Here is a 115,343-nt window from a genome sequence, read left to right on the forward strand (position 1 = left end):
AACAAACATAGTGGATTGCTTGCCATCTCCGGCATCAGCAGTGACATGCGTGAGATTACAGAAGGAATGGAGAAAGGTGAAGCTAACTCTACACTTGCTTTCAATATGTACGAGTATCGTCTTCGTAAATACATTGGTTCCTATGCTGCAGCGATGAATGGTGTTGATGTGATCGTCTTTACAGCAGGGGTTGGAGAGAATTCCGTTGTACTTCGTCAGCGTGTTCTGGAGCAACTGACTTATCTTGGTGTTGAAGTAGACGAAGAACTGAATAAAATCCGTTCTGGTGAACCACGCCGTATCTCTACAGCAAATTCCAAAGTAGAGGTTCTCGTGATTCCAACGAATGAAGAACTTGTGATTGCACGCGATACACATCGTATTGTAGGAGCAACTCAATAATTAATATTATAAGCAGGGAGAGATCGGAATGAGCACGAAAAGTGACATTCGCAATGTCAGCAGGCATGTTGGAGAGACAGTAACGATCGGTGCTTGGATCAATAACAAGCGCTCCAGCGGTAAAATTCAATTTTTACAGCTTCGCGACGGTACAGGCTATATCCAGGGAGTTGTAGTGAAGAGTGAAGTTTCTGAAGAAATTTGGAACGACGCCAAAAGTCTTACTCAAGAAAGTTCACTTTATGTAACAGGAGTGGTTCGTGAAGAGCCGCGCAGCCAGTCTGGATATGAACTTACGGTAACAGGAATTGAAATTATTCATTTAACTGAAAATTATCCAATTACGCCGAAAGAACACGGTGTTGATTTCTTGATGGATCATCGCCACTTGTGGCTTCGTTCGAACAAACAGCGTGCAATTATGGTGATCCGTGCGGAAATTATTCGTGCAGTTCAGGAGTATTTTGATACGAATGGATTTACGATTGTAGATCCTCCAATCCTGACACCTTCTTCTGCGGAAGGAACAACCAACCTGTTCCACATCAAATACTTTGATGAGGATGCATACCTGACACAAAGCGGCCAGCTTTATATGGAAGCAGCTGCAATGGCTCTTGGTAAAGTGTATTCCTTTGGTCCTACTTTCCGTGCAGAGAAATCCAAAACTCGCCGTCACTTGATTGAGTTCTGGATGATTGAACCGGAAATGGCATTTGTGGATCATGAAGAAAGCTTGCGTATTCAGGAACAATTCATTTCACACGTAGTACAATCGGTAGTGAAAAACTGCCGTAAAGAGCTGGAAAGCATCGGCCGTGATATCTCCAAACTTGAGAATATCAAAGCTCCATTCCCGCGTATTACGTATGATGAGGCAATTACATTCCTGCAAGGAGAAGGTTTTGATATTCCATGGGGTGAAGATTTTGGTGCTCCTCATGAAACAGCGATTGCCGAAAAATACGACAAACCTGTATTCATTACTCACTATCCAGCAGGAATTAAAGCTTTCTATATGAAACCAGATCCGAACCGTCCAGAAGTGGTATTGTGTGCAGACATGATCGCTCCGGAAGGATACGGCGAAATTATCGGCGGGTCCCAGCGTATTGACGATCCGAAACTGATGGAAGAGCGTTTTGAAGAACATAATCTTTCCCGTGAAGCTTATCAGTGGTACTTGGATCTTCGCACTTATGGATCTGTTCCTCATTCCGGATTTGGTCTTGGACTTGAACGTACAGTAGCTTGGATTTGCGGACTTGATCATGTACGTGAAACGATCCCATTCCCACGCACACTGTATCGTCTTTATCCGTAAGGACCATAGGAGGTATGTAAATGAGCGAACCAGGTGAGGGTACATGGGTGAAAGGTATTGCTTACGGGATGTCTATGGGGAGCGTTCAGCTCCCTTATGCACTGCTCCGTTATTACACCCGGCTTGGTTTGTCAGATGGAGAAATGCTTCTAATTCAACATCTGATATCATTTCAACAGCTGGAAGGAAATGATTTTCCAACGCTGGAGGAATTGGCAGTTCGCATGAACATACCGCCGGAACAGGTTGCTCGTGGCTTGCAAAGGCTGATGAGAGATGGTTTTGTTAGTATAGACGAGGATTTGGATGAAGCGAGTGGCATACAATATGAGCGCTATAATGTGCTTGGATTATATGTAAAACTTGCGGAATGTCTTCAGGAAGAATCATCTTCTCCAGCTGTTGCTCGAAAATCAGCAGCATTACCTTATCAGCAGTATTCAAGACAAACGATGGAGGAAGTCGAAGAACGTAACATGTTTCGGGTTTTTGAGAATGAGTTCGGCAGACCTCTTTCTCCCATGGAATATGAAACAATCTCCGGCTGGATCGATCAGGATCGATACCCTGAAGAGTTGATATTGCTTGCTCTGAAGGAAGCTGTGTTTGCTGGGAAAGTTCATTTCAGATATATTGATCGTATATTACTGGAATGGAGCCGCAATAGGGTTAAGACAACCGAGGATGTAAAAGCATACGCCGCCCGTTTCCGTAGTGGTGGACGTTAATCATATAAGTAATGTAAGGCACTCCTTTAAGGGGTGCCTTTTTTTGCTCTTTTCGCGATAATAAGAATAAAAGATTGATCGAATTCAGGAAATTTTATTATTTTATATAAAACTTGCAGGGATGCACTTCGTTTATACGTCTATTAATATGGGGAAGGAGGAGAGAGACCATTGATGAAGCAAGATTGATTGAAGATATTGTTCAAGGAGACCATGCGAAATACCCGGAACTTATTAATCAATACAGTAAACATATTTTTCAAGTTACGTATTCTGTTCTTCATCATGTTCAAGATGCTGAGGATGCTGCACAGGAAGCTTTCGTTCAAATCTTTAAATCTCTCCCCCAGTACCGATCGGAAGGGTTTAAGACTTGGATTACACGAATTGCACTGAATAAAGCGATTGATATGAAGAGAAAAGTGAGCCGAAGAGTGGTAACCGAAGCGGGACATGAGAACGATGTAATACATATACCTGACCGGCATGCGGATACGGTGTATCAATTGCTTAAGAAAGAAAAGAAACAAGAACTGCTGAAAAAAATCAGAATGCTTCCTCTCAAGTATCGTGATATTATCATTCTTTATTACCTAAAAGAAAACAATTATGAGCAGATAGCGGAGGAATGCAGTATTGCTGTGAAAACCGTAGAATCCAGGTTATACCGAGCGAGAATATGGATAAGGCAACATTGGAAGGAGGAAGATTGGCGTGAATAACCAAAATAAGGACCGCTTTACGGCTTATATCAAAGGGACACTTACCCAAGCGGAGAGAGAAGAGATAGAACAACAGCTCCTTACTGATGAAGAAGCGCTCGCCTCCTATCTGATGTCTCTTCAGTTATTGAATCAATATGAAGGTTTGGCTCATCAAAACAACAACGAGATGTTTACTTTCCCGGACATCCAAAGTCAAACGGCATTTACCAAGCGGATCATGAAACAAGTTGATTCTGCTGTGAGGAGAGAAGAAAGGAAGAAGAAATCAGGCAGCCTTTCGTGGCAGCATCTTCTCAGTCATAAAATGATTCACTATACGGTAGCTGCTTCGATCACTGTGATCTTTATATCTACAGGTGTATTTGACCGGTTAGCCCCTGGAAATATATACAAGACCGAGACCCAAGCCACACCCCCATATAGTGAGATTATGGTAAAAAAGGCCACAGGCTGGCTAGATACGCTAAAGCCTAAACCGTAATGAATAGATTTACATTCGTTTTAAGAAAGGAAGACAATGCGATGAATATGCAGCAAGACAGAAGTAAACTGCTTGCCTTTTTACTTAACTTTGTGCCGGGACTCGGACATTATTACTATAAGAGCCGGGTAAAAGGATTTATTTATGGATTTTTGTTTTTTGCGATAATTGGATTGGCTTTCTTATTCCTAGTAGGAAATGAAGAAGAGTTTGCTATGTTATTAGTACTAGTAGCAGTATTTTTTTGGTTTATCAGTATGTTTGATATCGTAATTAAACTGCTTCGTGAACCTGAGATTCCGGCATATCCCTCAGGTTATCCTGGATATATTCCTAATACTGATCCGTACGGACAATCTGGTCCAGCACTAGATCCAAACTTAGCCCCTAACCAATCTTTCTATGATAGTTCTCATGATCAAGGACCTGGGGTGGAACCTCCTTTTGCTTTTCCGCCGCATAAAGGATATGTGTATCCAAATCAAGGAAAAGGGAAAGAAAGTGAACGATTCTTTACCATTCTCTTGTCGTTTGTACCTGGGCTCGGACATTTGCACATGGGACTGTTGCAACGCGGGCTTTCTTTTCTAATCGGATTCTTCGGGCTCTCGATTATGCTGTTATTCGTGGCGGTTATTTCGGGGGAAGAAGTCATCCTTTTATTTTTACTTCTACTGCCGGTGATGTGGCTGTACTGTATGTTTGATGCGGTTCAGCATGTGCATCGTAAGCAAGCGGGTGAAATTCTTGAGGATAAGACATTGTTTGAACAGTTGGAACACGGCCGTAGTCATGGTAAACGGAGTAAGGTAATCGCGACGTTACTTGCTGCTTTCCCTGGGGCAGGTCAGATGTATTTAGGGCTTCAAAAAAGAGGACTTCAGCTTATGGTGATATTTTTAGGGAGTATCTACATTTTGGACTTGCTGAATTTATCGCTCTTCCTCTTTCTGATACCGGTCATTTGGTTCTATAGTTTCTTTGATGGGCTTCAGCAGGCGAGCAAATATGGCAGGGAACCCTTATACGATAAACCGGTGGTCGAAGCGTGGACTCGCTATCAGCGATGGATCGGTGCAGCTTTGTTATTCCTTGGTGTGTACTATATTTTGCTGAGACTCGTAATCCCAGAGCTTGAGAGCCGCTTTGAGTCTTTACAAGTCTTTTACAGTCTTCAATCTTACATGAATACCCTTGTTGTATCACTTCTCTTGATCGGGGGCGGGCTGAAATTGTTATTTTCTCCAAAACAGAAAGAAGATGAAGGAGATAGACTGCTTAGAGAACTTGAACGTGATATGGATCTATCCTCTTATCAAGATAAAGGGTTGTAGACTTGGGTCGATGATAAAAAACCGTAGGAACGCCGACTAGGTGTTCTACGGTTTTATTGTTTATTTTTTAAGTAAAAGTCCGCGGTACATTACTTCAAATAAGAATTCAAATGCTTCCAGATGCTTTCTAGCTTCAAACGCATTCTTTCCCCACACATAAATGCCGTGATTCCGAAGCAAAATTCCAGGAACGTTCTTCTGAAGTACGCCAGGTACTAGCTCGGCAATAGAAGGGATATGTGCATAGTTAGGAAGAACAGGCACCTCAATAGTGGCATTTTCCTCCCAGATGTTAAAAGCTTTAATGAGTTCAATGCCTTGAATCGGTACATGACCTTGGTCACCGTAATATTCACTGATCAGGTTATTGAACACGGTATGTACATGAAAAACAGCTCCGCAACCAGTCAAGCGATAAATTTCGCAGTGGATTAATGTCTCCGCACTAGGTTTTAAGTTGGTCGCTTCGCAAGCTTTTCCATCCTTATCTACAAAGAGGAAGTCTTCCGGCGTGCGGGCTGCTTTATCTTTACCGCTTGCGGTAACTGCAAAATGAAACTGCTCAGCATCAAAACCTCCAACACGCATGGAAAGATTTCCACTTGTACCGGGAAACCAACCTCTTTTTGCAAAATCATCTTTTACATCGGCTAGTTCGGAGAGAACACGGTTTTTTTCTTCTGTGGTGATATCTGAAAAAGTCATTTCATTGCCTCCTGAGCACGTTTCAATTGTAAGTCCTCTAATATATCGAAGAAAGTAGTAAATGGAACATGAGGAACCTGCAGTTCTTCACATTTCTTCGTCAAGATCGAACGGGAATAGACTAGATCAGCAATTTTAGCACCTTGGAAGTCTGTGAGACTGTCACCGATGAGTATACGTTCATAGGAATTTGGATCGAATGTACGCATAATGGTTGCTTTACACATTCCACAATCATTCGTGCAGGGGGCTTTACAAGGATGAGGCCACAGGATCTGAATATGATCTCCCGTAAAATCAGCACGGTTACAATAAACATGATCCTTTGGAATCCCAAACGGAGCAAGCAGAGGATCAATAAAGAAATCCATTCCGCCGCTCGTTACATAAAACTCGATACCTTCGTTACGTACATAGCTCAGGAACTCGGCAAAGCCATCCCTAATTCCTGCTTGTCCAAGAACGAACTCGATCACTTCATTTTTTTGCTCAGAAGGAATAAGAGCGAACATTGCGCTTACCCCTTGCTGTAATGAAATTTTCTGATCGACTATATCTTTCATAATCGGCTCATAACCGGCAGGCTGAAAATGCTTCATGATGGCTACGATATTATCGGATAGCGTAATCGTTCCGTCAAAATCGCAGAATAAGACTGTTTTTTTACTCACTATTTTTCTCCTCCCCAAAGCTGCAGGGCACTTGCAAGCTCAGGATGGGCTAAAGCATAATCCGAAAGAGAAACCCCTTGCTGTGCTGCTTCAATAGCTTGTACAAATGCACGTCCTCCGGCTTCTGTCCCCATCGGATGACCGTGAATTCCGCCACCAGCATTTACAATAACGTCTGTACCGAAATCTTGTAAGATCAGTGGAACAAGCCCAGGATGAATTCCCGCTGACGGTACAGGCATACTTTGTTTTACTGACAGTGCTGAAGTTAACAGCTGCTCTTTAATTCCCATATTTTCTTCTCGCGGCATTGTTACTGAACCGTAAGGCGAAGGGAAGAGAACGAGGTCAGCACCCGCAAGACGCATGAGCTGCCCAAGCAGGACGGAAGCAGAGATACCGTGATAAGGAGAAGGATAATAAGCACCGGCAAGCGCTGGGTGAGCCATAATCGGTACCGAAATTTCTGGATCTTTACTCAGTTCGTGCAGGACGTCATAACCGTAAGATAATACATTAAAGAGAAGAGCGTTAGCACCTGCGTCAATCGCTTTTCGAGCTTGCTCATGCAGACGGGAAGTCGGACCAGTGAGATTCGTTGCATACAATAACTTTTTGCCTGTTTCTTTACTCGCTTCTTCCGCAGCCCGAATACATACTTCTACTCTTTTTTCAATTGGAGTCAGTTCATTCTCGAATAGAATTTCATCATCTTTAATTAAATCCACACCGCCAAGTGCCTGGCGCAAGAACTGTTCGCGCAGTTCTGAAGCATTGAGACCGATAACTGATTTAAAAATACTCATTAGCAAGGGGCGATTCGGTACACCTAGAAGATCCCGTACGCCTTGTATACCAAACTTTGGACCAGGGAAATGTGAGGCAAAAGCATCGGAGACACCGAGCTGCATGAGCTTAATTTTGCCGTCCATTGATATTTTTCCAAACACCGTAACGAGCAGTGCCGGGATATCTTTGCTGAAATTAATATCAGGATATGCAATCGTTACATCTCCGTAGCGTTCTCCGGCTTGTGCGTTTTCAGGTTCATGTACTTGTACGTCAAGCACTTGTCCTAAGTGTTGTTTCATTTTCTCTCTCTTTGCTTCCGGTAATTCCGTCCAGCTTCCCACAGTCATACCGATGGCAATGGACTCTGCTTTTTTGTGGAAATTCGCTTTATCATCGTAAATCCGGTACGTTGCTGTACAATAGCTCAATTGATTTCCTCCTTCAAGGCATTGCCCATTTCGCGGGAACGCTCTGCACAGCGATCCACAGCAGCAATGACAGTCTCTTTAAAATTCCCTTTAGCTAACACACCAATAGCCGCCTCGGTTGATCCATTAGGGGAAGTTACTTTTTTGCGTAAGTCTTGTGGACTTTCACCGGTTTGCTGCACCATTTGGGCCGCACCAAGAACTGTCTGTACGGTTAGTTCGCGAGCTTGCTCCGAAGTAAGTCCGCCCTTCACACCTGCTTCGATCAAGGCTTCCATCATGTAATATATGTAGGCGGGCCCGCTTCCTGAGACTCCGGTTAAGGTTTCAATAGTAGATTCATCGACTATGGTGACAATGCCAACCGCCTCAAATAAGGTACGGACTACCTTTTTCTCTTCGCTACTCACTTCTTCTGAAAAAGCAATACCAGTTGCACCGAGACCAATCGTACTGGACGTATTAGGCATCGTGCGGACAACCGGATGTTTTTTGCCAAGAAGCGTCTGGATTGTTTCAATGGTCATCCCGGCTATAACTGACACCACGAGTTGCCCTGGGGATAGAAGCGGTCCTAGATAACGGAGGGCTTCCGCTGCATCTTTGGGTTTCATCGAGAGGACGATGACATCGGTCGTTTGGAGCACATCTTCTTTGGCAGCCGTTTCACGTACCGTAATAACTCCATATTTATTTTCTAGTTCCTGAAGGCGTTCTTTATTGCTGCGGTTCATCATGGTGATGGACGTAGGAGAAAGCACACCTTTTGAAATGAGCCCTCTTGCTATCGCTTCGGCCATGGACCCGGCTCCGTAAAAAGCAACTTTTTTTTGAATGAGTGTACGAATTTCGCTCATAGATGTCATTCCTCCTGATTCATTATTTTACTGTCTGATTTGTCCCGTTCCATAAATACGATATTTGGTTGAGGTAAGTGCAGGGAGTCCCATAGGTCCACGTGCATGCAGTTTTTGCGTGCTAATTCCGATTTCTGCACCATAACCAAATTCAAAACCGTCCGTAAAACGTGTTGATGCATTGTGATAGACGGCTGCAGCATCTACCTGTTGCATGAATTTTGCAGCAATAGTTTGGTCCTCAGTGACAATACACTCAGAATGCATCGTACTATACTGTGCAATATGACCCAGTGCTTCCTCTAGATCATTAACGATCCGGACATTAAGTACATAATCGTTATATTCCGTACTGTAATCAGTCGAGGTAGCGGATATAGCCCATGGAACGAGTTTAACAAAAGCGGAACAACCGCGAAGTTCAACAGAAGAGTTTTTAAATGCTTCCGCAAGCTTTATTATTTTCTCATTTCCATAGTCCTTATGGATTAAAAGTGTCTCCATCGAGTTGCATACCGATGGACGTTGTACTTTTGCATTAAGAGCAATATCGGTAGCCATTTGCTCATCAGCGTCCGCAGCAATATAGGTATGGCAGATTCCAGCACCCGTTTCAATAACAGGAACCGTCGCATTTTCAACCACATTTTGAATGAGAGAGGCGCCGCCTCGAGGAATAATGACATCGAGCAGACCTTTGCATTTTAACATTTCATTTACTGAAGCACGATTTGAATCTTCAATCAGCTGGATAGCTTCAGATGGAACCGGAGTAGAGTTCAGCGCCTGTTTTAATACCTCTACGATCTTTTGGTTTGATGACAAGGCAGAGGAACCACCGCGGAGCACAACAGCATTTCCCGTCTTGAGACTTAGTCCAATTGCATCTACCGTAACATTGGGTCTAGCTTCGTAGATGATTCCGATCAGTCCAAGCGGTACGCGTTCCTTTTCAATGCGTAGACCATTAGGGCGATGAATGACTTCAAGAATGTCTCCAATAGGATCATTCAGCTCAGCGATCTGCCGAAGTCCTTCAGCAATCGTGTGAATTCGTTCTTCATTCAGGCTGAGCCGATCAAGCATAGCAGCAGGAGTTCCATTCTCCTGACCGCGTGCAAGATCGAGCTTGTTCGCTTCAATAATAGAGGACTGCTCCTGAATCAGTGCATCTGCCATAACAAGAAGGGCTGCGTTTTTAACCTCAGAGGATAGACTTGCTAGTAATGCAGTCGTTTCTTTAGCCAGTAATGCTTTCGTTTGTACTTCACTCATTGAAATTCACTCCTTTAGTTAATTTAAGTTAGTCTTACTTAATTTTAAGTAGAATAGAGTCTATGGGAACATTCATCCGTTATTTCAGTGTAATCCATTCATCACGATGAACTACTTCCAAACGACTCATGTTTCCTTCGAGTTTTTTGAGAACTTCCTGACTTGAAAGACCTCTAATCATGCGCAGTTGTTCTTCATCGTAATTTACAATACCACGACCGATGACATCACCTGTCACATTAATAACCTCGATGACATCACCGGCTTGGAAATGACCTTGGACTTCTTGCACCCCTACAGGGAGCAGGCTGTGACCGTCGTGAAGAAGTGCTTTTTCTGCTCCTAGATCGACCTGTACAGAGCCGAGTGGGGATGACATGAATCCAAGCCATTGTTTTTTACGAGGCAGAGAATGAAGGCGTGTATCAAAATAGGTACCTTTTCCTCTATCATAAAAAGCTGCTTTCAAATCTCCTTGCGTAAGGACACGTCCTACAAAGACAGGTACTCCGCCTCTAGTAGCAACCTTGGCTGCATCAACTTTGGAACGCATACCACCTGTACCGACGGCAGAACCGCTTCCGCCAGCAATTGCATAGATCTCCTCTGTAATTTCATCGATTCGGTCATACTTGACTGCATCGGCCTGTTTCCGGGGATCTGCAGTATATAGACCATCGGTATCCGTTAAAATGAGGAGCTTACTCGCTTTAATAAATCCAGCCACAAGCGCTGACAGCATATCGTTATCGCCGAATTTCAGCTCGTCAACAGATACCGTATCATTCTCGTTAATGATAGGGATCACTCGCTGTTTTAATAGCTCATCAATCGTCATGATGGCATTTCCCATCCGTTTGCGGTTTAGGAAATCTGTTCGTGTCAGTAAGATTTGTGCCGTCTTGATTTCATGTCCCGCAAAAGCTTGTTGATATGCTTGCATAAGAAGAGCCTGCCCTACAGCCGCAGCCGCTTGCTTTTCATGAAGCAGCTTGGGCCGCGATGTGTATCCAATGTGACCAAATCCAGCAGCAACTGCTCCAGAAGTGACAAGTAGAACTTCATGACCTTCAGCGTGAAGTGCAGCTATCTCAGCTGCGAAGAATGCAACGGCTTCTTTATGTAATGAGCCTGTGTCCGTGGTTAAAGAACTGCTTCCAATTTTAATAACAATGCGAGAAGACACGCCTGTATTCACTTCCTTTTTAATTGAATGAATTTCATAATTTATTTAATGAATTTGAAAATAAATATACTCTTCATTGATGCAACGTCAGATAGCATGAAAGTGGTTCCTTTAGACAAAATAAAAAAACTTTCGTCCTTGTAATGCAAAGGACGAAAGTTAAATCTTCCGCGGTACCACCTTTGTTGATGATCTAGATCATCCAACTCGTAGACCTTATAACGTTAAGGGAAACGTCCTGTTTTCTTATTAGGCCGCTCAGGGGTAGGTTTCGGAAATGTTCGTGGTAAATTCTTTCAGCCGGGCGGAATTCACTCTCTTTGACACGAAGGGATTTCTTACTGGTCCCGTCAACACGTTTATAATTTTAAATTACTGATAGGATACCATGGAAGATAGACCGTTGCAAAGAGAAATAAGCGCAGATCTTGTAGTATTACTGAAACAACCCAAGCTTTCCGATTCGTCTCGCTGCTTCCCGCAGTCTATCTTCATCACTAAGCAGTCCTACACGGACATATCCCTCACCATGCTGTCCAAAACCGATACCCGGTGCTACTGCTACTTTTGCCTCTCGAAGCAGAAGATCAGCGAACGAAGCAGATGTATACCCTTTAGGCACAGGAAGCCAGCTAAAGAAGGAACCGCCTGGTTTTTTAGCATTGTACCCGATATTTTCGAGTTCACTAAATAGAGCATTTCGCCGAGATTCATAGCGGCCGACAAGCTCAGTAACACACTGCTGAGAAGAAGTCAGTGCCGTCTGCGCAGCTACCTGAATGCCTCCGAATAAGCTTACATACATATGGTCTTGTAGCTGATTAATAAGTTTAATAATCTCTGCATTTCCGAGAGCAAAACCAACTCTCCATCCTGCCATATTATAGGTTTTGGACAAAGTGTAGAATTCAACGCCTACTTCTTTGGCGCCTGGTGTCTCTAAAAAACTGATAGGACGATGGCCGTCAAAACCAATAGCGCCATAAGCAAAGTCACTTGCAACAACAATACCATTCTTAGTCGCAAATTCTACCGTATCTTCATAGAAGGAGCTTGGAGCAATGGCAGCTGTCGGGTTATTCGGATAATTGAGAAACATCAGTTTTGCTTTATTGGCATCTCGCTCTGAAATCGCACTGTAATCAGGTAAGAAATCATTGGACGCAAGTAGCGGCATAAATGACATTTCTGCCTTGGCAAGAGCGACTCCGGACCAGTAATCAGGATAACCTGGGTCGGGCACGAGACACACATCCCCTGGATTCAATAGAACTTGAGGAAGTTCTACAAGTCCTGTTTTTCCGCCAAACAAAATGGCTACTTCTGTTTCAGGATCGAGCTCAACACCATAATCCTCTTTATAGCGGTGAGCAATCGCTTCTTTTAGAAAAGGAAAGCCGCTAAATGGAGAATATTTATGATAAAGCGGATTGTCCGCTGCTTCTTGCAAGGAAGATACGATATGCTTCGGAGTAGGTGTATCTGGATTTCCTTGTCCTAGATTAATGACATCATGTCCTGCCATGATCTCACGGTTTACATTTTGAACAAGCGTAGCAAAAAACTGAGTAGGCAGATGGTTCATAATCTCAGCAGGTTCGATCGTAAATCTGGACTTCGCAGGCTGAACATGAGAAGAGTTCATTTCATCACTCCGGTTTCATCATAGTAAAAAGTAATATAAATCTATCATGATTTATCCTAGCTGTATAGATGGAATTCGCTTATAAAGACTTGTGTGATTTGGAAGAAAACGTCTATGATAGGATGAACTTATTTTATATGAATCTGGTTGAAGTGTAAAAGGAGAATAAGATGATGACGAATCTAAATAGTGAGATTAGTAACGTGTCAGAAGAAGCGAATAATTCATCCGTTCAGATTGTATTACTTCAGAGTGATATTCAGATTGGAAAGCCAGATGTTAACCGTAAGCATATGCAGGAGCTTATTCAGCAGGCGATGGAGAAGGGTCCGAATACGGATATCATTGTACTGCCTGAGATGTGGAACACGGGATATGCACTTACAGAGATTCATGAACTGGCAGATCAACATGGGAAAATGGAACGAGAGTGGCTGCAAGAATATGCTGCTCGTTATAAAGTGAATATTGTAGCAGGTTCTATTTCTGAAATCGTGGATGAAAAGATTTATAACAGTATGTACGTATTTAATAGAGAAGGAAAAGAAGTGGCACGTTATGCAAAAATGCACTTATTTAGGCTCATGGATGAAGAGAAATACCTTGCATCCGGAGAAGAACCGATTACTTTCAGTTTTGACGGTAACTGGACTGCCGGAGCTTCGATTTGCTATGACATCCGTTTCCCTGAACTTGGAAGAACGCTTGCCTTAGCTGGGGCGAAGGTGTTATTTGTGCCGGCGGAATGGCCGCATCCACGTTTACATCACTGGCGTACTTTACTTATGGCCAGAGCAATTGAGAATCAGATGTATGTGGTATCCTGCAATCGTGTTGGTGTAAGTAAAGATACCACCTTTTTTGGTCATTCCATGATCATTGACCCGTGGGGGGAAATCGTGATGGAGGGTGGAGACCAAGAAGAGATTCTTACGGGTATGATTGATCCGGCGCTGGTAGACGAAGTACGGGGAAGAATTCCGGTCTTTGAAGATCGTAGACCAAACCTTTATTTTCAGCGGAAATAAAAAATATAATTAAATTGTTTCGTTTCCTGGGTAGAAGGTTAATAGATAATATCCCGTCACCAAAAGGAGATGATCACCATGGAAAACCGTAAGGCTAACCATTTGGAAGAGAAACTCAGGCGACAAGTTCACAAGTATGTGAGGGATGATAGAGAAAGACCTTTCCTAGAAAGCAGGGATGGAGATTTATCTCCCCCCAGAGTCTGACCGAGACTGGAGACAGGTAAGTCAAACAGGCTGGATTCCAATGCATGAACCTAACAAATATGTAAAACATTAAAGCGTAAGCGTACAAATTAGATTTCGTCCTTTTTGAAGTAGTGAGTAATTACTGTAAAAAGACAGCAGAACAGCCCGGATCATCCGGGCTGTTTTTGTGTTTATTTTTGCCATTCGGTAGACATTTCTTCAATTGTTGTTCGAAAGGTCTCTATAAAAGCTTCCGCAGCTCCGGATAGATAGCGTCCTTTACGGTAAGCAATAACGAGTGTGCGACTCGGCGCAGCTTCAATCGGCAGATAAACGGGGACAAATTCACTTCGCGGCGTCCTTGCGATAAACCTTGGAACAAGGGTGATTCCCATACCTGTAGCCACAAGTGATTGTACAGTTTCCATGTTATTACTCTCGAACACCACTTTAGGTTCAAAGCCTGCTGCTTGGCACAAGTCAAAGGTCAGTTTACGAAATCCCTGGCCTTTTTTTAGTACGACAAAAGACTCTCCCGCAAGTTCTTCTAACTTCACTGGAGACGAAGATGCTGGATTACGGAGTGCAAGGGGATGATCTTTGGGAACGGCTAAATCAATCCGTTCTTCGCCAATCTCGATGTAAGATAGAGAAGGCTCTTGAAGAGGAAGTGATAACAAGCTGAGATCACTTTTGCCGCTCGCTGTTAATTTTTCTAGGTTCATAGAAGAGTCCTCTAGCAAGGTGATTTCGATATCGGGATAATTTTCACGAAAAGTAGGAAGTACATGCGGCAAAAGATGGGAGCCTGTGATCGGCATACTTCCAACAATGACCTTTCCTTTACGAAGCTGAGAGATATCCGACATTTCTTGCTTAAGAAGTTCAACGGCATCAAGAATGTCACTTGCTTTCGATACAAAAGAAGCACCCGCATGAGTTAGTTCAACAGAACTTGTGTTGCGCTGGAAAAGTAAAACCCCCAGTTCTTTCTCAAGCTTAGATAACTGCTGACTTAGCGAGGGCTGAGCAATATGAAGTTTTTCAGCAGCCCTTGAAAAGTTTTTCTCTGCTGCAATTTGAAGGGCATATTGTAATTGTCTGAGTTCCATAATGGTTCACCTCATGTTTATAAGAAAATACTATACTAGGAATATTCTACTTTTAGTATATAGGTTTTTCCTTTAATGAGATATCTAATTTATTGAAAAGAACAATAAGTGCATAGCGTACTAGCCATTGTTGAATAATGAGGAGGACCCTAGATCTCTATATATAGAGAATAAAAGAAGGAGATGCTTAATCGTTGAAAAATTCACTTACTAGTAAAATAAAGCGAAGCCTTGCTGCAGGCTCACTTCTGCTCATTCTACTTCCTTCCAGTATATGGGTTCAATATACGATGCCTACTGCTCATGCTGAGCCTGCTTATGCGAAGTGGGGTGTGATTGCTGTAAAGAAAGCTGAGACCAAGTATGGTGCTCCTGTGAAGGATTATGCTCACATCGGAAGAACGGTTATTTCGGAATCTATAGCAGAAGAGAAATTTCGTCTACTAATAAAAAAAGAAAATCAGGAATTCACTGTTGAGGTCACAGTCCGATTTAACCCGCAAACCGATGAATTATCAAACGTTGATTTTACAGCTATAAATTAGTGGAGTGGAGCAAATTTATGAATACCAAGGTTAAGTGATGGTGCAAAGTTCTATAAGATGCACTTTTCACTTAACCTATGGAATTTGTGCATGGCACCACGAAATAGTCTATAGGATAATCCTATCAGTTCTATAGTTTTTATATCTTGGAACAATATGTGTTTCTCATGCTATATTGAGTTCATTAATAGAAGCGACATGTGATGTCTTTCTAAATAGAGAACGAAAATTTAGCTGAGGTGAAAAAAATGAGCAAAAAGACGATGTTCGAAAAAATTTGGGATAACCATGTGATTACACAAGAAGAAGGAAAGCCAAGCATTCTCTATATTGATCTGCACCTTGTTCATGAAGTTACCTCTCCGCAAGCATTTGAGGGACTGCGTCTCAGCGGACGAAAGGTTCGCCGTCCTGAGCTTACTTTTGCTACGATGGATCATAATGTACCGACGAAAGATCGTTATAATATTACAGATCCGATCTCAAAACAGCAGATCGACACCCTCTCTGCAAACTGTCGTGAATTTGGCGTTAAGCTGTATGACCTTGATACTCTTGATCAAGGGGTCGTTCACGTAATGGGCCCAGAACTTGGATTAACTCATCCTGGAAAAACAATTGTATGCGGTGACAGTCACACTTCCACACATGGTGCATTTGGTGCACTTGCCTTTGGTATTGGAACAAGTGAAGTAGAACACGTACTAGCAACCCAATGTTTACAGCAAGCAAAAGCAAAAACAATGGAAGTTCGCTTTGTCGGCCAGCGTAAAGCAGGCGTAACTGCTAAAGATATGATTCTGGGTGTTATCGCTAAATACGGTACTGATTTTGCTACAGGCTACGTTATCGAGTATACAGGGGAATCGATTCGTTCCCTCAGCATGGAAGAACGCATGACTGTATGTAACATGTCGATCGAAGGCGGAGCAAGAGCAGGGATGATCGCTCCAGATGAAACGACTTATAATTATCTTAAAGGTCGTCAGTATGTACCGAAAGACACGGATTTTGAAGCTGCTAAACTTAGATGGGATGAACTTACAACGGACGAAGGAGCAGAATTTGATACGGTTCTGGAGTTTGATGTAGAGTCACTTATTCCACAAGTAACCTGGGGAACAAGCCCAGGTATGGGAACAGATATTTCCTCTCGTGTTCCAGTTCCAGCTGAACTTCCGACGGAAAATGAACGTAAAGCTGCTGAAAAAGCAATTGAATATATGGGACTTATCCCAGGAACACCGATGGCTGATATTGAGATTGATTACGTATTTATTGGATCCTGTACAAATGGACGGATCGAAGACCTTCGGGCAGCAGCCGATATCGCGAAAGGATATAAAGTATCTGATCGTGTTACCGCAATTGTTGTACCAGGTTCAGGACGAGTGAAAATCCAGGCAGAAGAAGAAGGACTGGATAAAGTATTTATAGAAGCTGGTTTTGAGTGGCGTGAAGCGGGATGCAGTATGTGTCTTGCTATGAATCCAGATGTGCTTCAACCAGGACAACGGTGTGCTTCCACATCTAACCGTAACTTTGAAGGTCGCCAAGGTCGAGGCGGACGGACTCATTTGGTATCGCCAGCAATGGCAGCAGCAGCAGCTATTAAAGGGCGTTTTGTAGATGTTAGGGATTGGAAACTGAAATCAGAAGTTGCGAACTAACGCGGAGAGGAGCTATTTAACATGGAGGCTTTTACAAAATTATCAGGTATTGTAGCACCCGTTGACCGGGTAAACGTGGATACAGATGCGATTATCCCAAAACAGTTTTTGAAACGAATTGAACGTACAGGATTTGGACAATTTCTATTTTACGAATGGAGATTTGATCAAGAAGGGAATGAGATCACTTCATTTACTTTGAATCAACCGGAATTCAAGGGAGCTTCAGTTCTCCTATCTAGAGCTAACTTTGGATGTGGTTCTTCTCGTGAACATGCGCCGTGGGCTATCATGGACTTTGGATTTCGCTCAGTCATTGCTCCTTCTTATGCAGATATCTTCTATAACAACTGTTTCAAAAATGGAATTCTTCCGATCAAATTGTCTGAAGAACAAGTTGAAGATCTGTTTCAGCGTACAAGTCAGCATGATGGCTATCAGTTAAACATTGATTTAGAGAATAAAACGATTACGGATGCCTACGGATTAGAGATTCACTTTGACCTTGATGAGCACCGCAGACAGTTCCTTTTGCAAGGGCTTGATGATATCGGTTTGACTTTACAGCATGCTGATGCAATTTCGGAGTATGAAAATAAGCACTCTTCCATTTTATTCGGCTAAATTTCAAAATAGAGAAAAGATCTGATGGTCCATGTGATCCTCAGATCTTTTTTTATTTTTCGTGAACTGGAATCAATTTCAATTATTCTCTATTAAAAGTGCAACTAACAAAAGACAATTTTAATATTTTTATCGGAAAATGTTAAAAAATATGCTAAAATGTTACAGTAAGACTGGATGTTTTCCCTAATTATTTCAAATAAAGAGGTAATAATTCGCAACTTTCACACGTTTCTCTCGTCTATTATTAAGTTATTAGTAAATTTAGCTAATTTATTAGCAAATGTTTACTAGAGCGAAATAATACAGAATTGGAAGGGTGAAGGATGAAAAAGTTAAAAATTTTGGTCGCGTTGCTCTGTTTTGTATGGATATTTCCTGGATATGGACAAGCAGCCGCCAACATCAAGATTTATCTCGATGGTAGTCAGGTAAGTTTATCTTCTGGTGCAAGTGCTGAGCTCATCAGTAACAAAGTCATGATACCTATTCGTGTCGTCTCAGAGAAACTAGGATACAGCGTCGGTTGGGAACAGAAGACGAAGACGGTTACTATAATTCAAGATGAAAAAGTAATAAAAATGGTAGTAGGAAAAAAAACTGCCACCGTTGACGGTTCCAAAATAAGTCTCGATATGGCTCCGATTATTAAAAAAGGGACGACGCTTGTTCCGATTCGTTTCATTGCAGAGGCAATGGGAATGAAGGTGAGTTGGAACAACCAAACCAAATCCGTATATCTTGTATCTCAACATAGCGGATCTGGCGGTGAAACGATTCAGCCACCTGCTGCAGGTAACGAATCCGATTTAACCCAGGTGAATGGGATCAGCTTTTCAGACAGTAAACTTATGATCGCAACAAGCGGAGGAGCTGTACCTTCTGCCTTCGCAATGACTTCGCCGAATCGAATTGTCGTTGATATTCCTCATTCGGAATTCAGCAGCCTTTTTGAAGGGACGCAAGCGCTTGACCTGACGAAAAGTACAGCAGGGCAGATCATTGTTGATGGCTATCCAGGTGTGGATAAAGTAAGATACTCCCTCTTTAGTGAGAGTCCATCGACTGTTCGTGTTGTTGTGGATCTGAGTAAAGCCATGACATACAAGCTGTCAACAACCTCAGCAGGTCTCATTACCGTAACGTTTAACACAAGCGGAGGGGCAACAACGCCGACTCCAACTGTGAAGAAAACGGTGGTCATTGATGCAGGTCATGGGGATCAAGATCCAGGTGCTATTGGTGTAACAGGCAAGAGAGAAAAGGATTTTAATCTATCCCTTGCACTGAAAATTGAACAACTATTGAAAAAAGAGTCAGCTATTAAAGTCGTTATGACTCGGGATGATGACACATTCCTTAAACTATCTGAACGTGTTAGTCTAGCGAATAAAGCGAAAGCAGATCTTTTCCTTTCTATTCATGCGAACAGTGGACCGGCTTCTGCTACAGGTTCTGAAACCTTTTACTACCGTGCGAACAGTAAATCACTTGCGAGCACAGTCCATAAATATATGGTACAGGCCGCTGGACTAAAAGACCGCGGAGTAAAAACAGGGAACTTTGCAGTTATCCGTGATACAACAATGCCCGCTATTTTGCTAGAGGTTGGATTCCTATCCAACAAAAATGACGAAGCTGCTCTCTTTAATGAAACATTCCAGAACCGAGTTGCTGAAGGTGTTGTTAAAGGCATGAAGGAATACTTAAACGTGAAATAAGAGAAGTGAAGGGGGATTTGACTAATGAACAATAAAAAGTGGTGGATGATCACTCTTCTTGCAGCAATGCTCTTGGTAGTAACGGCTTGTGGAGCCGACAAACCTACGGCAGCTCCATCCGAGCAGCAAGGCAGCGGTGCAGGAGAATCGGATATTCCAGCAGATAATTTACAACCGACTGAAGATCCCATTAATACAGAACCAAGTGATGATGTGACAAACGGGGATCCAGAGGGTACTCCTGTTACTGGAGGTACAACGGAGGGACAAGCGAACGGGGGGGCAACAGCTCCTTCTGAAGAGACTAAGCAAGAAACGATCACACTATATTACACAGACCCCGAACAGTTGGAATTAAAAGAAACAAAAGGTGAAATCACCTTTAAAACGGACTGGAGTAAATATGAGGGAGCTTTCAAAGCATTACAGAAAAGTGATAGTGAGGAATTGATTCCGCTTTGGTCCGAAGAGATTACAATTAATAAACTCGAAGTGGATGGTGGAAAGATTACCCTTGATCTTAAAATTCCAGCTACTGCTAATCTCGGTTCCGGTGGAGAACAATTTGCACTTGATGCTCTTAAACAAACTTTCTTCCAGTTTGATGAAGTTACATCCCTTGAACTACTCGTCGATGGTGAACAGAAAGAAAGCTTGATGGGACATGTTGAACTTGAACACCCCATGACAAAAGAATAGGGAGCAGGACAATCGTTTGTCCGGCTGCCGACATGGCAAAAGATTTGATGTGCATATAAGAGAGGAGAAATTATTTTGACTTTCAAACCTAGCAATATCAATTCCATTCCTTCTAAAAAAATGGTATCTGCCATGCTCGCCAGCCTGATGGCGCTTAGTGCCTACGCAGGAGTAGCGGGAGCTGAAACAGCTCCCGTTTCTGTTACGGCTAAAGCGGCAACAGGTATGTTCAGTGATGTGAAGAGCGGGTATTGGGCAGAGAAGCATATTTACAAATTAGCATCTCAAAATATTCTTCTAGGTAACAACGGATTGTTTAGACCAGGTGATGCAGTAACCCAGCAAGAAGCGATTACGATGGCCATTCGATTTGTGAATAGAGAATCAGAACTTCCTGCCGCTGATAAAGCAAAACTTCCAGCAGGGATTTCAACAAGCAATTATTTTAAATCCTATGTTTCATTGGCATTTGATCTCGATCTAGTTGATGAGAAGGAAGAAGCAAAAGTAAAGATTGATAAAGGGACATGGGGAGAGAAAAAAGCTTCTCGTGAATGGATTACAAAGTTGTTAATTAGAGCCATCGATAAAGAAGCAGAAGCGAAGGCAGCCGGAAATGCGCCTACCGATTTTGCGGATAATGACAAAATATCGGATGGTGTGAAAGGCTACGTAAGTGTAGCAGTTGATTTGAATATTGCCCAGGGAATATCAGGGAATAAATTCAATCCACAGGGAAATGTAACTCGTGCTCAGTTAGCGACGTTCTTTAGTCGTGGCGGGGGCTACAAAGATTATTCTTATGCAGGACAACACAAGGGATACATAACCGAACTGACAGACAGCAAAATAACCTTGTACACCGGCAGTACATATGTAACATTCACAAGAAATGCAAATACGCCTTTCTTTACGAGTGCTTCTGAGCTGAAGATTACTGCGGCTGACATTGCATTATACAGCGAAGTCATGGTAGCCGGTAAAAACCAAACGGCTACTTATGTAGAGAGCTTAGATAATACACCGAAGACGGAATCCGTAGAAGGCAGCTTTGAACGTCTGTCTGGAAACAAACTATGGTTATTTGCCGGAGATACGTATCAAGAATACACATTCACAGATAAAACCGTATTTTACGATCAAAATGGTAATGCCATTAAAGCTGCAGACTTAACTGCAGGAAGTGTTATAGAGATTCAGAGAGAAACATTTACTACACAAAAAAATCCAGTTGCTGTTCGTGTGAAATCAGGCGTAGTAAATAAGACAGCTACGGGTAAAGTTCAATCTGTTGATCCAACATCTAAAACAGTTACCGTAGTGAACGACTCAGGGACTATCGATGTACTCAAAATTCAAGATGGAATTAGTGTGATTAGATATCAAAATGAGATTGTAGCTTTATCTGAGTTGAAAATAGGAACAGCAGTGAAGTATACAATCAAAGACAGTATTGCTCAATCGATTGAAATTACAGCAGGTGTAGAACGTACGGTTCGAGGTACACTGTATGAGCTTGGTGCTAATCATTCGACTATTACCTATATGAGAGATGGCGGCTCGCTAGAAGTGAAGCTCTTGGCCTCAAATCCTCAGATTGTAATTAGTGGAATAGAGCAGCCGATCATCAGTGATCTGCTGGCAGATGGCAAAGCAGGTGACGTGGTAGAAATCACGCTGAATAGTAATGAAGAGGTTACTAAAATTGAAGTACTGAATCGTCAGATGGAACGGGTGAATTTGGCTACGGTTGTTTCTTATAACAATAAAACGAAACTACTTACCGTACTCGACGCCAACAAGAAACCTCAGGTGTTTACACTTGATGAAAAAACAAAACTCGAGTATAACGCCACATCTCCGACGCTGGCGGGTATTGAATCTTATCTGACAGAAGGCCGTAAAGTGAACCTTAATACGATTGGGACACGCGCTTTATCTTTGTCGATCGTTTACAAGTATGAAGGAACAGTTACGGAACTGAGTACAAGTTCCAAGAACGTGAAACTGCTTCAGACGAATGGAGAAAGCATCACTTTGCCTTACCAAACGACTCCTTCTGTTGAGTTATATGGAAAGAGCAGTGCTTCCTTGTCTGATGTAAAAGCAGGCGATAAGATTACAGCTATGCTAGGTGCAAATCAGGACGTTATTAGTAAAATATATGTGAAATCTGCAGTGCAATTTGAACTGCAATCACTGAATTTGTCTACCTACCGTGCTGAGGTGAAAAAAGATGGAGCTACAAGCCAAATTTATGTAGACAAACTATCTATTACAGGCGATAATGGAGCAGCTATGAAACCAGCTGATCTAAAATTAGGTTCGCTTATCAATGTATCTTTTGATGGCAATACGCCGCAGTCCATCCAAGTTGTAAAACAAACATGGGGCGAAATTAGCAGCATTAGTGGAAATATAGTAACTTATAAGACCGCTTCGGGTTCAAGTGAATCTGTGAATACGAGTAAGGTTAAAGTAGTCAAGAATGGCAGCACGTCTACCACGCTTGGTTCGCTTACTACGGCTGATCATGTCATCTTTACCCAAGATGCAGATGGAACTCCAGTATTTCATGTGCTTTCACCTGTATCAAAAGCGTTTTGGACATATAGTGCGTCTACCAATGAACTACAAGTAAAACGCACTTCTACGACAGACACTAACTATCGCTATCAATTGTCACCGAATGTTTACATTCATCAAGGTGATAGTACTTTGAGCGTGCAATCTCTCAAAGATAATGATAATATTGTATTGTATCTGCTCAATAACGTAGTAGTTGAGATTTCCAAACCGTAGTCATTTCTTTAAGCAGTAAGAAGAAGAATGACCGTCTTGATACGGACTAGCCGTATCAAGACGTTTTTTTTGTAGGGGGTAAGCTCATCATTGAATGCAACGATAGTACGTCACATTCTTGATACCATCGCAAACATGTTTCCCGATGCACATTGTGAACTAAAGCACAGCAACGCGTTTGAACTTACCATCGCGGTTTTGTTGTCGGCACAATGTACGGATGAAACGGTAAATAAAGTGACAGTGGACCTGTTCCAAAAATATAAAACTCCTGAAGATTATATTGCTGTTCCTCTAGAAGAATTGGAACAAGATATCAGAAGAATCGGTTTGTATCGCAACAAGGCGAAGCATATACAGAATATGTGCCGTATTTTGATAGAGCAGTATGAAGGAGAAGTGCCAAGTGAACACGATCGCCTGGTTCAACTACCAGGAGTAGGGCGAAAAACTGCAAATGTGGTAGTCTCCAACGCTTTTGGAGTTCCGGCAATTGCAGTGGATACCCACGTAGAGCGTGTGTCGAAACGATTGGGTCTTGCGGGATGGAAAGATTCCGTTCTTGAAGTGGAGAAAAAGCTGATGAAAAGAGTACCCATGGATGAATGGACGATTACCCATCACAGACTCATCTTTTTTGGCCGATATCATTGTAAGGCACAGTCACCTAAATGTCAGGTCTGTCCGCTTCTGGACGTCTGTCGTGAAGGGAAAAAGCGTATGAAAACGTCCCAAATCAGGAAAGATAAGGAACGAGGATCATCTGCTTTAACCAAGAGAAAATAGTAAACGAATAGTAGAGGATGAGAAAAATGAAATGCATTTCCGTGTACACAGACAAATTTGACGCTTTTTCTGATATTTTTGAAGAAGTAGTCGCAACTGAAATGAGCGAAAATGAAGAAAAAGAAATCGAAGGAATTACAGTAAGCCATTCCGGCGATGTTCCTGAACATTATCTTGAGCGTATGTCTCAAAAAACTGAAGTGGTTGTAATGAAAGATAAGTTAAGAAACATTACGATCCTGCAGCATGGACAAGTATTTGAAATCTTGCTTCCTACGCTTGAGAATGCAGTTCAATAAAGAATTTGTAAAACTATAAATAGGCTGAATATTTCAGAAATAGATTATTCAGCGATCAACCGAGTCCCGCGTTTCGATAAGAAAGTGATCTTTCTTATCGAGCGAGGGAGTCGGTTTTATTTTATTCTGAAAGATTTTGCGAAATTAGGTTCAAATCTCCAGTTCTGAGTGATAAAATGTACATATTTGGTTGAAAAGAAAAGTTGAGAAGGAGCCTGACTAGGACATGCTGACACACAGGAGCAGACAGAATGAAGAAATGCGAGAGCGTTTACAAGAACTGCAACAGTTTTTTATTCAGCACGAGGACAAGACAGCATCATCTGCCATGGAAGATTTACTTCAGAAAGCGGCCGTAGATGAAGTGACGATTGCCTTTTGTGGTCATTTTTCAGCCGGAAAATCAAGTCTGATTAATAGTCTATGCGGTAAAAAAGTACTCCCAGCAAGTCCTGTACCTACGAGTGCCAATGTAGTGGCTATTCGAAATGGACAAAAGTTAGCTAAAATATACCAAACGCAGCAAGAAGGTGAACGAGAGTTCTCTTCCGACGAAATAAGTCCCATCGTAGCAATGCCTGAAGAATTAGATGAGTATTGTAAGAATGGTGAACAGTACTCTTATATCGAGGTGTGGGATGAGGTTCCCCTTCTGCAAGAGCATGCTGTTTTACTGGATACACCTGGTGTAGACTCGACTGACGATGCTCACAAGAAAGCAACGGATTCAGCTTTACATCTGGCTGATGCTGTTTTCTATGTGATGGATTATAACCATGTACAATCGGAGAATAATTTATCTTTTGCAAAAAGCTTGTCCGATTGGGGGAAACCTCTTTATCTAGTCGTAACCCAGATTGATAAACACCGTGAACAAGAGCTTAGCTTTTCAGCGTACCGAAGTGCTGTAGAGGAAGTATTTGCTGCGTGGGAAGTTACCTATGCGGGTCTCTTATTCACGACGTTGAAACAAAAGACACATCCATACAACCAGTGGAATGAACTAGTTCAACTGGTTAAAACCATTCCTGATCTCCGATCAGACCTTATCCAGCACAGTATTGCCTCGTCTACACGTCATGTAGGAGAAGAATTTGTCAAGAACTGGGAAGCAAAACATGAGGATAGGAAAGTACAAATGCTGAATGAGCTTGGAGGAGAAGAAGGTGCGGTAAGACTGGCTTCCGAGACCTCGCGTTTTAATCAAGAAATCGCGCAGATAAAGGAAATGACTGCTGAAGAAAGAAAACATTTTCGAACTGAGGCAGATCAGTTGCTGTCTTCAGCCAATATCACGCCTGCAGACGTAAGATCAGCTGCCGAGAGTTATCTAGAAAGCAGACGCCCGGGATTCAAAGTTGGCTTTTTATTTAGCTCAGGGAAGACGGAGCAAGAAAAAGAGACACGCCTGCAGCAATTTTGGGATCTCCTCACGAGACAAGCGGACGGGCAAATTGCCTTCCATCTTCGGAGTCTGTTAAGAGGGTTAGGGCAGTCCCATGGATTATGGAATGAAGAGTGGAACGAGAAATTAGAAGCAAATTTGTACACTCCTGAGGTAGAACTGATTACTAAACGTAAAGCACCTGATACGCAGATCACGGGGGAATATGTACTCAATTATTGTAAAGATCTGCGGGCAGACCTAATTGCATCCTACCGGAGATCCGCTCTTGAATTGGCAGATGCTCTGCTTCATGAGCTATCTGAGAAAAATGCATCTGTCCTTGTGGCTTTGGAGGAACAAAGAAAACAGCTGGATGTGAAAAATAAGGTTGCTGATCAGTTATCCCAGTTGGAGCAGCATATTCAGGATACGGCAGCGGCGGTGCGTGTGATGCTCCCGGCAATGACAACATTGACCTCGGATCTATTACCAGAGGTCAGTCACAAGACTGCTCCGGTGGAAACATCAGCAGTCCTACCCGGCACCGGTGTAGATCGTAATGTTGCTGCACCCGAGCATACGAGCTCCCTTACTGTGCGCAAGGAGCGTCCGGCTCTTACCGCTCGCCGGTATGAGCGACTGTCTGCAGCTGCAACAAGACTACGCGAGGCCGCAGCCCATCTAGCCCCCTATTCCGCTATGAACTCGGCGGTACGGGGACTGAATACACGCGCGGCATCCTTTGCCGGCGGAACATTCACTTTGGCGCTGTTTGGTGCATTCAGCGCCGGAAAATCATCATTCGCCAGTGCTTTGCTTGGCGAAGCAGTCTTGCCGGTATCGCCGCATCCAACCACAGCGGCAATAAACCGGATTATGGCGCCGCCAGAAGGCATGACGCACCGGACAGCACAAGTGACGATGAAATCCAAAGACAGCATCTGGGCAGATCTGTCGTTTTCATTTAATCTTCTTGGTCTTGGTGTTCCAGAAGAGAAGACATGGAGGGCGGCCGTGGGTGGGCTGACTCCGCAGCAAGTACATCCGGCGGGCCGTCCACATTACAGCTTTTTGAAAGCTGCAGCCCGTGGATATGATAATGCTTTGTCTAAGCTGGGACAATCTTTTGTAGTGAATATGGATGAATACCGGGCTTATGTTGCTGAAGAATCGAGATCTTGCTTTGTAGAGTCGATTGATTTGTATTACAGCTGTGATCTAACAAATCAAGGGATCATCATCGTTGATACACCAGGAGCTGACTCAATTAACGCAAGACATACCGGAGTTACATTTAACTATATGAAGAATGCGGATGCTCTAGTGTTTATAACGTATTACAACCATGCTTTTTCTCAGGGAGACAGGCAGTTCCTGAATCAACTGGGCCGGGTTAAGGACACGAAGTCCCTTGATAATATGTTTTTTGTGATCAATGCAGCGGATCTCGCAGCTTCTTCCGAAGAATTAGAACTGGTTAAAGATCATGTCAGCGAGAAACTACAACAAAACGGGGTGAGGTCCCCCCATCTTTATGCAGTTTCTAGTCTGCAAGCCCTTGATGCCAAGCAAACGGGGAACGAAGACAAACTTGCTGAGTCAGGTTTCACGGAGTTTGAACAAGCGTTCAGCACATTTGCAGGAGAAGAATTACTAGATATTGCTCTGCTTGAAGCAAATAATGATATTCTAATTGCCCGCAAAAGAGTAGAACAGTGGGTTCAAGATGCGCGTCAGGGAGCTGAAGCGAGAGAACATCGTAAAGTAGAACTAGAAAAGGCACTTACACAGGGGGAGCAGCTTCTTCAACTACTGGCAAATCAATCAAAAGATTACGAGATCGCTCAGGAGACTCAGGAATTAATTTTCCATACGGGTCAGCGTATTGGTTACCGCATTTCAGAGTTTATGTCTGAAGCATTCCACCCCTCTGTACTTAGAGAAGATGCAGGTGACTTAAAAGCCATATTTATCTCTTCAGGCCGGGAACTGCTTCGAATGCTGAATCTTGAAATGCAGCAAGAGCTGCTTGCAACTTCCATCAGGCTGGAGAACAAAGGGAAACAGCTGGTTACTGTAGCCGCAGAGGAGACGGTAAACGAACTCAGTGGGCTGACATCAGGCACCTCTCTGTCGGTCAGTTTATCGAAGGGGTGGGAAACTCCGTCTCTGCGGACGGGGGAAGAACAGGAGAGTATTGAATTTAAACTGTTTTGGAAATACTTCAAGAACCCAAAATCCTTTTTTGAAAGCAACGGCAGAAAAGAGTTACAGCAAGTCCTTGAGCCAGAGCTTAAACAATTCATCAGTAAACAGTTACAGCAGAACGAGTCTCTGCTTATGGATTACTATCAATCACTTATTCGGACATCGTTTCATGAGGTTTCCCTGGATCTCAGTGAGCAGTGGAAAGAGAATATATCTGGACTAGTCGCAGCCCTTGATTTGGCAGATGATTCAGAAAAGTTAGTCCTGCTTGCCCAAAAATTATCTTCACTCGAACAGGAATCACATATTTAAGAGTACAAAAAACACCCTTCCTATGCTTTTTTCGTAGCGGGGGTGTTTTTTTGCGCAGATGACCCTGAATAGGAGAGGATAGCTGACCATTTAATTGAGAGATGGGGATTATTTCCTGTTATTGCCCAATCATACGAAAAGAAGGCCAAATATGAGTTGATTCTCGCTTTGCCGAGGTGGTAATGCGGTGATAAACTTCATTAATGTTCGTAAAAAAGTAAATATTTTGAAGGAGGAGAAACATGGATGTTCTCAGGCAGCTGCAGAGCTTCTTCTGGTCCAAACGTAATTTGTTGTTTTTATCAATACTTTGCTTGGCCTTAGCGACTGCACTCGGGCTTATATACCCGAATCTACTGAGGGTACTCATTGATGATATGATAACGCCTCGTAATTTTGAAGGCGTTCCCATGCTTGCCCTAACCGTACTCGGAGTGGTCATTTTAAAATCATCATTGCAGTTCTTGCATGGCTTTTTTGGCGCTAGGCTTGGTAACTATCTTGCTTATCGTTTACGTAATGCATGTTACGAAAAATTACAGTTTTTGTCTTTCCGCTATTATGATACGGCTAAGACAGGGGACCTGATGTCACGGCTAACCGGTGACCTGGAAGCGATACGTAACTTTATCGGGTTCGGTTTTGCTCAGATTTTAAATATGGTTCTCATGGTTCTGTTTGGGTCGATTATGATGTTCTCAATTAATTGGCAGCTGACCTTATTTACAATGATCTTCATGCCGATCCTTGTGATGGTTGCTCTAAAATTTGAAACACAAATCCACCCTGCTTTCCAAGAAATGCGGCTGGCGATGAGCTCACTTACGACAGCGGTTCAAGAAAATGTAACCGGAGTGCGTACCGTTAAATCGTTTGCTCGTGAACCCCATGAGGTAGATAAGTTCTCAATTCGGAATGAACGCTATAAGTCGAATCAGATTTTTGCATCATCATTATGGGCTAAGTTTTTCCCGATCATGGAACTTCTGGCTTCGATGAGTGTTATATTACTTCTTGTTGTTGGCGGCAGATTAGTCATACAAAAAGAATTATCATTAGGCGAACTTGTTGCTTTCTTTAGTTTAATTTGGTACATAATCGGACCGATGTGGAATATTGGCTTCCATATCAATAACTATACACAGTCCAAAGCCTCCGGTGAACGCGTACTGGAGTTACTTAATCAGCCTATTGATGTTCAGGATACAGAGGATTCTATTATTCTTGCGCCCGAGCAGGTTAAGGGGCATGTTTCTTTTGAACATGTGACCTTTGCTTACGGAAACAAAATAGCAGCCGTTACAGATATTAATCTGGATGCACCACCGGGAACGGTTATTGGTTTTCTGGGAGGCACAGGATCGGGTAAATCAACGATTATTCAGCTGTTAATGCGCGCCTATAACATTAATTCAGGTTCGATCAAAATTGACGGCATGGAGATTAATGATATCAATATTCGAGCCTTACGCAGCCAGATTGCGGCCGTGTTCCAAGAGACATTCCTGTTCTCATCCAGTATTCGTAATAATATTTCATATGGTTTAAAAGACGTATCTATGGAGGAGATCATCCGCGCTTCTAAACTTGCAAAAGCCCATGATTTCATCATGGAAATGCCACTTGGGTACGACACGATTGTCGGTGAGCGGGGAATGGGCTTATCTGGTGGTCAGAAGCAGAGAATTGCGATCGCGAGAGCACTGCTCAAGAATCCTAAAATCCTCATTCTTGATGATGCGACGAGCGCAGTTGATATGGAGACAGAACATGAGATTCAGTCGGGGTTCCAGGAAGTTATGCGAGGAAGAACAACATTTATTATCGCCCATCGGATTTCCTCTTTAAGACATGCGGATGAAATATTGGTGCTTAACGAAGGTCACGTAGTTCAGCGGGGGACGCATGACGAACTGATTAAAGTTCCTGGTCAATACCAAGATGTCTATCATATTCAGTATGCGGATCATATCGCTCGTGAGCAGCGGGCACCCGGAAAGCAGGTGAACTCATGAGTGCAGATACAGCAGCAAGCAAGAAGATTCCAGGTACGAAGGAAAATAAAAACCAGGAACGATTTGTCTATCAAGATGACGAGGTGATAGAAAAGCCGTTTAACTGGGGAGAGTTCACTCGGTTGTTCGCTTATATGAAACCTTATGCAAAACAGTTACTGCCGATCATTATTGTTATGATGATACTTGGAACAATAACAAAATTGACCGTACCTTATCTGACCAGTCTTGCCATCGATAAAGCGATCGCACCGGCTGAAGGATCGCCGAGTCTCAGACTGCTATACTGGATTGCAGGGGGGATTTTGCTCCTATATATTATTCAGTGGGCAGCGGCTACTTACCGAATTAAATATACGAATATTATAGGACAGCGGGTTATTTACGACCTTAGAACTGATTTGTTTAAACATATACAGAAATTATCATTTTCCTTTTTTGATAAAAGACCTGCCGGTTCTGTTATGGTTCGAATAACCAACGACATCAACTCATTACAGGATTTGTTCACCAACGGGGTGGTTAACCTGATGATTGACTGCGTACAGCTCGTTGGGATTATGATCATTTTGCTCTTTATTAACTGGAAGCTGGGGCTCGCAGTGATACTAACGGTACCGGTAATGTTCCTTATATCGACGAAACTGAGAGTTCGAATCAGGCGGGCCTGGCAAGATGTACGTATGAAAAATTCACGGATTAATTCACATCTTAATGAATCCATTCAAGGGATTCGTGTTACTCAAGCTTACACACAAGAAGATGAGAACATGAAGTTCTTTGACCAAATGAATGCGACGAGCCGTAAATCCTGGAATAGAGCTTCGACAATGAACCAAGCATTCGGACCGCTGATCGAAATTACAGGCGGGGTAGGTTCCTTAATCTTATTCTGGTACGGGGCGTTTCTTATCCAATCAGGTGAACTCACCATTGGTCTTCTTGTCGCTTTTGCTAACTATGTCGGAAACTTTTGGGATCCGATTAACCGATTAGGTCAGATGTATAATCAGCTTCTTGTTGCCATGGCATCTTCAGAACGTATTTTTGAATTTATGGATGAAGAACCTGGCATTGCCGATAAGCCAAATGCGGTTCCGATTCCGTCAATCAAGGGCGATATTAAATTCGAGCATATTGTTTTTGAATATGAAAAAGGACGTCAGGCGCTAAAAGGGATTGATCTTGACGTCAAAGCAGGGCAGTCTATTGCGCTGGTTGGCCATACCGGTTCCGGTAAAAGTACCATTATTAACCTGCTTAGCAGATTTTACGATGTGACCGATGGCAAGCTGACGATTGATGGCTATGATATCAGGGATGTGACGATTCGCAGTCTGCGAAGTCAAATCGGTATTGTGCTTCAGGACACCTTTATTTTCTCCGGTACAATACGGGATAATATTAGATTTGGGCGCCTGGATGCGACCGATGAAGAGGTAGAAGCAGCCGCGAAAGCAGTTAATGCTCATGAATTTATAGTGAAACTTCCCGGCGGATACGAGACAGAAGTGGAAGAGCGGGGAAATGTATTGTCCATGGGCCAACGTCAGCTGCTGTCATTTGCGAGAGCCTTGCTGGCAGATCCGAGGATCTTAATCCTTGATGAAGCAACCGCGAGCATTGATACGGAGACAGAACTGAAAATACAAGAAGCACTGAAAGTGCTTCTAAAAGGTAGAACTTCATTTATGGTCGCTCACCGTCTTTCGACGATCCGGAATGCAGATAATATTATCGTGCTGGATCATGGTGAAATTAAAGAACAAGGAAATCATCAACAACTCATCCAGCAAAAAGGAATTTATAACGGATTGATTGAAGCTCAATTCAGATTTTTGTAAATTTTGTTCGTTAGAAAACGAAAATCCTTGTAATATTCACAAGAAAAAAGTCGAGCACTCTTGCATTCTGCCGCAATAACCCCGAAAATAGAGAAATGTAGTAGATTTCTCACATAGGGGGATGGGAGAGAATGTGGGGTGCTCCTTTTTCGGCTGAAGCCAAAAAGTTGCTGCTGCTTGGCAGCGGAGAGTTAGGAAAAGAAGTCATTATCGAAGCCCAAAGACTTGGTGTTGAGACCATTGCGGTCGATCGCTACGATAATGCTCCTGCGATGCAAATCGCCCATAGGTCATACTGTATTAATATGCTGGATGGAGAATTGTTACAAGAGATCATCCGGAAAGAGCAACCCGATGTAATCGTTCCTGAGATTGAAGCAATTGCAACCGATGCACTAGTTCAGCTTGAAGAAGAAGGATTTTGTGTAGTTCCAACCGCTAAAGCAACCAAGCTGACGATGGACCGGGAAGGAATCCGGCGCCTTGCAGCAGAGGAACTTGGTATTGCTACAGCTGCTTATCGATTTGCAGATAGTCTGGAAACTCTGCAAGCTGCAGTTCGTGAACTAGGAACTCCTTGTGTAGTAAAACCGCTGATGAGTTCCTCCGGTAAAGGTCAAAGTGTATGCCGTACCTATGAGGATGCTGAATCTAGTTGGAATGCTGCCTTGGATGGTGCTAGAGCGAAAACGACTCGTGTCATTGTTGAAGCATTTGTTGAATTTGAAAGTGAAATTACCCTGCTGACTGTCCGTTCTGTATCTGGAACGGTATTCTGCCCACCTATTGGACATATCCAAAAGGATGGGGATTATATAGAATCTTGGCAACCGCATCCGATGAGCGAAGAGCAGCTGAATGAAGCAAAAGAAATCGCAAAGAGGATTACAGATAAACTTGGAGGTTACGGTTTATTTGGGGTTGAACTTTTTCTGACGAAGGATGGAGTTGTATTTAGTGAGGTTTCTCCACGTCCCCATGATACCGGAATGGTAACCATGGTTACGCAGGACCTATCTGAATTCGCACTCCATGTAAGGGCAATTCTTGGTTTTCCAGTTACCGGAGTGGAGTTGTTAACACCAGGAGCTTCTGCTACACTAAAAGCAGATTTAGAGACAGCATCCTACAAAATTCTTGGGGTGTCAGAAGCACTATCTTTACCAAGGACTCAGGTTCGTTTATTCGGAAAACCTGAGACTAAAGTAGGAAGAAGAATGGCAGTAGCATTAAGTGCATCACCCAATGTTGAGAGTGCACGAGATACGGCAAAACAAGCCGCAAATATGTTGAAAGTGGAGGTTAACCATGTTAAGTAATGTAGAGGCCCCAGTACTGACGATTCGAGCGTGTGAACTGCACGATGTGGATGCGGTGACGAGTCTGATGCATGAGGTCAGATATCCAGCCACCCCTGGAGTCATGAGGGAACGCATCCAGATGAGTCAAACGAGCGAGAGAGCTTGTATGTTGGTAGCGGAAGTAGAAAATGAAGTAGTTGGTTTACTAGGTTTGCAATGTATTCAGTCTCATGCAAGCCGTAATCAAGCGACACAAATTACTTCCCTTATTGTCCGTCATTCACACCGAGGTGAAGGAATTGGGCGTAGACTACTGGAGCTGGCTGAAAGTTGGGCACGTGAACATGGAAGCGAAAAATTGCTTATTATCGAAGGCAATCGGGAACAACATAAGTCCTCATATCCATTTTACGAGCATATCGGTTTTATCAAACATGGGTATCGGTTCAGCAAGTCGCTGTAATCTATATATACGAGACAGACTCCATTTTTAATATATTCATAATAAAAATAATGAACAACCTAATGGCTTTTTTGCCATTAGGTTGTTTTGTTATGTCTTTCTTTTTTATTACATCATCGTTTAATTTGGAATATATTTCTGTATTTTTTATTACAAAACGATTCTGATTCTATACTCTCAAAAAGTTACGACTTTTTAACTATTTCCATAATTTACGGGTTAACAAACTAAGAAAGTACTGATATAATCCTAAACATACCAGTTACAAAATTGTAATAATTAATTTGGGAGTTGAAGTATTTTGAAAAAGAACGTTCTTAAGAAAACAATTATTGCAGGAGGTCTTTCCGCTGTACTCGCAGCTGGAATGTTGATTCCTGGAGCAGGGCTTGCTTCCGCTAATTCCTTGTCTTCCCAGAAAGGTCAAAGCTATAGTGGATATATTAAGCTGTGGCTGCAGCAAAATGGTTCCACAGGCGGAACCGTACAAAAACCGCAATCTGGCTCAAACTCAAACAATAATAATTCAAACAGCAGTACGGGCAACAATAGCACAAGCCAAAATCAAAGCAGTTCTTCTGTCGTATCCGCGTATGCAAAAGAAGTGGTGTCACTAGTAAATAAAGAACGTGCGAAGGCTGGCCTCAAACCGCTTGTTATTCACACGAATCTTACAAAAATGGCAGTAGCCAAAGCGCAAGATATGAATGATAACAACTATTTCAGTCATACGTCTCCAACTTATGGATCTCCATTTGATATGATGAAGAAGTTTGGAATTACTTATAAATATGCAGGTGAGAACATTGCCAAAGGGCAAAAAACGCCTGCAGAAGTGGTAAAAGCTTGGATGAACAGCCCAGGTCACAAAGCAAATATCATGAATGAGAATTTCACGCTGATCGGTGTAGGCTATGTTAACGGCTACTGGGTACAAGCTTTTGTCGGGAAATAATACATTTTTAACCTTTGATTAATATCATAACCTTATGATTTACCTTTACATGCAAGATGCCATATTTTTTTAGGTGCCATACTATTTTGTAGTTATTTTGAGATCTCCACTATTGTTGGAGGTCTTTTTTTTCGTTTTTGGCAGATAGTAAAGAAGAGAAGGCTGCATTGATTTGCAAATAAGGACGGGAAGTTTTATGTTTACTGTAAGTAAATACAGTGCGAAGGGAATGTTTTTGTGAAGTCATCGAGCAAAATTTGGATCACTGTAAGTACCTTATCCATCATTATGACGATCATACTTATTTATGGCTTTATTATGGCAGTTCAGGATATAGTGAACCCGTCAGGTGACACTGCTTTTATATCTGAACAGAAAGAGACGGCAATCACTTCCCCTATAGAACAATCCAAAGAAATTAAAATTGCTGCTATTGGTGACTCGCTTGCTAAAGGCACAGGAGATGATGAAGGAAAGGGGTTTGTTCGCAGGGTTGTCAGTATGCTTAAAGAAGATGGAAAAGAAGTTAGAGTTACAGCGAATTTAGCGATTAATGGACTTACTGCCGAGAAACTTCTTCCTCAACTAGATGAAGCAGGTGTGAAATATACACTAGAACAATCTAATCTTATTCTACTCTCCATCGGTGCGAATGATCTGTTTCAAGGCGCTCAAGTCAATCAAGGAGCGGATATCAATATTCCGGACACTGCTGCACTATATAAGCTTTTGCCGAAAGCCTCAGGATCGCTCGAAGAAGTGTTGAAAAAGATAGCTGAGATTAATCCTAACGCCGAGATTGTTTATGTTGGTTTATATAATCCATTCAGTGATTTGCAAGATCTAAAACAAGTTGGGAATGCTGTAGTAACCGCATGGAATAGTAAAGTACTTGAGCTGATTAATACGTATGATCAGATGGCTCTTGCATCCACATTTGACCTGTTTGAGAACAATGTGCCACAGCTGCTTGCCAGTGACCATTTTCATCCGAATGCACAGGGTTATGAAGAGATGGCAGAGCGAATTGTAGAGGTACTTGGCATCACTGATCAACATGGAAAAAAGGTGGAGATGGGCGATGAGTGAATATCTGTCACAAGAAATCGTATTGTCTGTGAAGCATCTGAAAAAAAAGATACGGCGCAAGTGGATTATTAAAGATGTTACTTTTGAAGTGCACGCTGGCGAAATCTTCGGATTTTTAGGACCGAATGGAGCTGGGAAGACAACCACAATCCGGATGCTTGTTGATTTAATTAAACCGACAGAAGGGGTTGTGGAGGTGTGCGGATACCCTGTACATCAAAAACCCGAGCAAGCACTAAGGTATGTAGGATCTATTGTCGAAAACCCGGAGATGTATAATTATCTAACAGGGTTTGAGAATTTGGAACACTTTGCACGAATGCTTCCGGACGTTACGGAGGAACGGATCTATGAAGTTACGAAGATTGTGGGACTGGGTCAGCGAATACATGATAAAGTGAGCACATACTCTTTGGGGATGCGTCAACGTTTAGGTATCGCACAGGCGCTTCTTGGAAATCCAAAATTACTTATATTAGATGAACCAACCAATGGTCTTGATCCGAAAGGGATAAAGGAACTGAGAGCTTTTATTAAAAAACTGGCAGAGGAAGGTTTAGCTGTTCTTGTCAGCAGTCATTTGCTTAGTGAGATCCAGCTTCTGTGTGATCGAGTGGCTATCATTAATAATGGTGAAGTGCTCACTGTAGGTAAAGTCGATGAACTTATTGGAGACCATAGTAATATCACGGTTTGGCATGTAACACCATTTGATGAGGGATCACGCTGGTTAACGAATCATCCGCGGATTAAGAGACTGCGAGATACATCCATGTTAGATGATACATTGATCGCGAATCTTGGACCGAATGCGATCATTACAGAGATGCCGGAGGAACTCGTATCACAAATGGTGAAAACCATGGTCATTGCGGGGGTGAAAGTGGAGGGAGTACAAAGAGTACATCCTACACTTGAACAGTTATTTTTACGAATGACAGAAGGTGAATCTATTGAATAGTCTCTTGCCTTTGGTGAAGAACGAGACCATTAAAATGATCAAGAAAAAAAGATTTTATGTGATTATACTCGTTTTGCTTGTATTAACGCCGATGTTTACCTATGCTCAGATGAAAGAGTCTGAATCAAAGCGCGAAAAGTTTGGAAATGACTGGCGACTTGAAATGCAGCAAGCGATCACGGATAATCAGAATTCACTCGGAAGTGACCGAGTACCAGAGGAATGGAAGAAATATCGCAGGATTTATATTCAGCAGCTTCAGTATTATCTCGAACATGATCTCAATCCCAATGAGCCTAGCGGGGTTACGTTTACAAGAGAGTTTATGAACAATTCCATTAACTTGTTTATTCCTTTGCTTGTGGTTGCAATGGCTTCAGATCTTGTATCTGGTGAGAGGACATCGGGCACGATTAAAATGTTGCTAACGAGACCAGTCCGAAGGTGGAAGATTTTGTTGAGTAAACTCCTTACCTTATTTTTATTCGTTTCTCTTCTTGTTCTTGCTGTATTTGTTATATGCTATCTTATAGCAGGACTCTTTTTTGGATATAAAGGATTTACGATGCCCATCTTTACCGGTTTTCAAATCAATGGTTCGGATGTGGATATGTCAAAAGTGCATACGGTGCCGCAGTGGAAATATTTACTGATGCAGTCTGGGCTCTTATGGTTTGTCAGTATCATCGTAGCGATCCTGTCTTTTATGGTGTCTACTCTAGTAAGGAGTACTTCTGCAAGTATAGTCATCATGATGGCTGCACTGATTGCAGGGAGTATCTTAACGAATATGGCTTCATCGTGGAGCACAGCCAAATATTTATTCATGGTGAATCTTGGTCTCACCGGTTACCTGTCAGGTACTTTACCGCCGATTGAGGGGATGACTTTCGTATTTTCACTTGGAGTTCTTTCCGTCTGGGGACTAATTGCACTGGTTGTTTCATTCCTTGTCTTTACGAAACGGGATATCTTGAATTAAAATGGACAAGGATAAGAAAACATCTGTTTGCATTTTTCGAAGTTTTAAGGTAAAAACAGAATAGGTTTCCAAAATTTGTCTATAGATTTTCATTAAGTTAAGGATTTCTATAGAAAAGATCCGCTTGTAATGTGAAATATATTAATATTCTAAAAGTGTGATCATTCATAAATGAGTGAAGGCATAAGAGGGGGAGCATTTATGGCCCAGGAAATGGATCTATCTGCTGGAGTTTCCGGCAAAGATATAGAAGCCGGTTATGGCGCTGATGATATTCAGGTGCTGGAAGGACTTGTTGCAGTACGGAAAAGACCAGGGATGTATATTGGTAGCACAAGTACTTCAGGCTTGCACCATTTAGTATGGGAGATTGTCGACAATGCGGTCGATGAACATTTAGCTAAGTATTGTAACAAAATTGAAATATCGCTACATAAAGATGGTTCAGTTACCGTTTATGATAATGGACGCGGTATTCCGACAGGGATGCACAAGACAGGAGTACCTACTCCGCAGGTCGTATATACGATTCTCCATGCTGGCGGTAAATTCGGCGGTGGCGGATATAAAAAATCAGGTGGCTTGCACGGAGTAGGAGCATCGGTTACCAATGCTTTGTCTGAATGGCTTGAAGTAGAGATTTATCGTGAAGGTAAAATTCACCGGATGCGCTTTGAATATTGGGTAGACAAAAAGGGCAAAGAGCATGTTGGTGAACCGGTAACGGGGCTTGAAGTGCTTGGAAATACGAATCGTACCGGAACGAAAGTTACATTTAAACCCGATAGCAGGGTATTCAAAAACGGGATTGCTCTCAGCTATGATACGTTGTCGGAGCGTCTTCAGGAGATTGCTTTTCTGAATTCAGGTTTGCGGATCGTACTGAAAGATGATCGTTCCGGGAAAACGGATGAATTCTATTACGAAGGTGGAGCAAAGCAGTTCGTTGAATATTTGAATGAAGGCAAAGACGTCCTAAACGAAGTAATCCATTTCAACGCGGAAAAGGATGACATCGAAGTCGAGATTGCTATTCAATATAATGCCGGATATACCGAAACGATCGCCTCGTTTGTAAACTCCATTCCTACTAGAGGTGGAGGTACGCACGAAACGGGATTCAAAACAGCGTACACACGGGTGATGAATGATTATGCCCGTCGAACAAGTATGATTAAAGAAAAAGATAAAAATCTCGAAGGAAATGATCTAAGAGAAGGTATGATGGCGGTTATCAGCGTAAAAATGTCTGAAGTCGAATTTGTAGGACAGACCAAAGACCAGCTTGGTAGCGCATCAGCTCGTAGTACGGTAGATCAAGTCGTGACCGAGAACTTACAGCGTTTCTTGGAAGAAAATCCGCAAATTGCACAAACATTAATTAGAAAAGCGGTTCAGGCTTCAAGAGCTCGTGAGGCTGCTCGTAAGGCAAGAGATGATATGCGTACGGGTAAGAAACGCAGTGAAAGTACCAATCTTGGAGGCAAGCTGACACCAGCCCAATCCAAAGATTTTACGAAAAACGAACTGTTTATCGTTGAGGGAGACTCTGCCGGTGGTTCCGCCAAACAGGGTAGGGATTCGAAGATCCAGGCGATACTGCCACTTAAAGGGAAACCAATGAATCCGGAAAAAGCGAAGCTTGCCGATATCATGAAAAATGAAGAATATCGTGCCATTACGGCAGCGATTGGTGCAGGAATTGGAACTGAGTTTGCCGTAGAAGACAGTAATTATTCCAAAATTATTATTATGACGGATGCAGATACAGATGGAGCGCATATTCAGGTCCTTTTACTTACATTTTTCTATCGTTACATGAAACCGCTCATTGATGCAGGCAAAGTATATATTGCTCAGCCGCCGCTTTATAAAATTTCTCGTAAATCCGGTAAGCAGCAGACCTCAAGGTACGCATGGACCGATGAGCAACTTCAAGATTATTTAAAAGAATTTGGAAAAGGTTTCGAACTGCAAAGATATAAAGGGCTGGGTGAAATGAATCCGGATCAATTGTGGGAAACGACAATGAATCCAGAGTCCAGAACTTTATTACAAGTGCAGATCGAAGATGCAGCAAAAGCAGAAAAAAGAGTATCCACCCTGATGGGTGACAAAGTAGATCCGCGTAAACGCTGGATTGTAGAGAATGTTGATTTTACAGAGTACGAAGAATAGAAGGTGCTTTGAATGAGTTTACCAGAACAATTTTTGCCGGCATTTTTAGAAGAAGTCGTTGGTGATCGCTTTGGCCGGTATTCTAAATATATAATTCAAGATAGAGCCATCCCTGATGTACGTGATGGGCTAAAACCTGTACAAAGACGTATTTTGTATGCGATGTATGATTCTCATAATACGCCTGACAAACCGTATCGGAAATCTGCCAAAACGGTAGGGGATGTAATGGGGAATTATCATCCCCATGGTGATTCCTCCATCTATGATGGTATGGTACGTATGGCACAGCCATGGAAAATGGGCCATGTGCTCGTTGACGGTCACGGTAACTGGGGTTCACAAGATGATGACCCGGCTGCAGCGATGCGTTATACGGAAGCAAGGTTATCACCCATTGCCATGGAGATCTTGCGTGATATTGAGAAGCGCACCGTTCTTTTTAAAGACAATTTCGATAATACGGCGAAGGAACCCGTGGTGCTTCCTTCCCGCTATCCAAACTTGTTGGTTAATGGGGCGAGCGGGATCTCATCAGGTTTTGCGACCGAGATTCCTACTCACAATTTAAGAGAAGTCATTGATGCTTGTATTGCGGTGATGGAGAAACCTTCGATTGAGCTTGATGAGATCATGACTTTCATTAAAGGTCCGGATTTTCCGACAGGCGGCATTATTATGGGCGGCGAAGGAATCCTGGATGCGTATCGTACCGGAAAAGGTCGTATCTATATTCGTTCTAAGACAGACATCGAGAATCTTCGCGGCGGTAAACAGCAAATTGTGATTACGGAAATCCCGTATCAAGTCGTGAAATCACGTCTTGTTACCGCGATGGAGACAATCCGCTTAGAGAAAAAAGTCGAGGGAATTGCAGAAGTACGGGATGAGAGCGGCCGAGAAGGTTTGCGAATTGTCGTTGAACTTAAAAAAGATGCAGATGCACAAGGTATTTTAGCTTATCTGTTCAAAAAGACAGATCTACAGGTCACTTATAATTTCAACATGGTGGCGATTGTTAATAAAGCGCCGCATCAACTTGGTTTGAAACCAATATTGGAAGCTTACATTAAGCATCAACGCGAAGTGGTAACCTATCGTACCAAATACGATTTGGAAAAAGCAGAAGACAGAGCACATGTCCTTGAAGGATTGGTAAAGGCTCTGAATATCCTTGATGAAGTGATTGCGGCAATTAAAGCCTCCAAGAATCGTCAAGATGCACAAAACAATCTGGAATGGATGTTTGGATTCTCTGAAAGACAAGCGGATTCCATTCTAACCTTGCAATTATACCGATTAACAAATCTTGAAATTACAACACTTCAAAAAGAGCTGGATGAAATCCAGAAAAAAGTGAAAGAATTACGTAGTATTTTGGAGAGCGACCGTAAATTGATTGGTATTATACGTAAGGAACTGAAGGAAATACGCGATAAATACGGTATAGATCGTCGATCAGCAATTCAAGATCAGGTAGAAGAGCTGAAAGTGAATCTTGAAGTACTGGTGAACTCAGAAGATGTGCTGGTGACCTTGTCAAATGACGGATATATCAAACGAACGAGTATGTTGTCATTTACTAGATCAGGAGCAGAACGCACAAGTTCTGGTGTCAAAGATGGTGATCTGATTACCTCAATTCTTGATGTCAATACACTTGATAACTTGCTTGTTTTCACACAGCGGGGACAATACTTCTTGCTTCCTGTCCATCAAATTCCAGAATTTAAGTGGAAGGAACCTGGTACCGCCATCGTAAATGTGATTCCTTTATCGAAAGAAGATAAAGTAATTAGTGTGATTCCTGTTCGTAATTTTGAACAAGAAGGATCTAGTCTCGTGTTTGTAACCAGACGCGGTCAAGTAAAACGTACCGAACTTAAGGAATATGCGACAAAACGTTCTTCCGCTGTAGCTGCTTGTAAAGTAGCGGCTGGGGATGAAATCATTCAAGTACAATTAAGTACAGGTAATAGACATCTTCTGCTTGTGACGAAAAATGGAATGAGCATACGCTTCTTGGAAAGTGAAGTGAATTCTATGGGCCGTGTATCTGGCGGAGTCAAAGGCATTCAGTTAAAAGATGATGATGAAGTAATCGCTGCATTATGGGTTGACGAAGATGAGGGTGAAGTTTTCACCATCACGGAACTTGGGTATGCTAAGCGTTCATTGCTGCTTGATTATCCTCTGCAAACCCGTGGAGGTAAGGGAGTCATTACCTTTGAATTCAAAGAAGGTAAAAGAGTAAGATCCAATGGAACCCGAATCGTTGCCGCTTATCATGTGAAAGAGCCTAAATCATTACTAGCTTGGACGGAACAAGGAAAGACACTTCCATTCACAACAGAGTCTGCACCGATATCCGACAAGAAAAGCGTTGGTAAATCGATTGTAGCCGCAGAAAAAGCAGATTTGATTGTGAAAATTCTACATTTGTCAGAGTGATCTAAAATAGATGTCATAACAAGTCCTCCACATGCCAAAATACGGCATGGAGGACTTTTTTTGATGCTTTTTTGGGAAGATTAAGAACCTTCGTCGATAAGGGTCGAGTGCCAAAAATGGGGCAGGATTCTTACTAAAAACATCGAAATGTTCATCTAACAAGATAATTCAGCTGGTGAATAGTAGACCATGTAAATCAAAGTTCATTGTGTACATTTTGGCCTAATCCATTGAAAGGGGAGGAAATGAATGCATTCTTCCGAATTTGTTAAATTGTGGTCCAGACTAACGAAGGACTATAAATCACATATGGAACAGGAACTGGCTCCTGTGTTGACCGAAGCCCAGCTTACTGTACTGGAACTTTTGCTGGAACACCCAACAATGAAACCTTCTGAATTTACGCCTTACTTAGCTACTACACCTGCAGCAGTTACGATGCTGCTTGATCGAATGGAGAAACATGAGTTAATAGAACGAAGAAGAGATGATCGTGATCGCCGGGTTGTGTGGATAACGCTAAGTGAAAAAGGAAGGCTCGAAGCGATACGAGGGATGACAATTAGAGAAGAATTCATAGATCAGACATTAAGTAAGATATCATCTCATAATCAGCAATTGCTGGTGTACCTTTTATCAAAAATCACAACACAAATGGCAACAACCAAACAGTCTTCTTAAATAAAAAGGTCTTAAACCAGAAATATAATATATTTCTGGTTTTATTTATGTATATATTTAATTAAGAAAGTAATTACATATGAAAATAGTTGACTATTTTCAATATCGGGTTATAATATTACTTTGTAACCCTTATATTTCGTATACGAAATATTATATATAATAACTATTTAGGGTGAATATAATGATGGCTTATGATGAGATGTACCGTATTTTCAATTCTTTCCGCCAAGTATCACAGACGTTTCATCGTAACTTTTGGGTTGATGAGGGTAATGGTGAGATCGAAGTAACCAGGATTCAACTCCTCGTATTATCTATTCTGATTGATCATCCGAATATTGGTCTTTCAGAACTCGCTGAACTTTGTCATATGGGAAACAGTACGATGAGTGGAGTCATAGATCGTTTGGTTAAAGCTGAGTTGGTTGTGAGGGAAAGATGTTTACAGGATAGAAGGTCACTCGAGCTTCATGTAACTGAAAAAGGCAAAGAAATCCAAGAAAAAATGTATCAATTGTTTATGAAGCGGGTAGCTCCAATGATGGATTTACCAAAGGAAGATATAGAAAACCTTTTACGCATTCATTCATTAATGATTCAAAAGATGGAGAAAGAGAGATGATTCGTTTTTATGAGTAGTATTGCTGTGAACCAGCCTTCTCAAGCTGGAGATGTAAAGAAAGGTCCTATTCTACTTGCAATGCTGCTGGGTGCGTTTGTTGCATTCTTGAACCAAACATTGCTTAACGTTGCCCTGCCAAGTATTATGGGAAGTTTGGATATTACAGAAACAACTGTACAATGGTTGTCTACCGGGTTTATGCTCGTTAATGGTGTATTAATGCCGGTAACTGCTTACCTGATGGCTAAATTTACTACCAGACAAATTTTTATTTCGGGTATGAGTCTATTTACGATCGGTACACTGTTATGTGGAATAAGTCCTACGTTTGCTATTCTGATGACGGGGCGTGTCATTCAAGCAGCGGGTGCTGCTATAATCATGCCTTTACTTTCTGTTGTTGTTCTTAACATTTTTCCAATTGAACAACGTGGTAAAGCAATGGGGATGATTGGGGTTGCCATGATTTTGGCTCCTGCTATTGGTCCTACGCTTTCAGGTTATGTTGTAGAAAATTATGATTGGAGAACTTTGTTCTGGATCATTTTGCCGATTGCTGTGATTTCTATACTTGTCGGTATGCGTTTTGTTAAAAATGTAACGCCTATAAGCAATCCTAAGCTAGATATCCCATCCGTTATTTTATCAACGATTGGGTTTGGTGGTTTACTGTACGGATTCAGTGATGCGGGTTCAAGCGGTTGGGGAGATCCGATTGTGGTTTCCTGTCTTGTTGTTGGAACAATTGCACTGCTTATATTTATTTTGAGACAGTTCAAACTCGAAACTCCGTTGCTAGAGTTCCGTGTCTTTAAGAACAGAATGTATTCGCTGAATACCTTAATTCTAGTTGTAGTTAATATGGCGATGTTCTCTGGTATGATTTTGCTTCCTATTTATCTTCAAACCACACGCGGGATCAGTGCATTAGATTCTGGTCTTCTCATGTTGCCAGGTGCGATTGTAATGGGAATTATGTCCCCGATTACAGGTGGATTATTTGATAAATTCGGCGCGAAATGGCTGAGTATTATTGGCTTGGTGATTACTGTAGTAACCACATACGAATTCAGTAAATTAACAATGGATACTTCCTATAATCACCTGATTCTGATGTATACATTCCGTATGTTCGGTATGTCACTCCTGATGATGCCAATTCAGACGGCTGCGCTTAATGATATACCGCAAAAGTTAAATGCACATGGTACGGTAATGTTGAATACGATGCGTACCGTATTTGGTGCAATTGGTACAGCGGTTTTCGTAACCCTTTATAGCAGTTCGCTTAAACAATACGTTATTGATCATACGGATGTAAATACGAATGATGCAGCAGCTGCAGCTAAATTAATGAAGGATGCCAGCATTCATGGTATTAACTTTGCCTTTATTATTGCTACGATTCTTACGGTTGTGGCTTTAGTCTTTGCCTTCTTTATCAAAAAATCGGTTCCGAAGGACGCTGCCGGTGCTCCTTCTGTTAAATCGGAAGTTAGCGCAAGCCAATCCAATTGAGTTGTTAGCTAACAAAAAAACCGTTCTGCTTAGCAGAGCGGTTTTTTTGTTGCTACTTTTTGTATTGTTAGACAAAAGGCTGACGTGCAGCACTTTGATATATACTTTCTTGCCATTCATTCCAAGGGTATTCTCTTGGTGGAATAGAGATAAGCTGCACATATTCTTTCGATACTGGATGAGGAAAACCAACAGAACAAGACCATAAAGAGAGTTGCTGCCCGGGCTTATTTACAGTGGAGCCATACTTTTGATCTCCATATAAAGGACAGCCCATTTCTTTACATTGAACTCTAATTTGATGAGATCTCCCTGTATGAAGAACGACTTGAATTAAGCTGAAATGATCATTTTGACCTAATACATAATAGTCAAGCACAGCATCTTTACCGCCAGGTGTTCCTTTAGGAACAGCCGTAACGATATTTGTCTTCTCATCCTTGAGTAAGGTATGTTCAAGCCTGCCTTGACGGGCAGGAGGATGACCATGAACGACAGCTACGTAGGTCTTATCAAATTTTCTGGTACGAACTGCATCAGAAAGTCGGGAAGCCGCTTTAGAGGTTTTTGCAAAAATCATAGCACCTCCAACAGGTCTGTCCAATCGGTGAACAAGTCCAAGGTAAACATTACCTGGTTTGTTAAACCTGATTTTTATATCTTCTTTTAGCAGATTCAGCATGTCCATATCACCCGATACATCTGCCTGTGTAGGGACATTAACGATTTTCTCGACACCTAATAGGTGATTGTCCTCGTAAAGAATGGTGAGAGGAGGTAAATTACGCCCATGTACCATCATTTATGATTCCCAGCGTCCCAGTATACCGCACGGCAGTGTCATACCAGATTTCGTAATCGGAAGACCGATCTCACCTGCTGATATTTTACCGCCATACTTATCCGTCATTGTCATGTTCAGCATGTTGGATAGAACCGTAGGAGAGATTCCCGTTGTATAAGAGTTAATCAGCATAAACAATGGGTTATCCGACAAAATTTCTGTGCAAGATTCAAGGAATGGATAGAGATTCTGTTCCAGCTTCCAAGTTTCACCGTTTGGACCACGTCCATAGGATGGAGGATCCATAATAATCGCATCATAACGGTTTCCACGGCGCTGTTCACGTTGTACAAACTTAAATACGTCATCTGTTATGAATCGAACAGGGCGATCTGCAAGGCCGGAAAGCTGAACGTTTTCTTTAGCCCACTGTACCATGCCTTTTGCAGCATCTACGTGAACGACACTTGCTCCTGCATAGGCAGAAGCAACAGTAGCTCCACCTGTATAAGCAAACAGGTTCAGCACAGAAATAGGTCTTCCTGCATTTTGAATCTTGTCCATCATCCAGCGCCAGTTGGCTGCTTGTTCTGGAAACAAACCTGTATGTTTAAAACTCGTAGGTTTAATATAAAATTTAAGCTGATCGTAAGAAATCGTCCAACGGTCTGGAATCGGTTTTTTCATATCCCAGTTTCCTCCGCCGGAGGAGCTGCGATGATAATGGCCATGCACATCGCGCCATGCACCTGTCTCTTTTTTTAGAGGCCAAATAATTTGCGGATCGGGTCTTCTAAGGATGATATCTCCCCAGCGTTCCAATTTCTCTCCGCCGCCAGTATCAATAACTTCATAGTCTTTCCAATCTTGAGCTGCGTACATGTAATTAATCCATCCTTCGTTTTTAACATTTAGATACTATTGTACAACAATTCTATGTTTTCATGCCAGTATTCCCCGGAATACTGCGGAAAAAACAAGACAAATTCACTTTAAGGATTGGTCTGATTCGCTTTTTTTGGGTAAACTTATGATATAGGAAGAAGGAGGAGAGCCATGGGTAACAGCAAAGTATGGATTTTATGGACGCTCATAAGTCTAGGTTTGTTTTCGATTGTACTATATATCTATTCCTTTATCGTATACCATTCAGGTCTTGATTTCGGATTTCTGATCTTTGGCGTACTTCCCCTCAGTATGGGATTATATGAACAATCTCGTATGAAGAAAACCAAAAATAGGAGGATGGAAAAGCAACTCTTACGGCTTGCTATGGAGCATGACCAGATGCTTACGATCTCTGAAATTGTATTGTATACAGAGATGGATCAGAAAACAGCTGAGCAGGTTTTAGATGAATTGCGTATAAAAGGACTCGTAAAAATAAAAGTCGCTGATAACGGAGTATGGGTATATGAATTTGAACCGTTGCTAACGAAAGAACAAAAACTTTCCGCTGAAAGAGTATAGCTGTGGAACAAACAAAATAATAACCTTTCGACTTACATAGAAAAGTAAAGAAACCAAATATGAAAATACGTCTTCACTCTAGAAGGCGTATTTTTTTGCATCTACAAAGGCGATAAAGGAAACAGAATTAATATATTGACAATGATAATCATTATCAAATATGATGAGGCAATAACATGATAAAGCGAGGGATATAGCTATGGCTAACATCTTGATAGTATATGCAAGTTTAACGGGAAACACAGAGGAAATTGCAGAATTAATTGCGGAAGGAATAAAAAAACAAAGCCATACAGCAGTACTGAAGACAGCTGAAGAGTGCAGGGCAGATGAAGTGCTGAATTATGACGGGTCACTGATTGGATTATACACGTGGGGAGACGGGGATTTACCAGATGAATTCTTAGATTTCTATGAGGAACTTGATGAAGTGGACCTCACAGGGTACCCCGTTTCTCTCTTTGGGAGTGGGGATACTTCATATGATTTATTCTGCGGAGCAGTTGATACCGCAGAGGCGAAGGTTAAGGAACGAGGCGCAGTGATCATGGAGTCGTCTTTGAAGATCGAATATAGTCCTTTAGATGAAGAAAAAAACGATTGCCGCGCATTCGGAGCGCGTTTTGCGTATCGTTTAGCTAGTATGATGAAGGAGGAAGTACAGAATGGTACATGCTCCTGATGGTAGGGTGAACAGGATTTTGAATGACTATCAATTAGAAGAGATGTTATGGTCTGAGAAGTCATGGAACCGGATCAGAAAGGAAGATAAGATACCTGAGAAGTATGTTTGGAGACATCGTGTACAGTATGCGGTTAGTCACGCTGTGAATCAGTATTATACGCTTCTTCCCGAGGTTCGTAGAGAAGTGCCTATTCCGTATTTACTTGAAAGACGCTGGCCAAGGCAAATCTCTGATTTTGATTCTGCTGACCATTATTGGCATGTGAAATCCCAGGTTACGGATGAACTTACCCGAGTGTTATCCCAAAGAGCAGAGTTTCTATATCCGACTCTGCTCTTTGAAGAGCTGAGCATTTTTGTTCCGGAGCTACAAATGGACTTATCTGTTATATTTCAAGCCGCATGGCAACTTGATAGGAATGCTGCTACACAATTAACCATACATAAGTACATGGTCTCTTATCACCCTGAGGTTATTAAGGCTTATCAACATCTGGCTACGGTTTTCTGTGTTCATGCTTTTGGGGAACTTCCGTATTGTATTGAAGTAGATTGTCTGATGGAAGGGAAGAAAGAGACCTATGTGCCTAACGAGGAAGATTATTTTTTTGCATTGGATTATATAAAGCTTGCATCCCCGCTCTGTAGTTCTGAGGGGAGGACGATGGAATCTATTTCTTTGGTTCTATAAGTTCTATAACCATTCACTTCAAATCATTGGTCTTCTTCGTTATCTGTTTCCTTCTTTTCTATACCTAAGAAGTCATGAATCAACTGTTGGTAATCTTCATGGTTATCGTAACTGTTAAACATCCGGAAATTCACGGTTTGAGCATTACCGAAGAAGAAGCGCTCAAACTGACTTTGCCGTCCCCCGAATGAGCCAGCTCCAAGTTCCCATACCAGTCTGAATAGAGCGATACGATCTTTAGAAGTGGACTCCAGACCGTGTAAATACTGATTCACATAGCTTCCAACTTCTGAGGAGAGATCTTCTTCATAAGGAATCATAATAATACCACTGGAGCCTAGCCGCTGAATCATATCCACCATTTCTAAATAGAATGACGGAAATAGAATGCTGGATGCAAGAAGAGGACTTGATGCTGGAACATAATAACCATATTTATTTTGCTTTGCGCCTTCTTCTGCTGCAATTCTAAGAGCTTTAAAAGTTTCGAGCATCGTCATAATCTTAGCTGTCTGGCCGATGATATTAGCATCAAAGCTCACATTTTGTTCTTGTGCCAGCGATTCTACAAGTCCGAGGAAAAATTCAGTTTTTGCTATATACCGAGATACAATTTGATGCCCGATATGAGTATGGAAATTTCCATCACTGAATAAACGGTAACCGACATTTTCATCGCCGTAATAGAACATTCGGTCATGTGGAATGAGTACACGGTCGAAGATAACAAGTGTATCCATCTCTTCATATCTTGCGCTGAGCGGATGGTTATAGAGAGACTTGGAGGCATTACTTTCTCGGCAGATAAAGGTTATACCCTTCAAGTCATTGGGGATGGCAAAAGCAAAGGCATATGGATTTTCATCATCAAGAGGATACAATGTTGGTGTAGGAAATACGAGCATCTCATCACAAGTAACGCCTTGTGTTGCCATCATGAAGGCACCGCTGATCATAAAACCTTCTTCATTTATTTCAATGACTTTAGCTGTAATCGAATCCTCGAGCGAATCCACTTGTCCTGACACTTTACTAGCAAATGGCTGAATAAAGGCGTGAGACAAAGTGATATCATTTTCCCTACAGTAGGCATAGTAATTTCGAAGGTTCATCGCATAAGCAGGGTTATGCTCTTCTAAAATATCAGCTGCCGTATACAAAGACATCAGAGCTGTATTCATGTAGTCTGGAGAACGCCCCAAAAAACCATGATGTTTGGCAGACCAATGGTCCATCATGCGTTTTCTTCTTTTGATATCATCTGGATGAGCAGGGGGGAGGAAGGAAAGCCCGACAGGTTCTCCCGTTAATGGGGAGGGATAAGTCATTTCATCCTGATACTCAGGATCACACTGTAAATCGTATAAAGCAGCCTGTGTTTTCATGAGTCCGCTGAACAAAGGGTGCTGCGAGTAAGGTTCCGTGATTCTTTTTCCTTGATACCATAGGTTTAAATTCTGTTGATCTATTCGCTCGATATACTGATTACCATTTTTTATTGGCATTGCTTTCACCTCTTGCGCCTCGACTAGGAAGATAGACGGACATCTATCTGCTGTTAGGATACTGTACGATGAAGAGGTTTTAAAAGTACCTTGTCCTTGACGTAATAGGTAAGATTGGGCGATATGTTGATACTTTTATATGTAAGATAGATAGCCTTCGAAAAGAGAGCTGGAATAGATAAAAGAAAAACTGTCTCGTTAAGTCTACATGGACTCCTTGAGACAGTTCTTTTATGTGAGCAAGCGCAGAATCATAATTATTTCTTACTTTATGGATTATAGATCTGCTCTATCTGCAATCACGATCTGCGGAAGAGATACGGTAAACGTGGTACCTTGCTCAGGAATGCTGTCTACTGTAATTACTCCGCCATGATTATGAATAATATTTTGTGTAATCATAAATCCAAGACCAGTCCCTGTATCTTTCGTTGTATAAAAAGGCTCTCCCAAAGCTTTGATCTGATCTTCAGTCATGCCGTATCCTTGATCCTGAACGCTGATTTGGACTTCGTTATCTTTTATTTGGAGATAAACATGAATAGTTCCTCCATGATTCATCGCCTCTAGTGCGTTTTTAAGTAAATTAATGAATACTTGCTTCAGTTGATTCGCCACACCCATAATGATAACGAATTGTTTGTCGGGATATTGTGTAAGAATCTGGATGTTCCGAAGAGAAGCCTGTCCATTCATTAATATAATTACTTGATCTAATAAAGAGATTACATTTAGTGGTGTACTGGTATGATTCCTTTGAGGCTTGGATAAGACGAGCAGTTCATTCACGATAAATTCAATACGTTTCAACTCGGATTCTATAATTGTAATATATTGATCCGACTTGTCCTTAGAGGAGCGGAGCAGTTTCATAAATCCATTGATCGCCGTAAGTGGATTACGGATTTCATGGGCAATTCCTGCAGCGAGTTGGCCGGCAGTAGATAGTTTTTCGGACTGCATCGTGCGTTCTTTTTCTGCTTCTTGTTTTGTGATATCTTTGAAAATTCCGATGACGGCATCTTGACCTTTGAAGGTAATCTGTAATGAAAATCCTTCAACATATTTCTTATGTCCATTTAAGCATCGGATTAGATAGTGAACAGATCCTAATTCCTTGTTATTATGATACTTTTCCCTACGTTCCAATAGAGTATTGTGACTTGATGTATCTACAAATTGATCTGTACTTTTCCCGAGTACTTCATCCAAACTATCAGCATAAATCAATTGCAATCCAGCGGGATTCACATACTTAATAATGCCATGTTTCGTAATCAGCACAGTAAGAGAAAGTTCTTCTAACATTTGTTGAAGAAAGTTTTCATTCTCATGTAAAGCGGACTTTACTTCTTGTAGCTGCTTCTCGATATATTTTATCTTCGTGCTATTTTCAAATTGAGCCAAATAATGTAGAGGGACTTTATTGTTATCCAAAACCATAGAAACATGGATGTGAAGAGAAATCTTCTGTCCCAAAGGATGATTATATTCTTGTTCGAACGGTTGAGAATTGGTATTTCGATGGTCGGATTGAAGAGATCGTCCCACTTGAATGATTTTAATGATAATGTCGTCTTCAATGAAGTGAAGGGGAGATGAACTGATTTCAGGCGGTGTGTATCCTAAGAGATCATAAAGTGCTGGATTTGCATTTAGAATGGTTCCTTCTAATGAAATGAGAGCCATACCTATCGCAGCTTGTGTAAAAGCAAAGTCATAACTTTGTGGTAGCACTGAATGTCTCCTCTCTTATCTGTGACAGGGATGTATATGATTTTAATTATAATCTTAGAAAAGAAAACGGCAACATTTATCTCGTATTTAAAAGTGAAATACGCCAACAATGTCTATTAAAATCAATAGTATTACATTTAATTGACCTGATGTTTTATGTAATGTAAAATAAAGTAAATATATGATATTAAATAGTGGGGAGGGAAAATAATGCATGAACATTATCCTTATAGCGAATCTCTCGACTTAGACACATTGGTTAAGTTGATCCAGATCAACTATACATTAGAGAATTGGGAAGAAGTTCTTTCGTTCTCAGATGAACTGATGAGTTTAGCAAAAGAAATTCACCAAGAACTCGTTGAAACGGAGTCCACTTCTCATGAGTTTAAACAACATATTATTTATTATTTTGGTTATAGTTCATTGATGAAAAGTCTGTCCTATCAGAAATTGGGTGAACTCAACAAATCGAGAGAGTACATATCATTTTATGCGAATCTTGATTGGCTTAATGATTCTACTGAAACAGGAAAGTTTATAATAGAAGACTTCAAGTTTTTTGCTTCAGCAAATACATTACAAATTGATGTATTAGATGGTAAACAAGAAAGAATACCTGAGTATGTTGAGTTTTTAGTTAAAACTCCCGAACAAGCGCTACAAGGATTAATAAATATCCTTCGCTCTGCGAATCAATTCAATTACGATGTGGATTCTGAGATTAATCAGTTAAAGCAACACATAAAAGACTATACCCACTACAAAGAGAAGGTTAAGGCAGCGCATTACTTGGCTTATCAGTATCAGCTAGCTTTATATAGACACAAAAGACAAGAGCACTCTCTTGCGATCGATCTAACTCTGCATATTCTTTTTGCAGCGGATCAGTTGGGTAATGATAAATATTTTAAAAAGGCAATATCATTATTTGAAGTTATTAGAAAATTTGGTAGTGTCTCACAATTAAAGATGTGTTATGATATATTAAACGATATCATTATGAGAGGAGACTTATCAGATGAAAAAAGCCGTTCTTTCCGTAGCACTCCTGCTGGGACTAGTAGTAGTAACTTTTAGTTACACTCCAATCCAGTTGGATCTAGCTGATCATGGATCTGAGTACACTGGTAGATAATAAATAAACATACATAAATACATTTACTTACACAAGAACTTTAACTATTCCCACCAGCTTTCTCTCTAAGCTGGTGGGAATAGTTTTTTTATTCGTAAAATAAAAAGGCGGTCCAGCGTCATTGTCATGACACTAAGACCGCCTTTTCTTCTGTATACCTAGATTATACTAAATTGTAGAGATTAAGTACGGATCGTAGCCGTAATTTCTTCATCAAGTTCAAGGGTAACATCTTCACGATAAGCACGAATATTATATTCCTGGTGAACGTAACGCAGGATAGCTTCAATCATATTCGCTTCAACGATGAACTGGCTGCGACCTTGAGCCCATACCTCTGCACTGTATCCGGTATCTTCATCCCAGCTAAGTTCGACTTGAACATCTGTTGGGTTAATTTGTTTACGTTCTGCAGTGTGGATGCATATTGCATTCACGATCTCATCCATTGTAATAACCATATTTCTTAATACCGTCCGTTTCCGCCGTTGTTATTACCTGATCTTTCATTCTCCAGGCGACGTTTCTTGATAGATCTATAGATACCTACTCCAAGCATAACAATTACATAAATTGCTAGGAGGTTAATTGCAAGACCGAGCAGATCGCCGAGGAATCCCATGTTACCAAAAAGACCTCCGAACAGCATCCCAGCAAGACCACCAATCATCAGACCTTTCATTAAAGATCCACCGCCGAAAAATCCTGGCTTCTTGGCTGCCGTATTTGCAGAGTTATTTGTAGCATTGCTTTTTGTAGTTGAGTTCGTACTGTTATTAGAACGGCTAGGATTGCTTTGATAGGACTTGGTACCTGACTTAAATCCACCGCGGCGTGCATCGGCATGATCCGGAATTGCGAGAGTAGAGAAAATCAGTGTAAAAGCCATCATCACCATTAATATACGTTTCGTGCTGAACCATTTTTTCATATGAGTGAAAAACCCTCCTGGAATGTGATTTTTGTGACATAGATTATTTACGTTTGAGAAAATCATTGGTTTCATTTTTTTTGCGATCATTAATGTGTACGGGTTGCTTCGCGTTCTTGATAATGATTATTCATGAGGCCATTAACCCAATGGCACCATTGAATACCGGTTTTTGCAGTCATGGTTCCTTTCGTATTTACAATGTATTCCCCAAAATATGGGCTGCCTGGCTGTTCTGCTTCTTCAGGTAAATTGGCAAGCAATGCTTCATAATATGCAAGCCGAGATTCAAACCAATCTCTGCGTTCATCGACCCATCGCTTCATCACAATGGGATTCGTGACTTGGAAGCAGATCATACGCAGATTGAGTTCATCCCTTAAAGCAGGGGTGGACACGGGAGTGTACATCCAGTCCAGTAATTTCTGAATACCTTTGTCTGTGACACGGTACATTTTTTTATCCGGTTTGTCTGTTTGTTCAACCCAGCGAGCCGACAGCAGTCCTTCATTTTCCATTCGGGAAAGAATAGGATAAATTTGACTATGCTTTGCTTGCCAGTGAGGCTGAATTCTTAGCATAAGATCATAGCCGGAAGATTCGTCACGTGTGAGTAACCCGAGCAAACCATAGGACAGTATGTTCAAGTGGACATGTCTCCTTTACTAAGTTATAGCTACATCAAACATGAAATTAAGCGTTTTCTATAACTATAATATGAATAAAAGTGTACACTAATACTGTATGGTTTGACAACCGTTCTTCCGGTTTCCACCAGAAGATTGTATAAGTTATGTCACGAAAATGTAATAAAAAAACAAGACCCTAAATTACAAAGCATAATTTAGGGTCTTGTTTCTCTATATATTAAGATTTGACTGCAAGATTTTTAGTTCCGTCGACTAATAGATCCAGTGCGCCCGTTTTTGGATCAATAATCATACCGTGAACCGGTACATCGGAAGGAAGGAGAGGGTGGTTACGAATCATTTCTACCGTTTCCATCAATCCTTCTTGTACGTTATTAAATCCGCGGAGCCAGTTTTTTAGATTGATCCCGGAATGTTCAATCGTGTTAAGAACCGTATCGGGGATTCCTCTTTCCATCATGTGATGAATCATATCATCACTATTAAGTGCAGCCATTCCGCATTCATGATGCCCAACGACAATAACCTCTTTTGCGCCAAGCTCGTACAAGCCAACAAGAATACTGCGCATTGCACTACCGAATGGATGAGAAATAACAGCACCTGCTGTTTTAATGATTTTAACGTCTCCGTTACGGAAATTCATAGCTTTCGGAAGAAGTTCAACGAGTCGTGTATCCATGCATGTAACGATCATCATTTTCTTTTGAGGAAACTTATCTGATATGTAAGCCTCATAGTCCCGGTTTTCTACAAACTGCTTGTTATGTTCCAGAATATCCTTGATGTTGTCCATGTTACATCCTCCTTGGTATTTACTAGCTAGTAATAAGGTTTAACTAATTAGTCCTGAGTTTCTTGTAGACGAGTATCCTTTGGAAACAGATACATACCATAATGTTGTCCGTTACTGGATAGTCTCAAAGAACGATCACCAGGGTCTGTTGATAAAATAAGTTCTTCCTCAAAAAAAACAGCCTTTGAGCCGTCAAGAATAAAGGTGAGCTCCGGGACATTGCTCATAATTGTAATATCCAAAACTTCAGGGTTTGAAACAATATGGAATGCAGGAACGCCACTTACTACACAACCGCAGCCTTCCGTGTCGTAAAACAAACGAATGACACCAGGCTTGTCACCAAGCTTTTCCTTGAGTAGCTCTTCTGCAGCCTTGTTTACTTTGATTTTCATAGTCACTCGTTCCCTCCTATATAACAAGATGAGTAATCTACTCTGTAAAGTTGATTATACGACTTACAAAAAGTATGATCAATAGGAAGAGATTATATTGTAAATGAGGTGCATTGATATGGATCACAATATTCAATCCAAATTCGAAGTTTTTTTGAATATGAATCGCAAAATAAAAAGTTATTATGAGGCTATCGGATTGCTTGATTGGGATTTAGCTACGGGTGCTCCGCGTAAGGGCGTAGATACACGTTCTGAGACCATTGGTATGCTCGCAACGGAAGCATTCAAAATTTCGATCTCAGATGAAATGAAAGAACTCATCACTTATTTAACGAACGAAGATGTATTTGTGCAGCTTCAAGAGCAAGATCAGCGTTTGGTGGAGGACCTTAAGCTGGAGATGGATCGTATGCAGTCCGTCCCGCCGGATAAATTCCAAGCTTTTAGCGTGCTTGCGCCTAAATCACAAGTGCAGTGGGAGAGTGCAAAAGAAAGCGGGGATTTTTCTGCCTTTGAACCTTACTTATCCCAAATTGTAGAAATGAAGAGAGAATTCATAGATTATTATGGCGTGAAAGATACACGCTACGATACGCTGCTTGATATGTTTGAACCGGATCTCACGGTAGCAAAACTCGATGAAGTATTTAGCAGATTGAAAGCACGTCTTGTTCCCCTGCAAGAAAAAATCAAAAATTCCGTACATAAACCGGATACTTCCTTTTTGGATCAATCTTTTGATATCAAGAAACAAGAAGAATTTAGCCGCTATCTTCTGGGGGAAATGGGCTATGACTTTGAAGCCGGAAGACTCGATGAAAGCGTACATCCATTCGCTACAGGACTTAATCCAGGGGATGTGCGTATTACCACGCATTATTATGAAAAAGATGTGGCAAGCGCCGTATTCAGCTCACTTCATGAAGGCGGACATGCGCTATATGAACAAAATATCGATCCGAAACTTGCAGGGACCCTTCTTGCAGAAGGAACTTCTATGGGAATTCATGAATCTCAATCGAGACTGTGGGAAAATATGATTGGCCGTAGTCTTCCTTTTTGGGAGCGCTACTATCCGGTATTACAGTCGTACTTCCCAGAGCAGCTAAAAGATGTGTCTGCCGAATCTTTCTACCGTGCAATTAATAAAGTAGAGAGTTCACTGATACGTATTGAAGCAGACGAATTAACTTACAACTTGCATATCATTATCCGTTATGAAATAGAAAAGATGCTATTTAACGAGAATTTACCTGTTTCAGACCTTCCTGCCGTATGGAATGAAAAATATAAACAATACCTCGGTGTGACACCTCCTCACGATGGATTGGGTGTCTTACAGGATGTACACTGGTCGAGCGGAGATTTTGGTTATTTTGCGTCGTATTCACTGGGGAATATGTATGCTGCACAGATCGTTAACACGATGAGAAAAGAAATGCCTGAATTTGATCGTTATCTTCGAGAAGGAAATCTTTCTCCGATTAAAGAATGGCTTACTGAGAAAGTATACCAGTACGGTAAATCGCGGAAACCTTCTGAACTTATTCTCGCAATTACGGGAGAAGAACTGAATCCGGATTATCTTGCAGATTATTTAGAGAGTAAATATAAAGAGATCTATTCTTTATAGAGCTTAGATAGAGAGAAATATACTTGAATCAATTTCATGACTCAAGATTCACTTCGCTTTCAAAAAATAGAAGACAAAGTTGACGGTCATTATGATCTGTCAGCTTTTTTTACATTACTATGTAAAATATATGGAAACGGGCGCGATGATCTCTCCGAATTCATTAACCATTTGTAAGTTTATTGCATACCTATACTCATAAATTGCATTGCTTACTTAGGGGAGGGTTCTAAGATGAAAGGAAAAGGATGGTGGAAGCTGCTTGTGTTGCCGGTTCTCCTGTTAAGTGTCGTTCTAAGCGGGTGTACGGATGGAAAAAGCAGCGGAGATGTAAAGGTAAGGGTAGGGGAGGTTACTCGTTCCGTATTTTATGCACCGGAATATGTAGCTGTCGCTAAAGGTTTTTTTAAAGAAGAAGGACTTGATGTAGAGATTCAAACGACCGCTGGTGGAGATAAGACAATGGCTGCTCTTTTGGCAGGGTCCATTGATATAGCCTTGGTGGGAGCGGAAACGTCGATCTATGTATATCAGCAGGGAGCAGAAGACCCTGTCATCAATTTTGCTCAAGTAACTCAAACCGATGGAACCTTTTTATTCGCAAGAGATCAACAAGGTGACTTTGACTGGTCACAGCTTAAAGATAGTGAATTCCTCGGTCAAAGAAAAGGCGGGATGCCGCAGATGGCGGGAGAGTTTGCCCTAGGTAAAAAAGGGATCAATCCTCACCAGGATTTGACGCTGATTCAAAATATCGATTTTGCAAACATTGCAGCTGCCTTTGCTTCGGGAACCGGAGATTATGTGCAGCTCTTTGAACCGCAGGCATCCATCTTTGAAAAGGAAGGTAGAGGGAAAGTAGTGGCTTCCTTCGGGGTGGAGAGCGGACATTTGCCTTATACGGTATTTATGACAAAGCAAAGCTATATAAAAGCGAACCAAGAGACGGTAACCAAATTCACTAGAGGACTTCATAAAGCACAGACCTGGGTGAATGAGCACTCATCCGAAGAAATTGCGGAAGTGATCATGCCTTATTTTAAAGATGCGGATCCATCGATAGTTACGAGCAGTATAGAGCGCTATAAAGCACAAGGAACTTATGCCACTGACCCAATCATTGATGAGGAAGAATGGAATAACTTGCTTGCAGTTATGAAAAATGCAGGAGAGCTGAAAGAGGAAGTTCCCGCTTCTGCCATTGTGAATAACGATTTTGCAAATGATGTTATCTCCTCCAAATGAAGCTTTTTTATCAAAGGAAGTGAGTGAATGACTTTAATAGAGATGAAGGATATTACCCATGTCTATGTGACCGAAAGAGAAGCGAAACTCGCGATTGAATCACTTCATTTAGAAGTAGAGCAAGGCGAGTTCATTAGTCTAGTCGGTCCAAGCGGCTGCGGTAAAACAACGATACTCTCTATGATTGCCGGACTCCTTTTTCCTACGAAAGGAGAAGTCAGGTTATCTGGAGATGTGATCAAGTTCCCCTCCCCCAAGGTTGGATATATGCTGCAACAGGATTATTTGTACCTGTGGCGGACCATTATGGAGAATATACTCATTGGTCTTGAAATTACAGGACAGCTTACGAAAGATTCTGCGCAAAAAACAAGCGAGATGCTCGCAAATATGGGCCTCGCAGGGACAGAAAACCTCTACCCTTCTTCCTTATCAGGGGGGATGCGCCAGCGGGTAGCGCTTGTGCGAACGTTGGCAACGAACCCTGACCTGCTCCTGCTGGATGAACCCTTCTCAGCATTAGACTATCAAACGAAACTTCAACTTGAAGATCTGATCTCTGACATACTCCGAGAGCAGGGAAAGACGGCTATCCTGGTAACACATGATTTATCTGAAGCGATTGCTGTAAGTGATAAAGTGATTGTACTCGATAAAAATCCGGGGAGAATTCGCAGAACATTCCTAATTCCGGATGAAATTCGAAAGGCGCAGCCTTTTTATGCGCGGGAACAGGCAGGATTCAATGAACTATTTAATGAGATATGGAGAGAACTGGAAGACACAGATGGAAAGGAGGATAACAGATGAAGGAGCAAGAAGGTTTGGATCCATCTCAAGGGCAGGACTGGCTTGGGCAAATTCATGGTCAGTACAATCGCAAACGAAAATCCTTGCGCCGAAAAGTCAGTCTTACCCAGATTGGTATTCTCATTATCATGTTTCTATCGTGGGAAATCGCTGGAAGAATGAAATGGATTGATGTGCTACTTTTCAGTTATCCTTCTAAAATCTTTGGACAGCTTGGTAAGGATGTAGCCAGCGGTGAAATTTGGAGTCACTTATCCGTTACTGTATTTGAGACGGTGGTTGGGTTTCTGCTTGGAACCATTCTAGGAACGCTCATTGCCATCTTGATCTGGTGGTCCCCTTTCTTGTCTAAGGTTCTTGATCCATACCTCGTTGTATTTAATAGTATGCCCAAAGTAGCCCTCGGGCCCATCTTTATCGTCATGTTTGGTGCTGGCTTTACCGCGATCATCATGACCACCATTTCCATTACTGTCATTATTACAACGCTCGTTGTATATAACAGCTTTAATGAAGTAGATCCGAATTATGTGAAGGTTGTTCGTACTTTTGGAGCAAACCGCAAGCAAATCTTTCGAAAAGTTATTTTTCCTGCTTCGTTTCCGGCGATTGTCTCTACTTTAAAAGTGAATGTGGGGCTTGCTTGGATCGGGGTTATCGTCGGAGAATTTCTTGTTGCGAAGGAAGGACTTGGATATCTCATTATTTATGGTTTTCAGGTATTTAACTTTACGCTCGTCATGTCGAGTCTTATCGTCATCGCCGTTGTTGCTACGATGATGTATCAACTTGTAGCCTGGCTTGAACGCAAACTGATGGGAGGGCGTGAACTATAGCACAATAGATCAAAAAAATGTAAAAAAGACTCGGAAATATGTACATTTAGCGTCACCCGAATAAGTTACATTGTTCGGCTAACAAAAATCATGTACGATAAATACCTACGATCCGTTTGGGTAATAACAAGGTTGTCTGCATTCGAATAGAACCTTGATTACCGATAGAGATAGAGGAGAGATATCATACATGGGGTTTCGCGTTATTAAAACAGCTATTGCAGCTCTTATGGCTGTTCTGATTGCTGATGCGGCGGGCTTGCATAGTCCGACCTCGGCAGGTCTACTCGCTATACTTGGAGTGGACGTAACTCGCAAAAGAAGCCTGAAAACCATTTCGGCACGATTTTTCGCGTCGGTAGTCGGGCTTCTTTTTGCATCTGTTCTGTTTGCCGTATTTGGATTTCACTACTGGGTGCTGGCAGCATATATACTGACTGCTTTTCCTGCGATTGTACGAGCAGGGTTTAAAGAAGGAATCGTTACCGGCTCCGTTGTGGTATTTCGGGTATTTAACGGAGGGGAGATTAGTTTTGAGGTCATCGGAGTTCAGATTCTGATGCTTATTATCGGTCTGGGTTCGGCTATGGTTGTGAATATGGCTTACATGCCGAAACCGGATAATAAACTGTTAAACATAAGACACGACATTGACGCATTATTTTCTGTGATTTTCAAGGAATTTGCTAACACCTTAAAGGATCCTTCTTATGTTTGGGGTGGGAAAGAGATTATTGAAGCAGAAAAAGTGATATCAAGCGGAATTGCAGCTTCTAAAATGTATCTCGAAAATCAGGTTATTCATCCAAACGAAGAATGGACGGTTTATTTTTACATGCGAAAGACGCAGCTAGATTCTATTCAGCATATGATGCATCTAATATCACAAGTATACACAACGATGACACATGCCGAGATGGTAGCTGAGTTATTTGATCAGCTAAGCGCTGATGTTCATACCGAGTTCTATACGGGACGTACCGAAAAACTGCTGCAAGAAATGGAAGAACAGTTTCGCGTAATGGATCTCCCAACCACAAGGGAGGAATTTGAACTTCGTTCAGCGATTAGACAGCTCTGCAGAGAACTTGGATTATATTTAAAAATTGCGAAAAAAGATAAAGCTCCTTTTCCCGTGTCAGCTAAAGGAGAATAGCTTTTATTTCATAAATCTTTTATTAATAGAAAAAATAAGTGACTTAATCAATCAACAAATGCCCATGTCCTGCATACATATAAATGGAATGATTGTATGGAGGAGGTTCAAAGATGTCATTAGGTCATAAACAACAATGTAGAGAGATTATAACGAAAGCGATCTGCGGCAAAGGTCGTAAGTTCTCTACCGTAACACATACTGTGACTCCGCCACATAATCCTACCAGTATTTTAGGTGCATGGATTATAAATCACGAGTACGAGGCGGTTGCGGCTGGTGACGGAATTGAAGTGATTGGTACTTACGATATCAATATTTGGTATTCATATGACCAAAACTCTCAAACCGACGTTGCTAAAGAAACAGTATCTTATGTAGAGAATGTTCCACTGTCGTACCTTGATCCGAAACACCGTGCTTCTACAGTAGAGGTTTCTGCAGAGTCTACACAGGAGCCGAGCTGCGTAGAAGCAAGTGTATCTTCAAATGGGGAAAGTGTACTTATTCGGGTGGAACGCGAATTTGCTGTCGAACTGATTGCCGAAACCAAAGTCAATGTACTTGTTAGTCCTCATGGCTGTGGGGACGATGACAAAGATTATGATTTTGGTACAGTCGAAGCAGATTTCGATGAACTTGATCCAGATTCACTGGATGATGAACTGTAGTTTCTTTTTCGATCTGTATAGTGCATCATATGCGCCGAACTCTTCGGCGTAGAGGGCGGCAGCCCTCCTTTTTTTATTTTTTTTAGCCTAAAGGAGAAGGGTGGAAGCGGGATGGCAGTAATCCGGAATTTGCCTTTATATGAGCAGATGTCTGTAGCAGAACGATCTGCAAGACTAAAACGTTCGGGTCTCGGTTCCACCCTCTCTATACATAGAGAGCAAGAAAATCATTTTAAAGTATATTATGAAGTGCTAGTTAGTCAGCTGAAAGCATTGCGTGTTCGGAAGGTAGTATACACAGGAATAAAGCAAGTGAAAGAGACGTCCCTACTGAGAATAGAAGAAACGTCCCGTTATAAAAGAATTGAACGTGCCGCCGTAAAGGCAGCATATGCGCTGAATTTAGTGCACGCAGAGATTGTATTGGAATCATCGGAAAAAGGTGCTGTCATTACGCGTGTCAACGATTACCCTTGGCTCATAAGTGATGATATTCGTCAGATGTACGAACAAGCAATAGGGGAAACAGAATTCGCTTTGGAAGCAGAAGTAGAAGCGGGTATCGTGCCGGTACTTGGCATGGACCCCGAGTTTTTACTATTACGTGAAGACAGATCTATGGTTCCTGCCTCTCAGTTCTTGGATCGTCAGGGAGAAGCGGGATGTGACTCTATTACCCGGGGTGGAAGAAGGGTTTATCCTGTAGCCGAACTCCGTCCAAGTCCGAGTGCTGAACCAAGAGAACTCATGACCCACCTAATGCATGCGTTTCGTACGGCTTCTTCCCTTATTACCGATCGTTCTTTAATCTGGTGTGCAGGAGGGATGCCTGTAAAAGGGATTCCTCTTGGGGGACATGTACATTTTAGCCGGGTGGTGCTTAGCTTTGAACTCTTGCGGGCTCTCGACAATTATTTAGCGCTGCCTGTTGCTATCCTGGAGGATCCGAGAAGTGCCGGAAGACGGCCGCGTTATGGATACCTGGGAGATTTTCGAGTTCAGCCATACGGAGGATTTGAATATCGAACGCTGCCGAGCTTTCTAGTCTCTCCCATGATTGCAAAAGGGGTCGTGGCTATGGCAGGACTTATTGTTTCTCAGTACCGTAGACTAAACTTGCGGCCGCTGGATCAGCCAGAGATCCATGCAGCCTTTTATGAAGGGGACCGGGTTTTACTACGTTCTGTTATGGAGCCCCTTTTGCAAGAAATGATTCTCCTTCCTGAATACCGCAAATTTCATAAATATATCAACCCGCTAGTGTCTGCCTTATACGAAGGAAAGACGTGGGATGAAACCAGAGATATCCGGCCTATGTGGAATATTCCGCTAGAGCCATGACATGCTTAGTCTTTTTGTTATAATAGAGATCTGAACGATAGAAAGCCGTATCTTAGAAAAAAGATATGAAAGCTTTACAACGTGTAGCAGGAGTGGATAAATATCATGGCACAATATACGCCGATGATTCAGCAATATTTGAAAGTTAAAGAACAAGCGCAGGATGCGTTTCTTTTTTTTCGTTTAGGCGATTTTTATGAAATGTTTTTTGAAGATGCAACACTTGCCGCGAAAGAACTAGAAATTACACTTACCGGCCGAGAAGGTGGAGGCGGCGAAAAAATACCGATGTGCGGAGTGCCTTATCACTCGGCTGATAACTACATTCATCGTTTAATTGAAAAAGGATATAAAGTGGCCATCTGTGAACAGATGGAAGATGCAGCAACAACAAAAGGCATGGTCCGCAGGGAAATTGTGCGTGTCATTACTCCAGGAACGGTCATGGAAGGCAAAACGCTTGGCGATAAAAGCAATAACTATATGGTCTGTCTTACCCAAAAGAATGGGATGATTGCCATTTCCGCATGTGATCTGTCTACGGGCGAACTCTATTTAACATCAGCCCTTTATTCGGAGAAGTGGTTAAAAGATGAAATCGGGATTTACGAACCGTCAGAAATCCTTGGTGACACAGCTCTTATCCATACGGTGAAGAGTGAACTGATGACGGGGAATCGTCCGGTTACCTTTACGGATTATGAAAAGAATAAAGCCGACCTTGTGATTGAGCAGTTTGGAGAAACCGTATGGGCTAGACTCGGTGAAGAACGTCAGCACTGTCTGGCAACTTTATTCTCATATCTTCATGAGACGCAAAGACGTTCTCTTGGTCAGCTTACAGAAGTATCGACTTATGAACCTGATAACTATATGATCCTTGATCCTTTTACTAGGAGAAATCTAGAACTTGTAGAAACGGTGCGCGATCGGTCGAAGAAAGGTTCCCTTCTGTCTCTCATCGATAAGACGGAGACATCTATGGGCGCAAGAATGCTCCGCCGCTGGATTGATAAACCTCTTTTGCAAAAGAATAAAATTGAAGAGCGTCTGGACGCGGTAGACAAGCTGTATCATCAGTTTATCTTACGTCAGGATATTCGGGAGCAGTTGCAAGAAATCTATGATCTGGAACGCCTTGTCGGACGGATTGCATTTGGGAATGCGAACGGTCGGGACATGAATGCACTCAAAGTATCACTTGCAAGGGTTCCTGCTTTAATCGAGTTATGCCTGAACTCTCCATCTGAAACATTGCAGAAGATTGCAAGTTCCTTAGATCACTGCTCCGACCTTAAGGAACTGATCGAGGAAGCGATTGTGGACGAGCCGCCAGTTTCCGTACGGGACGGCGGAATGATTCGAGAAGGATATCATGAACATCTCGATGAACTGCGTTATGCAAGTGTGAACGGGAAACGATGGATTGCTGAGCTTGAAGCCAGAGAGCGTGAAGCTACAGGCATTCGTTCTCTTAAAATCGGATACAACAAAGTATTCGGTTATTATATTGAAGTGACAAAATCAAACGTAGCGTCCTTGCCAGAAGGACGGTATGAGCGAAAACAAACGCTGGCCAATGCAGAACGTTATATCACTCCCGAGCTGAAGGAGAAGGAGACTCTTATTCTTGAAGCCGAGGAAAAAATGATGGGACTCGAATATTCTTTATTCATTGAACTTCGGGATAAGCTCGCAGGTGAAATAAAAAGACTTCAGCGTCTTGCAGAGCAAGTCGCAGAGATTGATGTCTATCAATCCCTTGCTACGGTGAGTGCCGAACGAGGTTTTGTAAAGCCTGTTATTACGGATGCATTTGATATGAAGATTAAGCAAGGTAGACACCCGGTTGTAGAATCCGTCATGCGAGATGGTTCGTTTATGGCTAATGATACCTTGATGGAACAAGAAGATCCGCGTATCTTGCTAATCACTGGACCTAATATGGCAGGGAAAAGCACTTATATGCGGCAGGTTGCTCTGATTTCGATTTTGGCGCAAATGGGTTCTTTTGTACCTGCTGCGCAGGCAGAAGTTCCGATTATGGACCGGATTTTCACAAGAATTGGCGCAGGTGATGATCTCATTGGAGGTCAAAGTACATTCATGGTTGAAATGGCAGATATTCAGATCATGACAGAAAAAGCAACACCCCGGAGTTTGATTATTATTGATGAGCTTGGTCGGGGTACCTCTACAAGTGAAGGGATGGCCATAGCTCAGGCTGTGATTGAATATGTACATGATCATATCGGCTGTAAGGCGCTTGTATCGACTCACTTCCATGAGCTGTCTCATCTGGAGGAAAGTCTATCTTCTCTTCGCAACTACTCGATGGCAGTCCAGGAGAAAGAAGATGAAGTTCAGTTTCTGCGTAAATTAATCCCGGGGGCTGCGAGCAGCAGTTACGGTATTTATGTAGCTAGACTTGCAGGTCTGCCTGGTTCTATTATCGAGCGAGCAAATGGCCTCATTCATGAGACGATGGGTACGATGGACAAGCATGATCATGAGAAGAATGCACAGGTAGAGTCTGCTACTGGTAGAGAACAAAGCGCTGCAGCTTCTGAGGATAACACGTATTCTGGTCTAAGTTCCGATATGCAGGGACTCAAGGCAGATGAATATGTTATGGAGTCAAAGGTATTCGAGAAGGCTGAAGAGAGTGCGCAGGATACAGAAGTAGTTCAACTTTCGATTTTTGATGAAGAAGACATTCAGCCAAAGAAAAAAGCAGCTCACGCAGAGATAGATCCAGCTGTGAAGCAGATTATTAAAAAACTAAAAACAGCGGATTTAATGAATATGACCCCGCTGGAAGCGATGCAGTTTGTCAATGAACTAAAAAAGAAAGTAAACGATCTATAATTCAAAATATAGTTTGAAGTAAAGGGAGGGTTAAAAGGTGGCTAAAATTCATGTCCTGGATGAACATATTGCAAACCAGATTGCTGCAGGTGAGGTGGTAGAAAGACCCGCTTCTGTAGTAAAGGAGCTTGTAGAGAATTCGATCGATGCAGGCAGTACTCGAATTGATGTCTCTGTATATGAAGGGGGACTTCAAACGATTCGTGTCACGGATAACGGCGGCGGCATAGATCCCGATGATATGGAAACCGCCTTTTACCGTCACGCAACAAGTAAAATCGAAAATGGCAGAGATCTGTTTGAAATTACGAGTTTAGGATTTCGAGGAGAAGCACTTCCGAGTATTGCTGCCGTGTCTAAAGTTCGTCTTGTCAGCTCGAATAAGGACGACGGGCGGGGAAGAGAGATTGTAATTGAAGGCGGTAAATTAATCCGCCATGAAGATATCACCGCTTCTCAAGGTACTGATTTTACGGTGGAAGAGCTGTTCTATAATACACCAGCAAGACTGAAGTATATGAAGACGATTCAGACTGAGCTCGGTCATATCTCAGATGCGATATACCGAATGGCATTGTCGCATCCCCATATCGCATTTACCTTAAGACATAATGGGAATATGTTGCTCCAAACGATTGGGAACGGAGATTTGGTGCAGGTGATTGCTGCCATATATGGAACTTCTGCGGCCAAAACGATGCTGCCGGTAAACGGGGAAAACCTGGATTATAAGATTAGCGGATTTGTGAGTCGGCCCGATTTTACGAGAGCCAACCGTAACGGAATATCAACGATTATAAACGGAAGATATATTAGAAACTATGGACTAAATCAAGCGCTGCTTAAGGCGTATCATACACTATTGCCTATTAATCGGTTCCCGCTGGCCGTACTACAGCTTGAGATGCATCCCTCGCTGGTTGATGTGAACGTGCATCCCGCTAAGCTCGAAGTGCGATTTAGTAAAGAAGCTGAACTTTACGCTTTTGTAGAGGAGATTGTACATGCTGCCTTGCGGCAAGAAGTGTTAATACCGCAGGTGGTCAAGCAAACGATTGGTAAGCCAGGCAGTACATCAACTGTACAGGAACAATTCCATTTTCCAAGAGGTAAGATTGAAGATCGTGCGGAAACCAAGCAGTTCTCTGGCTCTTTTGCGAAGCAGTTACCTATTTCTGAAGAAAAAGAGTTACCTGCTTCTGAAGTGAGAGAGAGAGAGGTTCATTATGATGGGCAGGTTCGAGCTAAGGATCAGATACTTCCTTCTAAAGGTTTGAAAGATGATCTTGATGAAGACTACATTCAGCCGGATGGAAAGCAGGAGAGTCTTTCACCCTTTAATTATTCAGAAGCTTCTTCAGAAGTGAGAAATGAGCGTCAACCAATAAAACAATCTCAGCTCAATAAGTCTTTTAAAGATTATTATCGTGATATCGCTGCATCCAAAAGCAATAAACCAGCCGATCCCTATCATCATTCTTCAGAGAGACCAGAGCTTCCTGAGTTTCCAGAACTTTCTCTGATTGGTCAGCATCATGGAACGTATTTGATTGCGCAAAATGATAGCGGTCTTTATTTGATTGATCAGCATGCGGCTCATGAACGAATAAATTATGAGTTTTATTACAAGCAGTTTGGTAATCCAGTAGAAGCGTCTCAGGAGCTGTTGCTTCCAATCACCCTGGAGTTTACTCCTTCAGAAACAGAACAGCTGAAAACGAAGCTTCCATGGTTTGAGAAAGCGGGTGTATATCTGGAGCATTTTGGAGGACAGACTTTTCGTGTTACTTCCTACCCTTACTGGTTCCCAAAAGGAAGTGAAGAATCGATTATTCTAGAAATGGCAGAATGGGTGTTATCGGAAAGGTCCATTGACTTATCGAAATTGCGGGAAGCATCTTCTATTATGTGTTCATGTAAGGCATCTATTAAGGCAAATCAGAAATTGACTGAAAAAGAGGCCGAGGTCTTGCTTGAAAGACTCGCTGCGTGTAAGCAGCCATACACATGTCCACATGGAAGACCCATTGTCGTTTCCTTTTCAACGTATGATTTAGAAAAAATGTTTAAAAGAGTTATGTAAATTGGAATAAGGAACGGAGAAATTATGTTAATTACAACTGGGGAAACAAAAAATGGGGATCTAGTGAAACGAGCGATGGTTCTGGCTGAAGCCACTGGATCTTTATATGTCCCGCGAAATAAAACTTCTCTAGCCCGGCTTGCAGAAGAGTACAAGGATGATGAGATTGTTGTGGTCGTAAAGGAAGGAGCACGTCTTAGCCGTCAAAACGAACCAGAGCTTTCTTTTCACCCGAGTATGGGGTATGTCAGAGCGAAGCGTATTTTACGGGGGGAAAGTGATCCGATGCTCACGGCAGGCGACATCAAGGAAGGAGATACCGTGCTTGATTGCACAGCCGGATTAGGTACGGATGCCCTGGTTTTTGCAGTAGCTGTTGGAAAAAGCGGTCACGTTATTGCTTGTGAAAGCTCGCATTCCTTATACACATTATTACTCGAAGGAATGAAGTACTACCGTACAGGCAAGCCTGAGGTAAATGAGGCATTAAGATCGATTGAACTAAAACATAGTGATCACCTGAGTTTGCTCAAACAGATGGAAGACAATAGCGTTGACGTTATTTATTTCGATCCTATGTTTCGTCAGCCGATGCTGGATTCGAGCGGAATAAAGCCGCTTCGTCCATTCGCAAATGATGCTGCGCTGCAGATAGAGAGTATAATAGAGGCCCGCAGAGTCGCAAGAAAGCGGATCGTAATGAAAGAAAAAGCCGGAAGCGACGAATTTACAAGACTTGGGTTTCGTGAACCCGATCGTTCGAGGTCGAAAATAGTGTACGGAGTGATTGAACTTGACAATGAGCAATAAGCCCAAGCTGCTTGTCCTTGTAGGCCCTACAGCGGTGGGAAAGACAAAAATGAGTATAGAACTAGCCAAAACTTTTAACGCCGAGATCATTTCAGGTGATTCTATGCAGGTATATCGGCAGATGGATATCGGAACAGCGAAGATTAAACCAGAAGAAATGAATGGGATTCCTCATCATCTAATTGATATTCATGAACCCGACTATCCTTATTCGGTAGCAGAATTTCAAGAGAACTGCCGTCATTTGATCGAAGATATTCATGCGAGAGGAAAGTTGCCTTTTATCGTAGGAGGCACAGGACTTTATGTGGAATCCGTATGTTATAACTTTCAGTTCTCGGAAGTGGGATCTGATGAAGATTTCCGTAAGGAACAATTTGATTATGCGGATGTGCACGGGCCTGAGAAACTCCATGAGAAGTTAAGAGGAATTGATCCTCCGAGTGCCGATCGATTACACCCTAATGATGTAAGACGTGTGATTAGAGCGCTTGAAATTTATCATATGACAGGCATGAGACAATCCGATCAGCTTGCGGCACAAAAAAAGGAATCTCCGTATGATCTATTTATCGTCGGTTTGACAATGGATAGACAAATGCTATATAAACGTATTGAAGACCGTATTGATGAGATGATGGAAGAAGGTTTAGTACAGGAAGTAGCTTCGCTGTTAGATCGGGGTGTAGGACCAGGTTGCATTTCTATGCAAGGTCTCGGATACAAAGAGATTGCTTCTTATCTTCGAGGAGAAGTTCCGCTAGAAACAGCAGTAAGTGAACTGAAGAGGGATACGCGTCGATTCGCCAAACGACAGCTATCCTGGTTCAGACATATGAAAGATATTCATTGGGTGGATATGACGGATACTGCAAATTTTTCTACGAGTTTCGCAATGATACGTGATATAATAGCTGAAAAGCTGAATTTGAAGTAACATCATCTTCAAAACAATCTAATAGAATTATTGGGGGTACGGCTAAATGACCAAGTCCATCAACATCCAGGATACGTTCTTGAATCAAATGCGGAAAGAAAACATTCCAGCAACCATATTTCTAGTCAACGGTTTTCAAATTCGAGGTACTGTAAAGGCATTTGATAATTATACGATAGTTGTCGATAGTGACGGACGCCAGCAAATGATCTATAAGCATGCCATATCCACTTTTACACCTCAGCGCAACATTTCACTAATGCAAAATGGAAACAATGAAGAATAAAGAATGAAACTTTCTTAAAAAGTAATCGTTAATAGTGATAAGGAATTGGCGGAGCAACCTGTAAAGGTTGTTCTTTTACTTCCTGCGGTATTTTTCCATGTTTCTACAAATACTAAAGAAAAAGACATAAGGTAGCATTCATCATGCGTACCAAAAAGGAGTTAGGGAGGTATCATGTCAAACGATACACTGTCCAGATCCGGCAATCGCAACAATAAGAATAATAAAAAGAAACCAAGCGATAAGAAAGCCGGATCTAAGAAGAAAAAAATCACACGTAAACGCGTAGGTTGGACTTTATTTTTCACAGCAGCTTTTGCCATATTCATTGCACTGGCTGGATACTTGTTCATTATGGTTAGTGGAGAACGCATTCTATCTGCGAATCTGGATAAGATGACCGTGAACGAAACATCGAAAGTTTATGACTCACAAGGAAACGAGATTAGTGAGCTTTCGATAGAAAATTGGGAACCAGCTGAAGAAGATGAAATTCCGCAACTCGTAAAAGATGCATTTGTTGCTACAGAGGACCGCAGATTTTATGAACACAAGGGTGTAGACCTTTGGTCCATTGCCCGTGCTGCGGTAAAGGACGTTATGGCTCGTTCATTAGTTGAAGGGGGCAGTACAATTTCCCAACAGTTAGCTAAAAACGTATTCTTGACTCGGGATAAAACTTTCTTCCGTAAAGCTACAGAAGTGTCTATCGCACTAGCCATAGAGCGGAAATATACCAAAGACGAGATCCTTACCATGTATCTGAACCGTGTGTGGTTCGGATATCAGGAGTATGGAATTAAAGCAGCTTCGCAGTTTTATTTTGGTAAAGAGGATCTAAATGAACTGGAACTATGGGAAGTTGCGACACTCGCTGCGATTCCAAAAGGGCCGTCTGCTTATAACCCTTCAGGGAACCCAATTGATTCCAAAGCACGCCGCGGTGTAGTTCTTGATCTGATGTATGATCAAGGATATATCACGAAGGAAGAGATGGAAGAAGCGAAGGAAGTTGAATACACATACGAAAGACCAAAAGAAGAACGTAAATATGATTCGTATGTGGACTATGTTCTGAAAGAAGCCGAAGAGGTAACAGGCAAAACTACCGATGATTTGAATATTGGCGGATATCAAATTTATACGGCGATGAGTACGCAGGCTCAGGAAGCAGTCGAAGAAGCTTTCAAAAACGATAATCTGTTTGAAGATAGTCCTGATGATGAGAAAGTCCAAGGTTCTATGGTCATTATGGATCATGAGACAGGAAGTATCGTTGCTCTTCAAGGAGGACGCGATTATCAGCGTCAAGGCTTCAACCGAGCAACAAGCAGTTATCGTCAGCCGGGATCGGCATTTAAACCGATTGCATCTTATGCACCAGCCCTAGAAACAGGGAAGTTTACGAAAAACTCTAGTTTGAGTAATGCACAGCAATGTTTTGGTAATTACTGTCCGAAGAACTTACACGGATACTCCAGTACCATTGGAATGGCAGATGCGATTACAAAATCAGAGAATATCCCTGCAGTTTGGTTGCTTAACCAAATTGGTGTAGGTACTGGCTACGACTTTGCTAAAAAACTTGGTATTACGATGACGGAAGATGATCGTAACCTTTCGATGGCGCTCGGTGGTCTGAATAAAGGGACGAATACACTCGAAATGGCTGCAGCCTACAGTGCATTTGCCAATCGCGGTCAATACCAGGAAGCCTATGCAATTACGAAGATCGTAAATAGTGATGGCAAAACGATTTATGAGCATAAAGATGATAAAGAACAAGTGATGAGCGAAGAAACAGCTTATCAGATGACTGAAATGATGCAAGAAGTAGTAAACAGCGGTACAGGTACAAGTGCTAAACTGAGCCGTCCAGTGGCTGGTAAGACAGGTACGACACAAAGCGGTATTCCTGGAAACAGTGCAAACCGTGATGTATGGTTTGTTGGTTATACACCGGAATATACCGCAGCCGTATGGATGGGGTATGATAATCCAGATGCAGAGCACATGCTGAAAAACAGCAGTAAACTTGCTGCTACCTTCTTCAGTACAGTTATGGAAAAGGCACTGGAAGGGGTAGAGCGGAAAGAATTCTTTACACCAAAGAATGAAATTCCTGACACTCCTGAGGCTCCTCCGGTAGAAGAACCGAAAGTAGATGTATCCGTCAGCGGTCTGAGTGCTTCGTATGATGTAAACCAAAAAGCGGTATCTCTAAGCTGGAAAGGATCATCAACGGAAGGTGAGAAGTACCGCGTATACCGTAAAGAATCTTCAGAAGGTTCATTTACTCGTATCCAGGATGGAATCTCAGACACAAGTGCAACCGATACGGGAGCATTACCTGGACTCACCTATGAATACTATGTAACAGCCATTAACCCAGAGAATGGAGAAGACTCTGCTCCGTCGAATACAGTTACCCTCTTTATTGAAGCGGAAGAGGTAATACCAGAAGAGCCAGAGCAGCCAGAAACCATTCCTGATGAGGAAGATGAAAATTCTGGCGAAGACCAGAATGGAATCGATAATGGTGCAAATAACGGTAATGGCAATGAAAATGGTACCGGTAATGGATCTGATAATGGATCTAACGCAGGAAATGGTAATGGTAACGGCAATGGCAACGGAAATAATAATGGAAACAATGGAGGAAATGTAAGTGGCGGCGGTGAAACGGAAACCCCTGATCGGGGTGAAAACAGCGGATCTGGTGGAGAAAATGAAACAACCCCTCCAGAGGAAACGGTTCCTCCTGCTAGCGAGACCCCTCCTTCTACTAATGGAGCCACCACTCCTCAAGTAGATACAAACAAACAAGATGAAACTACACCCTAAATGAATGATTTTAACTCAAAAGAAGCCAGCAGGTGATGAAACCTGCTGGCTTCTTTCTGTTCTATCGGAAGCCACTTTGAGTGTATATCTTAAATATGGTAAGCTGTAAATACCTTGTAGATCGTTCTTGATTGAGATACGAAAAGTGCGAATTAAGAACTTGGATGTAGTGAATGGATTACTTCATCAAAATGAAAGACATCCTATTTGGATGTGAGTAATGAATGAAGAGGGATGAGGATGAAGAGAAAATTCGGAGATCGTGCCAATTGGCGAAGAATTACCAATCGGCAATTTGCTTGCCGATATGTGGAGAGCGAAGAATTCACAGGCTATTTATCCCTTTATACGATTCATGATTTGAAGGAACCGTTGTGGAAGACGTATGGTGGATATACATTTTGTACTGCAGATAAAGGTTACTCTTGGCTTCAGTATTTTCCAAAAGATGAACATTATGTTGTAACAGCTATGTTTGATGATGAGGACCAAATTGTTGAATGGTACATTGATACATGTCGTAATCAGGGGATTACGGATCAAGGAGTACCTTGGTTTGATGATTTATATCTCGATGTGATTGTCCTCAAAGATGGAGAAGTATTTTTACTGGACGAAGATGAACTGGATGATGCACTGGAGAAAGGCCATATCACAACAGCAGATTATGAACTATCGACGAGAACGGCTCAGTATCTTCTTCAGACGATCGATGCTCATTCCTTTCCTTATTTCAAAATGTCCCTGGAAGATCGGGCGAATCTATTTGAAAATGGTGACTTTAAGGAGTAGACATGAAGATAGAGAAGATAAGAAAGAGACAAAGATTAAAAGATGTTATCTACGCCACGAAAGCTAGAAAGCGATTTTTTAAGTCAATCCTCTTGTTGGCAGTTCTCTTTTTACTGTGGATCGGGTATACCCAGTGGAGAATCCTTACGCCAAGCGAATCGAATATAAGTGGACAAAAGGTAGATGTCGGAATTGTACTTGGAGCCTCGCTTTGGGGGGATGTACCGAGTCCTGGTTTGCAGGAACGATTGGACCATGCGCTGATGTTATATGAAAAAGGGACTTTTACTTATTTCATCGTGAGCGGAGGGCTTGATAGTTCTGAGCATAGATACACGGAAGCTGAAGGGATGCAGCAATACCTTGTTCGTCAGGGAGTAGATCCTAAGTATATTCTTTTAGAGAATGAAGCTACGAGTACTTACGAGAATTTACTATACAGCAAACGTATCATGAATGAATATGGGCTCCGTTCTTCGGTGATTATTACTCATGATTTTCATGGTATGAGATCGCTTGAAATTGCTGCCTTCCTTGATTATGATAAACCAATGATTTCACTAGCTGAATCCGTCGCCATGCCATTTTGGCCTAGCCAAATAAGAGAAACTCTTGCTTATTCCAAGTGGAAGATGGATCAAATTGTGCTCTCTTTCTAACAACCTACTTCGCAAAACTTCTAATAACATTCGCTCCGCTAGAATACCTTAAGTAGAGGAAGTTAAGCCCCTGAAGAGTAGAGGTGAGCGTTTGATGAATGGAAGAGCGATGGCAGCTGGAGGGGGTCAGGAAGGTAGACCTTCCCGGCAAATTAATGTGGTACTTCGTAATCACACGGATTTGTATAGTGTACAGGGCGGCTCAGCAGCAGAGGCCGATACGCCGCAGACTCAGATCAAGGATAATCCTCAATTCGCTATGTATCAGGATATTCAAAAAGAGTTAGACGAACTTGTGGGACTTGAAAGTATAAAAGATTTTGTGTTTGAAATCTATGCGTTTTTGCAAATTGCACAGATGAGGGCCCAAGCTGGTCTTGTGAGCGGCTCTCATGTCTACCACATGGTTTTTAAAGGAAATCCGGGTACAGGTAAAACAACGGTAGCACGGATTGTTGCAAAACTTTTTCAGAAGATGGGCGTTCTTACCAAAGGACATTTGATTGAGGTAGAACGTGCCGATCTTGTGGGTGAATATATTGGACATACAGCTCAAAAAACGCGGGATCTCGTAAAAAAATCACTTGGTGGTATTTTATTTATTGATGAAGCCTATAGTCTGGCTCGCGGCGGAGAGAAAGATTTTGGTAAAGAGGCGATCGATACATTAGTAAAGGCAATGGAAGATCACAAAAATCAATTTATTCTCATCCTTGCCGGATACTCAGAGGAAATCGATTTTTTTATGCAGACCAATCCTGGTTTACCTTCTCGCTTTCCCATTCAGATTGAGTTTCCTGACTACTCCATTGATCAATTGATCCAAATATCAGAACTTATGGCGAAAGAACGGGATTATATTTTAATGCCGCAGTCCATACTCAAATTAAAACAACATTTGCTAGATGAAAAGAATGATACCTCTCAAGCATTCAGTAACGCAAGATATGTTCGGAATATTATTGAAAAGTCGATTCGTCATCAGGCGGTCCGGCTCTTAAATCAATATTCGACAGGAAGCCCGGGAAAGCTAGAGCTGATGACTTTGCGAACAGAGGATTTAAAACTTGAGACGAAATAAATAAAAAAACAATGATACAAGCAAACGATATGAAAAATAAGGGGCAAACATGATGGCAAACACCACGCATGAAACAAATATGGATATAAAAGATAAAGCAATTTTGGTCAGTCTAGTGACTGATCAAGTGAAACGAAGTGGAATTAACCCAGAATATTCTCTGGAGGAACTTGTTAAACTGGCAGAGACAGCAGGGGTTGAAGTACTTAGTGTAATTTCGCAGAATAAGGAAAGAGCGGATACCAAATGGTTTATCGGAAAGGGAAAAGTAGAAGAACTTAGACTCGTTGCGGATGAACTGGGGGCGACTACGGCTATTTTTGATCAGGATCTCTCGGGTGCTCAAGTACGGAACCTGGAATCAAGCCTCGATCTCAAAATCATTGACCGTACTCAGCTCATCCTTGATATTTTTGCTCAAAGAGCAAATACAAGAGAAGGAATTATACAAGTTGAACTCGCACAGCACTCTTATTTACTTCCGCGCTTGTCCGGTCATGGCAAGAATTTATCACGTCTAGGCGGCGGAATCGGAACCCGTGGACCGGGGGAAAGCAAGCTTGAAACAGATCGTAGACATATTCGTAATCGAATCAGCGATTTGAAACGTCAACTGGAAGAAGTGACACGTCATCGTAAACTGTACAGAGAGCGCCGCAAAAAGAGCGGAGTTATACAGGTTGCTCTTGTTGGTTATACGAACGCGGGAAAATCAACCCTACTAAAGCAGCTGACTGCAGCAGATGTATACATTGAGAATCAATTGTTTGCTACACTTGATCCTACTTCTCGTACGATGGAACTTCCCAGCGGCAAGGAAATTGTTCTAACTGATACGGTTGGTTTTATTCAAAATTTACCGCATGATTTAGTCGCTGCATTCCGCGCTACGCTTGAAGAAGTGAATGAAGCAGATCTTATCCTCCATGTAGTGGATGCATCATCCGAGATGAGAGAAGATCAGATGAAAGTCGTTCATAAGATCCTTGAGGAACTAGGAGCGGCGGATAAACCGCAGATTGTTCTATTTAATAAAAAAGATGCATGTACACCCGAACAGCTACAAATGTTGCCATCAGGTAAAGGGTATAAGAAGATCAGTGCCTTTGATGAAGCTGATTTACTCAGCATTCGCGAGATGATTCAAGAGGAACTGGCAGGAGATACGGTTAAGTTCCGCATACCTGCAGAAAGAGGAGATATTACTTCTGTTATTTACCGTGTGGGTGATGTAATTAATACTGAATATGATGAAAGTGATGTTATATATGAAGTACAAGTTCAGCAAGGGGAATATGAGAAGCACGGATATTTGCTGAAAGATTTTATTGAAGTTTAATCATTTGACGTGATTTTACCGGTAACGATATAACAACTAAAGTGCATATCATGTCAGATTTGTACGCATGAGGAGAGAAGAAGAACATGAAGGCCGTTTTTTCAGAAGAAATTGTTCGCTTAGGACAAGAGATTGAAGAGAAGATTGAAGGTAGACTCAGAGAAGTCGACCGTATTATCGACAAAAATCAGTGGAAAGTCATTGAAGCTTTTCAGAAGAAGCAAGTAAGTGATTATCATTTTGCAGGTTCCACTGGGTATGCTTACAATGATCGCGGACGTGAAGTGCTGGATGAAGTTTATGCTGAAGTTTTTGGGGCAGAAGCAGCATTAGTGCGGCCGCATTTTGCCTCGGGGACACATACCATTGCTACCGCGCTTTATGGAGTACTTCGTCCAGGAGATGAACTGCTATATATTACAGGCACGCCGTATGATACGTTACATAAAGTCATAGGAAAAGCTGGGGATGGCACAGGTTCATTACATGATTTTGGAATTACGTATCAGGAGACTGCACTCACCGCTGAGGGTTTGATTGATTGGAGCGCAGTGAAAGAAGCTATCAATGAACGTACAAAAGTGATCGGTATTCAGCGTTCTAGGGGCTATGACTGGAGATCATCTTTTACGGTGGCGCAGATTGAAGAGATGGTTCAGAAAGTGAAGGCGTTAAAAGAAGACGTCATTGTGTTTGTTGATAATTGTTATGGGGAATTTACGGAAGAGAAGGAACCTACAGAAGTAGGCGCTGATCTAATTGCAGGTTCTCTGATTAAAAATCCGGGCGGTGGTATTGCCGAAACCGGTGGTTATATTTGCGGAAAAGAAAAGTATGTTCAGCTTGCTGCATACCGGCTTACTGCACCAGGAATCGGCGGAGAAGTTGGAGCCATGCTTGGGACTACAAGAGGGATTTATCAAGGTTTGTATTTAGCTCCTTCCACGGTCGGACAAGCAATCAAGGGAAGTATATTTGCTGCGGCTATGTTTGAAGCGGTTGGTTTTGTCACAAAACCTGCATGGCATGAGATGCGGACCGATCTCATTCAGGCTGTTTCTTTTGATGGCCCAGACCATCTTATTGCTTTTGTACAAGGGATTCAGAAAGCTTCGGCAATCGATAGTCATGTGGTACCAGAACCTTGGGACATGCCAGGGTATGAGCATCCAGTGATCATGGCAGCAGGAACTTTTATTCAAGGTGGAAGCCTTGAACTTTCAGCAGATGCACCGATTAGAGAACCTTACATAGGATATATGCAAGGCGGTCTTACTTACTCCCATGTGAAATATGGCGTTCTTATGGCACTGCAAACAATGAAGGACCGTAATTTACTGTGAGTTTTCCTTACATATCATTGACACTTCATATCATATAAATGTACAATGATGGTATATAGTATACTTGGAAGGTAGATGAACGACATGGGTGATGAAATCCGCAGAAATATGGCCTTATTTCCTATTGGAATCGTTATGAAACTTACGGATCTTTCTGCAAGGCAAATTCGTTATTATGAGCAGCATAATTTAATCGTCCCAGCGCGTACATCAGGAAATCAACGTCTTTTCTCTTTTAATGATGTAGAACGATTGCTTGAGATTAAAGCTTTAATTGAAAAAGGGGTTAATATTGCGGGGATTAAGCAAGTAATGAACCCGGTAACAAAAGAATCAGAGGAAGCAACGGTTATTACTCCTGACACCGAAGTGAAACGAAGAGAGCTATCGGATTCTCAGTTGCACCGGATGCTTAAGCAACAGCTGGTTGCTGGTAAACGTCCAGGGCAGGTTTCTTTAATTCAAGGTGAGTTGTCACGCTTCTTTAACAAAAAGTAAGTTTCTTAAGCCGAAACTTAGGTGATAAGTTGAAATAGGACTTCAGGTTCACTTTCTTGACATGTGGAAGTGCGCCTGTGACAATGAATGGGGAACCAACATTTTCTAAAGCAATAGCAATCGTGTTATTGCTTTAGAAAACGGATCGGCTGTCCTGCATGCACTCATTGAAGCTGATACTTATATGAAGAAAAGGGAGAGGATTTTGTGAGTTTTACTAAAGAGGACATTATTCGTATTGCAAAAGAAGAAAATGTACGCTTTATCCGTTTACAATTTACTGATCTGCTCGGTACGATCAAGAATGTTGAAATTCCAGTGAGTCAGTTACAAAAAGCATTGGATAATAAGATGATGTTTGATGGATCTTCCATTGAAGGTTATGTTCGTATCGAAGAATCCGATATGTACTTGTACCCGGATCTAGACACTTGGGTCGTATTCCCATGGGTTGCTGAGAACCGTGTTGCACGTCTTATCTGTGATGTATATATGCCAGATGGTACTCCATTTGCAGGAGACCCGCGTGGTATTTTAAAACGTGTACTTAAAGAAGCAGAAGAAATGGGCTACACTTCCATGAACGTGGGACCTGAACCTGAATTCTTTTTATTCCGTACGGATGCGAACGGTAATCCGACAACTGAACTCAACGACCAAGGTGGTTATTTTGACCTTGCTCCAATGGATCTTGGTGAAAATTGCCGTCGTGAGATCGTACTTACCTTGGAAGAGATGGGCTTTGAGGTTGAAGCTTCTCACCATGAAGTAGCTCCAGGACAACATGAGATTGATTTCAAATATGAAGAAGCTATCAAAGCAGCGGATGAGATTCAAACTTTTAAACTCGTAGTAAAAACAATTGCTCGTCAGCACGGTCTGCATGCAACCTTTATGCCGAAACCACTATTTGGTATGAACGGATCAGGGATGCACTGTCACCAGTCCTTATTTAAAGGTAATGTAAATACATTCTATGATGAGTCTGACGAACTTGGTCTGAGTAAAGAAGCTCGCCATTACATGGCAGGTATTCTGAAACATGCTCGCGCTATGGCAGCGATCACGAATCCAACCGTGAACTCTTACAAACGTTTGGTTCCTGGATATGAAGCACCTTGTTACGTAGCATGGTCAGCAAGTAACCGTAGCCCGATGATCCGTATTCCAGCATCACGTGGTCTCAGTACTCGTGTTGAGGTTCGTAACCCGGATCCAGCAGCAAATCCTTACCTTGCACTTGCAGTTATGCTGAAAGCAGGCCTTGACGGTATCAAACGTGAATTGACATTGCCGGCTCCAATTGACCGTAATATCTATATCATGTCAGAAGAAGAGCGCATTGAAGAAGGTATTCCTTCCTTGCCAGCTGACCTGAAAGAAGCATTACATGAACTGATCCGTAGTGAAGTGATTACGGATGCACTAGGCGAACACGCACTTGCTCATTTCTATGAATTGAAAGAAATCGAGTGGGATATGTATAGAACTCAAGTACATCAATGGGAACGCGATCAATATTTGACGCTATACTAAAACTTGTAACCTTTGGCGCTCTAAGCGCCAAGGGTTTTTCTTTTTCGGGGAGAGGACAACTGGGAAGTTAATTGTGGGTGGTCACCCCAGAAATACCCACAAAGTTTGTGTATTCTCATACTTTTCAATTGAGTCTTTTTCTATTTTCTTTGATACGTGAGCATAGATATCTGAAGTGATACTGATACTTCCATGGCCAAGTCGTTCTTCTCAGCACCTGTTTGTAAAAGTAATAAAGCGTGAGTATGCCTTAATCAATGGGGAGGTATACTTGGTAATTCAGCTTTATTAAATATTCTCGAAAATGCATGAGCAAGGTTGATTTCGGCAAAAAACTGCCACCATCTATACATAAAAATAAATTCAATTCATTAGCTTTAACGGAATACCTTTTTATCAGCTTAAATATATCCAATGTAGTCTTGTTATAAATCTTGTTATGGAGTTAGTGATTGATCCCATCTCCTTTGGCATTTACAGCTGTAGGCTATGTATAAGCTGACTTTTAATGCTTATTCTTGCGCTGATATGCTTCCTATAACTTGGTTTTCTCAATCCAAACTTCACTTTACACCCTCGAATTTACAATATAATCTAATACTGTTATATTGATTTTATCAAAGCAGAATATATTACATATCATTTCAGACTCTCTCATCCATAATGAGATCATAAAAAAGCGAGGTTAATTATTTGAATACACTTACAACAAATGCAGTGCCCACTACTATTCAGTATATGACTGTGGTCGTTCCACTTATCACGGCAGTGCTTACATTTATTCTTACTTCATTGTTTACATCATTCAAAGAACGGAAAGCAATGAATATACCCAAAAGAGTGATACTTGATTACGCAGAATACACATTTGATTACCCTTTTGAGAATAAAGTTAGTGAGAATCATGGTAATGGAAGAATACTTCTAGGTTCTAACGGAAAAAACATAACGAACGAAGCTTTAGATTTTTATAAAGGAGCAAGAACTAGATCACCTCTTCAGTTTTTAGTTTTGAAGAATGTAACTGAAAATAATATGATTAATGTAAAAATCAGAACTGTATATGGTAGTAAAGAGGGTGAAAAAGTTGATGAGATGTTTATTATGCCGGTGTGGGAGCACAAAACCACATTATATCTGCCACAAACAGTTTATTGTAGCAAGTCTACCTTCTCGACGAATCTTGAATTGGTTATTACCTATACAACAGCCAATTTTGAAACATTTAAATATAGCTATAAAAGAACAAAGAAGAACTTGTACAAAGAGCGCCTCAAAAAGAGATATTTGGGTTTTATATGGTTAACGAAAATTCGGTATTTTAAACAATCATTTAACAGTTTTCTAGTTGTTCGTAGTAAGTTAGGATCAAGTGATAATAACCAGTAGTAACTAGTATATTTTAATTTGCACTAGGTCGCTGCTGTTTTTTTATTAGTGAGCTTATTGAGTTTTACACTTTTTTTGTCATTGATATAAGAACAAATACAAGTGGAAAATGATAATTACATAGCATGGGAAGAGAAGTAGAGTCTTGAAAGAATTTTAATTATGAGGGATGGGAAAGAGAAACAGACATACCAAAACAGCCAATAGATAAGCCGAATTCTAAGTACGGGATGGAGTTGGAGTGTTGATATGGCTTAAAGATTTAAAAGACAATGATATTTTGAAAGTCCCCGAGTGGTGCTCCCGCAGCGTAATGAAGTTCAAAGGTATTGACACTGCTATCTCCGTAAAATTAGTAATTGAAGCAATGAAATGTGAAATATTAAATATAAAAATTTGTTACTAGAAAGTCACCACATAAGTGAAATGTTTAGTTGCTTGTTGGGTTATTTAATATCTGGTTATAAAATATGAATGAGTGGTATAATTTCATAAAAAAGGTGATGAGACTAACATTGGGGATTTTTAATATCTTCTCTAAAAGAAATAAAGAAAATCAACAGGCTATATTTAAGCATGACGAACTACCTCACACGTTAAGGGTACAAATAATTCATATTTTACGAGACGCGATTGGTAAATATGCAAATGGTGCTTATTACCAAAATGAAGCTTCAAATGAAACTTGGGATTTTATTCACAAAGTACTATGTAAGGAGTACGGGGTTTTTTCTTTAAGCACAAAAGGACATAATTCACGCGATTATTGTTTCAATTTTCTACTAGACGAAGACTCAGTTGAAAGAGTTCTTGATATCATTGAAATATCTTTCAGAGTGATAGACATAGTTGTAAGGGATGACCACAGAAATTGGGTAAATAAAGAAATAATTCAAAGTCCAGAGGACGCAATTGAGGAACTCAATAAAAGGTTCCAGGAACATGGCCTTGGTTATCAGTATATTAATCAGAATATAGTTCGTGTAGATTCTGAATATATTTATCATGAGGCTGTTGAACCTGCTGTCAACCTACTTTTTGGAGAAGGATTTGAAGGAGCTTCAGAGGAGTTTATGAAGGCTCACCAACATTTCAAAAAGGGTAATGATAAAGAATCTGTGACTGAAGCATTGAAGGCATTTGAAAGCACCATGAAAACTATTTTTATAAAAAAAGGATGGAACTTGCCATCAAAACAAACAGCAAGTCCTTTAATTTCTGGGTTGTTTGAAAAGGAACTTATCCCTTCTAATCTTCAAACTCAGCTCAATTCGTTAAAGACGACGTTAGAAGGACTTGCAACAATTAGGAACCAGAATACCGGACACGGTCAAGGTGAAAAGAGCGTCAAAATTCCAAGATACCTAGTCGCTTATGCCTTACATTTATGTGCAACGAATATCGTGTTCCTTATTGAGGCATACAAAGAAAAAATGAAATGATAAAATGACTTAATGGTATTATCCCCTCATGGTAGACAGTGGAAAATGAGAAGATGTTACAATGAACTCAAACACTGGAGAACCGAAGGGGATTTTTGTTATGCCAGCGAAGAAAGGTTGAAATTTTAATCGATATAGTGAAGAAAAGAAGATAGAGGCTGTCTGTTTGCGAGTAGAAGAAGGATGGATGTACAGTCGAATCATGGAAAAGTTTAGAATTAGAAGTGAGAGCCAGATTACCATAGGGTTCGTTAAAGCCAAAACGAAGAATTTTATTTTAGTAGTGCTTATTTCCAGTACGATGTTTTATTATAAAAGAGAATGTTAGTGATTTATTGAATTATAATCACCCACAATATCCTAAAAAAATCACCTGCAAAAATCTGAAAACTATAAAAGATTATGAAGGGTGAAGTAACACAATATCGAATAAACGTATATAAAATAACATTTAAAAAGCCCTTTGATGTTTTGGGTTATACACAGAACGCAAGTACATCAATGTGAACGCGATCAATGTTTGACACTGTACTAAAACTTGAAACCCTTGGTGCCTCTAAGCGTCAAGGGATTTTTTTGGAGAAATGTCTATTGCCATTAGTGCCCACAGAATGACCCCAAAGTTCTGTAGTCTTTATATTTTTTCTACTATTTCTGTTCCTTCTCTTTTTCTAGAACGCAAGCTATGCAATTTTCTACAAAGTTCAACACTACTTCAGGTATGTGATATAGTCCTGACTTTAATGTAGGCAGCTTCATGACTTCCCAAAATGTCTCCTTCAATTTTTCGTCTCCATTAAAGGTTTCGTGTGATAGCTTTGTTAACTCGCAGGCAATGTTACAGCCTTTCTCAGATTCAGCTGGGACAGATTGTTGTATACACCGCTCAATCCGGCGTAGTAAAGAAATATATTGCTGAGTAGTCTGGATCTTACTACTTGGATTGGTTAGTGCACTTTGTAGAAATTCACTTTCGTCATCGTTGAAGTAATCGACCCATTGTTTAGAAATAGGCTGTACGTTATAGGCCCCAGATGAGAAACCTGGTCCCAGGAAAGTGTTCCTTCCAGGTCTATCATGTTGATCATAGACGTAGTGTTAGAAATACTACTTTGAAGAGTAGTGGCAGCTCTTGTAGATGATTATGATGAGGGACTAGTATATGGCGAAAAGATAGTTTGTTTATTACATTTTGAATGTCTTCCAGTGGTAGTGATAGCGATTTGAGTAGCGTTATCTTTTCGAGAGTAAATAAATCTTCTTCTGATTAATAACGACGTCCGTTATTTTCCATATAACTCGGTGTTAAGAGGCCGATTTGATCATATTAACGCAGCGTCCTTACGGAGATGTTCCGCTGTTTGGATACTTGTCTTGTAGTCTATCTATTCATGTAGTTTTCTTTTCTCCCCAAAAAGCTTGCAGGTGACGTAACGTCACCTAATATCATTGAATTATATCACAGAGGATTGAGGGAGTAAGAATAACAAGAAGAGAAATGTGGAAGAAAGTGGATCTATGGACATGGTGTGAGGTAGTTGCTTTATTCGCGCTTGAATTTGTATTCGTAATGTTTGTTATTAAATACGCGTTGCAGTAATTGTTTGAGAAATGGTTAGAGAATACACTTTATTCAGGAACACTTACATGGCTTACCATCGCGATTAAACTTTTGTTAGGGCTACATTTTGTTGCTTTACGACCGAAAAATCGGCCATGGGCAGATGTAGGAGTGAAGAGGTTTCCAGCAAAAAAATGGTTGGAGGATTGTACTTCGTCGGATACTAGTGCTCATTGTATCCAGTGTGATGACAGCTTATCTGACGAGTTTATTTGGAAATACGGTAGACAACAGCAAAACAGAGAGTCTGCAAGAAAACATCACAATTTTCACTATATTAATTGGTATTGTTTCGGCAGGGATCGTGTCACCAATCTATGAGGAAATATTTTATTGTGGATTTATTTATCGGTGGCTGCGGACTCGTGTTAATATGATTTGGGCGATTGTGATTAGCTCGCTTATCTTTACTTTTGCGTATTTTCCTACTATAAATGCAATGCCCGTGAATTTTATTAGTGGAATTGTGTTTGCATGGGCCTACGAACGCACGGGATCGGTCGTGCCTGGTATGATTTGTTCACGGTGTGTTTAATACAATAGCCGTGTTGTTAACAGCAATGGGTTAGAACGATGATTACTTTACGATTAGAGCTGATGAATCTATGTATTTCGGAATTAATTAGACGGGCAAGAGGGTTTTTAATAATTGGATACAAACCAAAATCCTTGTTGTTAATTGAGTACATTTCATACACAAACAAAGGACCAAATGAATTTAAACTAAAGGGGAATGAAATTGGCGATTTTACGAGATACATCTAGCGATGGTACTTATGTTGAATTTTCTTTTGTTAAGTGTATTCCAGGTGAATTTGAAGGTTGTCAGCTAAATTTTAAGTATTATAAAAATTATAAAAAAGTATATGATTTCGTTTTTGGTTGGACGAATCTCACCATTAGAGATTACATTGAAGTAACATCTGGTTTTCCGCTGGATATGTTAAATGACTTTATACTAAATAATTTATATATGTCTTTTGAGAATCACCTTTATGGATTGGAGTGGAAAAAGCGGAAAGAGAAAGATACATATCGATTAAGATTATATGATTCCAGAATAGACTGCCAACTGAATGTGATAGATACTGAAGTAAGGGAATTTGGAAATGAATTAAGGATTGAATGGGAAAAAGGACTTATCAATGTGAGATAAGTTGATCCTAATGATTAGTAGTGGAGTAAAACGTGAAAAGCAGAGATCTGAGCTGTAAGATCTCTGCTTTAAAAAATATAAGTGCAGTAATTTATTTATATTTAACTATAAAAAATCAATTAATGAAAATCACGGAAAAGACCAATAACTTTACCTAGTATCGTTACTTTTGTAAGCCGGAGAGGTTCATATGTAGGATTCTCAGGCTGAAGACGTACATGATCTTTTTCTTTATAGAACGTTTTCACTGTAGCTTCATCATCTTCCGTCATAGCTACGACGATTTCCCCATTGTTAGCCGTTTGTTGCTGACGAACAATGACATAATCCCCATTGACAATACCTGCTTCAATCATACTATCGCCTACTACATTCAACATGAACACTTTCTCTTCACCAACATATTGCATAGGTAAAGGGAAATAGTCTTCAATATTTTCTGTTGCAGTAATAGGAATACCTGCGGTTACTTTACCAACTACAGGAACTCTGACAACCGTCTGAGCAAATTGGCTTGTCTCATCTAACTCATCATGACTCAACAGTTCAATCGCACGAGGTTTTGTAGGGTCTCTTCGAATTAAACCTTTTTTCTCCAAACGATCCAAGTGTCCGTGAACAGTGGAGCTGGACGCGAGTCCGACAGCTTCACCAATCTCTCTTACGGACGGTGGATATCCTTTTAATCGAACTTCATTTCGTATAAACTCCAAGATTGCTAATTGCCTGCTGGACACCTTCGACATACCGTATCAACTCCACTTAATAACGTTTGGGAAAATTATAGCATAGAACCTCCGTTCGTACAAACGTTAGTTCTAAAATAGAACGAACAATTGTTCTAAAAAGTTATTGTCCAAAACACATGTTCGTGTTATAGTGATCAATATAGAAATGAGAACAAACGTTTGGAGGACGATATATATGCTAAAATACAGTACATACAACAGTATCTATAGCAATACTGAAGGAGTTAAGGATCATATTCTACTTGGTAAGTTACTTCATCAATTGATTTATAATAATAGACGCTTTTTGGTTCGGCTGGTCATTATTCTTAGTGTTGCTTTTTTATGTCTGACCGGGTTTATGACGATTTTTACTAATGCAAGTAAAATTGTTTCCTATCAAGAGTTTGTTGTATCTACAGGAGATTCTTTATGGTCGATTGCTTTGGATCATAAACCACAACGCATGGATACTAGGGAATATGTTGAACGAATCAAACAGCTGAATGTGATGGAAACGAGTGATATTCAAACAGGACAAGTATTAAATTTACCTCATGTAGAGTAAGAGAAGATACTTTTTATATTTCAGCATTTTTTCTATTAATAAAGTTTAATGAAGTTTTCTTTGAATTTACAATTCATGAATGCTGTCTATATCGTTTTTTTATGCATGACCGGCAAGGGCGCAATTTACAATTGTGTCCTTTTTTTGTTGTTTACATAAGGAGGTCTGACCATACAGGTATATACCTTGACAACCCTTTATTTACATGGCAAAGTTAAGGGGATTGTGCTTTTTTTAAGGGAGCAATTTAGATGAAGGAAGAGGATTCCATTATGCTAAAACTACTTTTATTCCCACGAGAAAAGTATAGGTTTAATCATAGTTATGAGTGGAGAGTTAGTAAATAACTACCATGATATAATAACTGCATTGTACAGATTTTAAAGGGGGATTTACATGGCAAGTTCATTTGAAAGAGCAGTCAAAAGGAATCAACACAAAGTAAATAAAAATCGCAAAAAAAAGGGACAACCCGTCCTTGGTTCCGGAATGGAAAATGAAGATATTTTCAAAGGAAGAGCGTTTATCTTTCCTTTCGTACTCGTTGTACTAGCCTTTATGTTCTTAACACTTAGTGGTCTTACAAAAGGCGGCGTGGCTGGATTTGATTGGGTTGTATTTGTACTTTATATGGGACTAGCACTGATGTATTTCTTCCGTCGTCCTTATCTTAAAGTAGGTAAGAAACGGATCAAGACCATTAAGCTGAGTAGAGAACGTTCACTTGGTGCAGAAGACATCAAACGCATTGTGGTAGATAAAGGTTCTATTATTATTGAACACAACGCTAAAGGCAGTAACTGGGCTTTCAGTCGTTTGCTTAATTTGTATGATACCGACGCAATGGGCGAAAGATTAATTTCCTTTGCACAGACACATCAGATTCCAGTAGAGGATAAGAAAGCTCTTAAAGAAGCTAAATAAATCGATGTACTCAAGGGGAGAGAACAAGATGTCAATTAAAGCAGTGATGTTCGACTTGGATGATACCCTGCTATGGGATGAAAAGAGTGTAGAAGAAGCTTTCTACGAAACATGTCTCTATGCCTCAAAAAAATGCGGTGTAGATCCTCATGAACTTGAAGTATCGGTAAGAAACGAAGCTAGAAAGCTGTATGAATCTTATGAAACATATCCATTTACGAAAATGATTGGCATCAATCCCTTTGAGGGACTATGGGCGAATTTTAATGCTGGAGAACAGCCGGAGTTCAGAAAGCTCGAACAATTAGTACCGGGATATCGTAAAGATGCTTGGACGAACGGACTTGCGGCACTTGGTGTGAATGATAGCGAACTTGGTGCGGAGTTAGCTGATAAATTTGGTAAAGAGAGAAGATCTCGTCCTTATATGTATGATGAGACTCTCGAAGTTCTCACAGAGCTGCAAGGTAAAGTGAAGCTGCTGCTTCTCACCAATGGATGTCCTTCTTTACAGCAAGAGAAGCTCGACGGTGTTCCTGACTTGGTACCTTATTTCGATCACATCGTTATTTCTGGGAAGTTTGGTAAAGGAAAGCCCGATGCTTCGATATTCCAGCATGCCTTATCACAGCTTGATGTGTCTGCTGAGGAAGCACTAATGGTAGGGGACAAGCTGACTACTGATATTAAGGGTGCGCTTTCCGCAGGAATTAAAGCAGTGTGGATTAACCGTAATGAAAAAACAAACGATCAATCCTTTCAACCTGATGTTGAAATTAAACATCTTACTGAAATTTACGAACTATTATCATAAAAGAACAACTTTAGATTTTACTTCCATGAACCGCTTGGCTGTTTGAATAAAACAGAAGCGGTTTTCTTTTATCTTTATACAAATAGAAGAGAGGATTTATAAAGATGAGACGATTAATTGTATTCCTATGTTCTACGATGATCTTTCTTATGTTATTAAGCGGATGTCAAAAGGAAGGAAATGAATTCACCGAGATGGAATTGCCTGAACCAATAAAGGTAGAACTCGTTGTTCCTGAAGGGGAGGCCATTGCAGTCTCTGACCGTGTACAATTGGAAGCCGTTGTTACTCAGCAAAATGAATACATAGATGATGCAGACGATGTAACATTTGAAATTTCTTTAGAAGGCAGTATAGGACTGGAAGTGGCGACGACATACGAAGGGGAGGGAAAGTATACCGCAGTTTATCAGTTTCCGGTTGAAGGAATATATAAAGTAACTTCTCATGTAACAGCGAGAGGGATGCATTCTATGCCATCGAAACAAGTAGAAGTTACTGAAAAATAGCCATAAAAAAACCACCCTGTGACTGATCTCTCAGGGTGGTATATTTACTTATCATATGAATTAGGCCTTGATAAAGCTAGGATCTGGGTACGGGTCTGCAACCCAGCCATTCTGCTCAATAAATAATCGAACAGCAATAATTTGTTTGTTATCCATAAGTGTAAAGAAGTGAGGCGTGTTTTCAGGAACAGAAATGACATCACCTGGCTCAAGCTCTACGTTAAAGTAGCCTGTTTGTTCGTCACCTTTAATGATAAAGATCCCTTTACCAGAAACGATTGCACGAATCTCATCTTCTGCATGCGTGTGAATTTCTTCAAACTTAGCAAGCTTCTCTTCCAGATCAGGAGTAGCTTCTGACAGAGTGATGATATCCCAGATTTGATAACCTCGGCGGGCAGCCAAATCTTTAATTTCGGTATCGTAAACATCCAGAATTTGTTGTTTTTCTTCATCATTTAATACGAAGTTATTTTGAAGTTCAACTGGAAGTTTAGAAGCATCCCATTTTTCAAAAAGCACTTCATATTGATTGAGGAAGGAACGAACATTATCTTCGCCTGTGATTCTTTCGTTCGTGTTTCGAATTAAGATTTCTGCCATTTACTTTCCCTCTTTTCCACTTGGTTTAATTGCTATTATAGCGAATATTCTCCTTTTTGTCGATTGACTTTTAGTCAGTTATCCTCATTATTATCCTGAAAACATTGTTATGACGAGGTTCTTTGTAATTTAAATATTCTTTCATAAAAATTCCTTTTCTGCTAAACTTAGACGTAACGTTTGGCGGGAGGTATAAGGGTGAATAAAATCAGTTTGCAAGAAGCATTACAGAAGCGAATATTAATCTTAGATGGTGCTATGGGTACCATGATTCAACAGGAAGACCTGACTGCTGAAGATTTTGGCGGGGAGGAACTGGATGGATGCAATGAAATGCTAGTGCTCACAAGACCTGAAATTATCCAAACAATACATGAACGTTACCTAGAAGCGGGTGCGGATCTTATTGAAACAAACACCTTTGGTGCAACTTCTGTTGTTTTGGCTGAATATGATATACAAGATAAGGCGAGAGAAATCAATCTGGTTGCTGCAAAGCTTGCAAGAGCAGCTGTAGATAAATATAGTACTCCGGAGTCCCCTCGTTATGTCATCGGAGCCATGGGTCCTACAACTAAGACGTTATCTGTAACAGGTGGAGTTACATTTGATGAACTAATTGAGAGTTATGAAGAACAGACTCTAGCTTTGATTGATGGAGGCGTTGATGCGCTTCTCCTTGAAACATGTCAAGATACATTGAATGTAAAAGCGGGTAGTATAGGAATTCGTAATGCTTTTGAAGCTCGTAATATAACACTGCCTATTATGATATCGGGTACCATTGAACCCATGGGTACGACATTGGCAGGTCAAAATATAGAATCTTTTTATGTCTCGTTAGAACATCTGAGTCCAATATCGATTGGACTTAACTGTGCGACAGGCCCAGAATTCATGAGAGATCACATTCGTACACTTTCTGCCATGTCAAGCGTTGCCGTTAGTTGTTATCCAAATGCCGGTCTGCCAGATGAGAATGGTCACTACCATGAATCCCCTGATTCTTTAGCTGTGAAAATCGCTGCCTTTGCGGAGCAGGGATGGCTTAATATTGCCGGAGGATGCTGCGGAACAACTCCGCAACATATCCGTGCATTAAAGGACAAGCTGGATCTGATTGAACCTCGTCCGCTAACGGGTACACACCCTCCGGCAATCTCCGGGATTGATCCTGTTTATATCGAACAAGACAATCGCCCTTATATGGTAGGGGAGAGGACGAATGTGCTGGGGTCACGTAAATTTAAACGACTCATTGTCGAAGGTAAGTATGAAGAAGCTTCTGAAGTCGCTCGCGCCCAAGTTAAAAATGGAGCCCAGGTCGTTGATATCTGTGTACAAGATCCTGACCGTGATGAGACAGAGGATATGCGGAAGTTTTTAGAGTTGGTTGTGAAAAAAGTGAAAGTTCCATTAATGATTGATACAACCGATGCTGATGTGATTGATCTCTCTTTACAGTATTCTCAGGGTAAAGCTATTATCAACTCTATTAATTTAGAAGATGGTGAAGAAAAGTTTGAAAAAGTGACACCTATTCTTCGTAAATATGGCGGAGCGGTCGTTGTAGGTACAATAGATGAGCGGGGTCAGGCGATTACCCGTGAAGATAAGCTTGAAGTAGCGAAGCGTTCGTACGATCTTTTAGTCAATAAATATCATCTGCGTCCTGAAGACATTATTTTTGATACCCTTGTTTTCCCCGTTGGTACAGGAGACGAACAGTATATCGGTTCTGCAGGAGAGACGATTGAAGGAATCCGTCTGATCAAGGAAGCATTGCCTGAAACACATACGATTTTGGGTGTTAGTAATGTTTCTTTTGGTCTGCCGGAAGCGGGTAGAGAAGTCCTGAACTCTGTATTTTTATACGAATGTACAAAGGCGGGTCTCGATTATGCGATTGTAAACACTGAGAAGGTAGAACGTTATGCTTCGATTACGCCAGAAGATAGAAAACTGGCAGAAGATTTAATCTACCGGACCAGTGACGAGACGTTAGCTGCTTTTGTAGCAGCCTTTCGTAATAAAAAAGTAGAGAAAAAAGAAAAAATCTCGAATCTTTCCCTTGAAGAACGTCTTGCGACCTATGTAGTTGAAGGCAGTAAAGAAGGCCTTATACCCGATTTGGAACTCGCGAGAGCGAAATACAGCCCGCTTCAGATTATTAATGGCCCTTTAATGAAAGGGATGGAAGAAGTCGGAAGACTGTTTAATAATAATGAGCTGATTGTTGCTGAAGTGCTCCAGAGCGCAGAAGTGATGAAAGCCTCTGTATCGTACCTAGAACAATTTATGCAGAAGAACGAAACTTCTGTAAAAGGAAAAATCATGCTCGCCACTGTAAAAGGTGATGTACATGACATTGGCAAAAATCTAGTAGAGATCATTCTAGCCAATAACGGTTACCAGATTGTGAATTTGGGTATAAAAGTACCACCGGAACGAATTATCGAATCTTTCCGTGAAGAGAAAGTGGATGCGATTGGTCTGTCCGGATTGCTCGTAAAATCTGCTCAACAAATGGTAATGACTGCACAGGATTTACGTAATGCGGGCATTGACGTACCTATTATGGTTGGGGGCGCTGCGCTTACACGCAAGTTCACGAGAACCCGGATCAGACCCGAGTATAATGGGATGGTTCTTTATGCTAAAGATGCGATGGATGGTCTTGATATTGCGAACAAATTAATGGATCCGGTGAGCAGAGAAGTGATGGTTATGGAGATGGAACGGGAACAAGAAGCGGAGGCAAATGCAGCCGATAAAGTGATTTCTCTTCCTAAACTTACTCGGGTTGAACGTTCCAAGATTTCAGTTGATGCTCCTGTATATCAGCCGCCAGATCTTGTAAGACACACGCTTCGTAATTACCCAATAGGACATATTCTTCCTTATGTGAACATGCAGATGTTGCTGGGTCATCATTTAGGGCTTAAAGGGAATGTAGAACAATTGCTAGCAGCTGGCGACCCCAAGGCGGTTCAGCTGAAGCAAACGGTTGATGAAATTATGGACCTTGCTGTAAGAGATGGAATTATTAAAGCGAATGCAATGTATCGATTTTTCCCAGCTCAGTCTAAAGGAAACGAAATTATCATATACGATCCCGAAGATCATACCAAAGTATTACACACGTTTGAGTTTCCTCGTCAAAAGGTCGAACCACATTTGTGTCTCTCGGACTTTCTGAAACCCGTAGAATCCGGTACAATGGATTATGTCGGTTTTCTCGTGGTCACAGCAGGACATGGAATTTCGGAACTCGCTCAGGTTTGGAAAGAAAAAGGCGATTACTTGAGATTTCATGCTCTGCAGTCGATTGCATTAGAAGTGGCAGAAGGACTTGCAGAACGCATTCATCATATGATGCGGGATACTTGGGGATTCTCAGATCCTCCTGAAATGACGATGAAACAGCGTCTAGGGGCCAGGTATCAAGGAATCAGGGTATCGTTTGGTTATCCGGCTTGTCCTGATCTTGAAGATCAAGGTCCTCTGTTTGAACTAATGCATCCGGAAGATATCGGGGTAGAACTGACCGAAGGATTTATGATGGAACCGGAAGCTTCGGTTTCAGCGATGGTGTTCAGCCATCCGGAGGCGCAATATTTTAACGTGGAAAAAGCGTGAAAATGTAGAACAAAGTAAGGAATCCTCCGATCCTAAATCGGGGGATTTTTATCATTCATAGAGTAAGATGAGGTGTAATATTATGGAATTATATTTTTTAGGAACAAATGCAGGAGTACCGTCGCTGCAGCGTAACGTAACTTCGATTGCACTGCGGCTAATGGAGGAACGCCGGTCGATGTGGCTGTTTGACTGCGGGGAAGGCACGCAACATCAATTTTTGAAATCACCCCTTAAACTTAGTAAGCTTGAAAAAATCTTTATTACTCATTTACACGGCGATCATATCTTTGGTTTGCCTGGCTTATTGTCAAGCAGGGCTTACCAAGGCGGTGTAACACCGCTTACGATATATGGCCCCCCTGGAATTCGTAAATACGTGGAGACTTCGCTGGAGTTAAGTCAGTCTCGTGTGAATTATGAGCTGAACATTGTGGAACATCAGGGTGGCATTATTTTTGAAGATGATATGTTTGTAGTAGAGTCGGCGCTACTTGAACATCGGATTGATAGTTACGGCTACCGAATCATGGAAAAAGATCGCCCTGGAAGCATTGATCCTTCAAAACTTGCCGTGCATGGGCTCAAACCGGGTCCTCTATTTGGAAGATTAAAACGCGGCGAAAGCATCGAACTTGAAGATGGTGTTATCGTTCATCCAGCAGACGTACTTGGCTCACCGAAACCGGGTAAAGTCATTACAATTCTAGGCGATACGAGACCTACCCCAAATGTGGTGCCTTTATCGGCAGGTGCTGATGTTATTGTCCATGAAGCTACCTTCTTGCATGAACTTGCTTCTACAGCTCACGAATATTATCATAGTACGGCCCTTCAAGCTGCTGAAGCGGCAAAAGAGGCGGGTGCAGGTAGACTGATTTTGACTCACTTTAGCTCAAGATACAAAGATGCAGAACATCTCGAACCCTTGCTTTTGGAGGCACAGTCTGTTTTTCCGAACACAAGACTTGCTATGGAACATGAGTTAATCCAAATCTGATTTTATAAGACTTGGAAACAAGTATCACTTGAAAAATAAGACGTGCAAATTGTGTGTTATTTCTGCTTTGCAATCCTCTTAAAAAGATTGTACGATGGGCATAATGCTTATTTATATAAGAATATGAACTTGTCTTTTGAAAGGAGTACTACAGCTATGAATTCACCTAAAGCTTACTTGTTAGACTTAGACGGAACAATCTATCACGGAAAACATCGTATTGATGGAGCGGATTTGCTAATTCAGCATTTAAAAAGTTCCAACATACCTTACCTATATGTAACGAATAATTCATCGAGAACACCAGAAGGAGTAGCAGAGCATCTAAGATCTCTTGGAATAGAAGCGGCCGGAGAAGAAGTGTGTACATCTGCGGTGGCAGCGGCTGAATATGTGGCTTCTGAATCACCTGGTGCCAAAGTTGCATTTATCGGTGAAGATGGACTGGAGAAAGCACTAATCTCCGCAGGACTTCATATTACCGAAGAATCACCAGAGTACGTAATTCAGGGTATTGACCGTGAATTTACATATGAAAAGCTGACAAAAGCGCTTCGTTGGATTATGGGAGGGGCAAAATTCATTTTAACTAACCCTGATCTACAGCTGCCAGCAGACGATGGACTGACACCGGGCGCAGGAACTCTGGGAGCGGCAATTGAAGCCGCATCGGGTGTGAAACCCGTGGTAATCGGAAAACCATCCAGCATTCTTATGAAGCATGCCATTGATCGTCTTGGTCTTCCTGCTAGCGAGGTTGCGGTTATTGGAGACAATATGCGAACTGATATTGCTGCTGGAGAAGCGGCTGGATGTCGTTCTATTCTTGTACTAACCGGAGTTACGACGGAAGCGAATCTAGAGACTCACATGCGTGCGACCGGCATTAAACCAAATGAAATTCATAAAAATCTTCATGAATTGATAACCACCATCTAACAAGAACATAGAATAAACTATTTATATAGCATCAAGGGAAGGAAGAGGTTCATATGCCGGAATTACCGGAGATGGAGAACTACCGAAAGTTATTATCTGAACGATTACTGGATCAATCCATTACGAACGTTACCATTAGTCGTGAAAAATCAATAAATGTAACTCCAGAAGTTTTTGAAAAAGAACTTGTAAATGAGCGGATTGTTTATATCGAGCGTAGGGGCAAACATTTGATTTTTCATATGAGTACGGGTAAAAGATTAGTACTGCATCTCATGCTGGGAGGCATACTTTATATCGGAACAGAACAAGAGCGTCCGAAACGGTCAACCCAAGTGGAAATAGAATTTGGTGAAGTCGTTCTTTATTTTATCGGCCTGAGACTCGGTTATCTTCACTTATTGAGTGCTAAAGAAACGGATGAGCTCATGAAGGATCTTGGACCAGAACCTCTTGACTATCGTTTTACGTTAGAAAAGTTCAAAGACCGTTTAAAAGGTAGAAGAGGTACGATAAAAACAACACTTGTGAATCAGCGTGTCATTGCTGGAATTGGGAACTGTTATTCCGATGAAATCGCCTATGCTGCCAGTCTAAGACCTGATACGAAAATACAAGATGTTCTTCTTAACGAGGATGCTTTATCAAGACTCTATCATGCGATCCAATCTGTTCTGCGCGAAGCGACTGCAGGCGGGGGTTATATGGAAATGCCGCTGTATGCAGGTGACGAATTGACAGGAAAGTATGATGAGCAGTGCCGTGTCTACGACCGAGAGGGAGAGACCTGCACGAGATGTAACGAGGGGATCATTAATAAAGTGGAGATTACCGGGAAGAAAGCATTCTTCTGCCCCGTATGTCAGCATTGAACCCTAACTTATATATAGGTAGTCATGTAAGTACTCGCGGGGGTTATTCGAAAGCAGCTCAAAGAGCATTTGATATGGGAGCCAATGCTTTTCAGTACTTTCCGAAAAATCCTCGAGGACTTCGTGTGAAAAATTTTGATATGACAGAAGCAATGCGTTGCAAAGCTTTCTGTATTAAATATGGGCTTCGATCTATCGCTCACTCTCCCTATCCTACGAATCCCGCTCTGGGTCATAGCAAAGGAGATCGTCATTACCAAGGGATGGTAGCTTCCTTACAAAATGATCTGCACATTGCGGAAGCTTGTGGTTCAGCGGGTGTTGTCGTTCATTTTGGGCATGCAAAGATGAGTGATCCGCTTGTTGGGTATCGTCATATTATTCAGTTTTTAGAAGATGTCCTAACAGGCTGGAAAGGCGAATCCAAGATTTTAATCGAAAATCAAGCAGGGGATCATGGCCCCATGGGTACGACTATCGAAGAAATGGTGCAAATACGAAATTTGTCCCGATACGCTGACTCGATTGGTTTTTGTTTTGATACGTGTCATGCCTATGCGAGCGGTCTATGGAATGGTTCAGAAGATTCAGAACTGATTGAAAAAGGACGAAGTCTGGGCTATTTTGATGCGCTTATTGCCATTCATGTAAATGATTCAAAGTATGGATATCGTTCTAATAAAGACCGCCATGAACGAGTGGGTAAAGGATATATAGGGGAGAACGGGCTAGCCTGGCTGTTACAGCAAAAAGACGTGAAGGGCTCTATATGGGTACTGGAAACTGAAACAGGTGAAGATGGAACTCATCAGGAAGACATTGAGTTAATTCGAACTTGGATAACTTGAAAGCTGTTTTAGAAAGGTGGGGAAGAATGAACTTATTTCTGGATGATTATCGAACATGTCCACCTGGATTTACACTTGCAAGGGATGTAGAAGAGTGTAAGCTGCTTCTTATTGAATACGATGTAAATATTTTATCGTTGGATTTTGATCTAGGTTATGGAAATCCGACGGGTCTTGATATTGCTTCGTTTATCGTGAATAAGCAGATGTATCCCAATGCAATTTATTTGCATACTTCAAGTGATGCTGGACGAAGAGCAATGTATGAATTACTATACATGAATAAGCCGGATCGTACCGAAGTTCATAATGGCCCTATGCCGCAGGAGCTACTTGAACAAATTGCGCAAGCATCGAGAACCAAACAATGAAACCTATTTCGCAAAATGAAATTTTACGAATGGCATGGGAAGGGAAAGCCTTTGCTCTGTATGTGTATACTCCTTTATGCGGCACTTGTCAGGCGGGTATACGAATGCTTGAAGTGGCAGAGTATCTCTTGCCAGAAGGGATCCTGTATGAAGCAAATATAGCAGATATCCAGAACGTGGTTCAGCAATATCAGATTACGAGTGTACCCGCTTTACTATTGTTTAGCGGAGAGAAGCAACTTCCGACTCACATTTATAAAATGGAATCGGCTCAGCATTTGTTGAATCAAATCAGGAGGGTGATTTCTTCATGATTGGGATGCAAAATGTATCACTTCAGCGCGGTGACAAGCTTATTCTTGATGATGTAAACATTCAAATGGGCAAAGATGAAAATTGGGTCATTTTAGGAAGAAACGGAAGCGGAAAAACGACGATTCTTGAAATGATGATGGGCTATTTGTTCCCATCTAAAGGGAAAGTGAACGTACTGGGATATACCTATGGAGAATGTGACGTCCGTGAAGTCCGTAAAGAAATCGGCTACATTAGTCAAACATTAATAGAAAAGCTGGCGTTAAAAGATCCAGTGTGGGAAGTAGTCGCTACCGGAGCTTACGCTTTTTTGCGTTTCTATCAGCACATCCCGGATGAAGTGAAAGAAGAAGCGCATGCCAAACTTGCGGATATCGGATTTTCCCATCTAGCACAACAGCCTTTTGGGACACTATCACAAGGGGAACGTAAAAAGGTGCTCCTAGCCAGGTCGCTTATGGCCCATCCCAAATTGCTGATTATGGACGAGCCCTGCGCTGGTTTAGATCTGTATGAACGGGAGAATATGTTGCTCGCGATAGATAATTTAAGAAAACAAGATATTGCTGTTGTGTATGTAACGCATCATATTGAAGAGATTATGCCCTTATTTACTCATATTGCGCTTATAAAAGATGGGAAGGTAGCTGCGGCTGGTCCTAAAAAAGAAGTATTAACAAAAGAAACAATAATGGAAACGTACGGAATTTCTGTGGAGCTGGATTGGTTTCATGAACGCCCTTGGATACGAGTATGCAGTGGAGGTTAATAAGAATTGAGTAATCAAGAACAGACGGCAGAAGGAATCACAACCCGTTTTATATGTACAGCAAACCATGGATTTGCTCCTTATGCACAAGAAGAACTTCGGAGAATGTTTGGAACTGTAAAAAGTACAATGCTTGTATCTGGTGAAGTGTTTTTAGCTACTTTGCCAACATCCCAGGGAGAAGTTGCAGAATTGCTGTATCAAACGCCTCCCATTTTTCTAAGACATTTGTTCCCTATCCACTTTGAAGTGGGGATGGACGATCAAGACCATGCGTATGATCAGTTATTTCGGTTTTTACTGAATCATAGTGCACTGCAAGAAGGCACATTCAGTCTGCAGGTAAGAAAAACAGAACGGAGCAATTACGAAGGAACTTCCGGTGCATTTAAACAGCATATCTTAAATGGCATTGAACTTCTCCCTGCGCAGCACGTAGTGCAGGATGCGGACCTTATCGTATCTGTATATCTTACAGAGGAACGTTTGTATGCAGGTGTATCTCGTGCAGAAGATAATCTTTCGGACTGGAATGGAGGAGCTGTTCGCTTTCAAAAGGAAGATGGGCAGATTTCAAGAGCTAAATTCAAACTGCTTGAAGCTGAAAAAACCTTAGGAATTCCTTTTTCATCTTTTCATCGAGCAGTCGATATCGGTGCAGCACCAGGGGGATGGACTTCCTTTTTGCTAGAAAGAGGGCTTGAGGTTACCGCAGTTGATCCTGCCAAAATGAATCCAGTTCTTCTTAAGAATCCTAGGCTTAAATATGTATCTAAAAATGCGGGAGATGTAAAATTCAAGGAAAATGAATTTGATCTTCTCGTATGTGATATGAGCTGGAGTCCCAAACTGATGGCGAGATTAGTTACCGATTTACTTTACAGTTTAAGACCTGGCGGTACTGCTGTCGTAACTGTAAAGCTAATGCACAAAAAACCGATGGCGTTGATTAAGGAAGTAACCAGTATGTTTGAAGATTCTCGAATGCAAATTCAGCATGCTAAGCAGCTTTTTCATAATCGGGATGAGATCACGTTGTATATGATTAAATATTAATCGTGGAAAAGAAGATGACTATATAGACAAATTTCTTTCGCCATATAAAAGAACATATAAAAAAGTTCTTTACATTTGGTTCATTCCTGTCATATAATGAATCCAAAATTAACCAGTACGAAAAACGAGGGAAAGCATCCCTGTTGTGTGAATTTGCAAGTAACGATTGCAAATTCAGCAATAGGGGGCTTTCTCTTTTTTTATGTGCATAAGGAGGTAATCATGCGGTTTCCTTCGCGTTTAGAAAGAGGTTCTATCCTCGGAGGGAGATACCAGATTGTTAGGAGTATCGGTTCTGGTGGAATGAGTCATGTATATATGGCAGAAGATTTAAGGCTTCCCGGAAAGAAATGGGCGATCAAAGAAAGCCTAGCGCATCCAGGATATCAAGGGAATGTAGTTACAGAAGCCGAGATGCTGATTGAACTTCAGCACCCTCGTTTACCACAGATTGTTGATTTTTTTGAACCCGATGCTGAAGGATATACCTATCTAGTGATGGATTACATTCAGGGGGTAACCCTTACTGAATATCTTAGCAAACATGATTTTATACTGCCTTTTGACAAGATCATTCTGATGATCCAAGAGGTAATGGAAGTTCTTGATTACTTGCACCACCGTTCACCGGCCATCATATATCGTGATTTGAAGCCGGGAAACATCATGATCACTGGAGCAGAAGAACTTCGACTTATCGATTTTGGGATTGCTCGAAATTATAAGGAGAATCATCAGCAGGATACAGTGAAACTCGGAACCATCGGATTTGCTTCACCCGAACAGTATGGCACTGGTCAGACGGATGTAAGGTCCGATTTGTATAGCCTTGGGGCATTATTCTTATATTTGATAACCCGGGGAGCACACAGCGAATGGATACCGGGCGTAGAGCAACTGCTACGGCATGAGGCATTTCGTCCTTATATTCCGATCATCAGGAAACTGCTTCGGTCTGATCCAGGGAGCCGATATCAGTCAGTAGAAGAGCTTAGAGAAGAGATGTTCAAATTATCACATCGCTCGTTACCTGGAATACAAGAACAAGGAGCGGTGTTCCCACACGGAACTTGTGTTGTCTCTGTTATAGGTACAGGACCTGGCGTGGGCGTTACTCATACTTCCATAGCCATTGCTCATTATCTGGCTAGATTGAAATGCAAGGTAGCCATTATTGAATTTTCTCAGCGAGCGACTGCTTTTTCGAGAATAGATTCGATTGCTCATGGAGAAGATGGCGTGACAGAAGAACGACGGATGTTTGAAATAACAGGAGTTCATTATTTTCGCAGAACAAGCAAGAAAGAGATTCTCCAGCTTTTAAATAGCAATTATCAATATATTGTTTTGGATCTAGGATGTGAACGTCATCCCTATTCCATGGAAGAGCTACAGCGAAGTGATGTGCCGATTGTGGTTGGAGGGGCCGCAGAGTGGAAGCAGTCAGATATTTATTTGTTCTCACGAAGTTATGATTCAACTGTTAAAGCAAAGTGGAATTATGTTGTTCCTCTCGCCGGAAAAAACACGGTAGTGAGATTGAGAAAAAACTTGAACTCAAAACATGTATACAGTTTGCCACTACAAATAGACCCATTTGATCAAGAAGATGAGGTAGATGAAGTTTTATCAGACATACTTAAGGATATTGTTCCTCCAGCGATAAAGAAGAGAAGCTTCTTTTTCAAAAAAAGAAATTAGGAAACAGCACTCAAAGTAAAGGGTGTAGATAGGAGTTCACTTGTGTCAAAACTTAGACGACAGAGCAAAAAAATGATCTATGCCGGTCTTGCAGGTGCAGGAGCTGCTAGTCTTCTACTCGGAAGTTATATGTTCTACGATTTTTATGCTGACAATGTGAAGAAGAATAAGCAAGAAGCACAGTATGAGATAAAGCTAGGCGAGCTTACACAGCAGTTAAAGGGTGAACAGAAAAATAGCAAGAAAGGTTATGTTGCTGCTCGAGATGTGAAGCCAGGTACGTTAATTCAGAATTCGGATGTGAAAGCTATCCAGATCTCTGCAGACCAGTCGCCAGCGAATCTAATGGATGACCTGGAGGATATAAGAGGTACAGTAGCAAAAATAGAACTGCAAACAGGAACAGTCATTACCGAAGCCATGTTGTATCAGGACGAGCCTACTCCAGCTGACCTAAGAAATCGTGAGATTTCAGTCATTAAACTGCCATCTGTATTAACAGCGGGAGAAATGGTCGATGTTCGTATTCAGTTTCCTACAGGTCAAGATTATATTGTTTTATCAAAAAAAAAGGTAGAGAAACTAAACGGTCCTACCATGTGGATCACATTGACGGAGGAAGAAATACTGACCTTGTCGAGCGCAATGGTTGATGCCTACTTACATAAAGCATCTCTCTATTCACTAAGTTATGTAGAGCCAGAATTTCAAGAAAGAGCTATTCCTACATATCCAGCTAACGAAAAGGTACTGCAACTAATCGAGGTAAATCCAAATATAGTAGAACACGCGGAACAGGCTCTAGCAAAACACTTGAGAGGGACACTAGAGAGTGCTCTTGCTTCCTCCCAGACAAACGTAGTTTCAGAATCAATTGAACAGGATCTTCTGACTTCGCGAGGCGGAGGTATAAGCTCTTCGGGAGAATCATGGCACACAGATCAAGATATGAACCGGACAAGTTCTGAAGGTTCGAGCGGAGCAGTAATATGGAAAGAATCTGCGTCTGAAGGACCCGAAAATTCCAAAGAAGTTTATGGTCCGTTAGCGGAACAAAATCAAATTTTATCACAGCCAGGGACGTCAAATCCTTAAGTGAAGGGTGAAGGGCTAACCAATGAAAACATGGATATTTGCAGGTTTGGCAAGCAAAACAGACGTAACATTATATCTTAGTAAGATCCTAGCGAACATGGGTTTTAAAGTACTGCTTGTTGATGGAACCGAATATGAACGCTATAGGTATAGCATTGATCCGATCTTTTTACCTGAGTGGATTACTGAGTTTGAAGGATTTGATGTAGCTTGCGGGTTTACAAGTTATAAGCGAATGGTGGATTACTTATCTAGTGTGGATGAGGATATAACCCATTATGATTTTATTCTTGTTGATGTCGAAAAATTAGATTTTTTATCAAAAGAAGAGTGGATATCAGCGGCAGCAAGACTATGGGTTAGTACGTATCGTCGTCAGCATCTTGAGAGAGGCAAAGAATGGATTTATAAACTTCAAGAGAAACTGCAAGTCGAAGAGTTACCGAACTTCTACAAACTTTGGACTCAGAATATTGATACGACAATAGATCAGTATGCATGGGGATTTTACAATGACATTCCTATACATTTTCATGAAACATCTGTTTCGATCTATTGGAATGAGATGGATATGGCGCTGCAAATTGAAAATGAACATATCAAAAAAATTCGTGTGAAGCCTTTATCAAGGCAATATAAGAAATCACTTACGTTATTGCTTGAACTCCTTACCGGATGGACCTATGTGGAGTCGAAAAAAGCCATATCCCTTACAGAAAGGAAGAGAGCATGAGTATTGTTACTTTTTGGAGTCCATACCAGCGTAGTGGCACCACATCAAACATGATATCAGTAGCTTATATGATTGGATTATCTGAGCGTTTACGTACCCTTGTCATGCATATGGATTATGCAGGAGAAAGCTGCGAGTTAGGGATGCCAATTCGTGAAACAAACACTGACTTTGTTTTGGATCAGTTATCAACAACCGGTTGGGATGCCATGTTTCGTTTGTATTCGAGTGGAAGTTTGACAAAAGAAAAGTTTAGAGATTGTACGGTACCTCTTCTGAGGAACCAGCTGGATTTACTTCCAGGAAAATATAGACTTCCGTTTACGGGAGAGATGGATCTTAGCATGAAGCAGATATCTTCTATTTTTAAAATTACGAATGCGGCGTATGATCTGATATTACTGGATGCAGGAAGTGGAGAAAGTTGGGAGAGAGATATCATGAAAGATAGTGATGTTGTGGTTGTCAATCTGAATCAGAATATGCGAGAAGTAGAACAATTCTTCACAAACACGAAGTGGAAGGAAGAATGGGAACAGAAGAAGATTATAATTTCACTCGGCTTATATGATCGTGACTCCAATTGTACTCCAGCCAATATTAAACGTCGTTTTGGTTATAGAGATCCAATCTTACCTATTCCATATTGCTCACCGTATAGAGATGCATGGAATCGAAGAGATATCGGTACTTACATTCATCAGACGATAAATATGGATAAGAAGAGCGGGGAAATGGGAGAACTCGCTGCGAGCATTCGTGAATTATCCAAAATGATTATGGAAAGTGCCGGTTTGCGCAGTATTCTAAAACAGCTCGAAAGAGGAGCATAACAGCTGGGAGGGAAGTCGAAATGAATATTTTCCTTCTGCTCATATTGTCTGCCAGTTGTATTCTTCTCTTATTCATCAAGTTAAGAAATAACCGAAAAATCATAGAGTCCATCCCTAAAAAAGGGAAGGAAGAAGAAGCAACATTACAGCATGTAACAGAGTATGTGAAACAGGCGTTACATGAGTTAAGTCATAGCCAATTGGCAGATGCAGGGCTGCACGAAGAGGAATATAAGCGGAAAATAAATCAAAGAGCTGAGATGAGAAGAGCTCTGAAAGACTGTATATCGGGTAGCATGAGTGATAAACATTATGTTAAGAAATTAATTACCGATGTACTTATTCATAGTTATGGACTGACAGAACGTAATATTAATGAAGCCATCCCATTTGATCGTCTTGATGAGTTAAGTATACAGGACCAATTCGAGATTATATTTTATATTTACCAGCAGCAATTTGGAGTAGAAGCATTATCAAAGCTCATTGATACATATGATTTGGCAGAACTCAGAAGGCAGTCTGAATCAGACTCAGGTGGATACTACGAAATTACTTCGAAAGACATTATGTATATTTTTGAGTGTGAATATCGCGAACTGCATTTTTTAGACAAAGTTAATATTCTCGTACAACGGGTTTATCAGCATTATAAAGGATTCTCGGTTGTTGATGATATTCGGGATCAGCAGATTGACGGGGTAAGTGCTGGGGTGAGCGGAATATTAGGACATGAGATGAATCCAATTCCAGATATGCCATTTCATATTCTTAAGGAAGATCATGATTATGAAATAGAATCAGAAGTTAGCCGCAGTACAGAAAGTGTATGGATTTTTTATAGAGGGAAGACGATCCATTTATCATTTTTATCTTTTGGTTCAGAACGTGAGCTGAAAAGGGTATGTCAGAATATATACAAGTACAATCATCCGGGTCAGTTATCAGAATCCAAAGGATATAAGGTGAATGAGATGAAGGACGGTTCAAGGGTAGTTGTCGTTAGACCGCCTTTTTCGGAATCGTGGGCATTTTTTGTTCGAAAGTTCGATTTACCGAGTGCGACATTGCCGAAATTAATAACGGGCGCTAACTCAGATATGGTTATTGAACTCATTCGTTATCTTATGAAAGGCTGCAGAATTACATCGATCACTGGTGCGCAGGGCTCCGGAAAAACGACCTTGTTAATGGCGATGATTGAGCATATTTATCCATATCATACCCTTCGTGTACAGGAAATGGCCTTTGAACTTCATTTACGAAAGCTGTACAGCAAACGTAATATTTTGAGCTTCCGAGAGACAGATCATATTTCAGGCCAACAAGGGCTGGATCTGCAAAAAAAGACCGATGGAACGGTTAATATTCTCGGGGAGGTAGCAAGTGATGAAGTGGCGGCTTGGATGATTCAAATGTCACAGGTGGCCAGTCTATTTACCGTGTTTACACACCATGCCAAAACGTTTCCTGATTTAATTTTTTCTTTGAGAAATTCACTTCTTAAAGTAGGAATGTTTAGACATGAACATATTGCGGAGGAACAGGTGGCAAGTGTGCTTAATTTTGATATTCATCTGAAAAAAGATGCGGATGGAGGAAGATATATTGAGCGGATTACCGAATGTGTCCCAGATCTAGCATCATCTCGCTCAGGTGGAGAAGCTTTTACCTATCGGAATATCGTGGAGTATCGTGCTGGCATGTATCATATGGTCTCTCCGATTTCATCAATTAATCAGCAGGAAATGATCTCACAGATGAGCTCGGAGGATGCTACGAAGTTCGAAAAGTTTGCAGCATCGTATTGGGGGAGAAGCCATGTCTCTTAAACAAGTGCTGTTTCTTATTCTGACTGTATCCATCTTAGGTCTGCTCATCATTTACGTTTTCATACAGCTTATGAATCGTAAGCAGAATTTTTCAGCTCATAGGATGGATAACCAAAAAATTAGCAGTCCAAAAAATCTCAGCGCTGTAGTGAAAGCTTTTCTCGTTCAGTCGTATTCTTATGCAGCTAAAATCCCTGGTGTCGCCAATTATATTCAACTTGTCCGTAAAAAATTAAGTTACCAATATGGAATGAGTGAATATTTACTGCGTATAGAGACGATGAAACAGACTTTTCTGATATGGGCTACCTTCCTTGTTTCAGGTATAGTTCTCATGACAATTCAGCCTGGCTTGCATTTCTTCATGTTGGTTTTGCTGGTAGGTATTGTAGTTAACAGTCTATTTCTAGATATGGCGGTCGCTAGACAAGAACGTAAACTTTTGTCTGAGATGGTAGAGTTATTTGCAGAAGTCAGGCATAGATACCATCAACATGGCATGGTGGAAGAAGCGTTATACGAAGCAGCCGAAGTGTCTCAAGGAGAAGCTGCGAGACATGCGATGCACATCTATGCTGCGCTAACATCTGTTCATCCAGATGAAGCTTTGGAACGTTATTATGAAACAGCCCCTAATCGATTTCTAAAAGCATTTGCTGGAATTTCTTATATGGTAATGGAGTTCGGAGATCAGGAGGCAAGGCAAGATTCCATCTATCTCAAGGGAATTGGCAGTTTAACTCAGGAAATCCATTTGGAAATATTACGACTTGCAAAGCTGGATTATTTATTAAAAGGTCTTAATGTGATTAGTCTTGCTCCGGTCTTTTTCACAAAACCCATAGAGGAATGGGCAAGAAACAGTTTTCCTACGATGAATGAATTTTATGAAAGCAAACTTGGATTTATTATTCTGTTGTCTATTTACATCATTATCATCGGATCCTATGCATTATTACAACAGATTCAGCGGACGCAAGAGACGGGTTATCGGGCTGACGACAGGAAGAGGATATGGGAAAAGCGATTGTATGAGTGGAAATGGATGCGGCAATTAGCATCGGCTTTTGGTCCGAAAACGGGCACTCGGTCCTATGCATCTCTTGTTAAGCTTCTTCGTGATACGAATACCCATCTCAAATTGGAATGGTTTGAAGTGAGAAGAATTACCTACTTTATCGGATGTTTTATTTTTGCCGTAAGCAGTGTCGGTATCTTGCATCATATTGAAAGAGATCATATCTCAAATCAGCCTGTTGTGAATGCTACTGTATTTGGAGAATTACCGCAAGCGGAGAAGGAAACCTCACTTTGGTGGATAACTCTCGACCAGAAAGTAATGAAAGATTTGAACATGAGTGCAAGCAGCACCTACGAACAGATTGAGAATTCTTTGCATCGTCACTCAGATAAAAAGTTGCTTCATGAAGATATAAATACTTCAGCACATCGAATTACAGAGAAGCTCCAGGCGTGGAATCATGAAGTTTTTCATTGGTGGGAACTGTTGTCTTGTCTGTTCATAGCTTACATAGGTTACCATCTTCCCTTATTGCTGCTCTACACCGAAAGGCGCTTTCGCAGAATGGATATGAGACATGAAGTATATCAGTATCAGACTGTAATTTCGATTCTTCGAGATATGGACCGAATGTCGGTTGAAGAGATACTCGAATGGCTGAATCGTTTCGCGGTAATCTTCAAAACTCCGCTACAAAAATGTCTTCTTCACTATGAACATGGCCCTGAAGAAGCGCTGGAACAATTAAAGGAAGAAATAACTTTACCTGAGTTTCAAAGGGTGGCAGACAAGCTTATACTGGCGCTCGGTACGATCACAATAAAGGAAGCATTCGATGATTTGGATCATCAGATGTCCTTTTATTTTGAACAGAGAAGACAAGAATATGCGAAGACGATCGAGACGAAAGCAGAATGGGGCCGTATCATTGGTTTTACACCGATGTATGCTCTAATCTTTCTTTATCTGGTGCTCCCGCTCATCGTGGTCAGTTTTACGCAAATGAATGTTTATTATGAACAAATTCAAAAAATATAAATGAGAACTCGGAGGCAGTAAAAATGAATAACGCATCTTCCGCATTAAAAGTGGCAGCAGGTATTTTTCTTACCATTGCCTTGATAACGATTGTCGTCATTCTCTTTATTTCTGCTCAGGAGGCAACCAAGACAGCTCAAAATAACTTTGCTGATATTCAGACTGAATTATCACAAACTTCATTTACCGTTTATGACGGAACGACGATTAGCGGATCTCAAGTAACGAATGCACTGCGTAAATTCAAAGGAAAAGACCAGTTCGGTATTTACATTAAAACAGGTAAAAATGCAGCAGGACAATGGTATGGATATCCTCTTAATGTAACAACAGAGTCTTCCGCATATGGCGAAGTAGTAGCACCTGAGGGGGCAACATTAGGTGCCGTTGAAAATACATTAAATGAACGTAAAAGCGAGTACGTAAATCCAAGCGGAAGATTTAAAGCTACTGTGGTGAAGGATAGTTCCAACGTGGTACGTGGACTCCTATTTACACAATCATAATTAGATGAAAAGGGGCGAGCAAGCTGGGAGAACATACACGAGACATCCTGTTTTTAAGTGCAGTCGTTAGCCTTTGTCTTGCCGCCTGCATTTTCACACTTTCTCTACTATCCAGTATGGAAGAAGCTGCTGAAGAGAGACGTAATCATCATGCAATAGAAGATGGAAGACTCCAAAGTGTGAGTGTATCACCCGTGACGGAATTAGTTGCAGGGGGATATGTACATGCACTTATCAATGAAGCCAAGAGTACGGAGAACAGAAGATCCTATGAATCCTACAAAATAAAAGTGAATGGTCTAGATCTAGAGGAAGCAACAATCGAAATAAATTCAAGTTACCTTATAGAATACCAAAGAGATTCAACAGGGGTTCTTAAGCAAATCTCTTTTTGGAAGGAGGGAATTGCTCCTTGGTAGACAGTCTTTCAAAAATGCTTGCCGCACTGCTTGCTGTAATTCTGTTATATATATATCCTGCGGCAGAGGCCGCAAACAGACAAGATGAGCTTTCTCAGCTGACCGTATATAATACGGTCACTAGCTTTGTTGATGCAGTAAGAACAAAAGGATATATCACTCCGACGATGTATAATCAGTTTCAACAGGAATTATCTTTAACCGGAAATACATATAACACCCAAATCGAACATCTTCATAAAAAATATGTCCCGGCGTATGATGACCCCGCCAATCAGATGGGTTTTACAGGCGAGTTTGATGCGGTTATGGATGGCTACTATAATGAGCAAATTATGCCTGTTTTATATCCGGACAATCTCGTTTCAACTGATGATCCTAGCCGAAAGTACTTTTTGACAAGCGGGGATTCTTTTCGAGTCGAAGTACAGAATACAAACCGCACACCAGGCGTTATTTTTCAGGAGTGGCTTCATTTTGGAGCTAAATCCGTGAACAGGGTAACCGCCAATTATGGGGGTATGGTGCTAAATGAGGATTACTGATTATTCCATTCTTTTTGTGATTATCATGTTTCCTTTCTTCTGGGTTTTTTCTCTACATGGGACGGATGACTTGATGGTAATGAGGTTAGAGCAGAAATATAACCAGTCGATTCAGACTGCGGTACAAGATGCAAGTCAAATGATGCATCAAAACGAGGACCCATCACTTGAAGCAAGTTATGATTCAGTCAAGCTGCTTAAGGTGGATAAAGATCTTCTACTCGATCGATTCATGCAGACCATTTCAATCAATTTTGGACTTGAGAATGACCTTCCTGCGCAGCAAGCTTTTCTTACCTACCTGCCGGCTCTTGTCGTTATCGATTATGACGGGTTCTATCTTTATCGTTCAACAGCTTACACGGATATTTCCGGAAATGAGGCAGAAGAGCATTTATGGACGGAGAAGAAATTGTATGTATATGAAGATGACGATGGCAACCTATTTCGATTTACACTGGATGATTATGTACACGTATATGCTCAAGGCACGGATCAGTGGATAGAGGGTTACCGGAATGAGCTGCAATTGCTAACCTCTATACCTTTATTACAAGATGCAGAAGGATTTGAAAATGTAAGAAGACAAGTCATAGTCAGCACAATTCAAGATCATCTTGCGAGCGCCATTTCATATCATAATGACCATATACTTCGTAATGGGAATGTATATCAGTTTACACTTCCTATCATTCCACAAGAAGAGTGGTACAACACGATTGATGATGTGGGAGTCATGGCTTTTATTCAGGGAATCCCTGTTGGTGATCAGTATTACAATAATTATGCTTTTGGAAGTGGAAGATTAGTGAAAAAAGATGTGATCATCGGTGCGATCGATGAATCGACAGGTTCTAAATATTACTATAAAAGCGGTTGTGAGTTTCCTTATAGGCCAGTAGAAAGGTTCAATAATGCGAAAGAAGCGGCCGCCTCTGGTTACTATGAGCGAACTTGTTATGAAGGACAAGGTAGTTTCTAGTTTTTTTCTCAAATATAATAACAAGAAGTTTATGGCTTATTAAAACTCCTTGTTTCGGTAGAGCTCTGTCTTGTGCTAATATATCATATTAGAGTGAAATATGAACAAGATAATATAGGCATACTGCCTTACAGATAGGAGCCAATCGCACGATATGAGTTTATTGACTGTTGAAAATGTAAGTCACAATTTTGGAGATCGTACTTTATTTAAGAATGTTTCCTTCCGCCTGCTTGCAGGAGAGCGTGTTGGGATTGTAGGAGCGAATGGGGTCGGCAAATCGACACTCATGAATATTTTAACGGGCAAACTGCTGAAAGACAGCGGAAAAGTGGAGTGGACACCAAAAGTTCGTTACGGTTACTTAGACCAACATACGAAACTAACTCCGGGAAAAACAATTCGTGATGTCTTGAAGGATGCATTTTTACCTTTGCTTGAACTTGAAAAAGAAATGTTGGAAATCACAGAACGAATGAGTGATGCCTCGCCTGAGGAACTTGAGCAATTGCTTGAGGAAATGGGAGAAATTCAGGAGCAGCTGGAAATCGGAGATTTCTACCTCATTGATGTAAAAGTGGAAGAAATGGCGAATGGACTTGGTTTGTCTGCTATTGGACTTGATCGGGATGTATCTGCACTTAGTGGAGGACAACGTACGAAGGTACTCCTCGCAAAATTGCTGCTTGAGAAACCTAATGTTCTACTCTTAGATGAGCCTACTAACTATTTGGATGTAGAGCATATTGAATGGCTTACCCGTTATTTGAATGATTATCCGTACGCGTTCATGCTTATTTCACATGATACGGAATTTATGAACAAGGTTGTTAATGTGATCTACCATTTGGAATTTGCGAAGCTTACACGCTATACGGCAAATTACGAAAAATTCCTTGATATGGCGGATATGAACAAAAACCAGCATATTGATGCTTATGAGAAACAACAGGAATTCATCAAGAAGCAGGAAGACTTTATTCAACGTAATAAAGCGAGATATTCTACGTCAGGCCGAGCGAAGAGCCGTGAGAAACAACTGGATCGTCTGGAACGAATTGATCGCCCAGAAGAAGCTGCGAAGCCTATTTTCGGATTTAAAGAAGCTAGAGCCAGCGGTAAAACCGTATTTGAAGGAATCGATTTTGAAATTGGTTATGACCGCCCACTCCTTCCGAAGATGACGATGACGATTGAGCGTGGGGAAAAAATTGCTATTGTCGGCTGTAATGGTGTAGGTAAATCAACGCTGCTTAAGACAATTCTCGGTAAAATTCCCGCATATAGCGGTAAAACTTACCTTGGTGACTTTTTGTTCCCATCTTATTTTGAACAGGAAGTTCGTCCTGAGAAAATCACACCGATCGATGATGTATGGAACGAGTTTTCCCATCTGAATCAGCATGAAGTACGTGCACACCTTGCTCGCTGCGGTCTTAAAAATGAACACATCACAAGACCTCTAAATATGCTGAGTGGTGGAGAACAGGCTAAAGTACGGCTATGTAAATTAATGATGCGCGAAACGAACTGGATTCTATTTGATGAGCCTACGAATCACTTAGACGTCGTGGCTAAAGAAGAGTTGAAACGTGCGCTAAAAGAATTTAAAGGTACTGTAATCCTTGTATCTCACGAACCTGACTTCTATGAAGATTGGGTAACCAAGATTTGGAATGTGGAGGAATGGTCTCAAGAAGCATAGTTTTATGCTAGTGAGGTTTTTTTTACAAATTTTCTCATCTGTGTTAGAATGAGCACCTGAACGTAACTTTATAACGACGAATCACTAGGGGGGCCGCTTGTCGGCTGAGATGGATATATTCCGGACCCTTTGAACCTGATCTGGTTAGAACCAGCGTAGGGAAGTGGGCTAGCAGACTTGTGCTAGTATGAGTTTTGACGTATTGAACAAAGTATATGGCTAAGTTGATGTGAAAGGGAGAGGAATTCCTTCCTTCTTGCTTTATATCGCTTTAGTGAATACTCATTTTCAATTTCGCCTAACCAAGCCACTCCTTACGAGGAGTGGCTTTTTTGCGTTCAATACAAATGAGTTATCAGCTAGGACAGATTCATACCAATTGTAAACTGCTAGATGAAAGCGTTCGGTATGGTCTCACAGTTGAGTTTGGAAGGGGGATTTGCTTGCCTAGAAAATCGATTGAATTTCATGTGATTTCCTCTCCGCAGATGAATCAAGATTTAGAACCAAGCCGTTTTGCGGAGATTTGGCCGTATATCACTTCATTACACCTTCGGAAGAAGGAGAGTGCTTACGAAGAAATGGAGAAGATCATACACCGATTGCTAGAGCTAAAGATCCCTATGAATAAGTTGACCCTGAACCGTCACAAGGAACTTGCGCTTGCCTACAAAACAGGAGCTCTTCATGTGGGAGTGCAAGAAATAAGCCTGGCTTTGAAAACTACGTTGTACAAAAAAGAAGATGGGGCTGCAGTTTCAACTGAACGACCTATCAGACTTGGTGTCTCTGTCCATTCACTGGAAGAAGCGAAGATAGCTGAACAAGAGGGAGTAGATTATATTTTTCACGGGCATATGTACCCTTCTCATAGTAAACCTGGCATGCCCCCAAAAACACTTTCTTCGCTTCAGGAGATTTGTGAAGTGATTAACCTGCCTGTTATCGCTATTGGTGGAATTACACCTTCGCGGGTTGAAGAACTGATGTGGGCGGGTGCAAGTGGGATTGCCGTAATCTCAGGAGTATTACATTCGGAAGATCCGCTGGAAGCTGTCCATAGATATAGAAAAGAATTAGATAAGTATGGGGATATCAAGTAGCAGGGGATGGAGGGGAAGGTAGTTGACTTTAAACAGATTCAATCAGGAAAAGAAACGAAATTCGGAAGTGCTTGTTATTGGAGGCGGTGTCATCGGATCCGCTATAGCTTACTACTTGTCATGTGATGGAATGGATGTAATGCAGCTCGAAGGTGCTCGTCAGGCAGATGGAGCTTCTGGTCATGCAGCGGGTATGCTTGCAGCAGGGCTTGAACATTTTTCTTCAGAGGAGCTTAGGAAATGGGCGAAGCGCAGCCAGCAGCTTATGGGACCATTAATTGATGATTTAAAGCTACACAGTGAAGTCAATGTAGCCATGAATGATTATGGTTTTGTTGTTCCTTTTTTGGAAGATAAGTATGAAAAATTCTCTAAAATCATAGACCCCGCAAAGCAGGAATACTTATGGGACAAGAGCAAACTCCAAGGTGAAATCCCGTGCATCACGGGGAAAGCAGGAGGTGCTTTATTTTATCCAGAGGAACATCAACTGTTACCAGCCGAGTTAATCAAAGCCTATATCAAAGGTGCACAAAAGAAAGGAGCTGCTTTTATCGATCAATGTTCCGTTTCAAGGCTGTTACTCGAAAATGGACGTGTTACTGGAGTAGAGACGAATCAAGGTATTTATAGAGCAGATAAAGTAGTGGTTGCGACAGGACTTGGCAGTGATGCATTCTTGGGGTCCATCGGTATTGAACTGAATACCTATCCTGTAAAAGGCGAGATGGTAGCTCTATCAATGAATAGCGAAACCTTGCATTATACGATCTATACTCCTGATGTTTACATTGTTCCAAAACCAGATCAAGAAATTTGGATCGGTGCCACGAGTATTCCTTACGGAAATGATAATAAGGTAAGTGCCTCTGCCCTGAATACCCTTTTACATAAAGCAACAGGTTGGATTCCTGATATAAGAGAAGCCTCTTTTCTGCGCACATGGGCAGGCCTAAGGCCACAAACAGTAGATGGATTACCTTACATAGGCGCTTATTCTGAAGTTCAAGGCTTGTATCTTGCTGTAGGTCATTATCGGAATGGGATTTTACTTAGTGCAGTTACAGGAGAGACGATAAGCCGCTTGTTATCTGGAGAAACGGAAGATGAGATCGGTATTAGGTCCTTTTCAGCAAGCCGGATTATAAAGGAGAGGAGGGGAATTCATTGAAACTAAGAGTAAATGGACAGTACATTCAAATAGAAGAGGATCAGTTCACTGTCACAGATTTGCTGGAGTCACTAGACCTTGGTGTAAAGACCGTTGTCATTGAATGTAACGAACAAATTTTGACGAAAGATATGCATTATAGCACATTGCTAAAAGATGGAGACCATATCGAAATTGTACATTTCGTAGGAGGGGGATAATGATGTTAACGATAAGTAAATATAATTTTCATTCTCGGCTATTGCTCGGAACAGGTAAATTTGAGAATCTGGATGTACAAGGAAAGGCGGTTGAAATTTCAGAAACAGAGATTCTTACGTTTGCAGTACGCAGACTCAATTTAGATAAGAAAAATGAACCTCATTTTCTAGATCAGCTCGATCTCATGAAGTATACATTATTGCCTAATACCGCTGGTGCAAAAACCGCCGAGGAAGCTATACGAATTGCAAGGCTCGCGAAAGCTTCAGGTCTATGTGATATGATAAAGGTTGAAGTCACCCAGGATGAACGAACACTTCTTCCTGACCCATTAGAAACGGTAA

104 protein-coding genes, 1 riboswitch and 1 other annotated feature (2 of these 106 running past the window's edge) are annotated in these 115,343 nt (G+C 41.3%); of the genes, 85 read left to right on the plus strand and 19 right to left on the minus strand.

Annotated features, from left to right (window positions below; all coding sequences use genetic code 11):
- The 6 genes from H9647_RS08440 to H9647_RS08465 all read left to right on the plus strand — a co-directional run.
- Positions 1-402 carry the 3' portion of an acetate/propionate family kinase gene (locus H9647_RS08440; RefSeq protein ID WP_191799287.1) on the plus strand. 804 nt of this gene lie to the left of the window's left edge, so 402 of the gene's 1,206 nt are visible here — the last part of the coding sequence; its start codon lies off the left edge, out of view; the stop codon is at positions 400-402.
- Between the two features lie 28 nt (positions 403-430).
- Positions 431-1,726 (plus strand): asparagine--tRNA ligase, encoded by a 1,296-nt coding sequence (asnS, locus tag H9647_RS08445; RefSeq protein ID WP_191799288.1) that lies wholly within the window; start codon positions 431-433, stop codon positions 1,724-1,726.
- A gap of 20 nt (positions 1,727-1,746) precedes the next feature.
- Complete coding sequence (locus H9647_RS08450; protein ID WP_191799289.1) at positions 1,747-2,454, plus strand: DnaD domain-containing protein; 708 nt, start codon at positions 1,747-1,749, stop codon at positions 2,452-2,454.
- 185 nt (positions 2,455-2,639) lie between these two features.
- Entirely contained in the window at positions 2,640-3,176 is a 537-nt protein-coding gene (locus H9647_RS08455) for an RNA polymerase sigma factor (protein ID WP_225229132.1), read from the plus strand.
- Positions 3,169-3,660, plus strand: coding sequence for an anti-sigma factor family protein (locus H9647_RS08460; RefSeq protein WP_191799290.1), 492 nt, complete (start codon positions 3,169-3,171; stop codon positions 3,658-3,660). The genes H9647_RS08455 and H9647_RS08460 overlap by 8 nt, the downstream gene beginning before the upstream one ends.
- 47 nt (positions 3,661-3,707) lie before the next feature.
- Positions 3,708-4,994, plus strand: coding sequence for a multi-tm2 domain protein (locus H9647_RS08465; RefSeq protein ID WP_404822603.1), 1,287 nt, complete (start codon positions 3,708-3,710; stop codon positions 4,992-4,994).
- Positions 4,995-5,054: 60 nt separating this feature from the next.
- On the opposite strand, the gene H9647_RS08470 is transcribed toward H9647_RS08465, so the two are convergent.
- From H9647_RS08470 to H9647_RS08500, 7 genes are all read right to left on the minus strand, one after another.
- Positions 5,055-5,699, minus strand: coding sequence for a methylthioribulose 1-phosphate dehydratase (locus H9647_RS08470; protein WP_191799291.1), 645 nt, complete (start codon positions 5,697-5,699; stop codon positions 5,055-5,057).
- The gene (locus H9647_RS08475; RefSeq protein WP_191799467.1) at positions 5,696-6,373 is read right to left on the minus strand and encodes a 2-hydroxy-3-keto-5-methylthiopentenyl-1-phosphate phosphatase; all 678 of its coding nucleotides are present in this window, start codon (positions 6,371-6,373) and stop codon (positions 5,696-5,698) included. The genes H9647_RS08470 and H9647_RS08475 overlap by 4 nt, the downstream gene beginning before the upstream one ends.
- Positions 6,370-7,590 (minus strand): 2,3-diketo-5-methylthiopentyl-1-phosphate enolase, encoded by a 1,221-nt coding sequence (locus tag H9647_RS08480; protein ID WP_191799292.1) that lies wholly within the window; start codon positions 7,588-7,590, stop codon positions 6,370-6,372. The genes H9647_RS08475 and H9647_RS08480 overlap by 4 nt, the downstream gene beginning before the upstream one ends.
- Positions 7,587-8,447, minus strand: a complete 861-nt coding sequence (gene proC / locus H9647_RS08485) for a pyrroline-5-carboxylate reductase (RefSeq protein ID WP_225229135.1) — start codon at positions 8,445-8,447, stop codon at positions 7,587-7,589. The genes H9647_RS08480 and proC overlap by 4 nt, the downstream gene beginning before the upstream one ends.
- A 27-nt stretch (positions 8,448-8,474) precedes the next feature.
- Positions 8,475-9,722, minus strand: a complete 1,248-nt coding sequence (locus H9647_RS08490; RefSeq protein WP_191799294.1) for a glutamate-5-semialdehyde dehydrogenase — start codon at positions 9,720-9,722, stop codon at positions 8,475-8,477.
- Between the two features lie 79 nt (positions 9,723-9,801).
- A complete protein-coding gene (proB, locus tag H9647_RS08495; RefSeq protein WP_191799295.1) occupies positions 9,802-10,908 on the minus strand; it encodes a glutamate 5-kinase in 1,107 nt (368 codons plus the stop codon).
- A 145-nt stretch (positions 10,909-11,053) separates the two neighbouring features.
- Positions 11,054-11,271, minus strand: a binding site (T-box leader).
- Positions 11,272-11,344: 73 nt separating this feature from the next.
- Complete coding sequence (locus H9647_RS08500) at positions 11,345-12,553, minus strand: pyridoxal phosphate-dependent aminotransferase (protein ID WP_191799296.1); 1,209 nt, start codon at positions 12,551-12,553, stop codon at positions 11,345-11,347.
- A gap of 173 nt (positions 12,554-12,726) precedes the next feature.
- Here H9647_RS08500 and H9647_RS08505 point away from each other — a divergent pair, with 173 nt between their 5' ends.
- Positions 12,727-13,581 carry a carbon-nitrogen family hydrolase gene (locus H9647_RS08505; protein ID WP_191799468.1) on the plus strand — a complete coding sequence of 285 codons (855 nt, stop codon included), beginning with the start codon at positions 12,727-12,729 and terminating at the stop codon, positions 13,579-13,581.
- 380 nt (positions 13,582-13,961) lie between these two features.
- Here the strand turns inward: H9647_RS08505 and H9647_RS08510 are convergent, their stop codons facing one another.
- Positions 13,962-14,882 (minus strand): LysR family transcriptional regulator, encoded by a 921-nt coding sequence (locus H9647_RS08510; protein WP_191799297.1) that lies wholly within the window; start codon positions 14,880-14,882, stop codon positions 13,962-13,964.
- 194 nt (positions 14,883-15,076) lie between these two features.
- Here H9647_RS08510 and H9647_RS08515 point away from each other — a divergent pair, with 194 nt between their 5' ends.
- The 22 genes from H9647_RS08515 (at position 15,077) to H9647_RS08620 (ending at position 44,998) form a co-directional block, all read left to right on the plus strand.
- Positions 15,077-15,427, plus strand: a complete 351-nt coding sequence (locus tag H9647_RS08515) for a DUF3889 domain-containing protein (RefSeq protein ID WP_191799298.1) — start codon at positions 15,077-15,079, stop codon at positions 15,425-15,427.
- A gap of 248 nt (positions 15,428-15,675) precedes the next feature.
- Positions 15,676-17,097 carry a 3-isopropylmalate dehydratase large subunit gene (leuC, locus tag H9647_RS08520; RefSeq protein ID WP_191799299.1) on the plus strand — a complete coding sequence of 474 codons (1,422 nt, stop codon included), beginning with the start codon at positions 15,676-15,678 and terminating at the stop codon, positions 17,095-17,097.
- A 21-nt stretch (positions 17,098-17,118) separates the two neighbouring features.
- Complete coding sequence (leuD, locus tag H9647_RS08525) at positions 17,119-17,721, plus strand: 3-isopropylmalate dehydratase small subunit (RefSeq protein ID WP_191799300.1); 603 nt, start codon at positions 17,119-17,121, stop codon at positions 17,719-17,721.
- Between the two features lie 326 nt (positions 17,722-18,047).
- Entirely contained in the window at positions 18,048-19,442 is a 1,395-nt protein-coding gene (locus H9647_RS08530; protein ID WP_191799301.1) for an N-acetylmuramoyl-L-alanine amidase family protein, read from the plus strand.
- A gap of 24 nt (positions 19,443-19,466) precedes the next feature.
- Complete coding sequence (locus H9647_RS08535) at positions 19,467-20,141, plus strand: GerMN domain-containing protein (protein ID WP_191799302.1); 675 nt, start codon at positions 19,467-19,469, stop codon at positions 20,139-20,141.
- Positions 20,142-20,216: 75 nt separating this feature from the next.
- Positions 20,217-22,943 carry an S-layer homology domain-containing protein gene (locus tag H9647_RS08540; RefSeq protein ID WP_191799303.1) on the plus strand — a complete coding sequence of 909 codons (2,727 nt, stop codon included), beginning with the start codon at positions 20,217-20,219 and terminating at the stop codon, positions 22,941-22,943.
- Positions 22,944-23,033: 90 nt separating this feature from the next.
- Entirely contained in the window at positions 23,034-23,729 is a 696-nt protein-coding gene (nth, locus tag H9647_RS08545; RefSeq protein WP_191799304.1) for an endonuclease III, read from the plus strand.
- Between the two features lie 26 nt (positions 23,730-23,755).
- Complete coding sequence (locus H9647_RS08550) at positions 23,756-24,028, plus strand: NAD/NADP transhydrogenase alpha subunit (RefSeq protein ID WP_191799305.1); 273 nt, start codon at positions 23,756-23,758, stop codon at positions 24,026-24,028.
- 226 nt (positions 24,029-24,254) lie between these two features.
- A complete protein-coding gene (locus H9647_RS08555) occupies positions 24,255-27,935 on the plus strand; it encodes a dynamin family protein (protein ID WP_191799306.1) in 3,681 nt (1,226 codons plus the stop codon).
- A 242-nt stretch (positions 27,936-28,177) separates the two neighbouring features.
- Positions 28,178-29,950, plus strand: a complete 1,773-nt coding sequence (locus H9647_RS08560; protein WP_191799307.1) for an ABC transporter ATP-binding protein — start codon at positions 28,178-28,180, stop codon at positions 29,948-29,950.
- Entirely contained in the window at positions 29,947-31,794 is a 1,848-nt protein-coding gene (locus tag H9647_RS08565) for an ABC transporter ATP-binding protein (RefSeq protein ID WP_191799308.1), read from the plus strand. The genes H9647_RS08560 and H9647_RS08565 overlap by 4 nt, the downstream gene beginning before the upstream one ends.
- A 131-nt stretch (positions 31,795-31,925) precedes the next feature.
- Entirely contained in the window at positions 31,926-33,113 is a 1,188-nt protein-coding gene (gene purT / locus H9647_RS08570; RefSeq protein WP_191799309.1) for a formate-dependent phosphoribosylglycinamide formyltransferase, read from the plus strand.
- The gene (locus H9647_RS08575; RefSeq protein WP_191799310.1) at positions 33,103-33,558 is read left to right on the plus strand and encodes a GNAT family N-acetyltransferase; all 456 of its coding nucleotides are present in this window, start codon (positions 33,103-33,105) and stop codon (positions 33,556-33,558) included. The genes purT and H9647_RS08575 overlap by 11 nt, the downstream gene beginning before the upstream one ends.
- A gap of 301 nt (positions 33,559-33,859) precedes the next feature.
- On the plus strand, positions 33,860-34,513 hold the full coding sequence (locus H9647_RS08580) for a CAP domain-containing protein (protein WP_404822598.1): 654 nt from the start codon (positions 33,860-33,862) through the stop codon (positions 34,511-34,513).
- 237 nt (positions 34,514-34,750) lie between these two features.
- Positions 34,751-35,602, plus strand: coding sequence for a GDSL-type esterase/lipase family protein (locus H9647_RS08585; RefSeq protein ID WP_191799311.1), 852 nt, complete (start codon positions 34,751-34,753; stop codon positions 35,600-35,602).
- Positions 35,595-36,563: an ABC transporter ATP-binding protein gene (locus H9647_RS08590; RefSeq protein WP_191799312.1), complete on the plus strand. Its 969-nt coding sequence runs from the start codon at positions 35,595-35,597 to the stop codon at positions 36,561-36,563. The genes H9647_RS08585 and H9647_RS08590 overlap by 8 nt, the downstream gene beginning before the upstream one ends.
- Positions 36,556-37,545 (plus strand): ABC transporter permease, encoded by a 990-nt coding sequence (locus H9647_RS08595; protein WP_191799313.1) that lies wholly within the window; start codon positions 36,556-36,558, stop codon positions 37,543-37,545. Before H9647_RS08590 ends, H9647_RS08595 begins: the two co-directional genes overlap by 8 nt.
- Before the next feature lie 201 nt (positions 37,546-37,746).
- On the plus strand, positions 37,747-39,723 hold the full coding sequence (gene parE / locus H9647_RS08600) for a DNA topoisomerase IV subunit B (protein WP_191799314.1): 1,977 nt from the start codon (positions 37,747-37,749) through the stop codon (positions 39,721-39,723).
- 12 nt (positions 39,724-39,735) lie between these two features.
- Positions 39,736-42,174: a DNA gyrase subunit A gene (gyrA, locus tag H9647_RS08605; protein WP_191799315.1), complete on the plus strand. Its 2,439-nt coding sequence runs from the start codon at positions 39,736-39,738 to the stop codon at positions 42,172-42,174.
- 249 nt (positions 42,175-42,423) lie between these two features.
- Complete coding sequence (locus tag H9647_RS08610) at positions 42,424-42,855, plus strand: MarR family winged helix-turn-helix transcriptional regulator (RefSeq protein ID WP_191799316.1); 432 nt, start codon at positions 42,424-42,426, stop codon at positions 42,853-42,855.
- 184 nt (positions 42,856-43,039) lie between these two features.
- Positions 43,040-43,480 (plus strand): MarR family winged helix-turn-helix transcriptional regulator, encoded by a 441-nt coding sequence (locus tag H9647_RS08615; protein WP_191799317.1) that lies wholly within the window; start codon positions 43,040-43,042, stop codon positions 43,478-43,480.
- 9 nt (positions 43,481-43,489) lie between these two features.
- Positions 43,490-44,998, plus strand: coding sequence for a DHA2 family efflux MFS transporter permease subunit (locus H9647_RS08620; RefSeq protein WP_191799318.1), 1,509 nt, complete (start codon positions 43,490-43,492; stop codon positions 44,996-44,998).
- A 67-nt stretch (positions 44,999-45,065) separates the two neighbouring features.
- On the opposite strand, the gene H9647_RS08625 is transcribed toward H9647_RS08620, so the two are convergent.
- Together H9647_RS08625 and H9647_RS08630 are read right to left on the minus strand one after the other, a co-directional pair.
- Entirely contained in the window at positions 45,066-45,800 is a 735-nt protein-coding gene (locus H9647_RS08625; RefSeq protein ID WP_191799319.1) for an RluA family pseudouridine synthase, read from the minus strand.
- Positions 45,801-46,664: a class I SAM-dependent methyltransferase gene (locus tag H9647_RS08630; protein ID WP_191799320.1), complete on the minus strand. Its 864-nt coding sequence runs from the start codon at positions 46,662-46,664 to the stop codon at positions 45,801-45,803. It abuts the gene before it with no gap.
- Positions 46,665-46,838: 174 nt separating this feature from the next.
- Between H9647_RS08630 and H9647_RS08635 the strand changes: the two genes are divergently transcribed.
- The 3 genes from H9647_RS08635 to H9647_RS08645 all read left to right on the plus strand — a co-directional run bounded on the left by H9647_RS08635 (position 46,839) and on the right by H9647_RS08645 (position 48,628).
- Positions 46,839-47,252: a hypothetical protein gene (locus tag H9647_RS08635; RefSeq protein WP_191799321.1), complete on the plus strand. Its 414-nt coding sequence runs from the start codon at positions 46,839-46,841 to the stop codon at positions 47,250-47,252.
- 199 nt (positions 47,253-47,451) lie between these two features.
- Positions 47,452-47,934: a flavodoxin gene (locus H9647_RS08640; protein WP_191799322.1), complete on the plus strand. Its 483-nt coding sequence runs from the start codon at positions 47,452-47,454 to the stop codon at positions 47,932-47,934.
- The gene (locus tag H9647_RS08645) at positions 47,918-48,628 is read left to right on the plus strand and encodes a hypothetical protein (RefSeq protein ID WP_191799323.1); all 711 of its coding nucleotides are present in this window, start codon (positions 47,918-47,920) and stop codon (positions 48,626-48,628) included. Before H9647_RS08640 ends, H9647_RS08645 begins: the two co-directional genes overlap by 17 nt.
- A 23-nt stretch (positions 48,629-48,651) precedes the next feature.
- Here H9647_RS08645 and H9647_RS08650 read toward each other — a convergent pair whose 3' ends face one another.
- Together H9647_RS08650 and H9647_RS26135 are read right to left on the minus strand one after the other, a co-directional pair.
- Complete coding sequence (locus H9647_RS08650; RefSeq protein ID WP_191799324.1) at positions 48,652-50,133, minus strand: 4-hydroxyphenylacetate 3-hydroxylase family protein; 1,482 nt, start codon at positions 50,131-50,133, stop codon at positions 48,652-48,654.
- A gap of 276 nt (positions 50,134-50,409) precedes the next feature.
- A complete protein-coding gene (locus H9647_RS26135; RefSeq protein ID WP_191799325.1) occupies positions 50,410-51,870 on the minus strand; it encodes an ATP-binding protein in 1,461 nt (486 codons plus the stop codon).
- A gap of 210 nt (positions 51,871-52,080) precedes the next feature.
- Between H9647_RS26135 and H9647_RS08660 the strand changes: the two genes are divergently transcribed.
- Positions 52,081-52,950, plus strand: coding sequence for a hypothetical protein (locus tag H9647_RS08660; protein WP_191799326.1), 870 nt, complete (start codon positions 52,081-52,083; stop codon positions 52,948-52,950).
- A 240-nt stretch (positions 52,951-53,190) separates the two neighbouring features.
- On the opposite strand, the gene H9647_RS08665 is transcribed toward H9647_RS08660, so the two are convergent.
- The 5 genes from H9647_RS08665 to H9647_RS08685 form a co-directional block, all read right to left on the minus strand.
- Positions 53,191-53,469, minus strand: a complete 279-nt coding sequence (locus H9647_RS08665; protein WP_191799327.1) for a YxcD family protein — start codon at positions 53,467-53,469, stop codon at positions 53,191-53,193.
- 5 nt (positions 53,470-53,474) lie between these two features.
- Complete coding sequence (locus tag H9647_RS08670; protein WP_191799328.1) at positions 53,475-53,939, minus strand: hypothetical protein; 465 nt, start codon at positions 53,937-53,939, stop codon at positions 53,475-53,477.
- Between the two features lie 89 nt (positions 53,940-54,028).
- The gene (locus H9647_RS08675; RefSeq protein WP_191799329.1) at positions 54,029-54,586 is read right to left on the minus strand and encodes a PadR family transcriptional regulator; all 558 of its coding nucleotides are present in this window, start codon (positions 54,584-54,586) and stop codon (positions 54,029-54,031) included.
- 220 nt (positions 54,587-54,806) lie between these two features.
- Positions 54,807-55,385: a beta-class carbonic anhydrase gene (locus H9647_RS08680; RefSeq protein WP_191799330.1), complete on the minus strand. Its 579-nt coding sequence runs from the start codon at positions 55,383-55,385 to the stop codon at positions 54,807-54,809.
- Positions 55,386-55,432: 47 nt separating this feature from the next.
- Complete coding sequence (locus tag H9647_RS08685; protein ID WP_191799470.1) at positions 55,433-55,780, minus strand: iron-sulfur cluster biosynthesis family protein; 348 nt, start codon at positions 55,778-55,780, stop codon at positions 55,433-55,435.
- 118 nt (positions 55,781-55,898) lie between these two features.
- Here H9647_RS08685 and H9647_RS08690 point away from each other — a divergent pair, with 118 nt between their 5' ends.
- The 24 genes from H9647_RS08690 (at position 55,899) to H9647_RS08805 (ending at position 86,159) form a co-directional block, all read left to right on the plus strand.
- Positions 55,899-57,416 (plus strand): carboxypeptidase M32, encoded by a 1,518-nt coding sequence (locus tag H9647_RS08690; RefSeq protein WP_191799471.1) that lies wholly within the window; start codon positions 55,899-55,901, stop codon positions 57,414-57,416.
- Positions 57,417-57,650: 234 nt separating this feature from the next.
- Entirely contained in the window at positions 57,651-58,661 is a 1,011-nt protein-coding gene (locus tag H9647_RS08695) for an ABC transporter substrate-binding protein (RefSeq protein ID WP_191799331.1), read from the plus strand.
- A gap of 27 nt (positions 58,662-58,688) precedes the next feature.
- Complete coding sequence (locus H9647_RS08700; RefSeq protein WP_191799332.1) at positions 58,689-59,471, plus strand: ABC transporter ATP-binding protein; 783 nt, start codon at positions 58,689-58,691, stop codon at positions 59,469-59,471.
- Positions 59,468-60,307 carry an ABC transporter permease gene (locus H9647_RS08705; RefSeq protein ID WP_191799333.1) on the plus strand — a complete coding sequence of 280 codons (840 nt, stop codon included), beginning with the start codon at positions 59,468-59,470 and terminating at the stop codon, positions 60,305-60,307. The genes H9647_RS08700 and H9647_RS08705 overlap by 4 nt, the downstream gene beginning before the upstream one ends.
- Before the next feature lie 190 nt (positions 60,308-60,497).
- Complete coding sequence (locus H9647_RS08710) at positions 60,498-61,463, plus strand: aromatic acid exporter family protein (RefSeq protein ID WP_191799334.1); 966 nt, start codon at positions 60,498-60,500, stop codon at positions 61,461-61,463.
- Between the two features lie 113 nt (positions 61,464-61,576).
- Positions 61,577-62,134, plus strand: coding sequence for an outer spore coat protein CotE (locus H9647_RS08715; protein ID WP_191799335.1), 558 nt, complete (start codon positions 61,577-61,579; stop codon positions 62,132-62,134).
- 111 nt (positions 62,135-62,245) lie between these two features.
- A complete protein-coding gene (locus tag H9647_RS08720) occupies positions 62,246-63,475 on the plus strand; it encodes a putative amidoligase domain-containing protein (protein WP_191799336.1) in 1,230 nt (409 codons plus the stop codon).
- Positions 63,476-63,580: 105 nt separating this feature from the next.
- Positions 63,581-66,343: a DNA mismatch repair protein MutS gene (gene mutS, locus H9647_RS08725; protein ID WP_191799337.1), complete on the plus strand. Its 2,763-nt coding sequence runs from the start codon at positions 63,581-63,583 to the stop codon at positions 66,341-66,343.
- 37 nt (positions 66,344-66,380) lie between these two features.
- Positions 66,381-68,426, plus strand: a complete 2,046-nt coding sequence (gene mutL, locus H9647_RS08730) for a DNA mismatch repair endonuclease MutL (RefSeq protein ID WP_191799338.1) — start codon at positions 66,381-66,383, stop codon at positions 68,424-68,426.
- 24 nt (positions 68,427-68,450) lie between these two features.
- Entirely contained in the window at positions 68,451-69,236 is a 786-nt protein-coding gene (locus tag H9647_RS08735) for a class I SAM-dependent methyltransferase (protein ID WP_191799339.1), read from the plus strand.
- Positions 69,220-70,173: a tRNA (adenosine(37)-N6)-dimethylallyltransferase MiaA gene (gene miaA / locus H9647_RS08740; RefSeq protein ID WP_191799340.1), complete on the plus strand. Its 954-nt coding sequence runs from the start codon at positions 69,220-69,222 to the stop codon at positions 70,171-70,173. Before H9647_RS08735 ends, miaA begins: the two co-directional genes overlap by 17 nt.
- Positions 70,174-70,219: 46 nt before the next feature.
- On the plus strand, positions 70,220-70,459 hold the full coding sequence (gene hfq / locus H9647_RS08745; protein ID WP_160031946.1) for an RNA chaperone Hfq: 240 nt from the start codon (positions 70,220-70,222) through the stop codon (positions 70,457-70,459).
- 174 nt (positions 70,460-70,633) lie between these two features.
- Positions 70,634-73,303, plus strand: coding sequence for a transglycosylase domain-containing protein (locus H9647_RS08750; protein WP_191799341.1), 2,670 nt, complete (start codon positions 70,634-70,636; stop codon positions 73,301-73,303).
- Between the two features lie 240 nt (positions 73,304-73,543).
- Complete coding sequence (locus tag H9647_RS08755) at positions 73,544-74,095, plus strand: DUF402 domain-containing protein (protein WP_191799342.1); 552 nt, start codon at positions 73,544-73,546, stop codon at positions 74,093-74,095.
- A gap of 2 nt (positions 74,096-74,097) precedes the next feature.
- Positions 74,098-74,754 (plus strand): YdcF family protein, encoded by a 657-nt coding sequence (locus tag H9647_RS08760; protein WP_191799343.1) that lies wholly within the window; start codon positions 74,098-74,100, stop codon positions 74,752-74,754.
- A gap of 94 nt (positions 74,755-74,848) precedes the next feature.
- On the plus strand, positions 74,849-75,835 hold the full coding sequence (locus H9647_RS08765) for an AAA family ATPase (RefSeq protein WP_191799344.1): 987 nt from the start codon (positions 74,849-74,851) through the stop codon (positions 75,833-75,835).
- 52 nt (positions 75,836-75,887) lie between these two features.
- Complete coding sequence (gene hflX / locus H9647_RS08770; protein WP_191799345.1) at positions 75,888-77,174, plus strand: GTPase HflX; 1,287 nt, start codon at positions 75,888-75,890, stop codon at positions 77,172-77,174.
- Positions 77,175-77,260: 86 nt separating this feature from the next.
- Positions 77,261-78,517 carry a methionine gamma-lyase family protein gene (locus H9647_RS08775; protein WP_191799346.1) on the plus strand — a complete coding sequence of 419 codons (1,257 nt, stop codon included), beginning with the start codon at positions 77,261-77,263 and terminating at the stop codon, positions 78,515-78,517.
- An 84-nt stretch (positions 78,518-78,601) separates the two neighbouring features.
- The gene (locus H9647_RS08780) at positions 78,602-79,015 is read left to right on the plus strand and encodes a MerR family transcriptional regulator (protein WP_160032050.1); all 414 of its coding nucleotides are present in this window, start codon (positions 78,602-78,604) and stop codon (positions 79,013-79,015) included.
- 207 nt (positions 79,016-79,222) lie between these two features.
- The gene (glnA, locus tag H9647_RS08785; RefSeq protein ID WP_191799347.1) at positions 79,223-80,551 is read left to right on the plus strand and encodes a type I glutamate--ammonia ligase; all 1,329 of its coding nucleotides are present in this window, start codon (positions 79,223-79,225) and stop codon (positions 80,549-80,551) included.
- A 693-nt stretch (positions 80,552-81,244) separates the two neighbouring features.
- The gene (locus H9647_RS08790) at positions 81,245-81,940 is read left to right on the plus strand and encodes a hypothetical protein (RefSeq protein WP_191799348.1); all 696 of its coding nucleotides are present in this window, start codon (positions 81,245-81,247) and stop codon (positions 81,938-81,940) included.
- Positions 81,941-82,455: 515 nt separating this feature from the next.
- On the plus strand, positions 82,456-83,382 hold the full coding sequence (locus H9647_RS08795; protein WP_191799349.1) for an STM4504/CBY_0614 family protein: 927 nt from the start codon (positions 82,456-82,458) through the stop codon (positions 83,380-83,382).
- A gap of 1,787 nt (positions 83,383-85,169) precedes the next feature.
- Positions 85,170-85,538 carry a CPBP family intramembrane glutamic endopeptidase gene (locus H9647_RS26140; RefSeq protein ID WP_318245277.1) on the plus strand — a complete coding sequence of 123 codons (369 nt, stop codon included), beginning with the start codon at positions 85,170-85,172 and terminating at the stop codon, positions 85,536-85,538.
- A 204-nt stretch (positions 85,539-85,742) separates the two neighbouring features.
- Complete coding sequence (locus H9647_RS08805) at positions 85,743-86,159, plus strand: hypothetical protein (RefSeq protein ID WP_191799350.1); 417 nt, start codon at positions 85,743-85,745, stop codon at positions 86,157-86,159.
- 119 nt (positions 86,160-86,278) lie between these two features.
- On the opposite strand, the gene lexA is transcribed toward H9647_RS08805, so the two are convergent.
- The gene (gene lexA / locus H9647_RS08810) at positions 86,279-86,905 is read right to left on the minus strand and encodes a transcriptional repressor LexA (RefSeq protein ID WP_160031939.1); all 627 of its coding nucleotides are present in this window, start codon (positions 86,903-86,905) and stop codon (positions 86,279-86,281) included.
- A 178-nt stretch (positions 86,906-87,083) separates the two neighbouring features.
- Here lexA and H9647_RS08815 point away from each other — a divergent pair, with 178 nt between their 5' ends.
- The 4 genes from H9647_RS08815 (at position 87,084) to H9647_RS08830 (ending at position 89,702) form a co-directional block, all read left to right on the plus strand.
- Complete coding sequence (locus H9647_RS08815; RefSeq protein ID WP_191799351.1) at positions 87,084-87,455, plus strand: LysM peptidoglycan-binding domain-containing protein; 372 nt, start codon at positions 87,084-87,086, stop codon at positions 87,453-87,455.
- 396 nt (positions 87,456-87,851) lie between these two features.
- Positions 87,852-88,379: a methyltransferase gene (locus H9647_RS08820; protein ID WP_191799352.1), complete on the plus strand. Its 528-nt coding sequence runs from the start codon at positions 87,852-87,854 to the stop codon at positions 88,377-88,379.
- Between the two features lie 28 nt (positions 88,380-88,407).
- The gene (locus H9647_RS08825; protein ID WP_191799353.1) at positions 88,408-89,193 is read left to right on the plus strand and encodes an HAD family hydrolase; all 786 of its coding nucleotides are present in this window, start codon (positions 88,408-88,410) and stop codon (positions 89,191-89,193) included.
- 104 nt (positions 89,194-89,297) lie between these two features.
- Positions 89,298-89,702 (plus strand): FixH family protein, encoded by a 405-nt coding sequence (locus H9647_RS08830; RefSeq protein WP_191799354.1) that lies wholly within the window; start codon positions 89,298-89,300, stop codon positions 89,700-89,702.
- Positions 89,703-89,762: 60 nt separating this feature from the next.
- On the opposite strand, the gene H9647_RS08835 is transcribed toward H9647_RS08830, so the two are convergent.
- Positions 89,763-90,305 carry a cupin domain-containing protein gene (locus tag H9647_RS08835; protein WP_191799355.1) on the minus strand — a complete coding sequence of 181 codons (543 nt, stop codon included), beginning with the start codon at positions 90,303-90,305 and terminating at the stop codon, positions 89,763-89,765.
- Between the two features lie 198 nt (positions 90,306-90,503).
- Between H9647_RS08835 and metH the strand changes: the two genes are divergently transcribed.
- The 24 genes from metH to H9647_RS08955 all read left to right on the plus strand — a co-directional run.
- Entirely contained in the window at positions 90,504-93,944 is a 3,441-nt protein-coding gene (gene metH, locus H9647_RS08840; RefSeq protein WP_191799356.1) for a methionine synthase, read from the plus strand.
- An 82-nt stretch (positions 93,945-94,026) separates the two neighbouring features.
- Positions 94,027-94,944, plus strand: a complete 918-nt coding sequence (rnz, locus tag H9647_RS08845; protein ID WP_191799357.1) for a ribonuclease Z — start codon at positions 94,027-94,029, stop codon at positions 94,942-94,944.
- 156 nt (positions 94,945-95,100) lie between these two features.
- Complete coding sequence (locus H9647_RS08850) at positions 95,101-95,883, plus strand: TIGR01457 family HAD-type hydrolase (RefSeq protein ID WP_191799358.1); 783 nt, start codon at positions 95,101-95,103, stop codon at positions 95,881-95,883.
- Positions 95,884-95,936: 53 nt separating this feature from the next.
- A complete protein-coding gene (locus H9647_RS08855) occupies positions 95,937-96,755 on the plus strand; it encodes an Fpg/Nei family DNA glycosylase (RefSeq protein ID WP_191799359.1) in 819 nt (272 codons plus the stop codon).
- Complete coding sequence (locus H9647_RS08860; RefSeq protein WP_191799360.1) at positions 96,743-97,603, plus strand: deoxyribonuclease IV; 861 nt, start codon at positions 96,743-96,745, stop codon at positions 97,601-97,603. The genes H9647_RS08855 and H9647_RS08860 overlap by 13 nt, the downstream gene beginning before the upstream one ends.
- 26 nt (positions 97,604-97,629) lie before the next feature.
- Complete coding sequence (locus H9647_RS08865; protein ID WP_191799361.1) at positions 97,630-97,974, plus strand: cyclic-phosphate processing receiver domain-containing protein; 345 nt, start codon at positions 97,630-97,632, stop codon at positions 97,972-97,974.
- The gene (locus H9647_RS08870) at positions 97,971-98,288 is read left to right on the plus strand and encodes a thioredoxin family protein (RefSeq protein WP_191799362.1); all 318 of its coding nucleotides are present in this window, start codon (positions 97,971-97,973) and stop codon (positions 98,286-98,288) included. The genes H9647_RS08865 and H9647_RS08870 overlap by 4 nt, the downstream gene beginning before the upstream one ends.
- Positions 98,285-99,058 carry an ABC transporter ATP-binding protein gene (locus H9647_RS08875; protein ID WP_191799363.1) on the plus strand — a complete coding sequence of 258 codons (774 nt, stop codon included), beginning with the start codon at positions 98,285-98,287 and terminating at the stop codon, positions 99,056-99,058. Before H9647_RS08870 ends, H9647_RS08875 begins: the two co-directional genes overlap by 4 nt.
- 6 nt (positions 99,059-99,064) lie before the next feature.
- On the plus strand, positions 99,065-100,114 hold the full coding sequence (locus H9647_RS08880; protein ID WP_191799364.1) for an SAM-dependent methyltransferase: 1,050 nt from the start codon (positions 99,065-99,067) through the stop codon (positions 100,112-100,114).
- 222 nt (positions 100,115-100,336) lie between these two features.
- Entirely contained in the window at positions 100,337-101,815 is a 1,479-nt protein-coding gene (locus H9647_RS08885; RefSeq protein WP_225229137.1) for a protein kinase domain-containing protein, read from the plus strand.
- 42 nt (positions 101,816-101,857) lie between these two features.
- The gene (locus H9647_RS08890) at positions 101,858-102,910 is read left to right on the plus strand and encodes an SAF domain-containing protein (protein ID WP_191799365.1); all 1,053 of its coding nucleotides are present in this window, start codon (positions 101,858-101,860) and stop codon (positions 102,908-102,910) included.
- Positions 102,911-102,932: 22 nt separating this feature from the next.
- Positions 102,933-103,643, plus strand: coding sequence for a ParA family protein (locus H9647_RS08895; protein ID WP_191799366.1), 711 nt, complete (start codon positions 102,933-102,935; stop codon positions 103,641-103,643).
- Positions 103,640-104,476: a P-loop NTPase family protein gene (locus H9647_RS08900; protein WP_191799367.1), complete on the plus strand. Its 837-nt coding sequence runs from the start codon at positions 103,640-103,642 to the stop codon at positions 104,474-104,476. The genes H9647_RS08895 and H9647_RS08900 overlap by 4 nt, the downstream gene beginning before the upstream one ends.
- 20 nt (positions 104,477-104,496) lie before the next feature.
- Positions 104,497-106,308, plus strand: coding sequence for an ATPase, T2SS/T4P/T4SS family (locus tag H9647_RS08905; protein ID WP_191799368.1), 1,812 nt, complete (start codon positions 104,497-104,499; stop codon positions 106,306-106,308).
- Complete coding sequence (locus H9647_RS08910) at positions 106,298-108,367, plus strand: hypothetical protein (RefSeq protein ID WP_191799369.1); 2,070 nt, start codon at positions 106,298-106,300, stop codon at positions 108,365-108,367. The genes H9647_RS08905 and H9647_RS08910 overlap by 11 nt, the downstream gene beginning before the upstream one ends.
- Positions 108,368-108,390: 23 nt before the next feature.
- Entirely contained in the window at positions 108,391-108,873 is a 483-nt protein-coding gene (locus tag H9647_RS08915) for an ABC transporter permease (protein WP_160031920.1), read from the plus strand.
- Between the two features lie 116 nt (positions 108,874-108,989).
- On the plus strand, positions 108,990-109,292 hold the full coding sequence (locus H9647_RS08920; protein WP_191799370.1) for a hypothetical protein: 303 nt from the start codon (positions 108,990-108,992) through the stop codon (positions 109,290-109,292).
- Positions 109,286-109,837: a hypothetical protein gene (locus tag H9647_RS08925; protein ID WP_191799371.1), complete on the plus strand. Its 552-nt coding sequence runs from the start codon at positions 109,286-109,288 to the stop codon at positions 109,835-109,837. Before H9647_RS08920 ends, H9647_RS08925 begins: the two co-directional genes overlap by 7 nt.
- Positions 109,824-110,819, plus strand: a complete 996-nt coding sequence (locus tag H9647_RS08930; protein ID WP_191799372.1) for a hypothetical protein — start codon at positions 109,824-109,826, stop codon at positions 110,817-110,819. Before H9647_RS08925 ends, H9647_RS08930 begins: the two co-directional genes overlap by 14 nt.
- 154 nt (positions 110,820-110,973) lie before the next feature.
- Positions 110,974-112,524, plus strand: a complete 1,551-nt coding sequence (locus tag H9647_RS08935; protein WP_191799373.1) for an ABC-F family ATP-binding cassette domain-containing protein — start codon at positions 110,974-110,976, stop codon at positions 112,522-112,524.
- Between the two features lie 76 nt (positions 112,525-112,600).
- Positions 112,601-112,703, plus strand: a riboswitch (TPP riboswitch).
- 153 nt (positions 112,704-112,856) lie between these two features.
- On the plus strand, positions 112,857-113,627 hold the full coding sequence (locus H9647_RS08940) for a DUF561 domain-containing protein (protein ID WP_191799374.1): 771 nt from the start codon (positions 112,857-112,859) through the stop codon (positions 113,625-113,627).
- Between the two features lie 22 nt (positions 113,628-113,649).
- Complete coding sequence (thiO, locus tag H9647_RS08945) at positions 113,650-114,798, plus strand: glycine oxidase ThiO (RefSeq protein ID WP_191799375.1); 1,149 nt, start codon at positions 113,650-113,652, stop codon at positions 114,796-114,798.
- On the plus strand, positions 114,795-114,998 hold the full coding sequence (gene thiS / locus H9647_RS08950) for a sulfur carrier protein ThiS (protein ID WP_191799376.1): 204 nt from the start codon (positions 114,795-114,797) through the stop codon (positions 114,996-114,998). Before thiO ends, thiS begins: the two co-directional genes overlap by 4 nt.
- Positions 114,999-115,000: 2 nt before the next feature.
- Positions 115,001-115,343 carry the start of a thiazole synthase gene (locus H9647_RS08955; RefSeq protein WP_191799473.1) on the plus strand. The gene runs 425 nt beyond the window's last position, so the window shows 343 of its 768 coding nt (coding positions 1-343); the start codon lies at positions 115,001-115,003; its stop codon lies beyond the right edge, outside the window.

Origin of the sequence: Paenibacillus gallinarum (assembly GCF_014836635.1) — a bacterium.
Taxonomy (GTDB): Bacteria; Bacillota; Bacilli; order Paenibacillales; family Paenibacillaceae; genus Paenibacillus; species Paenibacillus gallinarum.

What these genes read in the sequence shown, in the direction of transcription:
- H9647_RS08860 (WP_191799360.1), top strand. Translation starts at nt 96,743, where the DNA reads ATGTCAGCATTGAACCCTAACTTATATATAGGTAGTCATGTAAGTACT.
- H9647_RS08590 (WP_191799312.1), top strand. Translation starts at nt 35,595, where the DNA reads ATGAGTGAATATCTGTCACAAGAAATCGTATTGTCTGTGAAGCATCTG.
- asnS (WP_191799288.1), top strand. Translation starts at nt 431, where the DNA reads ATGAGCACGAAAAGTGACATTCGCAATGTCAGCAGGCATGTTGGAGAG.
- H9647_RS08665 (WP_191799327.1), bottom strand. Translation starts at nt 53,469, where the DNA reads ATGGTTATTACAATGGATGAGATCGTGAATGCAATATGCATCCACACT.
- H9647_RS08720 (WP_191799336.1), top strand. Translation starts at nt 62,246, where the DNA reads ATGGCAGTAATCCGGAATTTGCCTTTATATGAGCAGATGTCTGTAGCA.
- H9647_RS08865 (WP_191799361.1), top strand. Translation starts at nt 97,630, where the DNA reads ATGAACTTATTTCTGGATGATTATCGAACATGTCCACCTGGATTTACA.
- H9647_RS08635 (WP_191799321.1), top strand. Translation starts at nt 46,839, where the DNA reads ATGGGTAACAGCAAAGTATGGATTTTATGGACGCTCATAAGTCTAGGT.
- H9647_RS08505 (WP_191799468.1), top strand. Translation starts at nt 12,727, where the DNA reads ATGACGAATCTAAATAGTGAGATTAGTAACGTGTCAGAAGAAGCGAAT.
- H9647_RS08695 (WP_191799331.1), top strand. Translation starts at nt 57,651, where the DNA reads ATGAAAGGAAAAGGATGGTGGAAGCTGCTTGTGTTGCCGGTTCTCCTG.
- H9647_RS08935 (WP_191799373.1), top strand. Translation starts at nt 110,974, where the DNA reads ATGAGTTTATTGACTGTTGAAAATGTAAGTCACAATTTTGGAGATCGT.
- mutS (WP_191799337.1), top strand. Translation starts at nt 63,581, where the DNA reads ATGGCACAATATACGCCGATGATTCAGCAATATTTGAAAGTTAAAGAA.
- H9647_RS08835 (WP_191799355.1), bottom strand. Translation starts at nt 90,305, where the DNA reads ATGGCAGAAATCTTAATTCGAAACACGAACGAAAGAATCACAGGCGAA.
- H9647_RS08550 (WP_191799305.1), top strand. Translation starts at nt 23,756, where the DNA reads ATGAAATGCATTTCCGTGTACACAGACAAATTTGACGCTTTTTCTGAT.
- H9647_RS08780 (WP_160032050.1), top strand. Translation starts at nt 78,602, where the DNA reads ATGGGTGATGAAATCCGCAGAAATATGGCCTTATTTCCTATTGGAATC.
- H9647_RS08615 (WP_191799317.1), top strand. Translation starts at nt 43,040, where the DNA reads ATGATGGCTTATGATGAGATGTACCGTATTTTCAATTCTTTCCGCCAA.
- H9647_RS08750 (WP_191799341.1), top strand. Translation starts at nt 70,634, where the DNA reads ATGTCAAACGATACACTGTCCAGATCCGGCAATCGCAACAATAAGAAT.
- lexA (WP_160031939.1), bottom strand. Translation starts at nt 86,905, where the DNA reads ATGTCGAAGGTGTCCAGCAGGCAATTAGCAATCTTGGAGTTTATACGA.
- gyrA (WP_191799315.1), top strand. Translation starts at nt 39,736, where the DNA reads ATGAGTTTACCAGAACAATTTTTGCCGGCATTTTTAGAAGAAGTCGTT.
- H9647_RS08470 (WP_191799291.1), bottom strand. Translation starts at nt 5,699, where the DNA reads ATGACTTTTTCAGATATCACCACAGAAGAAAAAAACCGTGTTCTCTCC.
- H9647_RS08710 (WP_191799334.1), top strand. Translation starts at nt 60,498, where the DNA reads ATGGGGTTTCGCGTTATTAAAACAGCTATTGCAGCTCTTATGGCTGTT.
- H9647_RS08705 (WP_191799333.1), top strand. Translation starts at nt 59,468, where the DNA reads ATGAAGGAGCAAGAAGGTTTGGATCCATCTCAAGGGCAGGACTGGCTT.
- H9647_RS08555 (WP_191799306.1), top strand. Translation starts at nt 24,255, where the DNA reads ATGCTGACACACAGGAGCAGACAGAATGAAGAAATGCGAGAGCGTTTA.
- H9647_RS08685 (WP_191799470.1), bottom strand. Translation starts at nt 55,780, where the DNA reads ATGAAAATCAAAGTAAACAAGGCTGCAGAAGAGCTACTCAAGGAAAAG.
- H9647_RS08915 (WP_160031920.1), top strand. Translation starts at nt 108,391, where the DNA reads ATGAATAACGCATCTTCCGCATTAAAAGTGGCAGCAGGTATTTTTCTT.
- H9647_RS08490 (WP_191799294.1), bottom strand. Translation starts at nt 9,722, where the DNA reads ATGAGTGAAGTACAAACGAAAGCATTACTGGCTAAAGAAACGACTGCA.
- rnz (WP_191799357.1), top strand. Translation starts at nt 94,027, where the DNA reads ATGGAATTATATTTTTTAGGAACAAATGCAGGAGTACCGTCGCTGCAG.
- H9647_RS08765 (WP_191799344.1), top strand. Translation starts at nt 74,849, where the DNA reads ATGAATGGAAGAGCGATGGCAGCTGGAGGGGGTCAGGAAGGTAGACCT.
- H9647_RS08930 (WP_191799372.1), top strand. Translation starts at nt 109,824, where the DNA reads ATGAGGATTACTGATTATTCCATTCTTTTTGTGATTATCATGTTTCCT.
- H9647_RS08650 (WP_191799324.1), bottom strand. Translation starts at nt 50,133, where the DNA reads ATGCCAATAAAAAATGGTAATCAGTATATCGAGCGAATAGATCAACAG.
- H9647_RS08715 (WP_191799335.1), top strand. Translation starts at nt 61,577, where the DNA reads ATGTCATTAGGTCATAAACAACAATGTAGAGAGATTATAACGAAAGCG.
- H9647_RS08870 (WP_191799362.1), top strand. Translation starts at nt 97,971, where the DNA reads ATGAAACCTATTTCGCAAAATGAAATTTTACGAATGGCATGGGAAGGG.
- H9647_RS08825 (WP_191799353.1), top strand. Translation starts at nt 88,408, where the DNA reads ATGTCAATTAAAGCAGTGATGTTCGACTTGGATGATACCCTGCTATGG.
- H9647_RS08850 (WP_191799358.1), top strand. Translation starts at nt 95,101, where the DNA reads ATGAATTCACCTAAAGCTTACTTGTTAGACTTAGACGGAACAATCTAT.
- leuD (WP_191799300.1), top strand. Translation starts at nt 17,119, where the DNA reads ATGGAGGCTTTTACAAAATTATCAGGTATTGTAGCACCCGTTGACCGG.
- H9647_RS08760 (WP_191799343.1), top strand. Translation starts at nt 74,098, where the DNA reads ATGAAGATAGAGAAGATAAGAAAGAGACAAAGATTAAAAGATGTTATC.
- proC (WP_225229135.1), bottom strand. Translation starts at nt 8,447, where the DNA reads ATGAGCGAAATTCGTACACTCATTCAAAAAAAAGTTGCTTTTTACGGA.
- H9647_RS08855 (WP_191799359.1), top strand. Translation starts at nt 95,937, where the DNA reads ATGCCGGAATTACCGGAGATGGAGAACTACCGAAAGTTATTATCTGAA.
- H9647_RS08645 (WP_191799323.1), top strand. Translation starts at nt 47,918, where the DNA reads ATGGTACATGCTCCTGATGGTAGGGTGAACAGGATTTTGAATGACTAT.
- H9647_RS08465 (WP_404822603.1), top strand. Translation starts at nt 3,708, where the DNA reads ATGCAGCAAGACAGAAGTAAACTGCTTGCCTTTTTACTTAACTTTGTG.
- H9647_RS08640 (WP_191799322.1), top strand. Translation starts at nt 47,452, where the DNA reads ATGGCTAACATCTTGATAGTATATGCAAGTTTAACGGGAAACACAGAG.
- H9647_RS08575 (WP_191799310.1), top strand. Translation starts at nt 33,103, where the DNA reads ATGTTAAGTAATGTAGAGGCCCCAGTACTGACGATTCGAGCGTGTGAA.
- H9647_RS08895 (WP_191799366.1), top strand. Translation starts at nt 102,933, where the DNA reads ATGAAAACATGGATATTTGCAGGTTTGGCAAGCAAAACAGACGTAACA.
- H9647_RS08900 (WP_191799367.1), top strand. Translation starts at nt 103,640, where the DNA reads ATGAGTATTGTTACTTTTTGGAGTCCATACCAGCGTAGTGGCACCACA.
- hflX (WP_191799345.1), top strand. Translation starts at nt 75,888, where the DNA reads ATGGCAAACACCACGCATGAAACAAATATGGATATAAAAGATAAAGCA.
- hfq (WP_160031946.1), top strand. Translation starts at nt 70,220, where the DNA reads ATGACCAAGTCCATCAACATCCAGGATACGTTCTTGAATCAAATGCGG.
- H9647_RS08565 (WP_191799308.1), top strand. Translation starts at nt 29,947, where the DNA reads ATGAGTGCAGATACAGCAGCAAGCAAGAAGATTCCAGGTACGAAGGAA.
- H9647_RS08815 (WP_191799351.1), top strand. Translation starts at nt 87,084, where the DNA reads ATGCTAAAATACAGTACATACAACAGTATCTATAGCAATACTGAAGGA.
- H9647_RS08560 (WP_191799307.1), top strand. Translation starts at nt 28,178, where the DNA reads ATGGATGTTCTCAGGCAGCTGCAGAGCTTCTTCTGGTCCAAACGTAAT.
- H9647_RS08905 (WP_191799368.1), top strand. Translation starts at nt 104,497, where the DNA reads ATGAATATTTTCCTTCTGCTCATATTGTCTGCCAGTTGTATTCTTCTC.
- H9647_RS08610 (WP_191799316.1), top strand. Translation starts at nt 42,424, where the DNA reads ATGCATTCTTCCGAATTTGTTAAATTGTGGTCCAGACTAACGAAGGAC.
- H9647_RS08670 (WP_191799328.1), bottom strand. Translation starts at nt 53,939, where the DNA reads ATGAAAAAATGGTTCAGCACGAAACGTATATTAATGGTGATGATGGCT.
- leuC (WP_191799299.1), top strand. Translation starts at nt 15,676, where the DNA reads ATGAGCAAAAAGACGATGTTCGAAAAAATTTGGGATAACCATGTGATT.
- H9647_RS08830 (WP_191799354.1), top strand. Translation starts at nt 89,298, where the DNA reads ATGAGACGATTAATTGTATTCCTATGTTCTACGATGATCTTTCTTATG.
- purT (WP_191799309.1), top strand. Translation starts at nt 31,926, where the DNA reads ATGTGGGGTGCTCCTTTTTCGGCTGAAGCCAAAAAGTTGCTGCTGCTT.
- H9647_RS08755 (WP_191799342.1), top strand. Translation starts at nt 73,544, where the DNA reads ATGAAGAGAAAATTCGGAGATCGTGCCAATTGGCGAAGAATTACCAAT.
- H9647_RS08885 (WP_225229137.1), top strand. Translation starts at nt 100,337, where the DNA reads ATGCGGTTTCCTTCGCGTTTAGAAAGAGGTTCTATCCTCGGAGGGAGA.
- H9647_RS08630 (WP_191799320.1), bottom strand. Translation starts at nt 46,664, where the DNA reads ATGTACGCAGCTCAAGATTGGAAAGACTATGAAGTTATTGATACTGGC.
- H9647_RS08775 (WP_191799346.1), top strand. Translation starts at nt 77,261, where the DNA reads ATGAAGGCCGTTTTTTCAGAAGAAATTGTTCGCTTAGGACAAGAGATT.
- H9647_RS08910 (WP_191799369.1), top strand. Translation starts at nt 106,298, where the DNA reads ATGTCTCTTAAACAAGTGCTGTTTCTTATTCTGACTGTATCCATCTTA.
- H9647_RS08530 (WP_191799301.1), top strand. Translation starts at nt 18,048, where the DNA reads ATGAAAAAGTTAAAAATTTTGGTCGCGTTGCTCTGTTTTGTATGGATA.
- H9647_RS08625 (WP_191799319.1), bottom strand. Translation starts at nt 45,800, where the DNA reads ATGATGGTACATGGGCGTAATTTACCTCCTCTCACCATTCTTTACGAG.
- parE (WP_191799314.1), top strand. Translation starts at nt 37,747, where the DNA reads ATGGCCCAGGAAATGGATCTATCTGCTGGAGTTTCCGGCAAAGATATA.
- H9647_RS08690 (WP_191799471.1), top strand. Translation starts at nt 55,899, where the DNA reads ATGGATCACAATATTCAATCCAAATTCGAAGTTTTTTTGAATATGAAT.
- H9647_RS08450 (WP_191799289.1), top strand. Translation starts at nt 1,747, where the DNA reads ATGAGCGAACCAGGTGAGGGTACATGGGTGAAAGGTATTGCTTACGGG.
- H9647_RS08920 (WP_191799370.1), top strand. Translation starts at nt 108,990, where the DNA reads ATGGAAGAAGCTGCTGAAGAGAGACGTAATCATCATGCAATAGAAGAT.
- H9647_RS08700 (WP_191799332.1), top strand. Translation starts at nt 58,689, where the DNA reads ATGACTTTAATAGAGATGAAGGATATTACCCATGTCTATGTGACCGAA.
- H9647_RS08620 (WP_191799318.1), top strand. Translation starts at nt 43,490, where the DNA reads ATGAGTAGTATTGCTGTGAACCAGCCTTCTCAAGCTGGAGATGTAAAG.
- H9647_RS08820 (WP_191799352.1), top strand. Translation starts at nt 87,852, where the DNA reads ATGGCAAGTTCATTTGAAAGAGCAGTCAAAAGGAATCAACACAAAGTA.
- H9647_RS08735 (WP_191799339.1), top strand. Translation starts at nt 68,451, where the DNA reads ATGTTAATTACAACTGGGGAAACAAAAAATGGGGATCTAGTGAAACGA.
- H9647_RS08660 (WP_191799326.1), top strand. Translation starts at nt 52,081, where the DNA reads ATGCATGAACATTATCCTTATAGCGAATCTCTCGACTTAGACACATTG.
- H9647_RS08535 (WP_191799302.1), top strand. Translation starts at nt 19,467, where the DNA reads ATGAACAATAAAAAGTGGTGGATGATCACTCTTCTTGCAGCAATGCTC.
- H9647_RS08500 (WP_191799296.1), bottom strand. Translation starts at nt 12,553, where the DNA reads ATGAACTCTTCTCATGTTCAGCCTGCGAAGTCCAGATTTACGATCGAA.
- H9647_RS08875 (WP_191799363.1), top strand. Translation starts at nt 98,285, where the DNA reads ATGATTGGGATGCAAAATGTATCACTTCAGCGCGGTGACAAGCTTATT.
- H9647_RS08510 (WP_191799297.1), bottom strand. Translation starts at nt 14,882, where the DNA reads ATGGAACTCAGACAATTACAATATGCCCTTCAAATTGCAGCAGAGAAA.
- H9647_RS08680 (WP_191799330.1), bottom strand. Translation starts at nt 55,385, where the DNA reads ATGGACAACATCAAGGATATTCTGGAACATAACAAGCAGTTTGTAGAA.